Source organism: Streptomyces sp. NRRL F-2580 (assembly GCF_000720115.1).
In the GTDB taxonomy this organism is placed as follows: Bacteria; Actinomycetota; Actinomycetes; order Streptomycetales; family Streptomycetaceae; genus Streptomyces.
The window spans coordinates 57,672-170,539 of record NZ_JOIR01000019.1; the positions used below are offsets into that span (position 1 = coordinate 57,672).

103 protein-coding genes and 2 pseudogenes (2 of these 105 cut by a window edge) are annotated in these 112,868 nt (G+C 72.0%); 67 read left to right on the forward strand and 38 right to left on the reverse strand.

Features of this window, described 5'->3' with window-relative positions; genetic code table 11:
• From IF88_RS0122145 to IF88_RS0122185, 9 genes are all read left to right on the forward strand, one after another.
• Nucleotides 1–337 carry the 3' portion of a hydrogenase maturation nickel metallochaperone HypA gene (locus tag IF88_RS0122145; RefSeq protein ID WP_030715119.1) on the forward strand. It extends 59 nt beyond the left edge of the window, so only the last 337 of its 396 coding nucleotides appear in the window; its start codon lies beyond the left edge, outside the window; it ends in the stop codon at nt 335–337.
• Nucleotides 338–340: 3 nt separating this feature from the next.
• Nucleotides 341–1,234 carry a hydrogenase nickel incorporation protein HypB gene (gene hypB, locus IF88_RS0122150; protein ID WP_030715123.1) on the forward strand — a complete coding sequence of 298 codons (894 nt, stop codon included), beginning with the start codon at nt 341–343 and terminating at the stop codon, nt 1,232–1,234.
• A complete protein-coding gene (gene hypF / locus IF88_RS0122155; protein ID WP_051837330.1) occupies nt 1,234–3,633 on the forward strand; it encodes a carbamoyltransferase HypF in 2,400 nt (799 codons plus the stop codon). Before hypB ends, hypF begins: the two co-directional genes overlap by 1 nt.
• Nucleotides 3,602–3,937 (forward strand): HypC/HybG/HupF family hydrogenase formation chaperone, encoded by a 336-nt coding sequence (locus IF88_RS0122160; protein ID WP_051837332.1) that lies wholly within the window; start codon nt 3,602–3,604, stop codon nt 3,935–3,937. The genes hypF and IF88_RS0122160 overlap by 32 nt, the downstream gene beginning before the upstream one ends.
• Nucleotides 3,934–5,076 carry a hydrogenase formation protein HypD gene (gene hypD, locus IF88_RS0122165; protein WP_030715133.1) on the forward strand — a complete coding sequence of 381 codons (1,143 nt, stop codon included), beginning with the start codon at nt 3,934–3,936 and terminating at the stop codon, nt 5,074–5,076. The genes IF88_RS0122160 and hypD overlap by 4 nt, the downstream gene beginning before the upstream one ends.
• A gap of 64 nt (nt 5,077–5,140) precedes the next feature.
• Nucleotides 5,141–6,130, forward strand: coding sequence for a hydrogenase expression/formation protein HypE (gene hypE, locus IF88_RS0122170; protein WP_199808116.1), 990 nt, complete (start codon nt 5,141–5,143; stop codon nt 6,128–6,130).
• A 324-nt stretch (nt 6,131–6,454) separates the two neighbouring features.
• Nucleotides 6,455–6,694: a hypothetical protein gene (locus IF88_RS0122175; RefSeq protein WP_158754505.1), complete on the forward strand. Its 240-nt coding sequence runs from the start codon at nt 6,455–6,457 to the stop codon at nt 6,692–6,694.
• A 17-nt stretch (nt 6,695–6,711) separates the two neighbouring features.
• Nucleotides 6,712–6,903, forward strand: coding sequence for a S26 family signal peptidase (locus tag IF88_RS0122180; protein WP_158754506.1), 192 nt, complete (start codon nt 6,712–6,714; stop codon nt 6,901–6,903).
• 155 nt (nt 6,904–7,058) lie between these two features.
• Nucleotides 7,059–7,562: a hypothetical protein gene (locus IF88_RS0122185; RefSeq protein WP_030715142.1), complete on the forward strand. Its 504-nt coding sequence runs from the start codon at nt 7,059–7,061 to the stop codon at nt 7,560–7,562.
• A gap of 16 nt (nt 7,563–7,578) precedes the next feature.
• On the opposite strand, the gene IF88_RS0122190 is transcribed toward IF88_RS0122185, so the two are convergent.
• Complete coding sequence (locus tag IF88_RS0122190; protein WP_030715144.1) at nt 7,579–8,172, reverse strand: TetR/AcrR family transcriptional regulator; 594 nt, start codon at nt 8,170–8,172, stop codon at nt 7,579–7,581.
• A 143-nt stretch (nt 8,173–8,315) separates the two neighbouring features.
• Here IF88_RS0122190 and IF88_RS0122195 point away from each other — a divergent pair, with 143 nt between their 5' ends.
• Complete coding sequence (locus tag IF88_RS0122195; protein ID WP_030715147.1) at nt 8,316–9,149, forward strand: class I SAM-dependent methyltransferase; 834 nt, start codon at nt 8,316–8,318, stop codon at nt 9,147–9,149.
• A gap of 84 nt (nt 9,150–9,233) precedes the next feature.
• On the opposite strand, the gene IF88_RS46635 is transcribed toward IF88_RS0122195, so the two are convergent.
• Nucleotides 9,234–9,401 (reverse strand): hypothetical protein, encoded by a 168-nt coding sequence (locus IF88_RS46635; RefSeq protein WP_158754508.1) that lies wholly within the window; start codon nt 9,399–9,401, stop codon nt 9,234–9,236.
• A gap of 295 nt (nt 9,402–9,696) precedes the next feature.
• On the opposite strand from IF88_RS46635, the gene IF88_RS0122200 reads away from it, so the two are divergent.
• Complete coding sequence (locus IF88_RS0122200; protein ID WP_030715150.1) at nt 9,697–14,316, forward strand: HEAT repeat domain-containing protein; 4,620 nt, start codon at nt 9,697–9,699, stop codon at nt 14,314–14,316.
• A gap of 490 nt (nt 14,317–14,806) precedes the next feature.
• Here the strand turns inward: IF88_RS0122200 and IF88_RS0122205 are convergent, their stop codons facing one another.
• Nucleotides 14,807–15,544: a TetR/AcrR family transcriptional regulator gene (locus IF88_RS0122205; RefSeq protein WP_234323644.1), complete on the reverse strand. Its 738-nt coding sequence runs from the start codon at nt 15,542–15,544 to the stop codon at nt 14,807–14,809.
• 141 nt (nt 15,545–15,685) lie between these two features.
• Between IF88_RS0122205 and IF88_RS0122210 the strand changes: the two genes are divergently transcribed.
• Nucleotides 15,686–16,657: a daunorubicin resistance protein DrrA family ABC transporter ATP-binding protein gene (locus tag IF88_RS0122210; protein WP_037806673.1), complete on the forward strand. Its 972-nt coding sequence runs from the start codon at nt 15,686–15,688 to the stop codon at nt 16,655–16,657.
• Nucleotides 16,654–17,439, forward strand: a complete 786-nt coding sequence (locus tag IF88_RS0122215) for an ABC transporter permease (protein ID WP_030715158.1) — start codon at nt 16,654–16,656, stop codon at nt 17,437–17,439. The genes IF88_RS0122210 and IF88_RS0122215 overlap by 4 nt, the downstream gene beginning before the upstream one ends.
• 90 nt (nt 17,440–17,529) lie before the next feature.
• On the opposite strand, the gene IF88_RS0122220 is transcribed toward IF88_RS0122215, so the two are convergent.
• Nucleotides 17,530–18,699, reverse strand: a complete 1,170-nt coding sequence (locus IF88_RS0122220) for a magnesium and cobalt transport protein CorA (protein ID WP_030715162.1) — start codon at nt 18,697–18,699, stop codon at nt 17,530–17,532.
• A gap of 163 nt (nt 18,700–18,862) precedes the next feature.
• Between IF88_RS0122220 and IF88_RS0122225 the strand changes: the two genes are divergently transcribed.
• The 4 genes from IF88_RS0122225 (at nt 18,863) to IF88_RS0122235 (ending at nt 22,508) form a co-directional block, all read left to right on the forward strand.
• Entirely contained in the window at nt 18,863–20,008 is a 1,146-nt protein-coding gene (locus tag IF88_RS0122225; RefSeq protein WP_078893045.1) for a winged helix DNA-binding domain-containing protein, read from the forward strand.
• 65 nt (nt 20,009–20,073) lie between these two features.
• Complete coding sequence (locus IF88_RS48035; RefSeq protein WP_234323645.1) at nt 20,074–20,289, forward strand: hypothetical protein; 216 nt, start codon at nt 20,074–20,076, stop codon at nt 20,287–20,289.
• 73 nt (nt 20,290–20,362) lie between these two features.
• Nucleotides 20,363–20,665 (forward strand): hypothetical protein, encoded by a 303-nt coding sequence (locus IF88_RS48040; protein WP_234323646.1) that lies wholly within the window; start codon nt 20,363–20,365, stop codon nt 20,663–20,665.
• Nucleotides 20,666–20,816: 151 nt separating this feature from the next.
• Nucleotides 20,817–22,508, forward strand: a complete 1,692-nt coding sequence (locus IF88_RS0122235; RefSeq protein ID WP_030715173.1) for an AMP-binding protein — start codon at nt 20,817–20,819, stop codon at nt 22,506–22,508.
• 133 nt (nt 22,509–22,641) lie between these two features.
• Here the strand turns inward: IF88_RS0122235 and IF88_RS0122240 are convergent, their stop codons facing one another.
• Nucleotides 22,642–23,130: a glutathione peroxidase gene (locus IF88_RS0122240; RefSeq protein WP_030715176.1), complete on the reverse strand. Its 489-nt coding sequence runs from the start codon at nt 23,128–23,130 to the stop codon at nt 22,642–22,644.
• 93 nt (nt 23,131–23,223) lie between these two features.
• Entirely contained in the window at nt 23,224–24,150 is a 927-nt protein-coding gene (locus IF88_RS0122245) for a hypothetical protein (protein WP_030715179.1), read from the reverse strand.
• Nucleotides 24,151–24,416: 266 nt separating this feature from the next.
• Here IF88_RS0122245 and gcl point away from each other — a divergent pair, with 266 nt between their 5' ends.
• Nucleotides 24,417–26,204 carry a glyoxylate carboligase gene (gcl, locus tag IF88_RS0122250; RefSeq protein ID WP_078893046.1) on the forward strand — a complete coding sequence of 596 codons (1,788 nt, stop codon included), beginning with the start codon at nt 24,417–24,419 and terminating at the stop codon, nt 26,202–26,204.
• 83 nt (nt 26,205–26,287) lie between these two features.
• On the opposite strand, the gene IF88_RS0122255 is transcribed toward gcl, so the two are convergent.
• The 4 genes from IF88_RS0122255 to IF88_RS0122270 all read right to left on the reverse strand — a co-directional run bounded on the left by IF88_RS0122255 (nt 26,288) and on the right by IF88_RS0122270 (nt 30,749).
• Complete coding sequence (locus IF88_RS0122255) at nt 26,288–26,545, reverse strand: TetR family transcriptional regulator C-terminal domain-containing protein (RefSeq protein ID WP_078893047.1); 258 nt, start codon at nt 26,543–26,545, stop codon at nt 26,288–26,290.
• A 726-nt stretch (nt 26,546–27,271) separates the two neighbouring features.
• Nucleotides 27,272–28,729 (reverse strand): catalase, encoded by a 1,458-nt coding sequence (locus IF88_RS0122260; protein WP_030715187.1) that lies wholly within the window; start codon nt 28,727–28,729, stop codon nt 27,272–27,274.
• Nucleotides 28,730–28,940: 211 nt separating this feature from the next.
• Nucleotides 28,941–29,840 (reverse strand): 2-hydroxy-3-oxopropionate reductase, encoded by a 900-nt coding sequence (locus tag IF88_RS0122265; protein WP_030715190.1) that lies wholly within the window; start codon nt 29,838–29,840, stop codon nt 28,941–28,943.
• Nucleotides 29,841–29,915: 75 nt separating this feature from the next.
• Complete coding sequence (locus tag IF88_RS0122270) at nt 29,916–30,749, reverse strand: TIM barrel protein (RefSeq protein ID WP_030715192.1); 834 nt, start codon at nt 30,747–30,749, stop codon at nt 29,916–29,918.
• 125 nt (nt 30,750–30,874) lie between these two features.
• Between IF88_RS0122270 and IF88_RS0122275 the strand changes: the two genes are divergently transcribed.
• The 7 genes from IF88_RS0122275 (at nt 30,875) to IF88_RS0122305 (ending at nt 36,882) form a co-directional block, all read left to right on the forward strand.
• The gene (locus IF88_RS0122275) at nt 30,875–31,126 is read left to right on the forward strand and encodes a thiamine-binding protein (protein WP_037806630.1); all 252 of its coding nucleotides are present in this window, start codon (nt 30,875–30,877) and stop codon (nt 31,124–31,126) included.
• Nucleotides 31,123–31,518 (forward strand): helix-turn-helix domain-containing protein, encoded by a 396-nt coding sequence (locus tag IF88_RS0122280; protein WP_030715200.1) that lies wholly within the window; start codon nt 31,123–31,125, stop codon nt 31,516–31,518. Before IF88_RS0122275 ends, IF88_RS0122280 begins: the two co-directional genes overlap by 4 nt.
• A gap of 154 nt (nt 31,519–31,672) precedes the next feature.
• Nucleotides 31,673–32,188 carry a 2-oxo-4-hydroxy-4-carboxy-5-ureidoimidazoline decarboxylase gene (gene uraD / locus IF88_RS0122285; protein WP_030715202.1) on the forward strand — a complete coding sequence of 172 codons (516 nt, stop codon included), beginning with the start codon at nt 31,673–31,675 and terminating at the stop codon, nt 32,186–32,188.
• Nucleotides 32,189–32,196: 8 nt separating this feature from the next.
• Nucleotides 32,197–32,586: a hydroxyisourate hydrolase gene (gene uraH, locus IF88_RS0122290; RefSeq protein ID WP_030715205.1), complete on the forward strand. Its 390-nt coding sequence runs from the start codon at nt 32,197–32,199 to the stop codon at nt 32,584–32,586.
• 1 nt (nt 32,587) lies between these two features.
• Nucleotides 32,588–33,511 carry a factor-independent urate hydroxylase gene (pucL, locus tag IF88_RS0122295; protein ID WP_030715208.1) on the forward strand — a complete coding sequence of 308 codons (924 nt, stop codon included), beginning with the start codon at nt 32,588–32,590 and terminating at the stop codon, nt 33,509–33,511.
• A 190-nt stretch (nt 33,512–33,701) separates the two neighbouring features.
• On the forward strand, nt 33,702–35,105 hold the full coding sequence (locus tag IF88_RS0122300) for an 8-oxoguanine deaminase (RefSeq protein WP_030715217.1): 1,404 nt from the start codon (nt 33,702–33,704) through the stop codon (nt 35,103–35,105).
• A 376-nt stretch (nt 35,106–35,481) separates the two neighbouring features.
• Nucleotides 35,482–36,882, forward strand: coding sequence for a nucleobase:cation symporter-2 family protein (locus IF88_RS0122305; RefSeq protein ID WP_078893048.1), 1,401 nt, complete (start codon nt 35,482–35,484; stop codon nt 36,880–36,882).
• Nucleotides 36,883–36,915: 33 nt separating this feature from the next.
• Here the strand turns inward: IF88_RS0122305 and IF88_RS48050 are convergent, their stop codons facing one another.
• A complete protein-coding gene (locus IF88_RS48050; protein ID WP_234323647.1) occupies nt 36,916–37,515 on the reverse strand; it encodes a 3'-5' exoribonuclease domain-containing protein in 600 nt (199 codons plus the stop codon).
• A gap of 193 nt (nt 37,516–37,708) precedes the next feature.
• Between IF88_RS48050 and IF88_RS0122315 the strand changes: the two genes are divergently transcribed.
• Complete coding sequence (locus tag IF88_RS0122315) at nt 37,709–38,095, forward strand: VOC family protein (protein ID WP_030715223.1); 387 nt, start codon at nt 37,709–37,711, stop codon at nt 38,093–38,095.
• Nucleotides 38,096–38,101: 6 nt separating this feature from the next.
• Here the strand turns inward: IF88_RS0122315 and IF88_RS0122320 are convergent, their stop codons facing one another.
• The 3 genes from IF88_RS0122320 to IF88_RS0122330 all read right to left on the reverse strand — a co-directional run bounded on the left by IF88_RS0122320 (nt 38,102) and on the right by IF88_RS0122330 (nt 42,092).
• A complete protein-coding gene (locus IF88_RS0122320; RefSeq protein WP_234323648.1) occupies nt 38,102–39,292 on the reverse strand; it encodes a GDSL-type esterase/lipase family protein in 1,191 nt (396 codons plus the stop codon).
• Between the two features lie 280 nt (nt 39,293–39,572).
• Nucleotides 39,573–41,192, reverse strand: a complete 1,620-nt coding sequence (aceB, locus tag IF88_RS0122325; protein WP_030715226.1) for a malate synthase A — start codon at nt 41,190–41,192, stop codon at nt 39,573–39,575.
• Nucleotides 41,193–41,444: 252 nt separating this feature from the next.
• Entirely contained in the window at nt 41,445–42,092 is a 648-nt protein-coding gene (locus IF88_RS0122330) for a nucleotidyltransferase family protein (RefSeq protein WP_234323649.1), read from the reverse strand.
• A 237-nt stretch (nt 42,093–42,329) separates the two neighbouring features.
• Between IF88_RS0122330 and IF88_RS0122335 the strand changes: the two genes are divergently transcribed.
• Nucleotides 42,330–43,817: a PLP-dependent aminotransferase family protein gene (locus IF88_RS0122335; RefSeq protein ID WP_030715230.1), complete on the forward strand. Its 1,488-nt coding sequence runs from the start codon at nt 42,330–42,332 to the stop codon at nt 43,815–43,817.
• A 366-nt stretch (nt 43,818–44,183) separates the two neighbouring features.
• Here the strand turns inward: IF88_RS0122335 and IF88_RS0122345 are convergent, their stop codons facing one another.
• Both IF88_RS0122345 and IF88_RS0122350 read right to left on the reverse strand, forming a co-directional pair.
• The gene (locus IF88_RS0122345; protein WP_030715232.1) at nt 44,184–44,819 is read right to left on the reverse strand and encodes a response regulator; all 636 of its coding nucleotides are present in this window, start codon (nt 44,817–44,819) and stop codon (nt 44,184–44,186) included.
• A 2-nt stretch (nt 44,820–44,821) separates the two neighbouring features.
• The gene (locus tag IF88_RS0122350) at nt 44,822–46,222 is read right to left on the reverse strand and encodes a sensor histidine kinase (RefSeq protein WP_030715234.1); all 1,401 of its coding nucleotides are present in this window, start codon (nt 46,220–46,222) and stop codon (nt 44,822–44,824) included.
• A 134-nt stretch (nt 46,223–46,356) separates the two neighbouring features.
• Here IF88_RS0122350 and IF88_RS0122355 point away from each other — a divergent pair, with 134 nt between their 5' ends.
• The gene (locus IF88_RS0122355; RefSeq protein WP_030715239.1) at nt 46,357–47,442 is read left to right on the forward strand and encodes an ABC transporter permease; all 1,086 of its coding nucleotides are present in this window, start codon (nt 46,357–46,359) and stop codon (nt 47,440–47,442) included.
• The gene (locus tag IF88_RS0122360) at nt 47,439–48,158 is read left to right on the forward strand and encodes an ABC transporter ATP-binding protein (RefSeq protein ID WP_051837337.1); all 720 of its coding nucleotides are present in this window, start codon (nt 47,439–47,441) and stop codon (nt 48,156–48,158) included. Before IF88_RS0122355 ends, IF88_RS0122360 begins: the two co-directional genes overlap by 4 nt.
• Before the next feature lie 150 nt (nt 48,159–48,308).
• Here IF88_RS0122360 and IF88_RS0122365 read toward each other — a convergent pair whose 3' ends face one another.
• Nucleotides 48,309–49,112 carry an IclR family transcriptional regulator gene (locus tag IF88_RS0122365; protein WP_030715241.1) on the reverse strand — a complete coding sequence of 268 codons (804 nt, stop codon included), beginning with the start codon at nt 49,110–49,112 and terminating at the stop codon, nt 48,309–48,311.
• A 337-nt stretch (nt 49,113–49,449) separates the two neighbouring features.
• Here IF88_RS0122365 and allB point away from each other — a divergent pair, with 337 nt between their 5' ends.
• Nucleotides 49,450–50,784, forward strand: coding sequence for an allantoinase AllB (gene allB / locus IF88_RS0122370; protein WP_420710995.1), 1,335 nt, complete (start codon nt 49,450–49,452; stop codon nt 50,782–50,784).
• Between the two features lie 2 nt (nt 50,785–50,786).
• Complete coding sequence (gene alc, locus IF88_RS0122375; RefSeq protein WP_030715244.1) at nt 50,787–51,905, forward strand: allantoicase; 1,119 nt, start codon at nt 50,787–50,789, stop codon at nt 51,903–51,905.
• Nucleotides 51,906–52,543: 638 nt separating this feature from the next.
• Here the strand turns inward: alc and IF88_RS0122380 are convergent.
• Nucleotides 52,544–53,275 carry a 3-oxoacyl-ACP reductase family protein gene (locus IF88_RS0122380; RefSeq protein WP_030715246.1) on the reverse strand — a complete coding sequence of 244 codons (732 nt, stop codon included), beginning with the start codon at nt 53,273–53,275 and terminating at the stop codon, nt 52,544–52,546.
• A gap of 182 nt (nt 53,276–53,457) precedes the next feature.
• Here IF88_RS0122380 and IF88_RS0122385 point away from each other — a divergent pair, with 182 nt between their 5' ends.
• Nucleotides 53,458–54,072, forward strand: coding sequence for a dihydrofolate reductase family protein (locus tag IF88_RS0122385; RefSeq protein WP_030715248.1), 615 nt, complete (start codon nt 53,458–53,460; stop codon nt 54,070–54,072).
• A 1-nt stretch (nt 54,073) separates the two neighbouring features.
• Here IF88_RS0122385 and IF88_RS42270 read toward each other — a convergent pair whose 3' ends face one another.
• Complete coding sequence (locus IF88_RS42270; RefSeq protein ID WP_051837339.1) at nt 54,074–54,442, reverse strand: hypothetical protein; 369 nt, start codon at nt 54,440–54,442, stop codon at nt 54,074–54,076.
• 134 nt (nt 54,443–54,576) lie between these two features.
• Here IF88_RS42270 and IF88_RS0122395 point away from each other — a divergent pair, with 134 nt between their 5' ends.
• Nucleotides 54,577–55,497, forward strand: coding sequence for a DMT family transporter (locus IF88_RS0122395; RefSeq protein ID WP_030715253.1), 921 nt, complete (start codon nt 54,577–54,579; stop codon nt 55,495–55,497).
• A gap of 62 nt (nt 55,498–55,559) precedes the next feature.
• On the opposite strand, the gene IF88_RS0122400 is transcribed toward IF88_RS0122395, so the two are convergent.
• Entirely contained in the window at nt 55,560–56,573 is a 1,014-nt protein-coding gene (locus IF88_RS0122400) for a Gfo/Idh/MocA family oxidoreductase (protein ID WP_030715257.1), read from the reverse strand.
• A 225-nt stretch (nt 56,574–56,798) separates the two neighbouring features.
• Between IF88_RS0122400 and IF88_RS0122405 the strand changes: the two genes are divergently transcribed.
• From IF88_RS0122405 to IF88_RS0122445, 9 genes are all read left to right on the forward strand, one after another.
• On the forward strand, nt 56,799–57,779 hold the full coding sequence (locus IF88_RS0122405) for a substrate-binding domain-containing protein (RefSeq protein WP_030715260.1): 981 nt from the start codon (nt 56,799–56,801) through the stop codon (nt 57,777–57,779).
• Nucleotides 57,776–58,810 carry an ABC transporter permease gene (locus tag IF88_RS0122410; RefSeq protein WP_030715268.1) on the forward strand — a complete coding sequence of 345 codons (1,035 nt, stop codon included), beginning with the start codon at nt 57,776–57,778 and terminating at the stop codon, nt 58,808–58,810. The genes IF88_RS0122405 and IF88_RS0122410 overlap by 4 nt, the downstream gene beginning before the upstream one ends.
• Nucleotides 58,777–59,670, forward strand: coding sequence for an ATP-binding cassette domain-containing protein (locus tag IF88_RS0122415; protein ID WP_199808111.1), 894 nt, complete (start codon nt 58,777–58,779; stop codon nt 59,668–59,670). The genes IF88_RS0122410 and IF88_RS0122415 overlap by 34 nt, the downstream gene beginning before the upstream one ends.
• A complete protein-coding gene (locus IF88_RS0122420; protein WP_030715272.1) occupies nt 59,667–60,839 on the forward strand; it encodes an ROK family glucokinase in 1,173 nt (390 codons plus the stop codon). The genes IF88_RS0122415 and IF88_RS0122420 overlap by 4 nt, the downstream gene beginning before the upstream one ends.
• On the forward strand, nt 60,836–61,429 hold the full coding sequence (locus IF88_RS0122425) for a hypothetical protein (RefSeq protein WP_030715275.1): 594 nt from the start codon (nt 60,836–60,838) through the stop codon (nt 61,427–61,429). The genes IF88_RS0122420 and IF88_RS0122425 overlap by 4 nt, the downstream gene beginning before the upstream one ends.
• 194 nt (nt 61,430–61,623) lie before the next feature.
• A complete protein-coding gene (locus tag IF88_RS0122430) occupies nt 61,624–62,256 on the forward strand; it encodes an MBL fold metallo-hydrolase (RefSeq protein WP_030715278.1) in 633 nt (210 codons plus the stop codon).
• A gap of 30 nt (nt 62,257–62,286) precedes the next feature.
• Nucleotides 62,287–63,072 (forward strand): exodeoxyribonuclease III, encoded by a 786-nt coding sequence (locus IF88_RS0122435; RefSeq protein WP_030715281.1) that lies wholly within the window; start codon nt 62,287–62,289, stop codon nt 63,070–63,072.
• Nucleotides 63,073–63,167: 95 nt separating this feature from the next.
• Entirely contained in the window at nt 63,168–63,608 is a 441-nt protein-coding gene (locus IF88_RS0122440) for a DUF6278 family protein (RefSeq protein WP_030715283.1), read from the forward strand.
• Nucleotides 63,609–63,726: 118 nt separating this feature from the next.
• Complete coding sequence (locus IF88_RS0122445; RefSeq protein ID WP_030715286.1) at nt 63,727–64,470, forward strand: amino acid ABC transporter ATP-binding protein; 744 nt, start codon at nt 63,727–63,729, stop codon at nt 64,468–64,470.
• Between the two features lie 21 nt (nt 64,471–64,491).
• On the opposite strand, the gene IF88_RS0122450 is transcribed toward IF88_RS0122445, so the two are convergent.
• Both IF88_RS0122450 and IF88_RS0122455 read right to left on the reverse strand, forming a co-directional pair.
• On the reverse strand, nt 64,492–66,087 hold the full coding sequence (locus tag IF88_RS0122450) for a CocE/NonD family hydrolase (RefSeq protein WP_030715289.1): 1,596 nt from the start codon (nt 66,085–66,087) through the stop codon (nt 64,492–64,494).
• A 133-nt stretch (nt 66,088–66,220) separates the two neighbouring features.
• Complete coding sequence (locus tag IF88_RS0122455; RefSeq protein ID WP_051837341.1) at nt 66,221–67,390, reverse strand: L,D-transpeptidase; 1,170 nt, start codon at nt 67,388–67,390, stop codon at nt 66,221–66,223.
• 252 nt (nt 67,391–67,642) lie between these two features.
• On the opposite strand from IF88_RS0122455, the gene IF88_RS0122460 reads away from it, so the two are divergent.
• From IF88_RS0122460 to IF88_RS0122485, 6 genes are all read left to right on the forward strand, one after another.
• Complete coding sequence (locus IF88_RS0122460) at nt 67,643–68,812, forward strand: lipid II:glycine glycyltransferase FemX (RefSeq protein WP_030715295.1); 1,170 nt, start codon at nt 67,643–67,645, stop codon at nt 68,810–68,812.
• Nucleotides 68,809–70,476: a murein biosynthesis integral membrane protein MurJ gene (gene murJ / locus IF88_RS0122465; RefSeq protein ID WP_030715297.1), complete on the forward strand. Its 1,668-nt coding sequence runs from the start codon at nt 68,809–68,811 to the stop codon at nt 70,474–70,476. Before IF88_RS0122460 ends, murJ begins: the two co-directional genes overlap by 4 nt.
• 40 nt (nt 70,477–70,516) lie before the next feature.
• Nucleotides 70,517–71,200 carry a response regulator transcription factor gene (locus tag IF88_RS0122470; protein ID WP_030715300.1) on the forward strand — a complete coding sequence of 228 codons (684 nt, stop codon included), beginning with the start codon at nt 70,517–70,519 and terminating at the stop codon, nt 71,198–71,200.
• 6 nt (nt 71,201–71,206) lie between these two features.
• Nucleotides 71,207–72,652, forward strand: coding sequence for a sensor histidine kinase (locus IF88_RS0122475; protein ID WP_030715303.1), 1,446 nt, complete (start codon nt 71,207–71,209; stop codon nt 72,650–72,652).
• Nucleotides 72,649–73,182, forward strand: coding sequence for a GerMN domain-containing protein (locus IF88_RS0122480; RefSeq protein WP_030715305.1), 534 nt, complete (start codon nt 72,649–72,651; stop codon nt 73,180–73,182). Before IF88_RS0122475 ends, IF88_RS0122480 begins: the two co-directional genes overlap by 4 nt.
• A gap of 81 nt (nt 73,183–73,263) precedes the next feature.
• On the forward strand, nt 73,264–74,523 hold the full coding sequence (locus IF88_RS0122485) for a cytochrome P450 (RefSeq protein ID WP_030715307.1): 1,260 nt from the start codon (nt 73,264–73,266) through the stop codon (nt 74,521–74,523).
• On the opposite strand, the gene IF88_RS0122490 is transcribed toward IF88_RS0122485, so the two are convergent.
• Nucleotides 74,483–75,211 carry a hypothetical protein gene (locus tag IF88_RS0122490; RefSeq protein WP_030715308.1) on the reverse strand — a complete coding sequence of 243 codons (729 nt, stop codon included), beginning with the start codon at nt 75,209–75,211 and terminating at the stop codon, nt 74,483–74,485. The two genes, IF88_RS0122485 and IF88_RS0122490, sit on opposite strands and share 41 nt — an antisense overlap.
• A gap of 181 nt (nt 75,212–75,392) precedes the next feature.
• Between IF88_RS0122490 and ggt the strand changes: the two genes are divergently transcribed.
• Nucleotides 75,393–77,198 (forward strand): gamma-glutamyltransferase, encoded by a 1,806-nt coding sequence (ggt, locus tag IF88_RS0122495; protein ID WP_030715311.1) that lies wholly within the window; start codon nt 75,393–75,395, stop codon nt 77,196–77,198.
• 3 nt (nt 77,199–77,201) lie between these two features.
• Here ggt and map read toward each other — a convergent pair whose 3' ends face one another.
• Nucleotides 77,202–77,969 carry a type I methionyl aminopeptidase gene (map, locus tag IF88_RS0122500; protein ID WP_030715314.1) on the reverse strand — a complete coding sequence of 256 codons (768 nt, stop codon included), beginning with the start codon at nt 77,967–77,969 and terminating at the stop codon, nt 77,202–77,204.
• A 65-nt stretch (nt 77,970–78,034) separates the two neighbouring features.
• Here map and IF88_RS0122505 point away from each other — a divergent pair, with 65 nt between their 5' ends.
• From IF88_RS0122505 to IF88_RS0122515, 3 genes are all read left to right on the forward strand, one after another.
• On the forward strand, nt 78,035–78,286 hold the full coding sequence (locus tag IF88_RS0122505) for a helix-turn-helix domain-containing protein (RefSeq protein WP_030715317.1): 252 nt from the start codon (nt 78,035–78,037) through the stop codon (nt 78,284–78,286).
• 305 nt (nt 78,287–78,591) lie between these two features.
• Complete coding sequence (locus IF88_RS0122510; protein WP_030715319.1) at nt 78,592–78,972, forward strand: PPOX class F420-dependent oxidoreductase; 381 nt, start codon at nt 78,592–78,594, stop codon at nt 78,970–78,972.
• 99 nt (nt 78,973–79,071) lie between these two features.
• Entirely contained in the window at nt 79,072–80,670 is a 1,599-nt protein-coding gene (locus IF88_RS0122515; RefSeq protein ID WP_051837343.1) for a hypothetical protein, read from the forward strand.
• 194 nt (nt 80,671–80,864) lie between these two features.
• Here IF88_RS0122515 and IF88_RS48055 read toward each other — a convergent pair.
• Nucleotides 80,865–81,035 (reverse strand): annotated as a pseudogene (locus tag IF88_RS48055) (IS701 family transposase); the annotation flags it as partial.
• Between the two features lie 79 nt (nt 81,036–81,114).
• Here IF88_RS48055 and IF88_RS0122520 point away from each other — a divergent pair.
• From IF88_RS0122520 to IF88_RS0122540, 5 genes are all read left to right on the forward strand, one after another.
• Nucleotides 81,115–81,840 carry a hypothetical protein gene (locus tag IF88_RS0122520; RefSeq protein WP_030715324.1) on the forward strand — a complete coding sequence of 242 codons (726 nt, stop codon included), beginning with the start codon at nt 81,115–81,117 and terminating at the stop codon, nt 81,838–81,840.
• Nucleotides 81,841–82,246: 406 nt separating this feature from the next.
• Nucleotides 82,247–83,089 carry a nitrilase-related carbon-nitrogen hydrolase gene (locus tag IF88_RS0122525; protein ID WP_030715327.1) on the forward strand — a complete coding sequence of 281 codons (843 nt, stop codon included), beginning with the start codon at nt 82,247–82,249 and terminating at the stop codon, nt 83,087–83,089.
• Nucleotides 83,086–84,381 carry an aspartate aminotransferase family protein gene (locus tag IF88_RS0122530; RefSeq protein WP_030715330.1) on the forward strand — a complete coding sequence of 432 codons (1,296 nt, stop codon included), beginning with the start codon at nt 83,086–83,088 and terminating at the stop codon, nt 84,379–84,381. The genes IF88_RS0122525 and IF88_RS0122530 overlap by 4 nt, the downstream gene beginning before the upstream one ends.
• Before the next feature lie 10 nt (nt 84,382–84,391).
• A complete protein-coding gene (hydA, locus tag IF88_RS0122535; protein WP_030715333.1) occupies nt 84,392–85,792 on the forward strand; it encodes a dihydropyrimidinase in 1,401 nt (466 codons plus the stop codon).
• 18 nt (nt 85,793–85,810) lie between these two features.
• Nucleotides 85,811–86,812, forward strand: coding sequence for a TIGR03842 family LLM class F420-dependent oxidoreductase (locus IF88_RS0122540; RefSeq protein WP_030715336.1), 1,002 nt, complete (start codon nt 85,811–85,813; stop codon nt 86,810–86,812).
• A 91-nt stretch (nt 86,813–86,903) separates the two neighbouring features.
• Here the strand turns inward: IF88_RS0122540 and IF88_RS0122545 are convergent, their stop codons facing one another.
• Entirely contained in the window at nt 86,904–88,322 is a 1,419-nt protein-coding gene (locus IF88_RS0122545; RefSeq protein ID WP_030715339.1) for an MFS transporter, read from the reverse strand.
• Nucleotides 88,323–88,463: 141 nt separating this feature from the next.
• On the opposite strand from IF88_RS0122545, the gene IF88_RS0122550 reads away from it, so the two are divergent.
• From IF88_RS0122550 to IF88_RS0122565, 4 genes are all read left to right on the forward strand, one after another.
• Complete coding sequence (locus IF88_RS0122550; RefSeq protein ID WP_051837362.1) at nt 88,464–89,285, forward strand: helix-turn-helix transcriptional regulator; 822 nt, start codon at nt 88,464–88,466, stop codon at nt 89,283–89,285.
• Between the two features lie 110 nt (nt 89,286–89,395).
• Entirely contained in the window at nt 89,396–90,220 is an 825-nt protein-coding gene (locus IF88_RS0122555) for an inositol monophosphatase family protein (protein WP_030715342.1), read from the forward strand.
• 133 nt (nt 90,221–90,353) lie between these two features.
• A complete protein-coding gene (locus IF88_RS0122560; protein WP_030715346.1) occupies nt 90,354–91,772 on the forward strand; it encodes a phytoene desaturase family protein in 1,419 nt (472 codons plus the stop codon).
• 55 nt (nt 91,773–91,827) lie between these two features.
• A complete protein-coding gene (locus IF88_RS0122565) occupies nt 91,828–92,346 on the forward strand; it encodes an O-acetyl-ADP-ribose deacetylase (RefSeq protein ID WP_030715348.1) in 519 nt (172 codons plus the stop codon).
• Nucleotides 92,347–92,365: 19 nt separating this feature from the next.
• Here the strand turns inward: IF88_RS0122565 and IF88_RS0122570 are convergent, their stop codons facing one another.
• Complete coding sequence (locus IF88_RS0122570) at nt 92,366–92,845, reverse strand: Lrp/AsnC family transcriptional regulator (RefSeq protein WP_030715441.1); 480 nt, start codon at nt 92,843–92,845, stop codon at nt 92,366–92,368.
• A 136-nt stretch (nt 92,846–92,981) separates the two neighbouring features.
• On the opposite strand from IF88_RS0122570, the gene IF88_RS0122575 reads away from it, so the two are divergent.
• Both IF88_RS0122575 and IF88_RS0122580 read left to right on the forward strand, forming a co-directional pair.
• A complete protein-coding gene (locus IF88_RS0122575; RefSeq protein ID WP_078893051.1) occupies nt 92,982–93,959 on the forward strand; it encodes a DMT family transporter in 978 nt (325 codons plus the stop codon).
• Complete coding sequence (locus IF88_RS0122580; protein ID WP_030715355.1) at nt 93,952–95,166, forward strand: aromatic amino acid transaminase; 1,215 nt, start codon at nt 93,952–93,954, stop codon at nt 95,164–95,166. The genes IF88_RS0122575 and IF88_RS0122580 overlap by 8 nt, the downstream gene beginning before the upstream one ends.
• A gap of 80 nt (nt 95,167–95,246) precedes the next feature.
• On the opposite strand, the gene IF88_RS0122585 is transcribed toward IF88_RS0122580, so the two are convergent.
• Complete coding sequence (locus IF88_RS0122585) at nt 95,247–97,796, reverse strand: discoidin domain-containing protein (RefSeq protein ID WP_234323651.1); 2,550 nt, start codon at nt 97,794–97,796, stop codon at nt 95,247–95,249.
• A 229-nt stretch (nt 97,797–98,025) separates the two neighbouring features.
• On the opposite strand from IF88_RS0122585, the gene IF88_RS0122590 reads away from it, so the two are divergent.
• A complete protein-coding gene (locus tag IF88_RS0122590; protein ID WP_030715361.1) occupies nt 98,026–100,092 on the forward strand; it encodes a SpoIIE family protein phosphatase in 2,067 nt (688 codons plus the stop codon).
• A 15-nt stretch (nt 100,093–100,107) separates the two neighbouring features.
• Here the strand turns inward: IF88_RS0122590 and IF88_RS0122595 are convergent, their stop codons facing one another.
• Together IF88_RS0122595 and IF88_RS0122600 are read right to left on the reverse strand one after the other, a co-directional pair.
• A complete protein-coding gene (locus IF88_RS0122595; protein ID WP_030715364.1) occupies nt 100,108–102,888 on the reverse strand; it encodes a SpoIIE family protein phosphatase in 2,781 nt (926 codons plus the stop codon).
• A gap of 181 nt (nt 102,889–103,069) precedes the next feature.
• Nucleotides 103,070–104,218, reverse strand: coding sequence for a glycerate kinase (locus IF88_RS0122600; protein ID WP_030715367.1), 1,149 nt, complete (start codon nt 104,216–104,218; stop codon nt 103,070–103,072).
• A 318-nt stretch (nt 104,219–104,536) separates the two neighbouring features.
• On the opposite strand from IF88_RS0122600, the pseudogene IF88_RS0122605 reads away from it, so the two are divergent.
• The 3 genes and pseudogenes from IF88_RS0122605 to IF88_RS0122615 form a co-directional block, all read left to right on the forward strand.
• A pseudogene (locus IF88_RS0122605) lies at nt 104,537–104,851 on the forward strand (BCCT family transporter); the annotation flags it as partial.
• A gap of 18 nt (nt 104,852–104,869) precedes the next feature.
• The gene (locus tag IF88_RS0122610; protein ID WP_030715371.1) at nt 104,870–105,370 is read left to right on the forward strand and encodes an NUDIX domain-containing protein; all 501 of its coding nucleotides are present in this window, start codon (nt 104,870–104,872) and stop codon (nt 105,368–105,370) included.
• Between the two features lie 36 nt (nt 105,371–105,406).
• On the forward strand, nt 105,407–105,835 hold the full coding sequence (locus IF88_RS0122615) for a hypothetical protein (RefSeq protein ID WP_030715373.1): 429 nt from the start codon (nt 105,407–105,409) through the stop codon (nt 105,833–105,835).
• A 16-nt stretch (nt 105,836–105,851) separates the two neighbouring features.
• Here the strand turns inward: IF88_RS0122615 and IF88_RS0122620 are convergent, their stop codons facing one another.
• From IF88_RS0122620 to IF88_RS0122655, 8 genes are all read right to left on the reverse strand, one after another.
• A complete protein-coding gene (locus tag IF88_RS0122620; RefSeq protein WP_030715375.1) occupies nt 105,852–106,241 on the reverse strand; it encodes an SHOCT domain-containing protein in 390 nt (129 codons plus the stop codon).
• Between the two features lie 96 nt (nt 106,242–106,337).
• Nucleotides 106,338–106,862 carry a methylated-DNA--[protein]-cysteine S-methyltransferase gene (locus IF88_RS0122625; RefSeq protein ID WP_030715377.1) on the reverse strand — a complete coding sequence of 175 codons (525 nt, stop codon included), beginning with the start codon at nt 106,860–106,862 and terminating at the stop codon, nt 106,338–106,340.
• A gap of 10 nt (nt 106,863–106,872) precedes the next feature.
• Nucleotides 106,873–108,357 carry an AlkA N-terminal domain-containing protein gene (locus IF88_RS0122630; protein ID WP_030715380.1) on the reverse strand — a complete coding sequence of 495 codons (1,485 nt, stop codon included), beginning with the start codon at nt 108,355–108,357 and terminating at the stop codon, nt 106,873–106,875.
• 142 nt (nt 108,358–108,499) lie between these two features.
• Nucleotides 108,500–109,360: a CDP-diacylglycerol--serine O-phosphatidyltransferase gene (gene pssA, locus IF88_RS0122635; RefSeq protein WP_199808112.1), complete on the reverse strand. Its 861-nt coding sequence runs from the start codon at nt 109,358–109,360 to the stop codon at nt 108,500–108,502.
• Entirely contained in the window at nt 109,347–110,003 is a 657-nt protein-coding gene (locus IF88_RS0122640; protein WP_030010161.1) for a phosphatidylserine decarboxylase, read from the reverse strand. The genes pssA and IF88_RS0122640 overlap by 14 nt, the downstream gene beginning before the upstream one ends.
• Nucleotides 110,004–110,189: 186 nt before the next feature.
• Nucleotides 110,190–111,395, reverse strand: coding sequence for an acyl-CoA dehydrogenase family protein (locus IF88_RS0122645; protein WP_030027413.1), 1,206 nt, complete (start codon nt 111,393–111,395; stop codon nt 110,190–110,192).
• Between the two features lie 2 nt (nt 111,396–111,397).
• Nucleotides 111,398–111,910 (reverse strand): MaoC family dehydratase, encoded by a 513-nt coding sequence (locus IF88_RS0122650; RefSeq protein ID WP_030715386.1) that lies wholly within the window; start codon nt 111,908–111,910, stop codon nt 111,398–111,400.
• Between the two features lie 5 nt (nt 111,911–111,915).
• Nucleotides 111,916–112,868, reverse strand: the 3' portion of a protein-coding gene (locus IF88_RS0122655) for an HpcH/HpaI aldolase/citrate lyase family protein (protein WP_030715389.1). It continues 22 nt past the right edge of the window; the window shows 953 of its 975 coding nt (coding positions 23–975); the start codon falls outside the window, past its right edge; the stop codon is at nt 111,916–111,918.

Here is a 112,868-nt window from a genome sequence, read left to right on the forward strand (position 1 = left end):
GGGCGGCGCGCGCGCCGTCACCTCCGTACGGCTGCGGGTCGGCGAGCTGGCGGGCGTGGTGCCCGACGCGCTGGCCTTCTGTTTCGAACTGGCCTGTGCCGGAACGGTCCTCGACGGCGCGACGCTCGTCACCGAGTCCGTGCCGGCCCGCGCCCGCTGCGCCTGCTGCCCCGGCACCTGGGCCGTGGGGATGCCCCCCGAACTGTGCTGCCCCGGATGCGGCAGGGCCACCGACGTGGAACTGCTGTCGGGCCGTGAGCTGGAGATCCTCAGCGTGCGCTGGGAGGACGGCCCCGCCGGTGCCCGTACCCGCGAACCGATTCCCGAGGAGGCCTGAACCATGTGCCGAGTGGTCGATCTGCGGCAGGCGGTACTCGCCAAGAACGACATGGCGGCCCAGGTCCTGCGCGCCGAACTCACCGCCCGCGGAACGACGGTGGTCAACCTGCTCTCCAGCCCCGGAAGCGGGAAGACGGCGCTGCTGGAGCGCGAACTGCTCCTCGCCCGTGAGCGGGGCGTTGCGGTGGCCGCGCTGACGGCGGACCTGGCCACCGAGAACGACGCGCAGCGGCTGGCCCGTTCGGGCGCACCGGTCAAGCAGGTGCTCACCGACGGACTGTGCCACCTGGAGGCCGGGATGCTCGGCCGGCACCTGGACGGCTGGCTGCCCGAGGACACCCGGCTGCTCTTCGTGGAGAACGTGGGCAACCTGGTCTGCCCGGCCTCCTACGACCTGGGGGAGTCGCTGCGCGTGGTCCTGGCGTCGGTGACGGAGGGCGAGGACAAGCCGCTGAAGTACCCGACCGCCTTCGGACTGGCCCAGCTGGTGGTGGTCACCAAGACCGACATCGCGCGGGCCGTCGACTTCGACGAGGCCGCCTTCCGCGCCCACGTCGAGCAGGTCAACCCCGGTGTGGAGGTGGTCCTCACCTCGGCCCGCGCGGGTGAGGGGATCGGCCTGCTGCTCGACCGGGCGCTGGCGGCGGGGGAGGGCGCCGGGGCGCACACGCCGGTCATGGCGGGCCTCCAGCAGCCGCACGACCACGGCCACAGCCAGGACCACGGCCACAGCCACGACCACGGCCACAGCCACGACCACGGGGACGGCCACGACCACGGGGACGGCCACGACCACGGGGACGGCCATGTGCACGCCCACGGGGACGGCCACGACCACGGTCACGGTCACGATCACGACCACCCGCACGTGCGTTCCGCCGCGCAGACCCGCTGATGGAGGCCGTGCAGCGCCGCCGCGTCACCGTCCGCGGCGTGGTCCAGGGCGTCGGCTTCCGGCCCTACGTCTACACCCGCGCGACCGGGCTCGGCCTCGCCGGGCACGTCACCAACACCCCCGAGGGTGTCATCGCGGAGGTCGAGGGCGCCCCGGCCGCCGTCCACCGCTTCTGCGAGCGGCTCGCCGCGGACGCGCCCCCGCTGGCCGTCGTGGACGCCGTCGACCACTGCGAGGTCCCGGTCTCGGGCGGCGCCGGATTCACCATCATCGCCTCCCGGACCGGCGGCCCCGCCCGCACCCTGGTCTCCCCGGACGCGGCCACCTGCGCCGACTGCCTCAGCGAACTGGCGGACCCGGCCGACCGCCGCCACCGGCACCCCTTCATCACCTGCACCCACTGCGGGCCGCGGTTCACCATCGTCACCGGGCTGCCGTACGACCGCGCCCACACCACCATGGCCCGCTTCCCGATGTGCGCCGACTGCGCCCGCGAGTACGGCGACCCCGCCGACCGCCGGTTCCACGCCCAGCCGGTCGCCTGCCCGGCCTGCGGCCCCCGGCTGAGGCTCCTCACCGGACAGCCGCCCCGCGAGACCCCGGGCGTCGACCCGGTCGCCGAGGCCCGCCGGCTCCTGGCGGCCGGGGCGATCCTCGCCGTGAAGGGACTGGGCGGCTACCACCTGGCCTGCGACGCCACCCACCCGGGAGCCGTGGCCGCACTGCGCCGCCGCAAGAACCGCGGTGACAAGCCCTTCGCCCTGATGGCCCGGGACCTCTCCGACGCCGAGCGGTTCGCGCACGTCGGCCCCGAGGAGCGCGAGCTGCTGACGGGGGGCGTACGGCCCATCGTGCTGCTGCGCCGGCGCGACGGCGGCGCGGCGGCTCCGGGCACCCCGGGCGCCCTGGCGGACGGGGTGGCCCCGCGCTGTCCCGACCTCGGCGTGATGCTCCCGTACACCCCGGTCCACCACCTGCTGCTCGGCCTGCCCGGCGACCCCCCGGGGCCCCGCCTGCTCGTCATGACCAGCGGGAACCTCGCCGGCGAGCCCATCGTCACCGACGACGACGAGGCCCTGGACCGGCTCGCCGCCCTCGCCGACGCCTGGCTCACGCACGACCGCCCCATCCACGTGCCCTGCGACGACTCCGTGGTGCGGGTCTGCGACGGCGAGACGCTGACCCTGCGGCGCTCGCGCGGGTACGCCCCGCTCCCGCTGACCCTGCCGCTGCCGGTCCCCCCGACCCTCGCCGTGGGCGGGGACCTGAAGAACGCCTTCTGCCTCGGGGCGGGGCGCCAGGCCTGGCTGTCCGCCCACGTCGGAGACATGGACGACCTCGCCACCCAGTACGCCTTCGAACGCGCCGAGCGCCAGCTGGAGTCCATCACCGGTGTGGATCCCCTGCGCCTCGCCGCCGACCGGCACCCCGGCTACCGCTCCACCCGCTGGGCTACGCGCGCCGCGGCCGGACGGCCGCTCGTGCGCGTCCAGCACCACCACGCGCACATCGCCTCCGCCATGGCGGAGCACGGCCTGGACGGCGGCCGGCCGGTCATCGGCATCGCATTCGACGGCACCGGCTACGGCGACGACGGGGCCGTGTGGGGCGGCGAGGTCCTCCTCGCCGACTACACCGGGTACACGCGCTTCGCCCACCTCGGGTACGTGCCGCTCCCGGGCGGGGACGCGGCCGTGCGGCGTCCGTACCGCATGGCGCTGGCCCATCTGCGGGCCGCGGGCATCGGCTGGAGCCCGGACCTGCCCTGCGCCGCCGCCTGCCCGCCGGACGAACTCCCGGTGCTGGAACGCCAGCTGGAGCACGGCCTGAACTGTGTCCCGACCTCCAGCATGGGCCGGCTCTTCGACGCCGTCTCCTCCCTGGCCGGCGTCTGCCACCGGGCGGGGTACGAGGCGCAGGCCGCGATCGAGCTGGAGGGCGCGGCCCTCGGGGCGGGCCCGGCCGGCCCCGGCTACTCCTTCGGACTGCGCCTCCCGCCCGGCCCGGCCGGCGGTGGTCCGGTCACCGCCGATCCCGCGCCCGTACTGGCCGCCGTGGTGGCCGACGTACGCGCGGGCACGCCCCCGGGGCTGATCGCCGCCCGCTTCCACACCGGCGTCGGCTCCCTCGTCGGCACGCTCTGCGCACTCGCGCGCGAGCGGCACGGACTGGAGACCGTCGCACTGACCGGCGGGGTCTTCGCCAACACCCTGCTGTCGTCCGCGTGTGCCCGCACCCTGCGCGCGAGCGGTTTCACCGTCCTGCGCCACGGCCGGGTCCCCCCGAACGACGGCGGTCTGTCCCTCGGCCAGCTCGTGGTGGCGGCCGCCGCCGACACCGCGCACCACCCACAGCAAGGAGAAGCCCATGTGCCTGGCGGTACCCGGCAGAGTGCTTGACATCGGGGAGAAGGACGGCACCCGCATGGCTACCGTCGACTTCGGCGGCGTGCAGAAGGAGGTGTGCCTGGAGTACCTCCCGGACCTCCAGGTGGGCGAGTACGCCATCGTCCACGTGGGCTTCGCCCTCCAGCGCCTCGACGAGGAGTCGGCGCGCCGGACCCTCGAACTCTTCGCCGAACTCGGCATGCTCCAGGAGGAGTTCGGCGACGCGTGGGAACAGGCCGCCGAAGCGGGCGGCGACCCATGGCCCTTCGCCGACGCACCCGCCGTCGCCGCGCCGCAGGAGGAGGTCACGCCGTGAAGTACATCGACGAGTTCCAGGACCCGGAGCTGGCCCGCCGGCTGCTCGACGACATCCACGCCACCGTGACCCGCCCCTGGGCGCTGATGGAGGTCTGCGGTGGCCAGACCCACACCATCATCCGGCACGGCATCGACCAACTCCTCCCGGACCAGGTGGAGTTGATTCACGGTCCGGGTTGTCCGGTGTGTGTGACCCCGCTGGAGGTCATCGACAAGGCGCTGGAGATCGCCTCCCGCTCCGACGTGATCTTCTGCTCCTTCGGGGACATGCTCCGGGTGCCCGGGACCGGCCGCGACCTGTTCCGGGTGCGGAGCGAGGGCGGCGACGTACGCGTCGTCTACTCCCCGCTCGACGCCCTGAGGGTCGCTCAGGAGAACCCGGACCGACAGGTGGTGTTCTTCGGCATCGGCTTCGAGACCACCGCGCCGCCCAACGCCATGACGGTCCACCAGGCGAAGAAGCTGGGCATCCGCAACTTCAGCCTGCTGGTGTCCCACGTCCGGGTGCCCCCGGCGATCGAGGCGATCATGCAGTCGCCCAGCTGCCGGGTCCAGGGCTTCCTCGCCGCCGGGCACGTGTGCAGCGTGATGGGCGTCGGCGAGTACCCGGAGCTGGCCGCGCGCCACCGGGTGCCGATCGTGGTGACCGGCTTCGAGCCGCTGGACATCCTGGAGGGAGTACGGCGGGCGGTGCGGCAGCTGGAGCGCGGTGAGCACACCGTCGACAACGCGTACGCGCGGGCCGTCCGCCCGGAGGGCAACCCGGCGGCCCTCGCCATGCTGGAGGACGTCTTCGAGGTCACCGACCGCGCCTGGCGCGGCATCGGCGTCATCCCCGACAGCGGCTGGCGGCTGTCCGCCCGCTACCGGGAATTCGACGCCGAGCACCGCTTCTCGGTGACCGGCATCAACACCCGCGAGCCGGCGGCGTGCCGCAGCGGCGAGGTGCTCCAGGGGCTGCTCAAGCCGCACGAGTGCGAGGCCTTCGGCACGCTGTGCACCCCGCGCAGCCCGCTCGGCGCCACCATGGTCTCCAGTGAGGGAGCCTGCGCCGCGTACTACCTCTACCGGCGGCTGGAACTGAAGACCGTGCCCGCCGCCCCGACCGCCCCGCTGGAGGCGAGCCCCGTTGTCTGACACCACACTCGACATCACGGCCTGGACATGCCCGGCCCCGCTGCGCGACCACCCCCGCGTGGTGATGGGCCACGGCGGCGGGGGAGCGCTCTCCGCCGAACTGGTCCAGCACCTCTTCGCCCCCGCCTTCGGCGGCGAAGCGCTGGCCCAGCTCGGGGACTCCGCGGCGGTCTCCCTCGGCGGAGTCCGACTGGCCTTCTCCACCGACTCGTACGTGGTGCGGCCGCTCTTCTTCCCCGGCGGCACCATCGGCGACCTCGCGGTCAACGGCACGGTGAACGACCTGGCCATGAGCGGTGCCCGGGCGGCCTACCTCTCCTGCGGGTTCATCCTGGAGGAGGGCGTCGAGATGTCCGCGGTGGCGCGCGTGGCCGAGGCCATGGGCGCCGCCGCGCGGGCCGCGGGCGTGGAGGTGGTCACGGGCGACACCAAGGTGGTCGAAGTGGGCCACGGGGACGGCGTGTACATCAACACCGCGGGCATCGGGATCATCCCGGACGGGGTGGACCTGCGCCCGCAGCGCGTGGTGCCCGGCGACGTCGTCATCGTCAGCGGCGAGATCGGCCTCCACGGGGTGGCGATCATGAGCGTCCGCGAGGGGCTGGAATTCGGCGTGGACATCGAGAGCGACTGCGCGGCCCTGGGCGGCCTCGTGCAGAGCATGCTCGCCGTCACCCCGGACCTGCACGTCCTGCGCGACCCCACCCGCGGCGGCCTGGCGGCCTCGCTCAACGAGATCGCGGCCGCCTCGGGCACCGGCGTCGTGATCAACGAGAGCCGTGTCCCCGTCCCGCCGGCCGTCGCGAACGCCTGCTCGATCCTCGGCCTCGACCCGCTCTACGTGGCCAACGAGGGCAAGCTGGTCGCCTTCGTCCCCCGTGAACACGCCGACGCCGTCCTCGACGCCATGCGCGCGCACCCCTTGGGCCGGCACGCCACGGTGATCGGCGAGGCCGTCGACGCGCACCCCGGCATGGTCGTCTCCCGGACCGCCCTCGGCGGCACCCGCGTGGTCGACCTCCCGCTCGGGGAGCAGCTGCCGCGCATCTGCTAGCGCCGGCCGCAGCCCTCAGCGTACGAAGAAGCCCCTGGTGGGGCGGGTTTCTCGAGGGAGAATCCCGGCTCCGCCAGGGGCTTCTCGCGCGACGCCGCACGAGGGACGCCGAGCGCGTGAGAGCAACCGCTGCGGAGCGGTTGCTCTCGCCCGGTCCGCCTTCCGTGCGCGGCGGCCGGCCGGAAGACTCGGCACCGGGAACAAGGCCGGCCCGCCTTCCCGCACACCGACCGAGTGATCCTCCTCGACCTCAGAAACGAGGCTTGCCGTGTTCTTCGTCTTCTTCGGCCTGATCTGGGACTGACCGGGGTCGTGCACCTCGTCATGACCCTCGTGCTCCTGTCGGCGCCGCCGGACCGTCCCGTCCGGCGCGTCGACCGCCACTTCGTCACCGATGTCATCCGGGCCACCGCGGTCCCCGCCGACCGGCTGGAGCACTTGTACGCCGGCTCCGCCGAAGGGCGCCTGGACAGCGCCCTGTTCTTCCTGGCCGCCGGCGCGGAGGAAGCCGCTTCGGCCGGCGAGCGGATCGTCCGCAGAGCCCTCGCCGTGGCGCCCACCTGATCAAGCGGGTGCTCGCCGTGCCCGGCGACCCCGTGCCGAGGGGCCTCGTCCCCGCCCCGGCCGGTGTACCGGAGCGGTACGTGCCCCCCGGCCGGCTCGTGCTCGTCGGCGACCGCCCCGGACACAGCCTGGACTCCCGGCAGTTGGGTCACTTCCCGGCCTCGGCCGTCCTGGGCCGGCTCCTGCGAGACCTCTGGCGCCGTCCCTGACCGCGCGTGCGCCTCGGGTCCTTCCCGTACGCCGAACCAGGGCGGCCAGGAGAACGCCGCCTCTGCCTGATCCCGTATCGTGCCGAACTCCCCTTACCCTGCCCTGCGTACCGTCGCTGTCCGCTGACGGCGATCGACGAAACGGAGAACCGGCCGTGACCGGGATGGAAAGCCTCGCCTCGTTCACGGCGACCGGACGCCTGCACGGGATCGGCATCGGGTCCACCCTCGGCGAGGTCGACCAGGCCTTCCCCCACGGCTTCGTCGACATCGTCGACGGTGGCGGGAAGTCGCTGCGCCGCGACTACGGATTCGTCGAGTTCTACTTCAACCCCGGCGAGGAGTGGGTGATGTCCGGCGGGTCGCTCGAGCTCCACCGCCTGGCCTCCGGCCACGACAGGGCGAGGACGTGGGCCCGGGCGACGGGCGTGACGTTCCCGCGCTACGCGGCCTGGGCGGACCTGCGGGAGGCGCTCGCGGGCGTCCCCGGAGCCCCGGCGTTCGAGGTCACCGACCAGGGCGGCTTCCTCGAATACCGGGCGGCGGCGTCCCACGTCTCCGTCATCGTCGTGGACGACGCCGAGGAGGAGCGGGGCTGCCACGTGGGGCACGGGGACGTGTGGAGCATCGGCCTGTGGGCGCCCGTACGGGCGAACTGACGGCCTGCCCGGCTCGCTACTGCCGTGCGCCGGCGCCGGCGACGACCGAGCTCACGACCTTGCGGACGTCGGCGACCTCGGGCGCGACGCCCCCGCGGCCCGCGAACAGCAGGTGGCCGGATCCGATCAGGGTCAGGGCGATCGTGTCGACGTCGGCGTCGGCCACGAGGCGGCCCCGCTCGCGCTCGGCGGCTAGGTACGAGGAGATCATCGCGGTGGCCTCGGCCAGGACCGGGACCCCCGTGGAGCCCGCCTGATGCAGCCGGGCGCGCAGCTCGTCCCGAGCGGTGACGAGGCCGACGATCGCCACCGCGACCGACTCGAACAGGTCCGTCAGAGCGGCGGTGAGGTTGTCCACGACCGTGCCCGTCCCGGCCGAGGCGGACAGGGCGGCGGCCTGGGCCCGGATCCGGCCGATGCGGTCCAGGACGAGCTCGGCCAGGAAGGCGTCGAAGTCGGCGAAGTGCCGGTGCAGGACGCCCTTGGCGCAGCCCGCCTCGGCGGTGACCGCCCGGCTGGTCAGCGCGTTCGGCCCGGACCGGAGCAGTACGCGCTCGGCTGCGTCGAACAGCTGCCGGGACACGTCGCGGATCGCCACCCCCGTCGGCATGCGGGCCTCCCTCACCATCCTCGTGGACGCGTACACGGTACCCGCACCGGTCCGCCGCGGGTTCGTTCCGTCGGGGTGTCTTCGAAGACGTCGTGGTGCAGGCGGAGTTGACGAGTGGGCGATCGCCCATGCAGAGTGGGCGCATGCCCACTGACCCGCACGGTGAAGTGCATCTGCAACGAGAGCTCGCGGAGTCCTTCGGCGCGGACGCCGAACGCTACGACAGGGCCCGGCCCCGGTACCCCGAAGCCATGATGGAGCGGATCGTCGGCGGTGGTCCCGGTGGTCCCGGTGGTCCCGGCGGTCCGGGCGCGCGCGTGCTCGACGTCGGCTCCGGAACCGGGATCGCCGCCCGGCAGTTCCAGGCGCTCGGCTGCCGGGTGTCCGCCGTCGAGCCCGACCTGCGACTCGCCGAACTGGCCCGCCGGTCGGGCCTCGTTGTGGAGGTGGCCACGTTCGAGGAATGGGACCCGGCCGGCCGTCAGTACGACGCGGTGGTGGCCGCGCAGGCCTGGCACTGGGTCGACCCGGTCGCGGGCGCGGCCAAGGCCGCCCGGATCCTGCGCCCCGGCGGCCGGCTGGCGGTCTTCTGGAACGTCTTCCACTTCCCGGCGGCGGTGGCGGACGCGATCGCCCAGGTCTGTCGGCGGGTGATGCCCGACGTGCCGTTCGACATCGGCGCGGTCCTGACCGGAGCCATGGACGGGTACCGGGCCTTCTTCGACAAGGCCTCCGACGGGATCCGGGGGTCCGGCGGCTTCGCGGAGCCGGAGCAGTGGTGCTTCGACTGGGAGTGGACCTACACCCGAGACGCCTGGCTGGACCAGATGCCCACGTTGGGCGCCTTCACCCGGCTCCCCCCGGACAAGAGGGCCGAGGTGCTCGACGGCACCGGTACCGCCATTGACGCGGTGGGCGGCAGCTTCACGATGCACTACACCACGGTGGCGATCTCAGCGGTACGCACCGATGCCTGACGCCTGACGCCTGACGCCTGACGCCTGACGCCCCAAGACCGCGGCCGCGCCGGGCTGAGGGGGAGGCCCGGCGCGGCCGTGTGATCACTTGGAGCCGCTCCGCTTGACTTCATCGCGCACCGCGCGAACGGAACGAATCGCTGTGATCATCTTCTGGGACAGCGCCGGGACCTGGTCGAAAAGATGTCCCACGACGGCAACACCTCCCGCGACCGAGGTGACGGCAACGGTCACCCAACCTGCCAGTTCCATAGAGCGCCTTTCGAAAGAGGGTGATGCGCGGACCGGGGAGGCCCCCCGGGCCCCCCTCGCCTCTGCGGCGTCCTCCTTGCTCCGGCCCTCCGCAACCCCTCGCGCTCGAACGGCAACTACGCAACCAGCGGTCTGAGTTGAGCGTACCGACCACCGGCGCCGCATGTCTTCAGGACCGGGGGGATCACGGCCCCTCCTTCCCCCCGCCGTGGGCGGGGACGGTCCCCACGGGGCGGGCGTCGTATCGGGCGAATCCTGCTGGTGGGGCGGGGAACGCCCCGGTTAGCATCCGACGATGACGACGCCCACGGACCAGCCCTTCGACGATGCGGTGCGTCGAGCCGACGTCGGCTGGTTGTCCGGCCATCTCGACGCGCGGCTCTGCCCGCCGGCCGTCTTCGGGCGGCTCATCCGGCACGAGGATCCCCGGCTGCGGTACCTGGGGTTGGTCCTGCTCGACGAGCGCGTGACCTCGGGCCGGACGGGCGACGCCTCCGAGGCGGCCGAACTCGCGAGGCTGCTGCCGATGTCGGTGGAGGGATCGCCGGAGTCACTGCTCGTCCTGGCGCGGCTCCATGAACGACTGGGGCCGTACGTCCCGGGCTCCCGCCGCCCTTCGTGGCGTACGGTCGATCTGCCGGTCCGCGTACGGATCGCCTGGCTGCGCGCCGAGCTGATGAACGAGCCGACGGTGATCCGGAAGGAGCCGCCGGGCGAGCTGCTGTACCAGGCCGTGCGGCAGGCGACCGTCACGTGCGCGCACCGCCCCGCACAACTCGTCAACGATCTGATGGACAGCGGTGACCCGGTGTTGCAGGCCGAAGCCCTGCGGCTGGCCCGGGAGGGGCTGCACGCCGGTCTGCTGGCTCCCGCACTGGTACGCGGACACGTGATACGCCTGCTCGGCGCCAGCGGCGGGGACGTGGTCGCCGCCGCACTGGGTGAACTCGCCGAACCGTGGATGGCGTTGGAATCCCTGCCGCCGGGACTCCTGACCCCCTTCCTCACCGCCGAGTCGGTGATCGCACGGCCGGACGCGGCCGGTGCCGCGCTCACGGCCGCCGCCCATCACGGGCACGGCGGTCTGCTGCGGCAGGTCATCGACGACCCGGACCTGCCGCCCGGTCTTCGCCGGCGCGGGATGGAACTGCTCGGTGACCTGGCGGACCGCGGCGACATCGGCGCACTGACGGCCATCGCCGCACGGGACCCCTTGCTGTTCGGCGGGCCGGCGGTGAGGTGCCTGCGAGGGCTCCACCGGCGCGGGCACTTCCCCGAAGGTCCGCACGTCCCGTCGATCATCGGCCTGGCACTGGCCGACCACACGATCGCTGCCCACGAGATCGCGACGATCCTGTTCACCTGCCGACAGGTGATGCTCCGTGAACTGGTGGACGTGGCCGCCGACGATCCGAGCTGGCCGCGCCGGCTCGCCCTGCTGGTCGCCCTGTCCGCGCAGGGGGCGGGGGAGCTCCCCATCGGGGACGCGATCACCCGGGTTCTGCCGTCGGCGCCCGTGCCGGGGCCGTTCCTCGCCGCGATCCGCGCGCTGCGCCACGCGGACGCCGAAGACGCGGTGCTCGCCCTCCTGCCCTCGGCGCCCACAGCGGCCTTGGACGCGCTGGAGGCCATCGGCGGGCACCGGACGGTGACCGTGCTGAGGGAAGGGCTCGGCGTCGCGGCCCACCCCGACGCGGAGGAGGGCGCGGGCGTGATCGCGCCGCATCTGCGCGCCGTGCGCAACTGCGCCCTCGAGGTGCTGTGGCACCTGACCGACGACCCGTCAGAGCGGCGCGCCCTCCTCGTCCGCCTCGACCCCGCCGACCTGCCCGCCCGCATCGCGGCGGATCTCGGCGGTCCGGACGAGCAGGAACTGGCTCTCCTCAGTTCCCACCTCGACCCGGACCAGCCGGAGGCGGCCCTGTGCAGGCTGGCCGCCCACGGCAGCGCCGCCACGCTGCCGGCCATCGCCGACCTGCTCCTGCGCGTCGTCGCCGAGCTGGCGGCGTCCTCGGAATCGGGAACGGGCCCCACGGCCCCCGCGAACGGACAGCCGGCCGGGGAGCCCGTGGTGCCCCAGGAGGTCCTGGACGCCGTACACGGCCTGGGCCGTCGTCTCCACGAGCGGGGCCGCATCAGGCCGGCCTGCCTGCTCGACGCGGCGACCGCACGAGAGGCCGGACACGCACTCGTCGCGTCCCTGGCGCTGGACCTGCTGGACCGGCCCGGACTGTCCGGCGGCGAGCAGGCGATCCTGCTCGAACTCCTGCTCCGCGCCCCCAGCCCGAGCACCCGTGCGCGGACACACCGGCTGCTGCGCCACCGCGACCGGCACGTGCGCAAGCACGTGATCGCGTTGCTCGCACGCGACACCACAGGGGACGACGCGCAGGCGTTGTCGGCGACCCTGATCGCGCTGACCGCCGCGCAGGACGTCCAGACCGTTCGGCAGGCCCTGCTCGCTCTCGGTCACGCGCGGGCCCGCTGGGCCTCCGCCGCGATCGCCGCGTGCCTCGGCCACCCGAACATGAACATCAAGAAGACCGCGGCCGAGGTCCTGGTCCGCGCGGGCACGCCCACGGCCGTACCGGCACTGCTCCATTGGCTCGGCCATCACGACAACCCGGGCCTGCGCGCCGGGCTCATCGAGGCGCTGCGCGCCATCCTCGGCGACGCGTACCGGGCGACCGTCCTCGCCGCCGCCGAACACAGCGAAGACGGCCGCGCCCGCGAACTGCTGCTGGAAGGCCTCGACCGCACCCTGCCGGCGAGCTCGGTCCTCGCGCTGCACCACCAGGCATCACGGGTCGCGCCCACCCTGCTCGCCCTGGTGGCGGCCGGCCGGGTCGGCCTCGCTTCCGGAACGATCGAGGACCTGTCGACGGCCATGGCCACGTACGGGATCACCATGCCCACCGCGCCGCGGTCGGCGGGCGGGACCGCAGCCGCGGACCTCGACGTCAGTTCGCTGACGACCGGGGGCTGGAACCCGTCGGCCGCGCTGCGCATCGCCGAACGGCACGAGCTGCCGTGCCCCAGCCGACTGCGAGCGCTACGGCCCATGCTGGCGGACTGGCTCCGCCTCGCCGCCTCCGAACCCGCCGCCCGGGGCCGCGTACTGCGGCTCACGCTCCGGCTCTGCCCCGCACCGTGGACGACCGAGGAACTGACGGCCTTCTCCCGGTCCACCACGGTCCTCCTCGACGGGCTCGCCGAGGCCTCGGCCGAAGACCGGCACGACCTCATCGCCGTACTCGAAGCGGTCGCACCGACCCTGTCGGCGTTCGAGAAGTCGACCGCCGCCGACGCCGTACGCGCGCTGCCCTCCGTACCCGCAGGAAACCGGTCCACACTGCCGCTGCTCCGCGGCCTCGGCGCCGTGCTCGTCCGCGCCGACCTCGATCGGGCACTCGCCTCGGCCCGGTTGGACGCCGACCCCCGGCAGGCGGAGACCGCCGTGCTACGGGACGCGTTCGCGGTCCGGCAGTCCCCCGCGGCCGCGCGCCCGGACGAGGAGTGGCGAACGGCACTGGCCGCCGCAGCCCGCACACCGAGCACCCTCCAGGCGTTCCGCCGCCACCCCCACCCCCCCGGATCCAGGGACCAGCTGACCGCGTTGATCGACGTCCACACCTCGGCCGGCTCCGAGGTACGCGCCGCCCTCATCGACTGGATGACGGACCTCCAGCCCCTCGACGCACCACCCTGGACCATCACCGAGACCACGCACGCGCCGGCGCCACGGCCGCGGACCGTGCACGTCGACGACCTCGACCAGCCCCGCTCCACCGCCCTGCGGGAGCGCCTGCTGGCCATGCTTCGGTCCGACGCCCCCGACCGCTGGCGCACTGCGGCCCTGGCGCTCCTGGAGTGGCCCGAGCCCGAGGCTGGGCTCCCCGTCCTCCGAGCGTTTCTGCACGGCCACATCGACGTACCGGTCAGTGCCGACCTGGCCCGCACCCTCAGCGCCATCGGCGAGACGGAACTCCGCGCGGACGGCGTCCTGCACGACCGGGTGGCCCTCGTGGCAGAGCGCCTCGCCCCGTGCGACCTGGGGCCCCTGGTCCCGCTCCTGCTGGAATGGTGGGAACACGACCCGCCGGCCGTCAGCTCCGCGGCCGCGCAGGCGCTGCGCCGTGTCCCCGCCGACGTCCTGGCGGAACGCCTCACCGGCCGCCTCGACACCGGCGCCCGGGGCTTCCTCGACCTGCTCTCCGGACGTCCCCTGCTGCGCACCCCCACACTGACGCGGATCGGCCGGCGCCTGCGCGCGGAGGGACGCGACGACCTCGCGGACCGCCTCCTCCTCGTGGACGGTCCACTGCGCCACCCGGACGACTCCGCCCGGCAGGACGCCGCCGCCCTGACAGCCCTCCGCGAGCGCACCCCACCGGAACCCACCCGGCCCCCGTCCCGCCAGGACCTGTTGACCCTGGCCCGCACCGGCGACCCGGCCCGCATCCACCAGGCACTCACACAACTCACCGAGGCACACCCCGGCCCGGCCACAGACCAGGACCCCGAGCTACGCGACCTGATCAGCGAGTTGCTGCACCACCCCAAGCCGGGGATCCGCCTGCGCGCCCACCGCACCTCGCGCGCCCTGCTGGACCGCCCGACCTACCTGCACCACACGTCGCTCCTGCTGGCCGACCCCCAGCCGGACCTCGTCCGCACGGCGATCCGCACCCTCACCCACGCCCCCTGGCCACCCGCCATCCCCGCGATGACCGCCCTGCTGGAGCACCCCCACCCCACCATCCGCAAAACCGCGACCGAAGCCCTCATCACCCTCGGCAAAGAGGCCGTCCCCGCCCTCAAACACGCCGCCACCCACACCCGCCCCGACAAACGCCCCCTCTACACGGACCTCCTCAACCACATCACGCACACCTCGGCCCCCGATCCCGAGTAGCGCCCGGGTCACAGGCCGCGGGCCCGGCGCGAGGTCCGAGGCGCTGCCTGCGGCCTGGTCCGTGAGGCCGCTTCCAGTTCCGCGGATGCGCGGACCACGGCCGCCCTGCCGGCCGGTTCCGAACCCTCCACGGCGATCCGGGTCCGCCGCGTGTGCTCCTCTTCCGTCCTCGCGGCGGTGCGGTGACCGATCCGCGCGGACCAGCGCGAAGGCGGCTCCGACGGTCAGGCCGCGGGACTGGACGCCGAGGCCGCCGCCCACATCGAGACGCTCATCACCCACCCGGCAACCCCTGCCCCGCGCCGCCTGAGACTGCAACAACTACTGGCCTGGCTCAACGCCGCCGGGGCAGGGCCGTAGGTCGAAAGTGGGCCTCCAGGAGGCCCGCCGGAAAGCGGCAGGGCCGGTTCGGGCGACCCGGTCCCGTACTGGTCGCTGGTCGGTGACTCTGCCGTCCGCACGTGGCGGACCGTGCGCCGCACCGACAGGTCTAGTCGGCTGAGCGCGGTCCGCTGTCCTCGGGAGTCGTCGCGAACCGGGCTTCGATTCCGTCCAGGATCATCGACAGCCCGCTCTCGAACCGTTCGTCGGCGTCACCGATCTCAGACTCGTGCGTCATCTTGCTCAGGTACGGGAACTCACCGGTCTCGAGCAAGGACATCAGATACGGCTTCATGCGCAGACGCCAGGCGTGGCGGTCGACGCCGGACTGGTACGTGGCCGCCTGCTGGGCCAACTCGGCCTGCACGGCACCGCTGACCCAGGAAAGAATCAGGTTGAGCACGTCGAGCGTCTCGTCCATGTCGAGGCCGCAGCTGCCGAGCAGGGCGAGATCGCGTTCCATGCCGCGCAGGAAGTTGGGGCCCATGATCGGGCGGGTGGCGAGGAGCGGAGCGAGCCAGGGGTGCCGCAGGAAGATCTGCCGGCGGCGGCGTGCCAGGGTCGTCAGGTCGGCGCGGAGATTTCCGGTCGGCTCCTGAGGCTCGAAGCCCGTCGCGTTGTCGATCATCACCGCGTACAGGTCTTCCTTGGTGGGCAGGTACCGGTACAGGGTCATCGTGCCGGTGCCGAGCTCCTTGGCGATGTTCCGCACCGACGCGGCGTCGATGCCTTCGGAGTCCGCGATCTTGATGGCCACCGCGGCGATCTCCCCACGGCTGTGCGTCGGGACCGGGCCCCGCGCGGGCCTCTCCGGCCGCATCCAGATGATTGGTTTCGGGTCCGACATGGCCGTGATCCTACCGCCGTCTCCGACCATTTGCGTGCGGTGTACCCACTGGCAAGGCAACTGCGTACACCGTCCTTGCGTAGGGCGTACCCCGTGGGCTAACGTGAAACCGCGTACACCGCACCCAGTGAGGGGATGGTCATGGAAAACGCGATCATGCATACGAAGGACTTACGGAAACACTTCGGCGATGTCGCCGCGCTGAACGGCCTGGACCTGGTGGTGCCGCCGCACGTCGTCTACGGCCTCCTCGGCCCGAACGGTGCGGGCAAGAGCACCACCTTGAAGATCCTGAGCACGCTGACGAGGCCCAGCGGCGGTCAGGCCGTGGTCGGCGGATTCGACGTGGCCCGGGATCCGGGCGAAGTGCGAAAGGTGATCGGGCTGGCCGGCCAGGACGCCACGCTCGACGACAAACTGACGGCCCGGGAGAACCTGCGGATCTTCGGCCGCCTGTCGCGGCTGGGCGCGCGTGGGGCCCGGCGACGCGCGGACGAACTGCTCGAACGGTTCAGCCTCGACCACGCCGGAAATCGGCTGGTCGGCACCTATTCCGGCGGAATGCGCCGCCGGCTGGACCTGATCGCCAGCCTGTTGCGCGCTCCCAAGGTGCTCTTCCTCGACGAGCCCACCACAGGGCTCGACGTCCGGAGCCGCATGGAGATCTGGGACACCGTCCGCGAACTGGTCGCCGAGGGCGCCACGGTCCTGCTCACCACCCAGTATCTGGAGGAGGTGGACCAACTCGCCTCGACCGTGGGCGTGATCGACCACGGCCAACTCATCGCCGAAGGCAGCCCGGCCCAACTCAAGTCTCGGATCGGCAGCCACATCGACGTCGTGGTGGAATCCTCGGACCATTTGGCGAGTGCCGTGTCGGTCTTGGAGAGCCTCACCGGGCGGCGTCCGGAGGTGGACGGATCACGCATCACTGTCGCCGCGGTGGACGCGGTGCCGTCCCTGCCGCAGATCGTGCGTGAACTCGACGCGTCCGGCGCCGCGATCCGCGACGTCGGGATTCGCCAGCCGAGCCTTGATGACGTATTCCTCTCCCTGACCGGCAAGACCGTCGACTCCGAGAAGTCGCTCGAAGTGCAGGAGGCGGTGGCGTGAACGTCCTCATCGACGGCTGGACCCTGACCCGGCGAAAGCTTCTGCGGTTGCGCCACGAACCCGGAACCCTGCTCACCATCATGCTGATGCCGACCGTGTTCGTGGTGTTGTTCGGATTCGTGTTCGGCAGTGCGATCGGGATTCCGGGCTCAGGGAACTACCGCGAGTACATGATGCCGGGGATGTTCGTGCTGGGCACCGGAACCGCGCTGTCCTCGGCCATGGTGGACGTCGCGATGGACCAGTCGCGCGGGGTGATGGACCGCCTCCGCTCGATGCCGACCAACCGTGTGTCCGTGCCGCTCGGCCAGAGCGGCGCGGAGGCGCTCATCGGCGTGTACGGACTCGTGGTCATGATGGTGTACGGGCTGATCGTCGGCTGGCGGGCACACAGCGGCATCGCGCAGACGGCGGCCGGCATCGGCCTGCTCCTGCTGCTCCGCTACACGCTGGCGTGGGTCGGTACCTACCTCGGACTGGCGATCCGCAACGCGTCCACCGCGGCCAACCTGGCACCGTTGACGCTGCCGCTCACCATGGTGTCCAACGCGTTCGTGCCCACCGACGGGATGCCGACCTGGCTGCGGGTGATCTGTGAGTGGAACCCGCTCAGCGCGCTGGCCACGGCGACCCGGACGCTGTTCGGCAATCCCGGTACGCCCGGCCCGGACGCGGCATGGCCGCTGACCCATCCGGTGGCCGCGACCCTGCTGTGGGCCGGCCTGCTGTTGGTCATCTTCGTACCGCTCTCGGCGCGCCGCTTCGCCCGAGCGGGACTGTAGAACCCGTCCCCGGCCAGGCCGGCAACGGCTCACCAAGCTCAGCATTGAGTCAACAGCGGATCACACTTCTCGCCGTTGTCCACTCGATGCCTACAGCCAGTCGCGTTTCTTGAAGATGACGTACAGGCTGACGCAGACCACCGCCATCAGCAGGATTGCGAAGGGGTAGCCGCCTGCCCACTTCAGCTCGGGCATGTCCTCGAAGTTCATGCCGTAGATGGTTCCCACGAGTGTGGGTGCAAAGAGGATGGCGGCCCACGAGGAGATCTTCTTGATCTCCTCGTTCTGTTCGAAGCCGGCTTCGGCCAGGGCGCGCATTTCGGCGTTCTGTTGTTGGGAGACCAGGGTGGCGTTGACCGTCAGGATTTCGGTGAGGGCCTGGCGGAAGCCGTCGACGCGTTCGCTGGTGTGCGTGACGTGGTCGGCCACGTCGCGGAGGTAGCGCTGGAGTTCCTCGTCCGTGCCGTACTTCGCGAAGCCGGCCATCAGGCCGTGGAGCATGCCCACCAGGGGGCGGGTGGCGCGTTGGAACTCGACCATCTCGCGGGAGAGTTCGTAGATGCGGCGGGAGACCGCCGGGTCGCCGCGGAAGACCTCCGTCTCGATCTCGTCGATGTCGGTCTGGACGCCCTCGACGACCGGTGCGTAACCGTCCACCACCGCGTCGAGGATGGCGTACAGGGCGGCCTCGGGGCCGAGTGAGAGGAGGTCCGGGTTCTCCTCCATGCGGTGGCGGACGGACGAGAGGTCCGGGGCTCCGCCGTGGCGGACCGTGATCAGGAAGTCCGGGCCGACGAAGATGTGGAGCTCGCTGAAGTCGACCTCCTCCTGGACGTCGAGGTAGCGGGCGGCGCGCAGGACGACGAAGAGGGTGTCGCCGTAGCGCTCCAGCTTGGGGCGCTGGTGAGCCTCAAGGGCGTCCTCGATCGCGAGTTCGTGGAGGTTGAACTCGGCTGCGAGAGAGTGCAGTTCGGGCTCGGTGGGCCGGTGCAGGCCGATCCAGGCCATCCCGTCGGGCTGCTCGTGCAGCTGCCGGAAGGTGTCGGCCAGGGTGGTGGGGGAGGCTACCCGGCGGCCGTCGCGGTAGACGGCCGAGTCGATCACACTGCGGTGGTTCGGGGGTGTGGCGGCCGGCGGTTCGGGCTGCGGGGCGTCCGGTGGTCCCGCCGGGGGCGTGGCGGCCGGGCCGGGGCCGCGCCGCCAGGGCGGGCGCTTCGCGCCGGGCGGCGGCGGGGTACGGCGGTCTGGGCGCTCCGACATCGCAGGTCAGCTCCCGGTTGAGGTGCGTTCGTCGCGGGTGTTCGTCGCGGGTGTTCGTCGTGGGTCATGGCCAAGGGCAGCGTATCGGGGGGAAAGGGTGTGGCGTGCGCAAGGAATGGAGTTGCGGACCGAAGCTGTCCGCAAGGAGGGCTAGCTTGTTGTCATGGCCTCCACGACGACGCATCCCGTACTCGGCACCCGCGCTCTGAACCGTGCCACGCTCGCCCGCCAGCTGCTGCTCAGCCGCGCCGAGATGTCCGCGGAGGGCGCCGTCACCCACCTGCTCGGACTCCAGGCGCAGAACGTCAAGCCGCCCTACTTCCAGCTCCACGCCCGGCTCGCCGGCTTCCGGCCCGCCGAGCTCGCCGGGCTCATGGAGTCCCGCGAGGTGGTCCGGATGGTCACCATGCGCTCCACCATCCACACCCACACCGCGCACGACGCCCTGACCCTGCGGCCCCTCGTCCAGCCCGCCCGCGACCGCGAGGTCACCTACTTCCGGAAAGGGCTCGTGGGCGTGGACCTGGACCGGCTCGCCGACCGGGCCCGCGCCTTCGTCGAGAGCGCGCCGCGCACCATGGCCGAGATCCGCGAGGAGCTGCTCCGCGAGTGGCCCGGGGCCGACCCGCAGTCGCTGTCCGTCGCCGCCCGCTGCCGGCTGCCGCTGGTCCAGGTCACCCCGCGCGGCGTGTGGGGGAGCAGCGGGCAGGTCCGGCTCACCACCGTCGAGAACTGGCTCGGGCGGACCGCTGGGGCGGCGCAGCCCGTGGATGACGTCGTCCTGCGCTACCTCGCCGCCTTCGGGCCCGCCTCCGTCAAGGACATGCAGGTCTGGGCCGGGCTCACCCGGTTGCGCGAGGCCTTTGAGCGGCTGCGGCCGGGCCTGGCGGTCTTCCGGGACGAGAACGGCGTCGAGCTCTTCGACCTGCCCGACGCGCCCCGCCCCGACCCGGACACCCCGGCGCCGCCGCGCTTCCTCCCGGAGTTCGACAACCTGCTCCTCTCGCACGCCGACCGCACCCGCGTGGTCGCGCCCGAGATCAAGGGCCGTACCTGGAGCGGGAACCAGGCCCACTGCACCCTGCTCGTCGACGGGTTCGTCGCCGGGCTGTGGAAGCTGGAGGGGGCGGTGCTCACCGTAGAGCTGTTCGACAGGGTCTCGAAGACGCAGAAGGAGGAGATCGTCGCCGAGGGGGAGCGGATGATCGCCGGCATGACAGGTGAGGAGAAGGACGGGGACGCGGGCGGGGGCGGGGGCGCGGACGCGGGCGGGGCTTCCGTGCGCTTCGGGACGGCGTACCGGAGCTGAACCCGGTAACCGGGCCTGCCTTCAAAGGAGTTGTGCGGCACGCGCGCCGGCCGCATGATCCCGGGATGGACGACATGCCGAGCCGGATCCCGCATTTCCTGCCGGCCCTGCGCGCCGGGGCACGCCGCGCGGGCTTCTCCCTCTCCTGCGAGGAGCGCACCGGCAACCTGCTGGCCCTTCTCGCGGCCACTCGCCCCGCCGGCCGCATCCTCGAACTCGGCACGGGAGTGGGCGAGGGCACCGCCTGGCTCCTCAGCGGGATGGACAGCGCATCCGCCTGATCACCGTCGAACTGGACGAGGGCGTGCAGAACATCGCCCGCGAGCAGTTCCGTTCCGACCGCGGGTGACCTTCGTGGCAGCGGACGGCGGCACGTGGCTGGAGGAATACCACGGAGATCCCTTCGACCTGGTCTTCGCGGACACCTGGCCGGGCAAGTTCACCCACCTGGAACGGGCCTTGGCGCTCGTGGCCCCCGGCGGTACGTACCTGATCGACGACCTCCTTCCGCAGCCCGGCCGGCCGCAGGGCCACGGCGCCTCCGTCGAACGCCTGCCGGCGGAGATCGAAGACCGCGGGGACTTCCGTACCCTCCGCATGGACTGGTCGAGCGGCCTGCTCATGGCCGTGCGAACGGCTCCGGCCGAGAGGCAGTGATCCGGCCGGGAGGCGGTGATCCGGCCGGGAGCCGGTGATCCGGCCGGGAGGGCGGTGATCCGGCCGGCGGTGGCCGGATCCTCGCCCACGCTCAACTCGCTCCGGGCGTCGCACTGGTGGTCCGTACGGCGGACGCGGCACGATACCTGCCATGACGACCGAAAGTACGCAGAACAGCGCCACCGCCCAGTTCCTCGCCGCGCGGGACTTCCTGCTGGAGCGCCGCGGTGACTACGAGGCCGCCCACAGCGGATTCACCTGGCCCCGCCCCCACCGCTTCAACTGGGCGCTGGACTGGTTCGACCACATCGCCGCAGGGAACGGCGCCGACGCCCTGCGCATCTTCGAGGAGGACGGCACCAGCGAGGCGCTCACCTTCGCCGAGCTGGCCGCACGCTCCGGCGCGGCCGCCAACTGGCTGCGCGAGCAGGGCGTCGCGCCCGGCGACCGGATCCTCGTCATGCTCGGCAACCAGCGCGAGCTGTGGGAGGTGATGCTCGGCGCGATGAAACTGCGCGCCGTCGTCATCCCCGCGACCCCCCTGCTCGGCCCGGCCGACCTGCGCGACCGCGTCGAGCGCGGCCGGGTACGCCACGTCATCGCGCGCGCCGAGGACACGGCCAAGTTCGACGAGGTGCCGGGCGGCTACACCCGGATCGCCGCCGGACGGCAGATCCCGGCAGGCTGGCGGCGGCTCGCGGACATGCAGGGCGCGGACACCGCCTTCACGCCCGAAGGGGAGACGCTCGCGACCGACCCGCTGATGCTGTACTTCACCTCCGGCACCACCGACCGCCCCAAGCTCGTCGAGCACACGCACGCCTCGTACCCCATCGGGCACCTCTCCACCATGTACTGGCTCGGGCTGCGCCCCGGCGACGTGCACCTCAACATCGCCTCGCCCGGCTGGGCCAAGCACGCCTGGTCCAACCTCTTCGCCCCGTGGAACGCCGGCGCCACCGTCTTCGTCCACAACTACACCCGCTTCGACCCCGAGCGGCTGATGGCCGAGATGGACCGGCACGGCGTGACCACCTTCTGTGCCCCGCCCACCGTGTGGCGGATGCTGATCCAGTCCGACCTCACCCGGCTGGCCAGGCCCCCGCGCGAGGCCGTCGCCGCCGGTGAGCCGCTCAACCCGGAGGTCATCGACAAGGTCCGCGAGGCCTGGGGAGTCACCATCCGTGACGGTTTCGGCCAGACCGAGACCACCCTCCAGGTCGGCAACTTCCCCGGGGTGCCGGTCAAGCCCGGCTCCATGGGCCGCCCGGCGCCCGGCTACGAGATCGTGCTGCTGGACCCCGTCACCGGAAAGGAGTCCCCGGACGAGGGCGAGCTCTGCGTGAACCTGGGCGCCCGGCCCGCCGGGGTGACCACCGGCTACCACGACGACCCGGAGCGCACCGCCGAGGCCATGGCGGACGGGCTCTACCGCACCGGCGACATCGCCGCGCGCGACGCCGACGGGTACCTCACCTACGTCGGGCGCTCCGACGACGTCTTCAAGGCCTCCGACTACAAGATCAGCCCGTTCGAGCTGGAGAGCGCCCTGCTGGAGCACGAGGCGGTCGCCGAGGCCGCCGTCGTCCCGGCCCCCGACGAGCTGCGGCTGGCGGTCCCGAAGGCGTACGTCAGCCTCGCGGCCGGCTGGGAGCCCGGGCCGGAGACGGCCCGCGTGCTGTTCGAGCACTCCCGCGCGGTGCTGTCCCCGTACAAGAGGATCCGCCGCATCGAGTTCGGCGAGCTCCCGAAGACCGTGTCCGGCAAGATCCGCCGGGTGGAGCTGCGCGAGCTGACCGCGGCCGGCTCGACGGGGGAGTACGACGAGGCCGACCTGCGCTGAGCCGAGCCGCTACGGGCCCTCCCGTACGGGCCCTCCGGTACGGGCCCTCCGGTACGGGCCCTCCGGTACGGGTCCTTCCGTACCGGAGGGCCCGTACCGGAAGCCGCGTCCGTACGGGAACGCGGCCGCGCCCTTACGCCGGGAGGTGCGCCTCGATCGCGGCGACGACCTCGGGGGCCTCGGGCTCGGTACGCGGACGGAAGCGCGCGACGACCTCACCGGCGGGGGAGATCAGGAACTTCTCGAAGTTCCACTGGATGTCCCCCGCCTCGCCCTCCGCGTCCGGGGTCTTCACCAGCTCCCGGTACAGCGGGTGCCGGTTCCCGCCGTTGACCTCGGACTTCTCCAGGATCGGGAAGGTGACGCCGAAACCGGCCGCGCAGAAGGTCTGGATGTCCTCGGCGTTGCCGGGCTCCTGCTCGCCGAACTGGTTGCAGGGCACGCCGATGACCGTGAAGCCCTTCTCCTCGTACTTGAACTGCAGACGTGCCAGTCCCGAGTACTGCGGGGTGAGCCCGCACTGCGAGGCCGTGTTCACCAGGAGGATCGCCTTGCCCTTGTGCGCCGCGAGGCTCGTGGGCTCGTCGGACAGGGTGGTCAGCGGGATGTCGTACAGGCTCATCGGGCTCTCCTCGGCAGGCGTAAGGATGTAAGCAAGTAACGCCCACGAGCTTAAGCGCCCCTCCCGCGGATCACGCCGACGCCCGGACGGGGCCTACGCCCCCGATCGGACCAGTTCGTCCGCCGGGTCGTTGACCGGCTGCGGCATCCCGGTGAGGTCCATGACGAACAGCGGTATCCCGAGATCGTCCGCGCGGGTGCGGGCGTCCTCCGTGTACCCGGCGAGGGTGAAGTAGACGCTGGTCGCGGAAGCGGTGAGGCCGTTCAGCCAGACGCACTCCACCGCCCGCAGCCCGGCCGGCGCGGTGGTCGGGTCCACCTGGGCGACCAGCCCCGGAGCTCGCAGGTCCACGGCCGCGGAGGGGATCGGGCGCGCGTCGGGCTGCCGTACGTCCTGGAAACCGAGCCAGCGCAGGTACAGCGCGGCCGTGGCCACCGCGTCGCGGGCCGTACGGATGGTCACCGGCCGGAAGGCGGGCCGCGGGAGCGGAGCGGCCGGCGGCAGCGGCAGTGGCACGTGGCCGGGCTGCCCGTCGGCGGGGCCGCCTGCCGACCCTGCTCCGCGCGGATCGGGCCCCGCGTGGCGAGGATCCGGCCGGGGGCCGGACCGGCGGCGGCCCGGGCCGCCGAGGCCGGGGCCCGAGCCGTGCCCCGTACCCGCGCCGTCCCTCCGTACCCCGCCGCCGGCCTGCCCCGGCCCGGGCTCGACACCTGCACCGGCCCCGCCCCCGGCCGCGTCGCCGGAGTCGACCCCCTCCAACGGGTGCACCGGGATCCGCACCACCGTCCCGCACGATCCGCAGCCCAGCTCGGGCTGCGGCCACTCGCTCTCCCGCCCGCAGGCCGTGCACCGCACCGCCACCCAGCTGTCCGACCAGGTGCGGTGCGTCAGCGGCACCGGCGGCGAGGCCAGGTCCAGCGGGGGATTGACCGGGCTTCCGCAGGCGCAGGGGAAGACCGGTGCGGTGTAGCCGTTGTCGCGCAGGCACGCCGGGCAGCGCACCGGTACCGCTTCCGCCATGAGACCTGGACCCCCTCGTCGCTGTGCGTAGGTCCATGCTCCACCACCGGCGACCGCGGGGGCGAGAGTGCACGCCATTTCCGGGGGATTCGGGTCGCCGGCTCGGTCATTTGTACAACTCACCGAGCAAGACGCGGCTTTTGGTGGGTTCCGGGGTCCGCTACCGCCTTGACGTCGGCGGAGCCGCCCCCTTAGCTTGTTCCGTATAGCAGAACAAAACTTCCGGATGACGGAAAAGCCTGACCGCCAGACCCGCAGGAGAACTGATGCCTCGTATGACAGCCGCCGCCGCTGCAGTTGAGATCCTCAAGCTCGAGGGTGTCGAACAAGCGTTCGGCGTGCCCGGTGCTGCGATCAACCCGTTCTACCGCGAGCTCAAGAACGTGGGCGGGATCGCGCACACGCTGGCCCGCCACGTCGAGGGCGCCTCGCACATGGCCGAGGGCTACACGCGGGCCAAGGCGGGCAACATCGGTGTCTGCATCGGTACCTCGGGCCCGGCCGGCACCGACATGATCACCGGCCTGTACTCCGCGATCGCCGACTCGATCCCGATCCTGTGCATCACCGGTCAGGCTCCGGTCTCGAAGCTCCACAAGGAGGACTTCCAGGCCGTCGACATCGCCTCGATCGCCAAGCCCGTCACCAAGAAGGCCACGACCGTCCTGGAGGCCGCGCAGGTTCCCGGCGTGTTCCAGGAGGCCTTCCACCTGATGCGCTCCGGCCGCCCCGGCCCGGTCCTGATCGACCTGCCGATCGACGTCCAGCTGACCGAGATCGAGTTCGACCCCGAGACCTACACGCCGCTGCCGGTCTACAAGCCGCAGGCCAGCCGCGCCCAGGCCGCCAAGGCCCTGCAATTCCTGCTGGAGTCGGAGCGCCCGCTGATCGTCGCCGGTGGCGGCATCATCAACGCCGACGCCTCCGACCTGCTGGTCGAGTTTGCCGAGCTGACCGGCGTCCCGGTCATCTCCACCCTGATGGGCTGGGGCACCATCCCGGACGACCACGAGCTGGCCGCCGGCATGGTCGGTGTGCAGACCGCCCACCGCTACGGCAACGCGACGTTCCTGGAGTCGGACTTCGTCTTCGGCATCGGCAACCGCTGGGCCAACCGTCACACCGGTTACAACCTCGACGCGTACACCAAGGGCCGCAAGTTCGTCCACGTCGACATCGAGCCCACCCAGCTCGGCAAGATCTTCGCCCCGGACTTCGGCATCGCCTCCGACGCCAAGGTCGCGCTGGAGCTCTTCATCGAGATCGCCAAGGAGCTCAAGGCCGAGGGCAAGCTGCCGGACTTCTCCGCCTGGGCCGCCTCGGCGCAGGAGCGCAAGGCCACCCTGCAGCGCCGTACGCACTTCGACAACATCCCCCTGAAGCCGCAGCGCGTCTACGAGGAGATGAACAAGGTCTTCGGCCCGGAGACCCGCTACGTCACCACCATCGGTCTCTCCCAGATCGCGGCCGCGCAGTTCCTGCACGTCTACCGTCCGCGCCACTGGATCAACTGCGGCCAGGCCGGCCCGCTCGGCTGGACCATCCCGGCCGCCATCGGTGCCGCCACCGCGGACCCGCAGACCCCGATCGTCGCGCTCTCGGGCGACTACGACTTTCAGTTCATGATCGAGGAGCTCGCGGTCGCCGCGCAGCACAAGGTCCCCTACGTCCACGTCCTCGTGAACAACGCCTACCTGGGCCTGATCCGTCAGGCGCAGGGCGGCCTGGGCATCAACTTCGAGGTCAACCTCGAGTTCGAGAACATCAACACCCCCGAGCTGGGTGTCTACGGTGTCGACCACGTCAAGGTCGCCGAGGGCCTGGGCGTCAAGGCCATCCGCGTCACCGACCCGGACAAGCTGGGCGAGGCCTTCGAGGAGGCCAAGAAGCTGGCCCAGGAGTTCCAGGTCCCGGTCGTCGTCGAGGCGATCCTGGAGCGCGTCACCAACATCGCGATGAGCAAGACGGTCGACATGAGCGACGTCACCGAGTTCGAGGAGCTCGCGACCGAGCCGGGCCACGCCCCGACCGCGATCAAGGCCCTCAAGGTCTGATCGGCGAGTCAGGCAGTACACGGCGACCCCCGCCCCTCCGTCAGGAGGAGCGGGGGTCGTTCCGCGTCCGGGGGCCAGGGCCCCTACGCGGGGACGGGCCCGAGCTCCACGTCCACCGCGCCGGTCAGCAGCGCGCGGGCCCGTTCCAGGGACAGGGAGCCGCTCAGCCGGCGCTCGCTGAGACCCTCCACCAGGGCGGTCAGCCGCTCCGCGGCGTCCAGCGGCGTGACGTGCGCACCGCCGAGGCCGGCCGCCCGGGCGTCCGAGATGGCCTCCGCCGTGTCCTGGGACCAGGAGCGGGTGGACTCGGCCAGGGTGGTGCGCAGGTCGGTGTCGAAGATGGCGTGGCTCCGAGGTGGGGCTGCCGGCCTTCGACACCCGGCCCATGTGGGAACACGCCATCAGCGCCAACGGCCTCGCCCACGCGCTCTTCATGATCGTGCCATACCGCACCGGCACCGAGGGCCGCTCCTCTTTCCTACGGCTCCTCCTTCATCTCCGACCCCTACGGCCGGGTCGTGTTGCGCGCACCCCGCGACCGGCCCGCGGTCCTCGTCGCCGACCTCGACCTCGACCACGACCAGCACCGCGTCTGGCTGGAGTTCGGCCTGCTGCAGACCCGTCGTCCCGAGCTGTACGGCCGGCTCACCGAGCCCGCGGACAGCGGCCGGAACGGGGGGACGACAAAGCGCCGAGTCACGGGACCGTCCGTGACTCGGCGCTCTGGTTGTTACCGCCCGACGGTGCGAGGCTGGCGCGACAGGACGTTCGCACCGCCGGGCGGAGTCGGTTGGGGAGGTGTGTTCCTGCCCGTGCAGGGGGCTCTGTGCGTAGCCCCTGTACGGAGAGGATCGGCTGGGACCGTGGCGGTCGGCGACGAGAACTCCGGCTTCGTCTCCCTCAGGTCAAGAGACGGGCCTCGGAACCCATTACCACCGCACTGGCTCGCACGCCCGCCACGGTCCTCGTCCTGCCCTCGCCGCGTACCACCCCTCATCCGGGTCCACGGGTCGGGCTCAGCACCCGGGGCCTGACCTCCCGTCAGGCCCCCGGTACAGCTGTGCGGCTCAGGCGTCGCGCAGGGCGCGCACGGCCTCCTCGACGCGACGGCCGTAGTCGGCGTCCGCGGCGTGGAAGTGAGCCAGGTTCTTCTCGATGACGTCCTCGAGGGTGACCTGAGACAGGCCGCCGGCGATGTTCGCCACCAGACGCTGCTTCTCGGCCTCCGACATCAGGCGGTAGAGCTCACCGGCCTGGAAGAAGTCGTCGTCCTTGGTGTGGGCCGGGGCCTCGTGGGTGCCCGTGTAGCCGGAGACGGCCTTCGGGGCGCCGAGCGCCAGGCCGGTCTCGGCCGGACCCTGGTACGAGTTGGGCTCGTAGTTCTTGTCGTGGCGCGAGCCGTTGCGCAGCGCCATGACGCCGTCGCGGCCGTAGTTGTCGGCCTTCGTCGCCTTCGGGGCGTTGACCGGCAGCTGGGTGTGGTTCACACCGAGGCGGTAGCGCTGGGCGTCGGCGTACGCGAAGAGACGGCCCTGGAGCATCTTGTCCGGCGAAGCGGTGATGCCCGGGACGAAGTTGTTCGGGGAGAAGGCGGCCTGCTCGACCTCGGCGAAGACGTTGTCCGGGTTGCGGTCGAGGACCAGGCGGCCCACGCGCTGCAGCGGGTAGTCGCTGTGCGGCCACACCTTGGTGAGGTCGAAGGGGTTGAAGCGGTAGTCCGCGGCCTCGGCGGCGGGCATGATCTGGACGTAGAGGGTCCAGCTCGGGTTCACGCCGCGCTCGATGGCCTGGAGCAGGTCGGTCTGGTGCGAGTTGGCGTCGCTGCCGACGACCTCGGCGGCCTGCTCGGAGGACAGGCAGCGGATGCCCTGGTTCGTCTTGAAGTGGTACTTGACGAAGAAGGCCTCGCCCGACTCGTTCGTCCACTGGTAGGTGTGGGAGCCGTAGCCGTTCATGTGACGGTACGACGCCGGGATGCCGCGGTCACCCATCAGCCAGGTGATCTGGTGCGTCGCCTCGGGGGCGTGCGCCCAGAAGTCCCAGACGTTGTCCGGCTCCTGCTTGCCCGTGAAGGGGTCGCGCTTCTGGGAGTGGATGAAGTCGGGGAACTTGATCGGGTCCTTGATGAAGAACACCGGGGTGTTGTTGCCGACGAGGTCGTAGTTGCCCTCTTCGGTGTAGAACTTCAGCGCGAAGCCGCGCGGGTCGCGGACCGCGTCCGCGCCGCCGAGCGAGTCGGCGACGGTGGAGAACCGCAGGAAGGTCTCGGTCTTCTTGCCGACCGTGTTCAGGAACGCGGCGCTGGTGTACGCGGTGACGTCGTCCGTCACCTCGAAGTAGCCGTACGCGGCGGAGCCGCGGGCGTGCACCACGCGCTCCGGGATGCGCTCACGGTTGAAGCGGGCAAGCTTCTCGAGGAGCTGCTGGTCCTGGACCAGGAGCGGGCCACCGACGCCGGCGGTGGCGGAGTTCTGATTGTCGGCGACCGGGGCGCCGGACTCGGTCGTCAGCGTGCGCTTCGACATGGTGACCTTCCGTACGGGTAACTGCTGACGGAAAGCGTCTTCCGTCATGCGGAACAGCCTAATTTCGGCGGCAACTAAACGTCAACAGTTTGTTGAACGAAGTTGAAAAGGCGAGTGGTGATCCGGACGGCGCCGGCGCTTGGGCGCGACAGGACAGGTGTCAGCACCGGCGCCATCCGGAGACTCGGATCCCCTGCGAGAGGGGAAGTGCTCAGATCTGAGCGCCGGAGAGGCGCTCGACCGCACGGAGCAGGGCGGAGTGGTCCAGGCCGCCGTCACCCTGGGCGCGCAGCGAGGCGACCAGCTGGGCGACGACCGCGCCGACCGGGAGGGCCGCACCGACGTTGCGGGCGGCGTCGGTGACGATGCCCATGTCCTTGTGGTGCAGGTCGATCCGGAAACCGGGCTTGAAGTCGCGGTTCAGGAAGTTGTCCTTCTTGCGGGTCAGGACCGTGGAGCCGGCCAGACCGCCGTTGAGGACGTCCAGGGCGGCCTGGAGGTTCACGCCGGACTTCTCCAGGAAGACGACGGCCTCGGCGCACGCCTGGATGTTCACCGCGACGATGAGCTGGTTGGCGGCCTTCACCGTCTGGCCGGAGCCGTGCGGACCGCACAGGACGATGACCTTGCCGAGCGCCTCGAGGATCGGCAGAGCGGCGTCGAAGTCGGCCTGCTCGCCACCCACCATGATCGACAGGACGGCCTCGATGGCGCCGGCCTCGCCGCCGGACACCGGGGCGTCGAGGACGCGGATGCCCTTCTCGGCGGCGTTCTTCGCGAGGTCGACCGAGGTCTGCGGGGTGATCGACGACATGTCGATGATCAGCGCGCCGGACTTCGCGTTCTCGAGGATGCCGTTCTCACCGTAGGAGATGGCCTCGACCTGCGGGGAGGCGGGCACCATCGTGATGATGACGTCGGCGTCCTTGACGGCCTCGGCGATCGAGCCGGCCGCGGAGCCGCCGGCGGCGGCCAGGCGGTCCAGCTTGTCCTGCTCCAGGGTGAAACCGGTGACCGAGTAGCCGGCCTTCAGGAGGTTCTCGGCCATGGGGGAGCCCATGATGCCGAGACCGATCCAGGCAATCGACGGGAGCGCAGCGGGGTTGCTCATGATGAGGGTCCTTCTCTTAATGCTTTGTACGAAAAGTTCGTGACGTGCCTGGCTGATCGCCTGGACTTTGTCCGCCTACTTCGCGGCGCGGGCCTCGGCCGGCAGCCATGCGAAGGACGCGGCAGCGTCGGCGGCCTTGTACTCCAGGCCTACGTAGCCCTCGTATCCGGCCTTCTTCAGCTGGTCGAGCAGCTCCTCGAGGGGCAGCTCGCCGGTGCCGGGGGCACCGCGTCCGGGCTTGTCCGCGATCTGGACGTGCCCGGTCTTGGCGGCGTACTTTTCGATGACCTCGGAGAGGTCCTCATCGTTCATCGCCAGGTGGTACAGGTCGAGCAGGAACTTGGCGTTGCCGAGGCCGGTGGCCTCGTTCACCTTGTCCACTACCTCGATGCCGGCCGGGGCGCTCACCAGGGGGTAGAGCGGCGACTCGGGCTTGTTGAGGGTCTCGATCAGGAGGATCGCGCCGACGCGGTCCGCGGCCTGGGCCGCCACGACCAGGTTCTTCAGCGCGAGCTCGTCCTGGACGGCCGGGTCCACGCCTTCGACGCGGTTGCCGTACAAGGCGTTCAGCGCCTTGCAGCCGACCGAGGCCGCGAAGTCCGCGGCCACGTTGATGTTGGCGTTGAAGCGCTCCGACTCCGCACCGGGAACCGAGACCGCACCGCGGTCCGGGCCCGGCAGCCGGCCGGCGTAGAAGTTCAGGCCCACCAGCTGGGTGCCGGCGTCCTCAAGAGCCTTCTTGAGGGCGTCGAGCTCCTCCTGTGCGGGGGTGGGGGTCTCGATCCAGGGCCACCACAGCTCGACCGCCGTGAAGCCCGCCGCGGCGGCAGCCGCGGGACGCTCCAGGAGCGGGAGTTCCGTGAAGAGGATCGAAAGGTTTACATCGAAGCGCTGGTCCGTGTATCCCATGAGGGGTGTGCGCTCCTTCCGTATTGCGGAAGTTAGTTTCTGCTTGATGGAAGACTGCATCGGGCTTGTCCCGGATGTCAAGTACGGACTGCCGAAAAAACGAGACCGCGGGGTAGCTTGACCGCGTGCGATTGAGAGTGGAGTTCACGACCGAGCCCTTCGACCTCGAAGAGGCTCCTGCCCATGCCGTGGCCGCGCGTGAGGTCATTCAGAAGGCCCAGCTGGACGCGGTGGACGTCGGTCCGTTCGGCAACACCGCCGAGGGCGAGGCCGGCCAGGTGCTGGCCGCGGTGGGGGCGCTGCTGCGCGATTCCCTGGAGGCCGGAGCCACGCGCGTCTCGCTCCAGGTCAACGTGATCGGGGAGGACACCCCATGACCGAGCCCCGCGACCACCCCTTCGTCACCGCCGTCAAGCCGCTGGTGGACGCCATGGGCGGCGAGCTGATGGACCCGGCCCTGGCGCAGCCCGACGACGTCGTGCTCAGCTGGGAGGGTCAAGACCTGCTGGCCGTGCGCCTGCCGCAGCTCTCGGACTCGCTGGACCACATCCTGGCGGCCCTGGAGCGCCGGCACGGCGTACCGTTGTCGCAGCTCGACCGGAAGTCCAAGCAGGACGTGGTGCGGATACTGGAGGCACGGGGCGCCTTCTCCGTGCGGCACGGTGTGGAAACGGTCGCGGGCGCCCTGGGCGTAAGCCGCTTCACGGTCTACAACTACTTGAACCGGGATTCCGGCCCCAAAGGCAGCGCCAAGAGCAGCCAAGAGTGAAAGGCTGTTGACCCGCGGTGACGAGCCGCCGCCCAATTCACCCGGGCGGCGGCTTTTGTGTACGGGAAGTTTCAACAAAGTGTTGACGCCGTGTTGTCGAGGGCGTTAGCTATGCGCAGCCCGTCAAAGCAACAACAGGCCACGGAGGCCTACCGTGACTTCGAGTCCGACCCCGGGTCTCACCCGGTTCAACACCTTGGACGACAGCGCGGCCACGGCCGAGCTGCACGAGGTGTGCGCCAGTTCGGCGTGGGGGAGCAAGATGCTCGCCCAGCGCCCCTTCGCCACCGCAGAGTCCCTGTTCGCCGCGAACGAAGCCGCCATGGCGGAGCTCACGGCGGAGGACCTGGGCGAAGCGATGGGAGGCCACGCGCCGATCGGCCGGCCGAAGCCGGGAGACCCGACCTCCGCCCGCGAGCAGCGTGGCATGGCCGGCGCCTCGGAGGAGCTCAAGAACGAGCTCCTCGAACTGAACCTGGCGTACCAGGAGAAGTTCGGCCACGTCTTCCTCATCTGCGCCACCGGTGCGACCGGGGAGTTCATGCGGGACGCGGTCAAGGTCCGGATCGACAACTCGCCGGAGCGGGAGTGGGAAATCGCCCGCGGCGAGCTCGTCAAGATCAACAAGATCCGCCTGACCCGCCTCGTCGAACTCGTTGAAGGAGAGTGAGACCGATCATGAGCACCGAGACCACCGCGTCGGTGTCCACGCACATCCTGGACACCAGCATCGGCAAGCCCGCCGAGGGCGTCGCCATCTCCCTGTCGGCCCGTACGGGTCTGGACGGCGAGTGGGCGGCCCTGGGCGGCTCCGCCACTGATGCGGACGGGCGCTGCAAGGACCTGCCGGCGCTGCCGGAGGGCACCACCCACGTGCGTCTCGACTTCGAGACCGAGACGTACTTTTCGAAGAAGCAAGCCGAGGCGCAGCAGGACGCCCCCCGCGTAAGGGACAGCGGTGCGTTCTTCCCCGAGGTCACCATCACGTTCGCGGTGAACCCGGGCGAGCACTACCACGTACCGCTGCTGCTCAACCCGTTCGGCTACTCCGTTTACCGAGGGAGCTAGCATGGCCACGATTCTGGGCCAGAACCAGTACGGCAAAGCAGAGAACCGCGTCGTCAAGATCACGCGGGACGGCGACACGCACCACATCAAGGACCTGAACGTCTCGGTCGCCCTCTCCGGCGACATGGACGACGTCCACTACTCCGGCTCGAACGCCAACGTCCTTCCGACGGACACCACCAAGAACACGGTGTACGCGTTCGCCAAGGAGTACGGCATCGAATCCGCCGAGCAGTTCGGCATCCACCTGGCGCGCTGGTTCGTGGGCAGCCAGGAGCCGATCCAGAAGGCGCGCATCCGGATCGAGGAGTACGCCTGGTCCCGGATCGCCACCTCGGACGCCAACTCCAAGTTCATCGGCTCCGACGAGGTGAACCACTCGTTCGTCCGCGACGGCGGCGAGACCCGGGTCACCCAGATCACGTACGACGGCAAGAACTGGGAGGTCATCTCCGGCCTCAAGGACCTCGTCGTCATGAACTCCACGAACTCCGAGTTCTGGGGTTACGTGAAGGACAAGTACACGACCCTGAAGGAAGCGTACGACCGCATCCTCGCCACCCAGGTGTCGGCCCGGTGGCGCTTCAACTGGTCGGACGACGACCAGCGGATGCCCAACTGGGAGAAGTCCTACGCCGAGACGCGCAAGCACATGCTCCAGGCCTTCGCGGAGACCTACTCCCTGTCGCTGCAGCAGACCCTGTACCAGATGGGTTCGCGCATCATCAACCACCGTTCGGAGATCGACGAGGTCCGCTTCTCGCTCCCGAACAAGCACCACTTCCTCGTGGACCTTGAGCCCTTCGGCCTCAAGAACGACAACGAGGTCTACTTCGCCGCGGACCGCCCGTACGGTCTGATCGAGGCCACTGTTCTCCGGGACGGCGTTGACGCCCGTATCCCCGTGGACATGACCAACCTCTGATGCGGCACGCGCGTCCCGGGGCTCCGCAGTGGCCCCGGGACCGCGCGACACTCTGCAGCTTCCTGAATCGGCACCCGGACGCACCACTCGGGGCGGCAGTACTGTCAGCTGTCAAGGCCCCCGGCTCCGGCACTCAAATCTCCTGGGCCTTGCCGTGCCCATACCGCCACTGAAAGCACGAGGAAGTCCCATGGCAGCATCGGCAGCCCCTGACAGCGCGGTCGAGCGCATCGTCATCGAGAACTGTGCGATCGCGACCGTCGACGCCAACGACACCGAGTACGCCTCGGGTCACATCGTCGTCGCCGGCAACAAGATCGAGTCGATCGGCGCGGGCAAGGCCCCCGAGAACCTCGAGAACGTCGTACGTCGCATCGACGGTACCGGGCACCTCGTGACCCCCGGTCTGGTCAACACGCACCACCACTTCTACCAGTGGATCACGCGTGGTCTGGCCACCGACCACAACCTCTTCAACTGGCTGGTCGCGCTGTACCCGACGTGGGCGCGCATCGACGAGCAGATGACGTACACGGCCGCGCAGGGCTCCCTCGCCGCGATGGCCAAGGGTGGCGTCACCACCGCGATGGACCACCACTACGTCTTCCCCAAGGGCTCCGGCGACCTCTCCGGCTCGATCATCCGTGCCGCTTCCGAGATGGGCGTCCGCTTCACCCTCGCCCGCGGCTCCATGGACCGCAGCGAGAAGGACGGCGGCCTGCCGCCGGACCACGCCGTCGAGACCCTCGAAGGTGCGCTCGCCGACACCGAGGCGACCGTGAAGAAGTTCCACGACGCCTCCTTCGACTCGATGACCCAGGTCGCCGTCGCCCCGTGCTCCCCCTTCTCGGTCTCCACCGAGCTGCTGAAGCAGGGCGCCGAGCTGGCCCGCCGCCTGGGCGTGCGCATGCACACGCACGGCTCCGAGACCGTCGAGGAAGAGCAGTTCTGCAAGGAACTGTTCGGCATGGGCCCGACCGACTACTTCGAGTCGACCGGCTGGCTCGGCGAGGACGTGTGGATGGCGCACAGCGTCCACATGAACGACTCCGACATCGCCGCGTTCGCCCGGACCAAGACCGGTGTCGCGCACTGCCCGTCCTCCAACGCCCGTCTGGCCGCCGGCATCGCCCGCGTCCCGGACATGCTCGCCGCCGGTGTCCCGGTCGGCCTCGGCGTGGACGGCACCGCCTCCAACGAGTCCGGTGAGCTGCACACCGAGCTGCGCAACGCGCTCCTCATCAACCGCCTGAACCCGGTCCACCGCGAGCGCGCCCTGAACGCGCGCCAGGCCCTGCGCCTCGGTACCTACGGCGGCGCCCAGGTCCTCGGCCGCGCCGACAACATCGGCTCGCTGGAGGTCGGCAAGTGCGCCGACCTGGTGCTGTGGAACCTGAGCACCTTCCTGCACTCCTCGATCGCCGACCCGGTCACCGCGCTGGTCTTCGGCGCGGCCGCCCCGGTGACCGCGTCGTTCGTCAACGGCAAGCAGATCGTCGAGAACAACCGCCTTCTCTTCGCCGACGAGGACGCCATCGCGGTGTCCACCCGGGAAGAGGCCCAGCGCCTGGCGCGGATCTCCGCGCAGGCCTGACCCTCCCCGGCTACCGCCGGGAGGTACCCCCAGAAGTCCGGCCGGGGGGGACGGCCCCCGGCCGGCGGCCGCGGACCCGAGCGGGGTCCGCGGTAGCCGTTCCCGGGTAGCGCCCGAGGAAATCCGAGGGCGCCCCCGGGGGCGGTGACGCGTGCCACTTGCGCTGCCGCGCGCGCTTCGCGCCACGGCCACGGCACCTCCAGCCCCCGCGGCTGGAACCACAGCGCGGAACCGGTGTTGGGCAAATCGTTTCTGCACCCCTTGGGACATGTAGTCGCACCACCCACAACTCCATACAGGCTCGACTCGCACTCCTTTCGCACCACCTCCATGACACCCACGTCCCTGCCGACGTGTTACCCGACCGGAGGAAGCCGTGGCCGCAATGCCCAGGTTTCGCAAAGACGCAGTCGCAGTACCGCAGGTCTCCGGGGAGAAACACCCGGTCGACGAGACCTTGCCTCCGCTGAAAATGTTCACGAGCGGTCTCCAGCACGTGGCCGCCATGTACGCGGGTGTCGTCGCCCCGCCCATGATCGTCGGCCCTGCCGTGGGGCTCTCCGCCACCGAGACCGCCTTCCTGATGGGCGCCTCGCTCTTCACCGCCGGCCTCGCCACCCTCCTCCAGACCCTCGGGTTCTGGAAGATCGGCGCCAAGCTCCCCTTCGTCAACGGCGTCTCGTTCGCCGGTGTGACCCCGATGATCGCCATAGGCAAGGGGGAGGGGGCGGACGCCGTCCCCGTCATCTTCGGCGCGATCATCGTCGCCGGAATCCTCGGCTTCTTCGCCGCCCCCTACTTCGGCAAACTCGTCCGCTTCTTCCCACCGGTCGTGACGGGTACGGTCATCACCCTCATCGGCGTCTCGCTCCTGCCCGTGGCCTTCAACTGGTCGCAGGGCGGGAACAGCACCGCCGCCGACTACGGCTCGATGAAGAACATCGGCATGGCCGCCGTCACCCTCGTCATCGTCCTGCTGATGCGCAAGTTCCTGCGCGGCTTCCTCCAGCAGATCTCCATCCTGCTCGGCCTGGTCGCGGGCACGCTCATCGCCCTGCCGCTCGGCATGACGAGCTTCGACGCCGTCAAGAACGCGTCCGTGGTGGGCTTCCCGACCCCGTTCCACTTCGGCGCCCCGCAGTTCCAGGTCGCCGCGATCATCTCGATGTGCATCGTCATGCTCGTCTGCATGACCGAGTCCACCGCCGACATCCTGGCGCTGGGCAAGATCGTCGGCCGTCCCGCGGACGCGAAGACCATCGAGGGGGGCCTGCGCGCCGACACCCTCGGCAGCGCGCTCAGCCCGCTGTTCAACGGTTTCATGTGCAGTGCCTTCGCCCAGAACATCGGGCTGGTCGCCATGACCAAGGTGCGCAGCCGGTTCGTGGTCGCCGCGGGCGGCGGCATCCTGATCCTGCTGGGCCTGTGCCCGATGGCCGCCTCCGTCATCGGTGTGGTCCCGCTGCCGGTCCTCGGCGGCGCCGGGATCGTCCTCTTCGGGTCGGTCGCCGCCAGCGGCATCCAGACCCTGGCCGGCGCGGCCATGGAGAAGGGCGAGAACGCCCTGATCGTCGCCGCCTCCGTGGGCATCGGCCTGATCCCGATCGCCGCGCCCGACTTCTACCACGCCTTCCCGAAGGACCTGCTGGTCGTCCTCGACTCCGGCATCAGCACCGGCTGCGTGGTGGCCATCCTGCTGAACCTGGCCTTCAACCACCTCGGCGCCAAGAAGGGCGCGGCCGCGGGAGCCGCCTCCGAACCGGTGCCGGTGCACTGACCGGCGCTGCCGGACCGAACGGCGGTGCGCACGTCACCCACTGCGGGCGTGACGTGCGCACCGCCGTACGCGTGCCCGGTCAGCAGGTCGAGTGGAAGAGCCCGGCGACCCGCTCGGTGGCGGCCAGCCGGTTGTAGACCTCCACGGCCGCGGTCGTCTCCGCCACGTGCACATCGACCCCGGCCCCGCCCGGAGCACCTCCAACGTCTGGAGCCTGAAGTCCTTGCCGGGGGCGAGCCCTTCGGCCTCGATCCGGCCCCACGAGAGGTGCGTGATGCGCGGGGAGCGCTCCGCGTCGGGGTCCGGCACCGGCGGGGTCCACAGCATCAGGTTGCTCATCAGCTCGGCCTGCTCGATCGCGTCGTCCAGGGCGTGGTGTGTGTGGCGGCGCCACGACAGTAGTTCACGGGGCATCCGGCCCTTGACCGCGGCGCGCAGCGGCACCCGGGCCTTGGTCGCGTAGAGGGTCTTCATGTCCAGGCAGCCGGAGTGGCCGAAGGGGCTGTTCCCGCCGAACCGCATCAGGTACCAGTACAGGAAGGTCCAGTCGAAGGGGGCCGGGTAGCCGCACATCACCGGCTGCGCCCCGGCCTCGGCCGAAACCTCCCGCACCCAGGTGCGGAACTCGTCCATGGCCGCCGCCGGATCGGTGCCCTCGCGGACCAGCCGGCCGCGGTCCAGCCCGCACCGTGCCGATCACCCGGATTTACCGGCTCCCACGCGCGGTGACCGGCCCCGGACGGTCCGTGCACCCTCCCGTCGGTCGACGGCCGACGCCGTCGGGGGGAGGATGGAGAGCGGGGAGCGTCGGATCGAAGGAACGGTCATGTTCGCAGACACCAAGGCATTCAGCGGATTCTCCGTCGACGACCTCGGCAGGGCCAAGGAGTTCTACGAAGGCACCCTCGGCCTGCGCGTCTCGGAGGACGAGGAGATGGGCATGCTGTCGCTGCACCTGGCGGGAGACAACACGGTCCTCGTCTACCAGAAGGACAACCACGAGGCCGCGAGCTTCACGATCCTCAATTTCCCCGTCGACGACGTCGACCGGGCCGTCGACGAGCTCACCGCGCGCGGTGTCCGAATCGAACGCTATGAGGGGTTCGACATGGACGACAAGGGAATCGTCCGGCCGAAGGGGAACGAGCCGACCATCGCCTGGTTCAAGGACCCGGCCGGCAACGTCCTGTCCGTGCTGAACCCCTCCCCCTGAGCCGCTTCAGGAGGCCGGCGTCAGGAACATCCCGGTCTGGTCCCCACCCGCGGTGTTCTTGCAGCTGAAGCCGGAGCTCGCGGGCTGGGCGACGACCAGTGCGAGGCAGCGGCCGGCCGCCAGCTGGCCGAAGTAGTTCGGGTGCATGGACTCCTGGATCAGGCCCTGCGTCTCGTTGTTGTCGATCCAGCGCGCCCACTCGCTCGTCTTCGCCGAAGCCGGCACCGTGGTGCTCACCTGCTTGCTCGCCTTGGCGCACACCTCACGGCCCTGCATCATGTCCCGCAGGTCCAGGAACTGCACCCCCTTGGCCGCGGCGACCCCCTTGATCCGGTTGGCTATCTGCGGCACGAGCGAGTCCCGCGCCCAGTCCGAGTCCCGGTTCCAGAAGGGGCAGCCGCCCGTGTTGAGCCGGCTCCAGTCGCTCTGGGTGTACCGGTTCTCCGCGCCCCGCGGGATCGGCGACGGGTAGGACTGCAGCACGAGCCGGTACGAGGAGTCGGCGTACCCGGCCGCGCGCATCACGGCCCGCACCTCGTCCACGGACTTGCCGACCTTGTCCATGACCGCGTCGATCTTCTGGTCGACCCCGTACTGCTGGTCGTCGTAGCAGTACGAGTTCCAGATGACGAAGTCGAGCGCGCAGTCCTTGATGATGTCGGCGAAGCCCAGGTCGTTGCCGCCGATGGACAGCGCGATGACCTTGACGTCATGGCTCGCGGCCACCGCGGCGAGCTGGTCCGCCTGCGGAGCCTCGCCCTTGAAGGCGACGCCGCCGTTGGAGGCGCGGAACACGTTGTCGGAAACCGCCCCGGAACAGGCCAGGTTCACGGCGACGTCGGCGATGGCTCCGGCGCTGCGCACCTCGGCGGAGTCGGAGCGGTGACACCCGCCCGCGGTGGTCCCGTACACCTTGCCGGGATCGTAGGTGCTGCCGCTGACCCAGCCCCGGTCGGTCCCGTTCCTGCTCCCGGTGTTGGTGAGGGTGTTGCCCTTCCAGCGTCCGGCCTCGCCGGAGATGTAGCTGTCACCCATGGACACCACGGCCGTGGGTCCGGCCCCGGGGCTGGCCACGGAGGTCCCGGCGCCGCCTGTCACCAGCGCGCCGACGGCGAGCGGCAGGACCAATCCGGCCCCGGCCAGTCGTCGCACCCGACTGCGGTACCGGTCCTTGCTGGCGTTGCGGAATCCGATCACTGCGGAACTCCTGCGTTTTCGGCCATGCCGAAGTCGGCGACGACTCCGTCGCATGGCTGGGAAAGTGGGGGTACCGCCGGCCGGTGGCATCGGAAAGGTGACACGGGCCCACTTGTTACCGCTAGGTACAGTCAGGTTACGAACGAGTAACGACCGATCGGTCGTTCGGGAGTCTGCTCCTCCTGTTGTGGAACGCAAACGGCTCCGCCCCCGCGCCGTGAAGGCGACGGGGGCGGAGCCGGCGGGTTCGGCCGCTGTGCGTTTCAGCCGAATCCGGGGATCAGCCGACCAGCTGGTCGTACGCGGGGAGCGTGAGGAAGTCCGCGTAGTCCGCGTCCAGGGAGACCTGGAGCAGGAGGTCGTGGGCCTGCTGCCACTTGCCGGCCGCGAAGGCCTCCTCGCCGACCTCGGCGCGGATGGCGGCCAGTTCCTCGGCCGCGATCTTGCGGGTCAGCTCGGCGGTGGCGGTCTCGCCGTTCTCGAACACCACGCCGGCGTTGATCCACTGCCAGATCTGCGAGCGGGAGATCTCGGCGGTGGCCGCGTCCTCCATCAGGCCGAAGATGCCGACGGCGCCGAGGCCCCGCAGCCAGGCCTCGATGTAGCGGATGCCGACCTGGACCGCGTTGCGCAGGCCCTCGTACGTCGGCTTCGCGTCCAGGGAGTCGATCGCGATGAGCTCGCCGGGGGCGACGTGCACGTCCTCGCGCAGCCGGTCCTTCTGGTTCGGCTTCTCGCCGAGGACCGCGTCGAAGGAGGCCATCGCGATCGGGACCAGGTCGGGGTGGGCGACCCAGGAGCCGTCGAAGCCGTCGCCGGCCTCGCGGTCCTTGTCGGCCTTGACCTTCTCGAAGGCGACCTTGTTGACCTCGGCGTCCTTGCGGGACGGGATGAAGGCAGCCATGCCGCCGATGGCGTGCGCGCCGCGCTTGTGGCAGGTGCGGACCAGCAGTTCGGTGTACGCCCGCATGAACGGGGCGGTCATCGTCACCGCGTTGCGGTCCGGCAGGACGAACTTCTCGCCGCCGTCACGGAAGTTCTTCACGATGGAGAAGAGGTAGTCCCAACGGCCCGCGTTCAGGCCCGCCGCGTGGTCGCGCAGCTCGTAGAGGATCTCCTCCATCTCGTACGCGGCGGTGATGGTCTCGATGAGGACGGTGGCGCGGACGGTGCCCTGCGGGATGCCGACGTAGTCCTGGGCGAAGACGAAGATCTCGTTCCAGAGGCGCGCCTCCAGGTGCGACTCCGTCTTCGGCAGGTAGAAGTACGGGCCCTTGCCGAGGTCGATCAGGCGCTTCGCGTTGTGGAAGAAGTACAGGCCGAAGTCGACGAGCGAACCGGAGGCCGGGCCGCCCTCGAACCGCAGGTGGCGCTCCTCCAGGTGCCAGCCGCGCGGCCGCATCACGACGGTGGCGAGCTGGTCGGCGGGCTTCAGGGCGTACGCCTTGCCCGTGCGCGGGTCGGTGAAGTCGATACGGCGCTCGTAGGCGTCGATGAGGTTGAGCTGGCCGAGGACGACGTTCTCCCAGGTGGGAGCGGAGGCGTCCTCGAAGTCGGCGAGCCAGACCCTGGCGCCCGAGTTCAGGGCGTTGATGGTCATCTTGCGGTCCGTCGGACCGGTGATCTCCACACGACGGTCGTTCAGCGCGGCCGGGGCCGGCGCCACCTTCCAGTCGCCCTCGCGGACCTGTGCGGTGTCCGGGAGGAAGTCGAGGGTGGAGGTCCGGGCGATCTCGGCACGGCGCTCGGCGCGGCGGGCGAGGAGCTCGGCGCGGCGGGGGGCGAACCGCCGGTGGAGCTCGGCCACGAAGGCGAGAGCCGCTTCGGTGAGGACTTCGTCCTGCCGGGGCAGGGGCTCGGCGTCGACGATGGCCAGCGGGGACGGCGCTGGTGCGGACATATCTGTCACTCCTTCAGCGGCGGTGCCTGGCGGCCGCGGGGGAATGCTCGCGCGAGACGGCACGCAGTGCCGTCGGGTGTGGAGAGTTCCGGAATACGGTCGCGGGCGCCGTCTGGGGGTTCAGGGCGCTTCTGACCAGTGGATAGTAATTTCCTCATGGTGGAAGTTCAATGGTTTGTTGATATCGAGATTCTCTGAGTCGACAGATCCCACGTCCCGGTGGCCCTCAGTGCCATCGCCGTCACACCGTGCTCAGAGGAGACGTACCAGGTCGGACGGTGTGTCGATGTCGAAGGCCTCCGCGATGTCAGAGCACTCCACCAGCATGAGCTCTTCGGCGTGTCGCGCGAGGTGCACCCGCGCGCCCTTGTCGTCCGTCGCCGTCGCCGCGATGTCGGCCCAGCGGTCCGCCCCGAACAGCACCGGGTGCCCGCGCTCCCCGTCGTAGGCCGCCGCCACCAGGCTCGCGGGGGAGCGGTAGGCCTCCCGGACCCGGGCCACGGCCGCCGGGCCGATGCCCGGCTGGTCCACCAGTGAGACCAGGGCCGCCCGGGCGCCCGTACCGGCCAGCGAGGTGAGGCCGACCCGCAGGGAGGAGCCCATCCCCTCCGCCCAGTCCGGGTTGTCCACGACGACGCAGCCGGCCAGGTCGGCCCGCTCGCGGACCTCGGAGGCCGAGGCGCCGAGCACCACGTGCACCGGGCCGCAGCCCGCCTCGCGCAGGACCCGTACGGCGTTCTCGATGAGCGGGCGACCGCGGTAGGGGAGCAGGGCCTTGGGGCGCCCGCCGAGCCGGCGGCCGCCGCCGGCCGCCAGGAGCAGGCCCGCGATCACGGGCGAATCGGAGGGGGAGCCGCAACCCGCGGGGGAGTGGGAGCCGGAGGGGGAGTTGGCTGACATGCCACCGATTCTCGCTCCTGTACGGAATCCCGTGAGCGCCGCGCCAGAGTGCGGCGTACGGAGTCCAGCACGGCCCCGACGCGCAGCGGCCGGGAGACCCGGTTCTCGGCGGCGGCCAGCAGGGCACGTTCGTCTCGGTCGGTCAGCATCTCGCCGTCTCCTTGCCAATCGGGGGCCAATACAGCGAGTCTGGTCCTCGATTGGCCTGGCCGTCAGAGCCAATCAGGGGAGGTTGGCATGGCAAACGGGCGAGTGGTCCAGACAGCGGACAGAACCATCGGCAGCCGGCAGCTCGCCGCCCTGCTGCCCGCGGAGGTCCTGGCGCGCCCCGGCTACCGGGCGCTCGCCGACGCCGTCCGCACGCTGATCCTCGACGGCCGGATCGCCCTGCACGTCAGGCTGCCCGCCGAACGCGAACTCGCCGAGGCCGTCGGCGCCAGCCGGGCCACCGTCACCGGCGCCTACGACCTGCTGCGCGGGAGCGGCTACGTCCGCAGCCGGCGCGGCTCCGGCACCTGGACCGAACTCCCCGACGGCCACCGCCCGGTCGGCGCGCACGCCATCGTCGGCGGGATCGGCGGCCGCGCGGACGGCGAACCGGGCATCGACCTCGCCATCGCCGCCATGGGCGCCCCGGAGGGCAGCCTCGCCGAGGCCTTCGCCTGGGCGGCGCCGCGCCTGCCCCAGCTCGCCCGCAGCCCCGGCTACCACCCCTTCGGCCTGCCCGACCTGCGGACCGCCGTCGCCGAGCGGTTCAGCCGGCGCGGGCTGCCCACGCGCCCCGAGCAGATCCTGCTCACCTCCGGCGCCCAGCAGGCCTTCAGCCTGGTCGTCAGCCTGCTCTGCCGGGCCGGGGACCGGATCGTCACCGAGAACCCCACCTACGCCAACGCCCTCGACGCCCTGCGCCACGCGCGGCTGCGCACCGGATCCATCGCCGTCTCCGACGCGGGCTGGGACATGGAGATCGCCGAGTCCACCCTGCGCCAGACCGTGCCGAGGATGGCGTACGTGATCCCCGACTTCCACAACCCGACGGGCGCGCTGATGCCGCCGGAGCAGCGGCTGCGGCTGCTGGCGGTGACCCGCGCCACCGGGACCTGGCTGGTGGTCGACGAGACCATCGCCGACATCGCGCTGGACGTGCCCGCGCCCGCGCCGCTGGCCTCCCTCGCGCCGCGCGGCGGCGCGGACCACGTGATCACCATCGGCTCGCTCAGCAAGACCCACTGGGGCGGCCTGCGCGTGGGCTGGGTCCGGGCCACCGCGAAGATGATCGCCGAGCTGACCGCGGTACGGGTCTCGGCCGACATGACCGGCTCGGTCCTCGACCAGTTGGTCGCGCTCCCGCTGATGGACGACATGGACCGGGCCCTGCCCGCGCGCCTCGCCCAGCTGCGGATCCAGCGCGAGGCCCTGGTGCAGGCCCTCCAGCGGCACACGCCCGAATGGTCCTGGCGGGTCCCGCCGGGCGGCCTCTCGCTCTGGGTCGACCTCGGCGAAGCCGTCAGCTCCGCCCTGGCCGAGCGCGCCGCGGCCGCCGGCGTGCACATCGGCCGCGGCGCCCGCTTCGGGGTGGACCCGGGCACCTTCGAACACCGGCTCCGGATCCCCTACACGCTCTCCGCGGACCGCCTGGACGAAGGCGTACGCCGCCTCGCGGGCGCCTTCCACGACGGGATTCCCCTGCCGTCGGCGGTGGACCGCCCGCACTGGGTGGCGTAGCGCCGCTCAGGCCCTGCGCAGGTACGTGTTCGCCGCCGGGCGGAACATCAGGACCACGGCGGTGAGCACGGCCGCCACGCGGACGGCCCGGCTCGCACCGCACACCAGTCGACTGCCCCCGCCCGGGACAGTGCCGCCGACGGCCGACCGCCGTCCGCGAGAAACCCGGGCGGCCGCACCACCACGGAGGCGGTACCGAGCACGCCGAGGCCGGTGCCGGCGGCCGGGTGCCTCGCAACGGCGGAGTGCATCGCGGGCTCGCTCTCGGATCGGGAATCGATGCCCCGATGCTCCCGCCCCGGCGCCCCGCTCCACGCCCCTGCCCACCGGTGTTCCGCCACGGGGGCCGGCCTCACCGGGACCGGGTCACGGCGTGCGGATCAGGCGGCGGGTGGCGGCGGCCGCGACCGCCGAGGTGCGCGAGTCGACACCGAGCTTGGCGTAGATGTGCACGAGGTGGGACTTGACCGTGGCCTGGCTGAGGAAGAGCTTCTTCGAGATCTGCTGGTTCGACAGGCCGTCCGCGACCAGCTGCAGCACCTCCAGCTCCCGCTTCGTCAGCGCCTCCGCCGGGGTCCGCATCCGGTCCATCAGCCGCAGCGCCACCGCAGGGGCCAGCGCCGACTGGCCCGCCGCGGCCGTCCGCACCGCCGCCGCCAGCTCCTCCGGCGGGGCGTCCTTGAGCAGGTAGCCCGAGGCGCCCGCTTCCACCGCCGCCAGGATGTCCGCGTCCGTGTCGTACGTGGTCAGGACCAGCACCCGGGGGGAGCCCGGGCGGGCGGTGATCAGAGCCGTCGCCTCGGAGCCGTGCATGCCGGGGCCCGGCCCGAACTGGAGGTCCATCAGGACCACGTCCACCGGCTCGGAGCCCGCCAGCTCCACCGCCCGCTCGGCGGTCGCCGCCTCGGCCACCACCGCGAAGTCCGCCTCCGTGTCCAGGACCGCGCGCAGTCCCGCCCGGACCACCGGATGGTCGTCGGCGAGCAGCAGGCGGATCGTCATCGTCAGGCCTCCAGGGGCAGCGGCAGGGTGACGGCCACGGCGGTGCCCTGGCCCGGGTCGGACTCCACGGTGAACAGCCCGCCCAGCGTCTCGGCGCGCGAGCGCATCGCGGGCAGCCCGAAGCCGCCGTCGCCGGAGGCCGAAGCGGCCGGGTGGGGGCACCTCCCAGCGGTAGCTGGGGGAGGGTCGAAGCCGTGCCCGTCGTCCACGATGTCCAGCGTGACCGAGGCGTCCATGAAGGTCAGGGTGATCTCGGCGCGCCCGGCCCGCGCGTGCCGCACCACATTGGCCAGCGCCGACTGCGCGATCCGCAGCAGCGCCACCTCGTACGGGGTGGGCAGCACCCGCGGGCTGCCGCTCAGCGAGAACCGCACCCGCGGCCCCGGCACCCCCGCGCACAGCCGCTCCAGCGCGGCGGCCAGCGACCCGTGCTCCAGGTCCGGCGGGGTCAGGGCCCGTACGAAGCGGCGCGCCTCGGCGAGGTTCTCCTGGGCGGCCTCCCGGGCCCGGGCGATGTGCGCCAGCGCTGCCGCGCGGCCTCCGACAGGCACGGCGGGCCCGGCGGCCTCCGCCGCGGCAGGGGCACCTTCCGCCCCGGCGGCCTCCGCTGCGGCTCGGGCGTCTTTCGCCCCGGCGTCTTCCGTCCCGGCGCCGGCCGATTCCGCGGCCCCGGGCTCGCGTGCCGGACCCGTCGCCCGCGCCGGACCCTCGGAGAGCGCCCGCTCGGCGGCCCGCAGCAGCAGCTGGATGGAGGACAACCCCTGGGCGAGGGTGTCGTGGATCTCCCGGGCGAGCCGCTCCCGCTCGGCCAGGATCCCGGCGCCCCGTTCGGCCGCGGCCAGCTCGGCCCGGGTGGTGATGAGCTCCTCGATCAGCTCGCGGCGGCGCTCGCTCTCGCGGTACAGGGCCTGGTAGCCCAGTACGGTCGCCACCGCCACGGCCCCGCCCAACAGCGGCCCCAGGAAGGCCCCGGGGGTCACCGCGCTGCTGTGCGCGAGGAACCCGCCGATGGCCGCGCAGGCGGTCAGCGCGACGGCCGCCACGCCCCAGCGCAGCCGCAGCAGGTGCAACTCCAGGAAGTACAGCGGGAAGGCGATCCACAGCCCGTCGGGAGAGACCGCCAGCAGCGCCGCCCAGGCCGCGCCGAGCCCGGCCAGCCACACCGCCCCGGCGCGCGGCGAACTGTGCACGGCGGGGGTCCGTACGCCGCCCGCGTAGACGGCGGCGAGCACCGCGCAGGCGGCGATCACCCAGTCGGCGCGGGGCGCGCCGTCGGTCACGGCCCGGCCGGCGGCGAGCGCGAGCAGCCCGAAGAGCAGCGCGTGCAGGCACAGCCGCAGCACTTTCGACACCGGGGTGAGGGCGCGGGAAACGGGGAGGAGGGGGGCAGCGGGAGCAGTCATGGCCGGACCAGCGTAAGTCGGGCCCGGCCGGCCCCGGTCAACCGAAAGTTCGATGTACCGGTGCGTCCTTCGATACGAGGATCCCTACTGTGGCGCGATGCCTTGTGTCCACGCGGAAGACCAAGGTGGGGAACATGTTCGTCGCATGGAGAGATCTACGGTTCGCCAAGGGGCGGTTCGCCCTCATGGGCTCGGTCGTCCTGCTGATCACGCTGCTGGTCGGCCTGCTGTCCGGGCTCACCTCCGGCCTGGCCCGGGAGAACATCTCGGCCATCACCGGCCTGCCCGCCTCGCACCTGGCCTTCGCCGCGCCCGCGGGGGACCAGAAGGTGTCCTTCACCAACTCCCAGGTTCCCGAGTCCGCCTGGCTGGCCTGGCGGAAGCAGCCCGGGGTGACCTCGGCGGAGCCGCTCGGCATCCGCACCACCAACGCCGTCTCGGGTGAGCGCACCGCCGCCGTCTCGGTCTTCGGTGTGGACCCCGCCGGCCGGCTCGGGCCGCGGAACGCGGGCCTCGCACAAGGCCAGGTGGTCCTCGCCGAGAAGGCCGCCAAGGAGCTCGGCGGCCTCACCGCGGGCGCCGAGCTCAAGATCGGCCCGCTGGAACTGACGGTGGCCGCCGTCTCCGGGACCGCCGCCTACAGCCACACCCCGGTGGTCTGGATGGACCTCAACGACTGGCAGCGCATCGCAAACCCCGGCACATCCATCGATACCCTCGCCACCGTCGTCGCCGTCTCCGGCAGCGGCCTGGACCTCGCGGCCGCCGACGAGGCCGCCGCGACCAAGGCCCAGACCGTCGACGAGGCCCTGGGCGCCATAGGCTCGTACCAGGCCGAGAACGGCTCCCTCCAGCTGATGCGCGGCTTCCTCTTCGTCATCTCCGCCCTGGTGATAGGGGCCTTCTTCACGGTGTGGACCATCCAGCGCAGCGGCGACATCGCCGTCCTGAAGGCACTGGGTGCCTCCACGCCGTACCTGCTGAAGGACGCCCTCGGCCAGGCCGTGGTGATGCTGGCCATCGGCACCGGGCTGGGCACCGCGCTGGCCGTCGGCTTCGGCGCGCTGATCAGCGGCGGGAACGTGCCCTTCGTGCTCGACGCCGCCACGGTCCTCGTCCCCGCCGCGATCATGACCGTGCTCGGCGCGCTGGGCGCGGCCCTGTCCATCCGGCGGATCACCGCCGTCGACCCGCTGACCGCCCTCGGGAGTGCCCGATGACCCTGCTCGTCCACGACGTCACGCTCACCTACCCCGATGGCGAGAGCCGGCTCACCGCCCTGGACGACGTCAGCCTGGAGGTGCCCGCCGGCACCTTGACGGCGGTGATCGGACCCTCCGGCTCCGGCAAGTCCAGCCTGCTCGCGGTCGCCGCCACCCTGGTCACCCCGGACTCCGGCCGGGTCGTCGTCGCCGGCCGGGACACAGTGGGGCTCAGCGCGGCCGAGAAGTCGGCCCTGCGCCGCGAGAAGATCGGCATCGTCTTCCAGCAGCCGAACCTGCTGGCCTCGCTGACCGCCGCCGAACAGCTCCAGGTGATGGCGCACCTTTCCGGGCGGCCCGCCAAGGCCCTGCGCCGCCGTGCGCTGGAGCTGCTGGACGCGGTGGGGCTGGCGGACAAGGCCGACAAGCGGCCGCACCAGCTCTCCGGCGGCCAGCGCCAGCGGATCAACATCGCCCGTGCCCTGATGAACGAGCCCGCCGTGCTGCTGGTCGACGAGCCGACCAGCGCCCTGGACCACGAGCGCGGCGCCGCCGTGCTCGACCTGCTGGTCTCCCTGACCCGCGAGCGCTCCACCGCCACGGTCGTGGTCACCCACGACCACGCCCACCTGGAGCGGATGGACCGTACGGCGACGATGGCCGACGGCCGCCTGATGCCCGCCCCGGAGCCGGGCGCCGGACCCGGCGCCCTGAGCGGCGTACGGGCCTCCTGAGCGGCGTACGAGGGCCCGCGGGCCCTCCCGCGCACCCGGACCGGGACCCGGACCCGGACCGGGACCCGGACCGGGACCCGGCACGCGAAGGCCCCGGCCGCTCCTCGCTCCGAGGGACGGCCGGGGCCTTCGCGTACGTGCGCCTGCCGCCTAGGCGGGGGTCTGGTTGGACAGGGCCACCGACAGCTCGGCGGCCACGCCCTGCAGGATCGGCACGAAGGACTCGGCCACGGCCTCGGTGACCCGGCCCGCCGGGCCCGAGATGGAGATCGCGGCGGCGGTCGGCGAGTTCGGCACCGAGACGGCGAGGCAGCGGACTCCTATCTCCTGCTCGTTGTCGTCGACCGCGTAGCCCGCCTTGCGCACCTGCTCCAGGGCGTCGAGGAAGCCCTCGGGCGTGGTGATGGTCTTCTCGGTCGCCGCCGGCATGCCGGTGCGCGCGAGGAGGGCGCGTACCTCGTCGGCGGGGGTGTGGGCCAGGAGCGCCTTGCCCACGCCGGTGGAGTGCGGCAGCACCCGGCGGCCGACCTCGGTGAACATGCGCATGGAGTGCTTGGACGGCACCTGGGCGACGTAGACGATCTCGTCCCCGTCGAGCAGGGCCATGTTCGCCGTCTCGCCGGTCTCCTCGACCAGGCGGGCGAGGTAGGGGCGGGCCCAGGTGCCCAGCAGCCGCGAGGCGGACTCGCCGAGGCGGATCAGACGCGGGCCGAGGGAGTACCGTCGGTTGGGCTGCTGGCGGACGTAACCGCACGCCACCAGCGTGCGCATCAGGCGGTGGATCGTGGGCAGGGGCAGACCGCTGGCGGCGGAGAGCTCGCTGAGGCCGACCTCGCCCCCGGCATCGGCCATGCGTTCGAGCAGATCGAAGGCGCGCTCAAGGGACTGGACGCCACCGCTGGCGGCAGGGGTCTTTGAGGAAGCGTCGGTGGTGCTGGCGCTGGACGTCGGCACGGCGCGGTCCTTTCGGTGCTGGCAGGCAAGGGAGCAGCCTACCCGGCGGTCGGCGTCGGTCCCAGTGCTGGGGTCGGGACCGTCGCCGCCGGTCAGAGGCGGTTTGTCCTGGTGGCGGACATCCTCGGAAAGTTACCTGCCCAGTTCCCGGTGGTGGTAGCTACATTCTGGATAGTGAAATCTTAATTCCATCCTGTGGAAACATCCAATTGCAGTCCCGGTGTGTCAGTGGTCCGTCCGGGCGCTCTTGACTGGCTCCGGATCGCCGGGAAGACTCCGTCAACAGAACGTTGAATTTCGCTCTGTGGAAGTAGATGGGGAGGTTCCGGTGGCCGACGTGGCTGTGGAACTGGTACTGCGCTCGACGCGCGTCATCACCCCCGAGGGGACGCGCGCCGCCTCGGTGGCCGTCGCCGGCGGGAAGATCACGGCCGTGCTGGCGTACGAGGCCGAGGTACCGGCCGGAGCCCGGCTGGAGGACTTCGGCGACGACGTCCTGCTCCCCGGCCTGGTCGACACCCACGTCCACGTGAACGACCCGGGCCGTACCGAGTGGGAGGGTTTCTGGACGGCCACCCGTGCCGCGGCGGCCGGCGGCATCACCACGATCCTCGACATGCCGCTGAACTCTCTGCCGCCGACCACCACGACCGACAACCTGCGCGTCAAGCAGGAGGTCGCCCGCGCCAAGGCGCACGTGGACGTCGGCTTCTGGGGCGGCGCCCTGCCCGACAACGTCAAGGACCTGCGCCCGCTGCACGACGCCGGTGTCTACGGCTTCAAGTGCTTCCTGTCGCCCTCGGGCGTCGACGAGTTCCCCGAACTCGACCAGGAGCAGCTGGCCACCTCCCTCGCCGAGATCACCGGCTTCGGCGGCCTGCTGATCGTGCACGCCGAGGACCCGCACCACCTCGACGCCGCCCCGGTCGTCCCCGGCCCCAAGTACGCCGACTTCCTCGCGTCCCGTCCGCGCGACGCCGAGAACACCGCGATCGGCAACCTGATCGCCCAGGCGAAGCGGCTGAACGCGCGCGTCCACGTACTGCACCTGTCGTCCTCCGACGCGCTGCCGCTGATCGCCGCCGCCAAGGCCGAGGGCATCAAGATCACCGTCGAGTCCTGCCCGCACTACCTCACCCTCACGGCCGAGGAAGTACCGGACGGCGCCAGCGAGTTCAAGTGCTGCCCGCCCATCCGTGAGGCCGCCAACCAGGACCTCCTGTGGGACGCGCTCGCGGACGGCACCATCGACTGCATCGTCTCCGACCACTCGCCCTCCACCGCGGACCTGAAGACCAGCGACTTCTCCACCGCGTGGGGCGGCATCTCCTCCCTCCAGCTGGGCCTGCCCGCCATCTGGACCGAGGCGCGCCGCCGCGGCCGGACCCTGGAGGACGTCGTCCGCTGGATGTCCGCGGCCCCGGCCGCGCTGGCCGGCCTGGCGCAGAAGGGCGCGATCGAGGTGGGCCGCGACGCCGACTTCGCCGTGCTCGCCCCCGAAGAAACGTTCACTGTGGACCCGGCCGAACTCCACCACCGCAACCAGGTCACGGCGTACGCGGGCAAGACCCTGCACGGCGTCGTGAAGTCCACCTGGCTGCGCGGTGCGCAGATCGCCGACCACGGCACCCCGACCGAGCCCACGGGCCTCCTCCTCGAAAGGCAGAACTGACAGTGGCGATTCCCTCCTTCACCGGCAACGCGAACCCGTACGGAGGCGGCGACCCGTACGCGGACTACCGCACCGCGGACTTCCCGTTCACCCAGTACGCGAACCTCGCCGCCCGTGAGCTGGGCGCCGGCGTCATCGCTGCCAACGACGAGTTCTTCGCCCAGCGCGAGAACCTCCTCATCGCCGAGGCCGCGCACTTCGACCCCGAGCACTTCGGTCACAAGGGCAAGATCATGGACGGTTGGGAGACCCGCCGCCGCCGTGGCGTCTCCGCCACCCAGCCCTGGCCGACCGCCGAGGACCACGACTGGGCGCTCGTCCGCCTGGGCGCCCCCGGCGTCATCCGCGGCATCGTCGTCGACACCGCCCACTTCCGCGGCAACATGCCGCAGGCCGTCTCCATCGAGGGCACCAACTGGGAGGGCGCCCTGGCGCCGACCCCGGAGGAGCTCCTGGGCGACGACGTGAAGTGGACGACCCTGGTCGAGCGCACCGCGGTCGGCGGCCACGCGGCCAACGGCTTCGAGGTCGCCGTCGAGCAGCGCTTCACGCACCTGCGCGTCAACCAGCACCCGGACGGCGGCATCGCCCGCCTGCGCGTCTACGGCGAGGTCCTGCCCGACCCGAAGTGGCTCGCGGCGCTCGGCTCCTTCGACGTGGTGGCCCTGGAGAACGGCGGCTCCGTCCAGGACGCCTCCAACCGCTTCTACTCCCCGCCGACCAACACCATCAACCCGGGCCGCTCCCGCAAGATGGACGACGGCTGGGAGACCGCCCGCCGCCGCGACAACGGCAACGACTGGATCCGCTACCAGCTCGTCACCGAGTCCGAGATCCGCGCCGTCGAGATCGACACCGCGTACCTCAAGGGCAACTCGGCTGGCTGGGCCTCGCTGTCGGTCAAGACCGGTGAGGAGGGCGAGTGGACGGAGTTCCTGCCGCGCACCCGCCTGCAGCCCGACACCAACCACCGGTTCGTCCTCGACGCCCCGGCGGTCGGCACCCACGTACGGATCGACATCTTCCCGGACGGCGGCTTCTCCCGCCTGCGCTTGTACGGCTCCCTGACGGAGACCGGCGAGGCCGCGCTGACCGCCCGTCACCAGGAGCTGGGCGGCTGACGCCACCCTGTTCGACCGCCCGCCCCGGGAGCCGACACTCCCGGGGTCGTGCACGGCCCGAGGGGGCGCACCGCGACGCGGCGCGCCCCCTCGGCATTCCCCCGGTCTTCCCCCTGCCGTGCGAACTCCCTTACGGGTGGGGCACAGCGGAGCGCGGCGGCTCCGCCCGGGGGCCGGCCGTCGCGGACAGGAGCAGCCCCGTATGACGGAGCAGACCATCCAGGCCGTCCCCGCGCCGCCGCCGCGCCCGCGCGAGGAGCGCCTCAAGGACGCCTTGGCCCGCTTTCGAGAACGACGTGGCGCGTGGGTCGCCAGCGCCGACGCGGACGGCGTCCTGCTGGCTCCGTTGACCCGCCCGGCGCGGCGGGTTGTGCCGAGGCCGAGCGGGTGGGGGCCGGTTGTGCCGGGGGCGGGCGCGCGCCGGGGCGTCTCCTCGGGCGCCGAACGTGTCGGGGGGTCGGAGGGCCGAGGCACCTTGCGTTCCGGCGGGGTCCGGGGCGGAGCCCCGATCTTTGAGCCGGACCATCCGGCCCCGCCGCACCATTCAGCCCCTCCGGCGTTTGAGGAGCGGGGTGCGGGGCGGAGCCCCGGCAGGGGGGCCGCACCGGGAGACGGCGGCATCCCCAGGCGGGAGCCGGCTAGGCGGAGTGGCCGCCGTCGACCGCGAATTCCGCCCCGGTGACGTACGCCGCCCCGGGTCCGGCCAGGAAGGCCACCATGTCGGCCACCTCGCCCGCCGTGCCGAAGCGTCCCAGGGCGGTCATCGCCGCCTGGGGGTCGGCGTACGGTCCGTCGGCGGGGTTCATGTCGGTGTCCACCGGCCCCGGGTGGACGATGTTCGCGGTGATCCCGCGCCCGCCCAGCTCCCGGGCGAGGGCCTTCGTCAGGCCGATCAGCGCCGACTTGCTCATCGCGTAGAGCGTTCCGCCGGGCCCCGGCACCCGCTTGGTCATGCAGGTACCGATGGTGATGATCCGCCCGCCCTGCCCCAGTTCGGCCGCCGCGGCCTGCGTGGCGGTGAACACCCCGCGCACGTTGACCGCGAGCACCCGGTCCACGTCGGCCGCGGTCAGCGCCTCCAGCGGCCCGAGCACGCCCACCCCCGCATTGTTGACCAGCACGTCGAGCCGCCCGAACTCCCGCACGACCCGCCCCACGACCTCGGCGCCGGCTTCCGGATCCCCGGCGTCGGCGCGCACCGCGAGCACCCGCCGTCCGAGCGCCTCGACCTTTCCGGCCACCTCGGCCGCGGCCTCCTCGCCGCGGACATAGGTGAACGCGACGTCCGCGCCCTCCTCGGCCAGCCGCAAGACGGTCGCGGCCCCGATCCCCCTGCTGCCACCCGTCACCAGTGCCACTTTGCCGTCCATGACGTTCCTCCTCGATCGCCCACCAGTTGGTTGCGAGTTCAATAAAATCGCGGAGGGGTCGAGGACGCTGGCAGGAATCCGACCTCGCGTTTCCCGCGAGGGTGTGCGTGGCGTCGCGATGAGGTTTCGGGGGTCCGGGAGTCTGCATTCGTGTAGGGATGCCGAGCTAGGAGCGCAGAGCCATGGGCAAGCTGACCCTGACCACCTTCGTGACCCTCGACGGCGTAATGCAGGCGCCCGGGGGGACGGAGGAGGACCGCAGCGGCGGGTTCGAGTACGGCGGGTGGCTGGTGCCGTTCGCCGACGAGGGCATGCTGGAGTTCGTCAAGGACGTCTACGGACGGACCGAGGCGTTCCTGCTCGGGCGGCGGACGTACGAGATCTTCGCCGGGTACTGGCCGCACCACGACGATCCGGCCGACCCCATCGCGGGCAACCTGAACCGGCTGCCGAAGTACGTGGCCTCCACCACGCTCAGGGAGCCGGCCTGGGGCCCGGTCACCGTGCTCGACGGGGAGCACCTGCAGAGCGAGATCGTCCGGGTCAAGGACACGCTGGAGGGAGAGCTCCAGGTGCACGGCAGCGGGCAGCTCGCGCAGTGGCTGCTGGCCCGGGACCTCGTGGACGAGCTGAACCTGCTGGTCTTCCCGGTGTTCCTGGGCGCGGGGCGGAAGCTGTTCTCGACCGGCGGACTGCCGACCGCCTTCGAGGTGACGGACTCCCGTACGACCTCGGTCGGAACCTCCATCCACACCTACCGGCCGAAGGGGCGGGCCGCCTTCGGCACGTTCACCTGAGTCAGCGAGGGTCCAGGGCGAGCTGGACCACGCGGCCCTCGCGGAGGACCAGGAGGTCCGGGGCCTCGTTCTCGTAGTGGCGGAGGCGGCCGAGCGGGCCCGGCGGGCGGACGTGGGGGGCCAGGAGCAGCAGGAGGTCCTCCAGCTCCGGGAGCTGTTCCTCGTGGACCTCCTGGCGGGTGGTCAGGGCCCAGCCGCCGCGTTCGGCCGGTCCGAACTCTCCGACGAGCATGCCGCCGACGCGCCACGCCGGGCCCCGGGTCGAGAGCAGTCCGTCCCCCGTCAGTTGGCGCCGCACCTCCGCGAGCACGTCGTCGGGCGTGCTGTCGAGCAGGTCGAACGCCAGGTCCAGGGCGTAGAGATCAGCCATGCCGCCGATGCTACGGGTCCCGCGGGGGCGGCCGGTAAAGGAGTCGCCCCGCATGATCGGCTCGGGTAGCGTGAGCGCGCATCCGTGCGAGCCGCCGAAGTCTCCACCTCCCCCGTGCCGTCGGAGACACCCCCATGACCGTGCTCTCGCCCGCCGTCGAAGTCGAAGCCCCCCGCCGGGCCTGGCTCGCCGATCTGCCCGTGCTGGCCGTCGCCGTCGTCTGGGGCGGGAGCTACCTTGCCGCCAAGGGCATCACCACCACCCACACCGTCGTCGCCGTGCTCGTGCTGCGGTTCGCGCTCGTGCTGCCGGTCCTGGTCGTCGCCGGGTGGTCGCGGCTGCGCGCCCTGACGCCGGCGCAGTCGCGCGCCGCCGGACTGCTGGGCCTCGTACTCGGCGGGATCTTCCTCCTGGAGACCTACGGGGTCGTCCACACCTCCGCGACCAACGCCGGGCTGATCATCAGCCTGACCATGATCTTCACCCCGCTGGCCGAGGCCGCGGTGCGGCGGCAGGCGCCCTCCGGCGGATTCCTCGGGGCCGCGGCCGTCTCCGTGGCCGGTGTCGTGCTGCTCACCCAGGGCGCCGGATTCTGCGCGCCCGGCCTCGGTGACCTGCTGATCCTCGGCGCAGCCCTCGCCCGGACCCTGCACGTCCTGCTCATGGCCCGGATCGAGGCGGTCCGGGACGCCGACTCGCTGTCGCTGACCACCGTGCAGCTCGGCGGCGCCGTGCTCGTCTTCGCGCTGCTGGCCGCCGTGCCCGGGACCGGGGCGAGCCCGTGGGCCGCCGCGGCCGGCTTCGGGCCCGCGGAGTGGGCCGGGCTGGCCTTCCTCTCCGTCTTCTGCACCCTCTTCGCCTTCTTCGTGCAGATGTGGGCCGTGCGCCGGACCTCGCCCTCCCGGGTCAGCCTGCTGCTCGGCACCGAGCCGCTGTGGGCGGCCGTCGCCGGCATCGCCATCGGAGGGGAGGATCCGGGGCTCCTCGGTTACGCGGGCGCCCTCCTGGTCCTGGTCGGCACCGCGTGGGGTCGGCGCGCCGTCACCACCGCCTGAGGGTGGCCGGAAAGCTCGCAGCCACAGGTGATCACCCGGCTTAGTGTGGCCCCGTGCCCCGCTTACAGAACCGGCAGGTCCCGGAGCTCCTCCAGCCGGACCCGGCGCCGTTCCCGGCGCGAGAGTTCGCAGGCCTCCGCGATCCGGAAGGCCGCCAGCGCCTCCCGGCCGTCGCACGGGTTGGGCCCCTCGCCCCGCACCAGCCGGATGAAGGCCGCCAGCTCGGCCTCGTACGCCGGGGCGAAACGTTCCAGGAAGCCGGTCCACGGCTTGCTCGCCGGCGGTGGGCCGTGCGGTTCGGTGGAGGCGATCGGCGTCCGGTCGTCCAGCCCCACCGAGACCTGGTCCAGCTCCCCGGCCAGCTCCATCCGTACGTCGTACCCGGCGCCGTTGCACCGCGTGCCGGTGGCCGTGACCAGGGTTCCGTCATCCAGCGTCAGCACGGCGGCCGCCGTGTCGATGTCGCCCGCCTCCCGGAACAGAGCGGGTCCGGCGTCCGACCCGGCCGCGTACACCTCGACCACCTCGTGCCCGGTCACCCAGCGGACCATGTCGAAGTCGTGCACCAGACAGTCCCGGTACAGGCCGCCCGAGGTCGCCAGGTACGCGGCGGCCGGCGGCGCCGGATCGGCCGTCATCGTCCGTACGGTGTGCAGCCGCCCCAGGGCGCCCGAGCGGACCAGCTCCCGGGCCGTGCCGTAGCCCGCGTCGAAGCGGCGCATGAACCCCACCTGGAGCAGCCCGCCCGCGGCCCTCACCTCACGCAGTGCCGCCAGGGTCCGGTTCAGGTCCGGGGCCAGCGGTTTCTCGCAGAAGACCGGCAGCCCGCCGCGCACCGCCCGTACGACGAGATCCGCGTGGGCCTCGGTCGCCGATGCCACGACCACCGCGTCCACGCCCCACGTGAAGACCTGCTCCACGCTGGGCGCGGCAGTGGCCCCGAGCCGGTCGGCGAGGCGCGCCGCCCGCTCGGGATCGGCGTCCGCGAGCAGGAGCGAGCCCGCATCCCGGTGGCGGGCCAGCGCCGCCGCGTGGAAGGAGCCGATCCGGCCCGTTCCGATGAGCCCGATGCGCATGCACTCAACCTGACCCTGTCGGCGGAACCTGTCAATCCGCCCGCGCATGTCAACCTGCGCGTGAGTGCCCCGATGACCCTTCATGGTCGACTGTGGCGGATACTGAGCGGCTGGACCGGAATGGAGCCGGAATGACCGCATTGGTGACCGGCTCGACGGCGGACCGAATTGGTGACGAGGGAAGGGCACGGCGACGTGGCTAGGGTTCGGACAGGGGTGCGCGTCGTGGGCGCCGTGCTCGCGGCGGTACTGGGGGCCTCGCTCGCGGGCTGCAGCAGTACGGGGGGCAAGCGCGCCGAGGAGCGGGCGAAGGCCGCCGAGGCGGGTCGGCCCGCCGTCTCCACCCCGCGCTGGACCTTCGCGATGGTCACGCACGCGGGCGACGGCGACACCTTCTGGGACATCGTCCAGAAGGGCGCCAAGGAGGCCGCGGCGAAGGACAACATCAACTTCGTCTACGCCCACGACGACCAGGCCCAGCAGCAGGCGCAGTTCGTGCAGAACGCCATCGACCAGAAGGTGGACGGGATCGTCGTCAGCCTCGCCAAGCCGGAGGCCCTCAAGGACGTCATCGCCAAGGCCGTGAAGGCCGGCATCCCGGTGATCACGGTCAACTCCGGCTCCGCCCAGTCCGCCGAGTACGGCGCGCTGACCCACATCGGCCAGGACGAGGAGATCGCCGGCGAGGCGGTCGGCACCGAGCTGAACAAGCGCGGCCGCAAGAAGGCCGTCTGCGTCCTGCACGAGCAGGGCAACGTGGGCCACGAGCAGCGCTGCGCCGGGGCGAAGAAGACCTTCTCCGGGACGATGGAGAACCTGTACGTCGAGGGCACCAACATGCCCTCCGTCCAGGCGTCCATCCAGGCGAAGCTCCAGGCCGACCCGTCCGTCGACGCGATCATCACCCTCGGCGCCCCCTTCGCCCCGACCGCGATCAAGGCGAAGGACGCGGCGGCCGGCAAGGCCGAGGTCGACACCTTCGACCTCAACGCGTCGGTGGCCCGCGACCTCAAGTCGGGGGCCCTCGGCTTCGCCGTCGACCAGCAGCCCTACCTCCAGGGCTACGAGGCCATCGACCTGCTCTGGCTGTACCGCTACAACGCGAACGTGCTCGGCGGCGGCCGCCCGGTGCTCACCGGACCGCAGATCGTCACCGCCGCCGAGGCGTCCAAGCTGGAGGAGTTCATCAAGCGGGGCAGCCGATGAGCGCGCCCGCCGCCGTCGACGAACGGCTCGCACCCACTTCCGTCGTGCGCAAGCTGCTCGCCCGCCCGGAGCTGGGCTCCGTGGTCGGCGCCGCCGCCGTCTTCGTCTTCTTCTCCTTCGCCGCCCCCAGCTTCCTGCAGGCCTCCAGCCTGAGCACGATCCTGTACTCGGCCTCCACCATCGGGATCATGGCCGCTCCGGTGGCCCTGCTGATGATCGGCGGCGAGTTCGACCTCTCCGCCGGTGTCATGGTCACGACCTCCGCGCTGGTGAGCTCGATGTTCAGCTACCAGATGACGGCCGACGTCTGGGTCGGCGTCGCCGTGTCCCTGCTGGTCACGCTGGCCATCGGCTTCTTCAACGGCTTCATGCTGACCCGCACCAAACTGCCCAGCTTCATCATCACGCTCGGCACCTTCCTGATGCTGACCGGCCTGAACCTCGGCTTCACCAAGTTGATCAGCGGCTCGGTCTCCACCAAGACCATCGCCGACATGGAGGGCTTCTCCTCCGCGCGGGCCCTCTTCGCCTCGCAGTGGAACGTCGGCTCGGTCACCCTCAAGGTCACCATCCTGTGGTGGCTGGCCATCGTCGCCGTGGCCACCTGGATCCTGCTGCGCACCCGCGCCGGGAACTGGATCTTCGCCGTGGGCGGCGGGGCCGACGCGGCCCGCGCGACCGGCGTGCCCGTCGTGAAGACCCGTATCGGCCTCTACATGGGCGTCGCCCTGTGCGCCTGGATCTCCGGGCAGCACATCCTCTTCTCGTTCGACGTGGTCCAGTCGGGCGAGGGCGTCGGCAACGAGTTCCTCTACATCATCGCGGCCGTCATCGGCGGCTGCCTGATGACCGGCGGCTACGGCTCCGCCATCGGCTCGGCGGTCGGCGCCTTCATCTTCGGCATGACCAGCAACGGCATCGTGTACGCGCAGTGGAACCCGGACTGGTTCAAGTTCTTCCTCGGCGCGATGCTCCTGCTGGCCACGCTGCTCAACGCATGGGTCCGCAAGCGGGCGGAGGCACGGGCATGACCGGCGACGCACTCGTCAGGCTGACCGACGTCAGCAAGTACTACGGCAACATCCGCGCCCTCCAGGGGGTCTCCCTGGAGGTCTCGGCGGGCGAGATCACCTGTGTCCTCGGTGACAACGGCGCCGGCAAGTCCACCCTCATCAAGATCATCGCGGGCCTGCACCGGCACGACTCGGGCACCTTCGAGATCGAGGGCGAGGAGACCGTGCTCGCCAACCCGCGCGCGGCCCTGGACCGCGGCATCGCCACCGTCTACCAGGACCTCGCCGTCGTCCCGCTGATGCCGGTCTGGCGCAACTTCTTCCTCGGCTCCGAGCCCACCAGGGGCCACGGCCCCTTCCGCCGCCTCGACGTGCCCCTCATGCGCGAGACCACCCGAGCCGAGCTGCTGCGCATGGGCATCGACCTGCGCGACGTCGACCAGCCCATCGGCACCCTGTCCGGCGGTGAACGCCAGTGCGTGGCCATCGCCCGCGCCGTGTACTTCGGCGCCAAGGTCCTCGTACTCGACGAGCCCACCGCGGCCCTCGGCGTGAAGCAGTCCGGCGTGGTCCTCAAGTACGTCGCCGCCGCCCGCGACGCGGGCCTCGGCGTGGTCCTGATCACCCACAACCCGCACCACGCGTACCTGGTGGGGGACCGTTTCGTCCTCCTCAAGCGCGGCACCATGGCGGGCAGCCACACCCGCGACTCGATCACGCTCGACGAGCTCACCCGGCAGATGGCGGGCGGCTCCGAGCTGGACGAACTGAGCCACGAACTGGAGCGGGTGGCAGAATCGGGGGCAGACGCCCCACCCGGCGCAGCCGACCCGGCTTCCCGTACCACCCCAGCCAAGAGGGACGACACGACTCGATGAGCACGTACCGGGACTTCACGCTCACCCACCGGGGGTCGGCGCGAGGCACCGTCCTGCGGACCATCGGAACCCGTGAGCGCCGGTCGCACCTGACCGCCCCGCGCGTGCCGACCGTCGGGATCGACATCGGCGGCACCAAGGTGATGGCCGGGGTCGTCGACGCCGACGGAATCATCCTGGAGAAGATCCGCACCGAGACCCCGGACAAGTCCAAGAGCCCCAAGGTCGTCGAGGACACCATCGTCGAGCTGGTCCTGGACCTCTCCGACCGGCACGACGTGCACGCGGTCGGCATCGGGGCCGCCGGCTGGGTGGACGCCGACCGCTCCCGGGTCCTGTTCGCACCCCATCTGGCCTGGCGCGACGAGCCGCTGCGCGACGCGCTCCAGTCCCGGCTCGCGGTCCCGGTCATGGTGGACAACGACGCCAACACCGCCGCCTGGGCCGAGTGGCGCTTCGGCGCCGGGCGCGGCGAGGACCACCTCGTCATGATCACGCTCGGCACCGGCATCGGCGGGGCCATCCTGGAGGGCGGCCAGGTCAAGCGCGGACGCTTCGGGGTCGCCGGCGAGTTCGGCCACATGCAGGTCGTCCCCGGCGGCCACCGCTGCCCCTGCGGCAACCGCGGCTGCTGGGAGCAGTACAGCTCCGGAAACGCCCTGGTCCGCGAGGCCCGCGAGCTGGCCGCCGCCGACTCCCCGGTCGCGTACAACATCATCGCCAGGGTCGGCGGCAACGTCCACGAGATCACCGGGCCGCTCATCACCGAGCTCGCCCGTGAGGGCGACGCCATGTGCGTCGAGCTGCTCCAGGACATCGGCCAGTGGCTCGGCGTCGGCATCGCCAACCTCGCCGCCGCCCTCGACCCCTCCTGCTTCGTCATCGGCGGTGGCGTCAGCGCCGCCGACGACCTGCTGATCGGTCCCGCGCGGGAGGCCTTCCGCCGCCACCTCACCGGCCGCGGCTACCGGCCGGAGGCGCGCATCGCCAAGGCCCAGCTCGGCCCCGAGGCCGGTATGGTCGGCGCCGCCGACCTCGCCCGGCTCGTCGCCCGGCGCTTCCGCCGCGCCACCCGCCGGCGGGTCGAGCGCTACGAACGGTACGAGCGCTACGTGCAGCAGCTGGGCCGGCGCGACCCCGCCGGATCCGAGGACCAGGAAAAACCGTGACACCGCCCTCCCTGCCCCACCAGGCCCCCGCACCCGACGCGGACGCCACGCCGCCGCCCACCGCCGAGGACCGCAGGCACGTCGTCAAGCGCCGCTGGATCACCGCGATCATCATCGTGCTGCTGATCGGCGTACCCGCGGGCTACCTCGCGATCTCCACCCAGCAGAGCCGCGAGAGCGGCCGTGACAAGGCCGCCAAGGTCGGCGCGTCCGAGGTGCGCCCCGGCTGGCCCTCCAAGGTGCAGCGCAGCATCTACGAGGTCCCGATCCCGCCGAAGGCCTGGCGGGTCGGGTTCCTGGAGACGAACAACTGGCGCACCAGCCGGCTGTTCACCGCGTTCGCGGTGACCCCCGAGGACCTGGACGCCTTCCTCGCCGCCGTCGGCACCAGCCGGGCCGGGCTGACGCGGGGCGAGGTCTCGATCTCCGCGCACGACTCCGAGGTCGCCGGCTGGAGCTGGAGCCCGGAGGCCACCTGGTACGGGACCACCCTGGAACAGCCGGACCCGCGCCCCACCCGGGACATCACGGTGGACCTCACCGACCCCGAGAAGCCCCGGGTCTACGTGGTCTCCACGACCACTCCCTGACCGGGGCCCGTCCGGCGCCAAGGGCTGTCCCGTAATCCCCGGCGGGCGCACGATGCCAGCTACGGCACCTCGCTGCATTGTCGGAACGCCCGAATACGCCCAGTATGGGGGCGCCCCTCCGCCTTGCGATGCACCGCATCTGCCGCCGTGCGCTGATCCACCGGGGATTACGGGACAGCCCTTAGCCTGGGATCATGAAGCTCACCAAGCGGCTGCACTCCTGCGTCCAGTTGGAGAAGGACGGGCGCACGCTCGTCATCGACCCGGGCGCCTTCAGCGAACCCGACGCGGGCCTGGGGGCGGACGCCCTGCTGGTCACGCACGAACACCCCGACCACTTCGAGGAGGGCCGACTGCGGGCCGCCCTCGACGCGAACCCGGCGGCCGGGCTGTGGACCCTGCGCAGCGTCGCCGACAAGCTCGCCCCCGCCTATCCGGGCCGGGTGCACACCGTCGGCCACGGCGACACCTTCACCGCCGCCGGGTTCGAGGTCCAGGTGCACGGGGAGCTGCACGCGGTGATCCACCCGGACATGCCGCGGGTCACGAACGTCGGCTACCTCGTGGAGGGTTCCCTCTTCCATCCCGGGGACGCCCTGACCGTGCCCGGGGTCCCGGTGGAGACCCTGATGCTCCCGGTGCACGCCCCCTGGAACAAGGTCGGCGAGGTGATCGACTACCTCCGTGAGGTCAAGCCGCGCCGGGCCCTCGACATCCACGACGCCTACCTCTCCGACATCGCCAGGCCGATCTACGACTTCGCCCTGGACGCCCTGGGCGGCACCGACCACGGCCGACTCACCGCGGGGGACAGCACGGACCTGTGAGTGTCGGTGCCTGGAGGTAGGTTGGAACGCATGCGTATCGCCACCTTCAACGTCAACTCCGTCACCGCCCGGCTGCCCCGTCTGCTGGCCTGGCTGGAGAGCTCCGGCACCGATGTCCTGTGCGTCCAGGAGACCAAGTGCTCGGCGGAGCAGTTCCCGCACGCCGAGCTGCGCGAGCTGGGCTACGAATCGGCCGTCAACGCCACCGGCCGGTGGAACGGCGTGGCCCTGCTCTCCAAGGTCGGCCTGGACGACGTGGTCCTCGGACTGCCCGGAGGGCCCGACTACGAAGGGATCCAGGAGCCCCGCGCGATCTCCGCGACCTGCGGCGGGGTCCGGCTCTGGTCGGTGTACGTGCCCAACGGCCGGGAGGTCGAGCACGACCACTACGGCTACAAGCTGGACTGGTTCCGCTCACTGACCACGGCCGTCGCGCAGGACGCGGCCGGCCCGCGCCCCTTCGCGGTGCTCGGCGACTTCAACGTGGCCCCGACCGACGAGGACGTCTACGACCCGGCCGTCTTCGCCGGCCTCACCCACGTCACCCCCGCCGAGCGGGCCGCCCTGGAGGCACTGCGGGCCGCCGGGCTCTCGGACGTGCTGCCGCGCCCCCTCAAGTACGACCGCCCCTACACGTACTGGGACTACCGCCAGCTCGCCTTCCCCAAGAACAGGGGCATGCGCATCGACCTGGTGTACGGGAACGAGCCCTTCACCAAGGCCGTCACCGACGCCTACGTCGACCGCGAGGAGCGCAAGGGCAAGGGCGCGTCCGACCACGCCCCGGTCGTCGTGGACCTCGACCTCGACCGGTAGGCCGCGGCGGACCGCCCTCGCCGGCCGTCATCCGGGCCGGCCGATCCAGGCGCGCCCTGTGGCCAGCGGCGGATCCTGGTGCGACGCTGGGCGGTATGAACATCCCTTTCCTGGACAACTGGCTGAACCGGCGTGAAACGGAACAGGGTGCGGGACTCGCCGCCGCCCTCGCGGACGATCCCGAGGGCGTCGCCGAGCTCTTCTCGGAGTGCGAGATGCTGCGCGTCCACGCGCGGGCGGCCGGCCTCGAACTCGACGAGAGCCAGGGCTCCTTGGAGGCGCTGGACCAGCTGATGCCGCGCTGGCGCCGGGACCCCGAGGTGGTGCCCTGGCTCGGCAACGACGCGGGCTTCTACCTCGGGACCGTGATCGTCCGGACCGTCCCGGGGGCCGGCTGGCAGGTGTGGCCCAACGGCCAGCCGGTGATCCTGCTGGCCTCGGGCCGCGAGCTGAACGTGATCGAGTCGGGGGTGTCCTGGGCGATGACCGGATCCCCCGAACTCAGCCAGGCCTACGCCGAGGCCTCCGAGGGCTGACGCCCCGGCGTCCGGCGCCCGGCGCCCGGTGCCCGGCGTGTCGCGGCGAAGTGCCCTTGCGGGGCTGGATAGTTTGCGCTGACCTCGACACACCGGAACCCAGGGGACAGGGCAGCGCATGACCGTCGATCCGTTGATCGAGCTGCGGGACGTCAACAAGCACTTCGGGCAGCTGCACGTCCTGCGGGACATCAACCTCACCGTGGGCCGCGGGGAGGTGGTGGTGGTCATCGGCCCCTCCGGTTCCGGGAAGTCCACCCTGTGCCGGGCGATCAACCGGCTGGAGGCCGTCGAGTCGGGCACGATCCTGCTGGACGGGGAGCCGCTGCCCGCCGAGGGCAAGGAACTGGCCCGGCTGCGCGCCGAGGTCGGCATGGTCTTCCAGTCCTTCAACCTCTTCGCGCACAAGACGGTCCTCGCCAATGTGTCGCTCGCGCAGGTCAAGGTCCGCGGGCGCGGGCGCGGCGAGGCGGACCGGCGCTCCCGGGAGCTCCTGGACCGCGTCGGCCTCGCCGACCAGGCGGAGAAGTTCCCCGCCCAGCTCTCCGGTGGCCAGCAGCAGCGGGTGGCCATCGCCCGGGCCCTCGCCATGGACCCCAAGGCCCTGCTCTTCGACGAGCCCACCTCGGCGCTCGACCCGGAGATGATCAACGAGGTGCTGGAGGTCATGCAGCAGCTCGCGCGCGAGGGCATGACCATGGTCGTGGTCACGCACGAGATGGGCTTCGCCCGCTCCGCCGCGAACCGGGTGGTCTTCATGGCCGACGGGCGGATCGTCGAGGACCGCACTCCGGAGCAGTTCTTCACCGCTCCGGAGAGCGACCGGGCCAAGGACTTCCTCTCCAAGATCCTCAAGCACTGAGGTACGGGCGGCCGCCGCGGATCACTGCTCGCGCAGCGGGACCGAGACGTAGGAGGGATCGGAGCGCGACGAGGAGAAGGTCAGCTGCGCCCCGGTGGGGTTGTGCTCGATGTAGAGCGGGTCGACGGTGTCGATGACGAGCGCGAGCCGGTGTCCCGCGGGCACGTCGTACGCGGTGGAGAAGAGCTCCAGGTCCACCCCGAACGCCCGGCCCGGCGCACGGCCGTGGAAGGTGTACGGGGCGTTGCTGACGAGCTTGCCGATGCCGAGCGGGCCGACGTCGTAGAGGTACGCGACGAAGGTGCCGTCGGCCTTGGTGGGAGTGACGGTGGTGTGCAGGGCGACGGTGCCGCGGACCCGGCGCGCGCTGTCGTAGCGCTCCGACTGCCAGACGGCGGCGAAGGCGCGGGGGAGCAGCGGTATCGAGGCCGTCGGGGGCGCCTTGACGAACTGGTCGAGGATGCTGGAGAGGAAGATGATCCCGCCGTTGGCGCCGGAGTCGACATTGGCGAAGACGTGCTCGCTGTCGGAGAGCGCGAGTCTCTCGTTGCCGCCCGAGCCGACCGACTTCCAGTCGGCGTAGCCCTCGTAGCCCTCGTCGCTGCGGGACTTGATCTGCACCGGGGCCTCGGTGTCGACGCCGTTGCGCTCGCCCTTGAGGTAGCGGTCGAACCAGCGGTGGGCGTTGGTCCAGGTGTCGTTGGGCAGGCCGAGCAGGCCGGTGCCCTCGGCGGTGGCGTGGTCCCCGGGCCGGAACTCCAGGCGCTTGGGGCCGGTCAGCCGCTCGTAGAACTTCGCGTACTGGTTGGGCGGGAAGATGGTGTCGCCCCAGGCGTTGCCGAGCATGACCGCGGTGCCGTTGGCGTTGATCCGGTCCACCTGCTCGGCGGCCGAACGCTGCCTGCCCCACTCGATCATCTGCTGTTCCCGGTCCAGCCGGGAGCCGAGGAAGTCGCCCAGGACCGACTGGAGTTCGGGGCCGGGGCGGCCGGTGAGGTAGCCGGCGGCGCCGAGCATCCCGGCGGCCTGGAGGTGCTGGGTGCGGCCGGAGTAGATGGACTCGATGAGGTCGGCCCAGCCGCTCATCGCGACCACGGCCTTGACGCGCGGGTCGTGCGCGGAGGCCAGCAGGCTGATGCCGGCGCCGTACGAGACCCCGCCGAGGCCGATGTGGTCCGCGTCGGCGGGGGAGTTGGCCAGGGCCCAGTCGATGACGGCGCTGACGTCGGCGATGTCCGGCGGGCCGGCCACCTCGATCTGCCCGCCGGAGAGCCAGAAGCCGCGGGAGGTGTAACTGACCACGACGTAACCGGAGTCGGCGAGCTTCCGGGCCTGGGCGATGTATTCGATCTGGGGCATGCCCCAGCTGCTGGGCAGCACGATGAGCGGGTACTTCCGGCCGCTCACCGCCCCGGCCGGGGTGAAGACGTTGCCCTTGAGGGTGATGCCGCCGGAGCCGGGGATGTCGTGGAAGCGCAGCTCCGGCGAGGCCGCCGGGGCGTCGGCGGCGACCGCCGCGGCGGGGGCGGGAGCCGCCTGGGCCTGGTGGGGGGCCAGGCCCAGGGCGGCTGCCGCCAGCAGGGCTGCCACGGCTGCGGCGGTGGTGGTGCGTTCCATCAATCGCTCCTCGCGTACGCCGGGGTTGTCAAAGTGACCCGACGGTAACGGGAGGGAGTTACTGGAGGTAACCCGTCAGTAAGTTACGTGGTGGTAACAATTGAACGAGAGTCAACGGCCGGGCGGTTGACGCTCAGCCGTTCTGCGGGGTCCCGGTCGCGGCGCTCTTGGCCTTCCAGGCGTCCCAGGTCAGGTTCCACTCGCCGTAGCCGTTGCCGATGTCGGCGTTGCCCTTGGAGCCCGAGCCCACGACCTCGAAGGGGTCACCGATCTGGGACTGCGCGAAGAAGCCCTTGGCGTCGGCGTCGCTCATCCCCACGCAGCCGGAACTGCTGTTGGCGCGGCCGAAGTTGGCGGAGTTCCACGGAGCGGCGTGCGCGTACATGCCGGACCAGGTGAGCCGCATCGAGTAGTCGACCATCTTGTCGTAGGCGTCGTCCAGGCCCACCGTCTGGGAGTCCATCCGGATGGTGCCCTCCTTCGTCATGATCACCATCTTCCCGGACCAGGACGCCTTCTTGCCGCCGGGAGTGCCGGCCGAGATCGGGATCGTCTTCTGCGCCTGGCCGTCCTCGGTCACCGCCAACTTCTTGGTGTCGAGGCTGACCTCGATCCGACGGTCCTTGCCGATCTTGAACTCGGTGTTGTAGTCCTTGGCGAACAAGCCGCCGCCCTTACCGGAGTCCACGCCGTTCAGGTTCATCTCGACCTTCACGTCCGTGCCCGACTTCCAGTACTCCTTGGGCCGCCAGTCGACGCGGTCGTTGCCGGAGTAGTCCTTGATCCAGCCCCAGGAACCCTCGGTGTTGTTCGAAGTGGTGACCTTGAGCTGCTTCTCCACCTCGGCCTTGTTCGCCACCGGGTTGTCGAAGACGATCGAGACCGGCATCGCCACGCCCACCGTGCTGCCCTTGGGTATGTTGATCGAGACCTTGTTCACCTTGTCGGCGGCGCCGGTCTTGAACTGCGTGGTGGCGCTCTGGCTCTCGGTGTTCTGGGCCTCGACCTTGTACTCCGAGCCGGGGGCCGCGTTGCGCTCCGAGGTCCAGGTCCTGCCGTCGTCGGCTATCTTCCCCGGCAGCTCCGCGCCCTTCGCGTCGGTCACCTTCACCTGGGCCAGCTTGCCTTCGGCGACGGTCACCGTGACGGGCTGGCCAGCCTTGACCTGATCGCCCGTGAGGTTCACCGAGACCGCCATGTCGGCCTTCGGCTTCATATCGGCCTTGCCCGACGCACCGCTCCCGCTGTCGCTCCCGCCCGAGCAGGCGGTCAGCGCGGCGGCCAGAAGTGCGGTACCCGCCATGGCGGTGCGGCGTGTGCGGCTCAACGTAAACCCCTCCCAAGAATTAACCGTTCGCAAACCTGGATGCGAACAAGACGACTCTAGGTTGCGCAATCCGCGGAAAATGTCGGTCCGCCGCTTGTGACATGGACCGCAGCAAAACGGTCACCGTCCGGTCACAATCGCCGCGCGGTCCGGTCATGGCCGACTGTGAGAGTCCTGTGCATCCCGACCCCGCCGCCCGCCCCGGACGTACAGGAAGGCCGAACAGCCATGTGTGCACTGCTCGTGACCCCCGCCCAGCAGTACCGCGACCAGGACCGGGAGCTGACGGTGCGCACCCTGTCCGACGTCGAATACCAGGCGTTCCTTTCCCGGCACGGGCGGGCCAGCTTCCTCCAGTACCCGTCCTGGGCCGCAGTAAAGGACCTTTGGCGGTCGGAAAAGGTCGGATGGCACTACCCCGGCGGAGAAATAGAAGGCGCCGGTCTCGTTCTCTACCGGCAATTCCCCGGCACCCGGAAATACTTCGCCTACCTTCCCGAGGGTCCCGTCGCGGACTGGTCCGACCCGCGCATCGACCGCTGGCTGAACCCCCTCATGCGCCACATGCGCTCCGCCGGCGCCTTCGCCGTCCGCATCGGCCCCACCCCCGCCTACCGCCGCTGGGACGCGGCCACCGCCAAGGCCGGGACCGGGACCGGCCGGCAGATATCCGACGTGCTCGCCACCGAGGTCGACCCGGTGGGCGCCGCCCTCGCCGACCGGCTGCGCACCCGCGGCTGGAAGCGGTGCGGCGGTGAGGACGACGGCGACGCCCAGCCCCGCCACGTCTTCCGCGTGCCGCTGGCCGACCGCTCCCTGGACGACCTGTGGTCGGGCCTGAACCAGGAGTGGCGGCGCAACGTGCGCAAGGCCGCGAAGGCCGGCGTGGAGACGGTCCTCGGTACCTCCGCCGACCTGCCCGAGTTCTACCGGCTGTTGCGCATCACCGAGGAGCGCGACGGCTTCCGGCTCGGCCGCTCCCTCGCGTACTACGAGCAGCAGTACCGGGTCCTGAACGCGGAGCAGCCCGGCCGCATGCGCCTCTACCTGGGCATCCACCGGGGCGAGATCCTCGCCGCCCACACGATGATCGTCGCCGGGAAGCGGGTCTGGTACCAGACCGGCGCCTCCGCCGACCACCGGCGCGAGGTGCGTCCCAGCAACGCCCTGCAGTGGCGCATGATGTGCGACGCACACGCCCTCGGCGCGGAGGAGTACGACATGCGCGGGGTACCCTCCACCCTTGACCCCGACGAACGTTCTTTCGGGCTGCTGCGCTGGAAGCTCGGCACCGGCGGGCAGGTCGTCGAAACGCTCGGCGAATGGGAGACCCCGATGGACGGAGTGGCCAACACGGCGCTCTACAAGGCGTTCCAGGCCTACCTGGCGCGCCGGTGACGGCCACCGACGCCCGGCATACCGCCGCCGCGGCCGACGGCGGCCCGGCACCGGGCAAGACCTCGGTGCTGCGCAGCGGCGCGCTCATGGCGGCCGGCTCGGTCGTCTCCCGCGCCACCGGCTTCGTCCGCTCCGCCGTCGTCGTCGCCGCGCTGGGCGTCGGCATGCTCGGCGATGGCTACGCGGTGGCCAACACGGTCCCGAACATCATCTACATGCTGCTCGTCGGCGGCGCGCTCAACGCCGTCTTCGTGCCCGAGCTGGTCCGGGCCGCCAAGGAGCACGAGGACGGCGGCGCGGCCTACACCGACCGCCTGCTGACCGCCTGCACGGCGGCGCTCGTCGCGCTCACCGCCGTGGCCGTCCTCGCCGCCCCGCTGATCATCTCGACGTACACCGACTACAGCGGGGCCCAGGAGAGCACCACCGTCGCGCTCGCCCGCTACTGCCTGCCGCAGATCCTCTTTTACGGGCTGTTCACCCTGCTCGGCCAGGTGCTGAACGCCCGCGGCCGGTTCGGCGCGATGATGTGGACCCCGGTCCTCAACAACTTCGTGATCATCGCCGTCTTCGGGCTGTTCCTGTACGTCTCCCACGACGCGACGGACGGCCTCACCGCCGGCGAGACGCGCCTGCTGGGCCTCGGCACCACCGCCGGCATCGTCGTCCAGGCCCTCGCCCTCGTCCCCTCGCTGCGCGCCGCCCGCTTCCGCTGGCGCCCCCGCTTCGACTGGCGCGGCAGCGGCCTCGGCCGCCCGCTGCGCAACGCGGGCTGGCTGGTCATGCTCGTCCTCACCAACCAGATCGCCTACTGGGTCGTCACCCGGCTCTCCACCACCGCCGGCGTCCAGGCCGACCTGGCCGGCCTCCCGGGCGCCGGGTACGCCGCCTACAGCAACGCCTACCAGCTGTGGATCGTCCCGCAGGGCATCATCACCGTCTCCCTCGTGACCGCCCTGATGCCCCGCATGAGCGCGGCCGCGTCCGACGGCGAACTCGCCACCCTGCGCGGTGACATCTCCTACGCGCTGCGCTCCAGTGCCGCCCTCGTCGTCCCCGCCGCCGCGCTCTTCGCCGCCCTCGCCCCGTGGGTGATGGGCAGCGTCTTCGAGTACGGCCGCACCGACGCCGCCGGCATCGAGGTCATGGCCGGCATGCTCATCGCCTTCGCCCCCGGCCTGGTCGCCTTCTCCGCGCAGTACGTGCTCTCGCGCGGCTTCTACGCCCTCTCCGACACCCGGACCCCCTTCTTCCTGAACCTGGTCATCGCCGCGCTGAACGCCGGGCTGTCCGCCGCCGCCTACTTCCTGCTGTCCCCCCGCTGGGCGGTCACCGGCATGGCCGCGGCCTCCTCCGTCGCCTTCCTCGCGGGCGCCGCCGTGACCGCGTACACCCTCTCCCGCCGACTCGGCCCGCGCACGGGCACCCGTACCGAGCGGCGCGCCACGGCCGTGCGGACCCACCTGCGGCTCCTGGTCGCCTGCGCCCCGGCGGCCGCCGCGGCGTACGCCGCCGCCCGGGCCGCCGAAGGTCTCGGCGATTTCGCGGCGGTCGGCGCGGGAACCGCGGCCCTCGCTCTCGTCGTCGTCCTCCTCGCCGGGCCGTTGCACCTGACGGAGATCACCGACCTGCTGGACTCCCTGCGGCGAAAGGTCGGCCGATAGCGGGAGGAAGCGCAACACAACGACTTGGCATACTGACCGGATGCCACGTGTACTGCTGATCGAGGACGACCCGTCCATCCGGGAGGGCGTGGGCCTGGGCCTGCGCCGCCGCGGCCACGAAGTGAGCTCCGCCGAGACCGGTGAGGAGGGGCTCGCCCTGATGGCGGGCTTCCGCCCGGAACTCGTCCTCCTCGACCTGATGCTGCCCGGCATGAACGGGGTGCAGGTGTGCCACCGCATCCGCGAGAACAGCGAGGTGCCGATCATCATGCTCACCGCGCGCGGCGACGACTTCGACATAGTCATCGGCCTGGAGGCCGGCGCCGACGACTACATCGTGAAACCCGCCCGCACCGAGGTCATCGAGGCCCGCATCAAGGCCGTACTGCGCCGGCTCAGCGACCCGGTGGGCACCCGCAACGAGATCGCGGTCCACGGCGAACTCGCCATCGACCGCGCCGGGCTGACCGTCGCCAAGAACGGCGAGCGCGTCGCCCTCGCCCCCAGCGAGATCAAGCTGCTGCTGCACCTGTCGGCCTCGCCCGAGCAGGTCTTCTCCCGCCAGCAGCTCCTCGAGTACGTCTGGGACCACAGCTACCACGCCGACTCCCGGCTCGTGGACGCCTGCGTCCGCCGCCTGCGCCACAAGATCGAGGACCCCTCCGGCAGCCCCCGCTACATACAGACCGTGCGCGGCTTCGGCTACCGCTTCGGTCCCCTGTAGGCCGCGGTGCGACGCATAGCACCGCTCGGACTGCGCACCCGGCTGATAGCGGCCTTCCTGCTGGTCGCCGCGATCAGCGCGGTGACCACCGCCGCCCTGACCTACCAGCAGGCGCGCAACGCCATCCTCAAGCAGACCCAGGACACCGCGGTCAACACCCTGCGGGACCAGGTCGAGCAGCAGGAGATCCGCCTCCCCCTCACCCAGCCGGAACTCCAGCGCATCGTCATCGAGCTCGGCAAGCGCGGCAAACCCCACCCGTGGATCATCTTCGGGGAGTACGGCGGCCTGCGCGTCTCCACCAACCCGGGCACGCCCACCTCCACCGTCATCACCGACGGCCTCCGCGAGAAGGTCCGCAACAACCAGTACGCCGCCTTCCAGCGCGCCGAGGACCAGCGCGGCAACCCGTGGCTCACGATCGGCGTCCCCGCCCTCTTCGAGCACAACGGCTACACCGAGTCCACCGGGGCCGTCTTCTACGCCAGCGTCCCGCTCTCCACCGAGAAGCAGACCGTCGAAGCCATGGTCGAAGCCGCCCAGCAGGGCGCCGTCCCGGGGCTGGCCATCGCCATCGTCCCCGCGCTGCTGGCCGCCCGCAGCGTGCTGCGGCCGGTCCGCGACATGCGCCGGGCCGCTCAGCACCTCGGCCGCGGCCGCCTCGACACCCGCATCGAGGTCCGGGGCGCCGACGAACTCGCCGGTCTCGCCCGCACCTTCAACGAGACCGCCCGCGCCCTGGAGCAGTCCGTGCGCGAACTGCAGGACGCGGAGACCCGTGCCCGCCGCTTCGCCTCCGACGTCTCCCACGAACTGCGCACCCCGCTCGCCGGGATGCTCGCCGTGACCGAGGTCCTCGACGAGGACGCCTCGCGCCTCGACGCCGACACCGCCAAGGCCCTGCGCCTGGTCAGCGCCGAGACCGGCAAGCTCGCCGTCCTCGTCGAGGACCTGATGGAGATCTCCCGCTTCGACGCCCGCGCCGCCGAACTCAACCTCGACGACGTGGACATCGCCGAAGCCGTGCGCAAGACCCTCGAACGACGGCACTGGGACGACGAGCGCGTCGTCACCCGGCTGCCGGAGCGGGTGCGCGCCCGCCTCGACCCCCGCCGCTTCGACGTGGTCCTCGCCAACCTCGTGGGCAACGCCCTGCGGCACGGCGGCGCCCCCGTACGGATCACCGTACGGACCGCACCGGGCGCGGACGGCGAACGGCTGCTCATCGACGTCGCCGACAGCGGGCCCGGCATCGCCCCCGAGGTGCTGCCGCACATCTTCGACCGCTTCTTCAAGGCCGACGCGGCCCGGACCCGCTCCGCGGGCAGCGGCCTCGGACTCGCCATCACCCTGGAGAACGTGCGCCTGCACGGCGGCACCCTCCGGGCGGGCAACGGGCCCACCGGGGGAGCGCTCTTCACCCTCGACATGCCCCTGGAGGCCCGCGTATGAGAGGGCGGAAGACGAGAGCCCGGGCCGGCGCGGCCACGGCCGCGCTGGCGGCCTGCGCCCTGCTGCTCACCGGCTGCGGGATCAAACGCACCGGGGTGATCGAGAGCGGCCACGCCGCCACCGTCAAGGTGCCCAACGGCACGAACGCCGCCGTCCTCTACTACGTCTCCAAGGAGGGCGACCGGCTCGTACCGGTCCCGTTCGCGATCAACCCCGAGTACACCCTCGCGCCCGTGCCGCTCGTGCGGCTGCTGCTGAACGGCCCCACCCCGCCCGCCCTGGAGGCCGGCCTCACCACGGCGCTGCCCCGGGTGCCCGACGGGCAGGAGCAGGCGGTGACCGTGACCGCGTACGTGCCGGACAAGGGGCTGACGGTCCACGTGCCGTTCGCCGTGGGCAGCCTCTCGGAGCTGGCCCGCAAGCAGCTGGTGTGCACCGTCGGCACCTCCGCCGTGGCGGACGTCGTCACCCAGGTCACCCTGCACGGCACCGACACCGTCCTCCCGGCCGCCGACTGCACCCAGCGGTGACGTGTGCGGCCGGCCCGCGGCCGGCCGCGTCGGCCGGCCGTACCCCTTGCGGGCGGGCCGCGCACCCGTCACGGTGGCCCCATGGATCACGCCGCGGACGTCCCGGACGTCTTCGACCCCCGGATCTACGCCGAGGGCATCCCGCACGACAGCTACCGGCTGCTGCGCGATCACCATCCGGTGGCCTGGCAGCCGGAGCCGGAGATCCAGGGCTGGCCGGCGGGCCCCGGCTTCTGGGCCGTCACCCGGCACGCCGACGTCGTCCGCGTCCTGCGCGACCACCGGACGTACTCCTCCCGGCTCGGCGCCACCCAGATCCGCGACCCCGACCCGGCCGACCTGCCGTTCCTGCGGCGCACCATGCTCAACCAGGACCCACCGGAGCACGGCGGACTGCGCCGGCTCGTCTCCCGCGCCTTCACCCCGGCCCGCGTCGACGCCTTCGCCGGCCGGGTACGGGAACGCGCCCGCGCCCTGCTGGCCGCCGCGCGGGAGGGCGCCGAGGACGGCGCCGCCGACCTCGTGCGCACCGTCACCGACGAATACGCGCTGCTGAACCTCACCGACCTGCTGGGCGTCCCGGCCGCCGACCGCGCCCTGCTCCTGGAGTGGACCGTACGGATCATCGGCTACCAGGACCCCGAGGACGCCCCGGCGCCCGTGCCCGGCCCGGACGGCAAACCCCGCAACCCGCGCTCCCCGGCGCTGCTCGGCGAGATGTTCGCGTACGCCCGCGAACTGGCCGCCCACAAGGGCGCGCACCCCGGCGACGACCTGATGACCGCCCTGGCCGAGGCCGGACTCGAACCGGCCGAACTGGAGATGTTCTTCTTCCTGCTGACCGTCGCCGGCAACGACACCGTGCGCAGCGCCGCCCCCGGCGGCCTGCTCGCACTGGCCCACGCCCCGGACGCCTACCGGCGGCTCGCCGGCGGACGGGTCCCCGTGGACCGGGCCGTCGACGAACTCCTGCGCGTCCACCCGCCGGTGCTCAGCTTCCGCCGCACCGCCGCCGTCGACACCGAACTGGCCGGGCGGCCGGTCCGGGCCGGGGACAAGGTGGTCGTCTTCCACGCCTCCGCCAACCACGACGAGCGGGTCTTCACCGACCCCGCCCGCCTCGACCTCGGCCGGACGCCCAATCCGCACGTCTCCTTCGGGGACGGCCCGCACGTCTGCCTCGGCGCCCACTTCGCCCGGCTCCAGCTGCGCATCCTCTACGAGGAGTGGTGCGCGTCCATGCCCGCGCCGGAACTCGCGGGCCCGCCCAGGCGGTTGGTGTCGAACTTCATCAACGGGATCACGCGGCTGCCGGTTCGGGTGTCCGGGCCGGCCCGGTGACGTCCGCCACCAGCTCCGTGACGTCGGGCCCGTAGGCATCGGAGTTGATCACCTTCAGCATGAGGCAGAACGGCCCCTTGCCGTACTTGCGGGCCAGCCGCTCGTGGTGCCTGGCCAGGTAACGGGCCGCGGCCTGGTTGCTGATGGCGGTCTGCCCCGACAGCAGGAACACCGGCCGGGTGCCCTGATCCGTGGTCAGCCGCGCCAGCAGGACGTGCTCCACCTCCCCCTTCACCCAGCGGTACGCCTCCCCGCCGATCCGGATGGCCCCGCGGTCCGGATGCCCCGACGCGAGCCCCACGTCGGTCCGCACCCCCGGCAGCATGGAGGCCAGGTGCGCGGTCGTCCGCGCGTTGGAGGCCGGCCCGCCCACACAGAACTCGGCGCGCTCGCCGAAGCCCTGGCGGGCCCCGTCCTGGGTGACGATCTGGACGGTCGCCCCGCAGTCCTTGATCAGGGAGGAGATCTCCAGCAGGGCGAACGCATCGTTGCGGTGCAGGGACGAATCGGTGCCGCCCATCTGCCGGTTGACCACGAACAGACAGTCGGAGCCGGTCGGCAGGCCGAAGAAGGCCTGCTTGCGGCGCAGCGCGCGCCGCCAGAGGTAGGTGCGGGCGAACCAGCCGAGCCCGCCGCTGAGGGCGGTGGCTATCACCCCGAGCAGGATGTTGCGCACGTCGTCGTTCATGCGCGGGATGCTAGCGCCGCGACCGCGGCACCGGGACACCCGGTGCGGAAGACCGCCGGCCCCGCCCGGAGCCCTGCCCGAAGCCCCGCCCGGGCCTGGGCCGACGGCGCGCCGCAAGGCGCCCTGACGGGGCGGGGGGCTCGGCGCTAGGCTCGGCGCCACGCTGCCACTGGAGGTCCGGATGCACCGTCCCGTCGCCCGCACGTTACCGCTGCTGGCCGTCGTCGCCGCACTCGTCTCGACCGGCGCGGCACCGCCGTCCGCCGCCGGGCCCGGGGCCCCGCCGGCGAAGGTCCCGGTCGCCGCGGGCTACGGCGGGGCCGTCGCCAGCGTCGACGCCGACGCCTCGGCGGTGGGGATCGACGTCCTGCGCTCCGGCGGCAACGCCGTGGACGCCGCCGTCGCCACCGCCGCCGCGCTCGGGGTCACCGAGCCCTACTCGGCGGGCATCGGCGGAGGCGGCTACCTCGTCTACTACGACGCCAAGTCCCGCCGCGTGCACACCATCGACGGCCGCGAGACCGCGCCGGCCTCGGCCGGCGAGACCCTCTTCCAGGAGAACGGCGTCCCCATCCCCTTCGCCGAGGGCCAGACCAGCGGCCTCGGTGTCGGCGTCCCCGGCACTCCCGCCACCTGGACGAGCGCCCTCGACGCGTGGGGCACCCGCCCGCTGCGCCACCTCCTGAAGCCCGCCGAGAAACTGGCCCGCGACGGCTTCACGGTGGACAGCACGTTCCGGGCCCAGACCGAGCTCAACGAAGCCCGCTTCAGGGACTTCCCGGACACCTCGAAGCTCTTCCTGCCCGGCGGCGCCCTGCCGGTGGTCGGCTCCACCTTCAAGAACCCGGACCTGGCCGCCACCTACGCCGAACTGGCCCGCAAGGGCACGGGCGCGCTTTACCGCGGCCCCATCGCCGACGAGATCGTCCGAGCCGTCCGCAAGCCCCCGGTGGACCCGGCGGCGAAGCGGATCGTCCGCTCCGGCGACCTGACCACCCGCGACCTGCGCGCGTACGCCACCAAGCGGCAGGACCCGACCCGGGTGGGATACCGCGGCCTGGACGTCTACGGAATGGCCCCCTCCTCCTCCGGCGGCACCACCGTCGGCGAGGCCCTCAACATCCTGGAGCGCACCGACCTCTCGAAGCTCTCCGAGACGCAGTACCTGCACCGGTTCATCGAGGCCTCGCGGATCTCCTTCGCCGACCGGGGCCGCTGGGTCGGAGACCCGGCCGCCGTGAACGTACCGACGCGCGAGCTCCTCTCGCAGCGCTTCGCCGACTCGCGCGCCTGCCTGATCGAGCCGGACCGTACGCTGACCAGCCCGCTCGCCCCCGGCGACCCGCGCAGCCCGGTGCCGTGCGCCACCACCGGGCAGGCCGCCCCGACCACGTACGAGGGGGAGAACACCACCCACCTGACGGTCGCCGACCGCTGGGGCAACGTGGTGTCCTACACCCTGACCATCGAGTCCACCGGCGGCAGCGCGATCACCGTGCCGGGCCGCGGATTCCTGCTGAACAACGAGCTCACCGACTTCTCCTTCGCCCCGGCCGCGCCCGGGGTCCCGGACCCGAACCTGCCCGGCCCGGGCAAGCGGCCGCGCTCCTCCATGTCCCCGACGATCGTGCTGGAGGACGGCCGGCCGCTGCTCGCCGTGGGCTCGCCGGGCGGCGCCACGATCATCACCACCGTCCTGCAGACCCTCATCGGCCACCTGGACCGGGGCCTGCCGCTGGTCGACGCGATCGCCGCGCCGCGCGCCAGCCAGCGCAACCAGGCCACCACCGAGCTGGAGCCGGGTCTGTGGAACAGCCCGCTCCGCGCCTCGCTGGAGGCGCTCGGCCAGGGCTTCCGGCAGAACCCGGAGATCGGCGCTGCCACCGGTGTCCAGCGCCTGCCCGACGGCCGCTGGCTGGCGGCGGCCGAGACCACCCGCCGGGGCGGCGGCTCGGCCATGGTGGTCCACCCGCACGGCAAGCCGTAGCTCTCAGAGGGCGGTGAGGATCCTCGGGCCCCCGGCGGTGATCGCGACCGTGTGCTCCGAGTGCGCGGCGCGGCTGCCGTCGACGGTGCGCAGGGTCCAGCCGTCCCCGTCGCACCGGTAGTCGTCCGTACCGCCCGCGATCAGCATCGGCTCGATGGCGAGGACCATGCCGGGGCGCAGCTTCATGCCGCGTCCCGGCGGGCCCTCGTTGGGCACGCCCGGGTCCTCGTGCATGGCGCGGCCGATGCCGTGGCCGCCGAAGCCGTCCGGGACGCCGTACCCGGCGGCGCGGCAGACCGTGCCGACGGCGTGGGCGATGTCCCCGATCCGGTTGCCGGGCACGGCTGCGGTGATCCCGGCCGCGAGGGCCGCCTCGGAGGTCTCGATCAGCCGCAGGTCGGCCGGGCGGGCCCGGCCGACGGTGAAGCTCACCGCCGCGTCCCCCACCCAGCCGCGGAGCTTCGCCCCGCAGTCGATGCTGACCAGGTCGCCGTCGCGCAGCCGGTACCCGTCGGGGATGCCGTGCACGATCGCGTCGTTGACCGAGGCGCACACCACGCCGGGGAAGGGCACCGGCGCGAACCGCGGCCGGTAGCCCAGGAAGGGCGAGGTCGCGCCCTCCTCCTCCAGCACCCCGCGGGCCACCCGGTCCAGGTCCAGCAGGGTCATGCCGACGCGCGCCGCCTCCCGTACGGCGGCCAGGGCGCGGCCGACCACCCGGCCCGCGGCGCGCATCTCGTCGATCTCTCGGTCCGTCTTCAGTTCCACCATTCCAATAACTATACCGGTATAACAATGACGGGATAGTTATTGGTGTCCGGGGGTAGGATGACCGCATGGTCCGTACCCCCCTCACCCCCGAAGAGCGCGAGCGCGGCGAGCGGCTCGGCGCCCTGTTGCGCGAGGCGCGCGGCGGCCGCAGCATGGTCGAGGTCGCGGCCGGCGCGGGGCTCTCCGCCGAGACCCTCCGCAAGATCGAGACCGGCCGGGCGCCCACCCCCGCCTTCTTCACGGTCGCCGCTCTCGCCGGGGCGCTCGGGCTCTCGCTGGACGACCTGCTGACGCGCTGCGCCGTCGTTCCCGTCTGACGCCGGACCGGTTCCGTCCGGGCGGCCCCGCGGGCCGAACGGCCCAATCGGCGGTGGGAGCGCCGGGGCGCGGGGCAAGCGTGAAGGCGTGTCAGCCACGAACGCATCCCAGCGACTCGGTCTCGGAATCCTCGGCGCCCTCCTCGCGGGCGGCCTGCTGCTCGCCGCGTGCGCCGCCCCCGACGGCCCGGCACCCGCCGACGAGGAGGGCCGCGCCCCCTCGAAGACGGCCCGGGGTCCTGCCGCGGCGAACGGAAGGACGCCCCCGCCCCCGGCCGGACGGCCGCCGGGACTAGGGTCGCGTTATGGATCTCGAGGAGCTCGGCAGAGCGCGCTACATCAGTCTCACGACCTTCCGCACGGACGGCACGCCCGTGGCGACGCCGGTCTGGGCGGTGGCCGACGGCGGTGAGCTGTACGTGTGGACGCGGACCGAAACGTGGAAGGTCAAGCGGATCCGCAACAACGGGCGGGTCACCGTCACCGCGTGCGACGTGCGCGGGCGCGTCCGGGAGGGGGCGCCGGTGCGCGAGGGCGAGGCCCGGCTGCTCGACGAGGCGGGGCTGCGGCGGGTGCGGAAGCTGATGTCGCGCAAGTACACGTGGCAGTACTGGTTGGTGGACGTGCCCGCCACCCTGGCGCGGCGCGGGAAGCGGCCGCACACCGCGATCGCCGTCAAGCTTTGAGACTCCCGTAGCCCGCCCGTAACACGGGTGGGATCCAATGCGCTCATGGAGACCGCGACTTCGCTGGCGATCAGTCAACTCTCGGGATACTTGCGGGGGTTGACCCAGAGGCTGGATCCCGGGGCAGGCTGGTACGGGGAGTTCCTGCGCCGGGATCCGGAGGGCATGCGGGCCTGTCTGGAGGGGGCCGCGATGCCGCCGTGGGACGTGGTGGAGTCGCTGCTGAGGGACCTGGCGGGGGCGCGGGGCGCGGAGTCCGCGGCGCGGGAGACCGTATACGCGGCGCAGCTGCGGACGGCGGCCGTCACCGTGTGGGACCGGCTGCCGGGCGGCGAGGAGGAGCTGCGGACCCTGCTCGCGGCGTCCGCCGCCCAGCGGGCCGACTCGGAGACGGCCCTGCGGAACCTGACGGCGCGGCTCGCCGTCAGCGCCGACCCGGCGGAGACGGACGCCCTGACCCGCGAACTCTCCTGGACCCAAGACGACGTGGCCCGCGCCGCGGCCCGCCACGAGGACCTGACCGCGCGCCTGGCCGCCCTGCGGCCCGGCCGCCCGGAACCCGCCTCCCCCCTGTCCGCCGTCCCCCGCCAACGGCCCGTGCCCGCCGAGCAGCCCCACCACACGGCCGCCTGGTCCGAGGCACCGGACGGCTGGACCGAAGCGCTGCCCCGGCGGCCCCGCCAGGCGGCCGAGCGGCCGGAGGCGTCGGCCGAGCGGTCCGATCCGCCGGGCGGGCAGGTGCGCCCGGAGCCCGGCGGGGCCGAAGCGACGGGCGGGCAGGCGCGCCCGGCGCCCGGCGGGGCCGACGCGACGGGCGGGCACGGGGCCGTGGGGCGGGCCGAGGGGCGGTGGCTGCGCGGAGGGCGGCGTGCCGGGGGTGCCCGGTACGCCGGATCGGCGGCCCCTGAGGTGCCGGCCTTCACCCCGCCGCCGGGGCAGCCGGCCGACGAGGATGCGCCGGAGCCCGGCGGCCTGGGGGAGGAGCACGGCCGGCCAGCCCCGCGCGGAGCACGCTTCGGGCCGCCGCAGGGGCCGTTGCCCCGTGGCGCCCGGTTCGGCCGGCCCCGGCCGGAGCCCGTGGCGCCGCCCCGCCAGGCGGCTCCGGCAGCGGGCGGCGAGGCCGCGCCCGACTCCCCGGCCGCGGCCGCGTCCTCGTCCACCTCCACGGCCGCGGCCGGGACCGCGCGGGCCGTCGCCGGCGAACTGCTCGCGCTGCGCGCTCAGGGCCGCAGCGGGGAGGCGCACGCGCTGCTCTGCGAGGCCGCCGCCGGGCCCGCCGAGACGCTGCCCGGGCTGGCCGCCGAGCTGGCCCGCGCCGGGCTCGTGGCCGACTGGGCCACCCTGCTGTGGGAGGCGGGCTCGCTCCCGCCCGCGCGGCTCGCGGCGGCCGCCGCGGCCCTCGGCGACGCCGGCCGGGAGGCCGACTGCGACGCCCTGCTGCGCCAGGGCGTGGCCCGTCCCGCCGCCGAGGTCGCGGACGCCGCGCTCGCCCTCGGTGAAGCCGGCCGCATCCGCGAGGCCGACGCCCTGCTCGGCGCCTTCGTCCGGGTCCGCACCGCCGAGGAGGCGGCCGGGTTGGCCCGCCGCGACCCGCAGTGGTTCGCCCCGCGCCTGCTCCAGGCGGCCCGCGCCCTCCCCGGCTCCCGCCACCGCGACCTCGTCCACGCCCTGCGGGTGGCCGGCTTCGGAGCGGGCTGACGGTTGCCTCCGGCGGGTCGGCGGGGGAGCGGCCGGTCGGCTGCGCCGCTCGGGCCGGAGTCGGGGGGCGGTCGCGCCGAAGCCGGGCGGGGTACGGGGGGCAGGTTGTGCCGGTTGGCTGCGCCGCGCGGGCGGGGTCGGGTGGGAGCCGGTTGTGCCGGGGGCGGGCGCGCGCCGGGGCGTCTCCTCGGGCGCCCGACCTGCTCGGCCAGCGTCCAGCCGTTCTTCCGCTCCAACGGAGCCAGCAGCCCGGCCAGGTAGTCCAGCGCCCGATCGCGGGGCTCCGACCTGCCAAAACGATGCGCGATGCGGGCAGGGAACCCGGCTATCCCCTCGAACCACGACTCGACCTGCTCAACCGTCAGCTCATCGGCACACGGATACACCGACGAGCCCCCCACGACATTCGTCACGCAGATGCGGTTGCAGGATTAGGCTGACCGGATGACAGCTGATCGCACAGCAGCCAAGTACCGCCGCATCCTCGCCCTGGCCGGCGCGGCCGGGATCGCCCTTGCCGGGAGCGCCTGTTCCTCGTCCGGGAGTTCCGGCGGGGCCGCCTTTGGCGGTGAGAGGCTGTCCTACGACCGGGTCGCCTCGACGGCGAAGCAGCTGACGAGTACGTCGGCCTGCCCGTTCGGCCTCGACCCGGCGGCGGCGCTGAAAGCGGCCGGTGCCGAACGGACCGTCATCCCGGCGGCGTCCGGCGGCCACCCCGCGGTTCAGGGGACCGTCGACCCGGGCCGGCCGGCCGAGCCCTTGCCCAGCGGGCAGCCCAGGCCGTCCGGGTTCTCCTCCTTTCCCGCCGTCCCGCCGAACGCGTCCGTCGTCTGCAACTTCACGGCTTCGGAAGCCCCGGTGGAGATCGACCTCGTGGCCGTGTCCGAGGGTGGGGTGGCGGTGAACCTGGCGCTGCCGCAGATCGCCACCCTCGGCAACCTCCGCGCCGACGAGGTGATGGCGTTCTCCAAGGACGAGCCCGGGATCGGCCAGACCAGGGTCACCCCGGGCCGGGGCACGGCCGCCGTCGCACGGGTGGCGGTGGCGGGCAAGGGCGACTTGGCGCTCGTGGTCTCCCAGGGATGGCCCGTCACCAAGGCGGACCCGGCCCTGGCCGGCGAGTCGCTCAGGAAGGTCGCCGAGGCACTCGCGGCCCAGCTGCGGCCGTAGGCGGCGCCGGCAGGCGACCCGCCGCGCACTGCTCGCCGCCCGACCGGAGCGAGCCGGTGCGGTACCCGGGAGGGCCGAACCGGAGGTCCCCAGGGCCCGCGGCCGGGGCCGCCTCGGAGCCCCGGGTGGCTCCGAACGAGTACCACGACTCGACCTGCTCAACCGTCAGCTCATCGGCACACGGATACACCGACGAGCCCCACACCACATCCGTCACGCAGATGCGGTTGCAGTACTAACCCGCCCGTCTGTTGACCGCAATCGACCGCGAGGCGACGTAACCTGATCGACTACTCCAACAGTGCACGGCGGTCTTGCCCCACGCTGTAACGGGGCCTACGTTCTACTCCCTACGGACATCATCTACGTGCGTAGAACTCGGCGTTCCCGTCGCGAGGAGCAGCTCATGGCCCAAGTCGTCCGCGCCGCGCTGGTCCAGGCCACCTGGACCGGAGACACCGAATCGATGATCGCCAAACACGAGGAGCACGCCCGCCGGGCCGCCGCCCAGGGGGCAAGGATCATCGGCTTCCAGGAGGTGTTCAACGCCCCCTACTTCTGCCAGGTCCAGGAGCCCGAGCACTACCGCTGGGCCGAGGCCGTTCCCGACGGCCCCACCGTCCGCCGCATGCAGGACCTCGCCCGCGAGACCGGCATGGTCATCGTCGTCCCGGTCTTCGAGCTGGAGAGCGAGGGCTTCTACTACAACACCGCCGCCGTCATCGACGCCGACGGCAGCTACCTGGGCAAGTACCGCAAGCACCACATCCCCCAGGTCAAGGGCTTCTGGGAGAAGTACTACTTCCGCCCGGGCAACCTCGGCTGGCCCGTCTTCGACACCGCCGTAGGGAAGGTCGGCGTCTACATCTGCTACGACCGCCACTTCCCCGAGGGCTGGCGCGCCCTGGGCCTGGCCGGAGCCCAGCTCGTCTACAACCCGTCGGCGACCCACCGGGGCCTGTCCTCCCACCTGTGGCAGCTGGAGCAGCCCGCCTCCGCCGTCGCCAACGAGTACTTCGTCGCCGCGATCAACCGCGTCGGCCAGGAGGAGTACGGCGACAACGACTTCTACGGCACCAGCTACTTCGTCGACCCGCGCGGCCGGTTCGTCGGCGAGGTCGCCAGCGACAAGGAGGAGGAACTCCTCGTCCGCGACCTGGACTTCGACCTGATCAAGGAGGTCCGCGACCAGTGGGCCTTCTACCGGGACCGCCGCCCCGACGCCTACGGAGGGCTCGTACAGCCGTGACCGACCCCACCCCGCTCCACAGCCGCCACCGCACCGTCCTGCCCGACTGGCTCGCGCTCTACTACAAGCACCCCATCGAGCTCACCCACGGCGAGGGCCGCCACGTCTGGGACGCCGACGGCAACCGCTACCTCGACTTCTTCGGCGGCATCCTCACCACGATGACCGCCCACGCCCTGCCCGAGGTCACCAAGGCCGTCTCCGAACAGGCCGGGCGGCTCATCCACTCCTCCACCCTGTACCTGAACCGGCCGATGATCGAGCTGGCCGAGCGGGTCGCCGCCCTGTCGGGCATCCCCGACGCCCGGGTCTTCTTCACCACCTCCGGCACCGAGGCCAACGACACCGCCCTGCTGCTCGCGACGACGTACCGCCGCTCCAATCAGATCCTGGCGATGCGCAACAGCTACCACGGCCGGTCCTTCTCCACGGTCTCCATCACCGGCAACCGCGGCTGGTCCCCGACCAGCCTCTCGCCGCTGCAGACGTACTACGTGCACGGCGCGGTCCGCAGCCGCGGCCCCTTCGCCCACCTCTCCGACGCGGACTTCACCGCCGCGGCCGTCGCCGACCTGGAGGACGTGCTCGGCCAGGCCCGCGGCGGAGTGGCCGCCCTCATCGCCGAGCCGATCCAGGGCGTCGGCGGTTTCACCTCCCCGCCCGACGGCCTGTACGGGTCCTTCCGCGAGGTCCTGAACCGCCACGGCATCCTGTGGATCAGCGACGAGGTGCAGACCGGCTGGGGCCGTACCGGCGAGCACTTCTGGGGATGGCAGGCGCACGCCCAGAACGGCCCGCCCGACATCCTCACCTTCGCCAAGGGCATCGGCAACGGCATGTCCATCGGCGGCGTGGTCGCCCGAGCCGAGGTGATGAACTGCATCGACTCCAATTCCATCTCCACCTTCGGCGGTTCCCCGGTCACCATGGCGGCCGGCGTCGCCAACCTCGCGTACCTGCTGGAGCACGACCTCCAGGGCAACGCCCGCCGCGTCGGCGGCCTGCTCCTGGACCGGCTCCGCGCCGTCGCCGCGCACGCACCCGCCGTACGGGAGGTCCGCGGCCGGGGCCTGATGGCCGGGCTGGAGCTGACGAAGCCCGGCACCGACGAGGCCGACCCGGACGCCGCCTCCGCCGTCCTGGAGGCGGCCCGCGAACGCGGCCTGCTGCTCGGCAAGGGCGGCGGGTACAACACCAGCGTGCTGCGCATCGCGCCGCCCCTGTCCCTCACCGTCGCCGAGGCGGAAGAGGGCGCCGAGATCCTCGAACAGGCCTTGCGCAGCATCGAGTAGGGGGACTCCCATGAGCATCCGCACCCTGATCCGCGGCGGCCTCGTCATCACCGCGGCCGACGAACTGCACGCGGACGTCCTGATCGAGGACGGCCGCGTGGCGGCCCTCGCCGCACACGGCTCGGCGGCCGCCGAGGCCTGGACGGCCGACCGTACGATCGACGCGAGCGGGAAGTACGTGATCCCGGGCGGGGTCGACGCCCACACCCACATGGAACTCCCCTTCGGCGGTACCTCGGCCTCGGACACCTTCGAGACCGGAACCCGGGCCGCCGCCTGGGGCGGCACCACCACCATCGTCGACTTCGCCGTGCAGAGCGTGGGCCACTCCCTGCGCGAGGGACTCGACACCTGGTACGCCAAGGCCGACGGCAACTGCGCCGTCGACTACGCCTTCCACATGATCCTCTCGGACGTCAACGAGGGCACCCTGAAGGAGATGGACCTCCTCGTCGGGGAGGGCGTCACCTCCTTCAAGCTGTTCATGGCCTACCCCGGCGTCTTCTACAGCGACGACGGGCAGATCCTGCGCGCCATGCAGCGGGGTGCCTCCAACGGCGGGCTGATCATGATGCACGCCGAGAACGGCATCGCGATCGACGTCCTCGTCGAACAGGCCCTGGCGCGCGGGGAGACCGACCCCCGCCACCACGGCGAGGTCCGCAAGGTGCTCCTCGAAGCCGAAGCCACCCACCGTGCGATCCAGCTCGCCAGGGTCGCCGGCGCGCCGCTGTACGTGGTCCACGTCTCGGCGGAGGAGGCGGTGGCCGAGCTGGCCGCCGCCCGCGACAAGGGGCTGCCCGTCTTCGGGGAAACCTGCCCGCAGTACCTGTTCCTGTCCACCGACAACCTCGCCGAGCCGGACTTCCAGGGTGCCAAGTACGTCTGCTCCACGCCGCTGCGGCCGAGGGAGCACCAGGCGGCGCTGTGGCGGGGGCTGCGGACCAACGACCTCCAGGTGGTCTCCACCGACCACTGCCCCTTCTGCTTCCGCGGCCAGAAGGAGCTCGGCCGCGGGGACTTCTCCAAGATCCCCAACGGACTGCCCGGCGTGGAGAACCGCATGGACCTCCTCCACCAGGCCGTCCTGGACGGGCACATCAGCCGCCGCCGCTGGATCGAGATCGCCTGCGCGACCCCGGCCCGGATGTTCGGCCTCTACCCCCAGAAGGGCACCATCGCGCCGGGCTCCGACGCCGACATCGTCCTCTACGATCCGCACGCCGAGCAGGTCATCTCCGCCGAGACGCACCACATGAACGTGGACTACTCGGCGTACGAGGGCAAGCGGATCACCGGGCGCGTCGACACCGTGCTGTCGCGCGGCGAACTCGTCATCGAACAGCGCGAATTCACCGGCCGGGCCGGCCACGGGGCCTTCATCCCCCGCTCCACCTGCCAGTACCTGTAAGCGTCAAGGAGCCGCCCCATGGACTTCGGCCTCGTCCTGCAAACCGACCCGCCCGCCTCACAGGTCATCAGCCTCATGCGCCGCGCCGAGCGCAACGGCTTCCGCTACGGCTGGACCTTCGACTCCGCGGTGCTGTGGCAGGAGCCGTTCGTCATCTACAGCCAGATCCTGGAACACACCCGCAAGCTGCACGTGGGCCCCATGGTCACCAACCCGGGCACCCGCACCTGGGAGGTCACCGCCTCCACCTTCGCCACCCTCAACGACATGTTCGGCAACCGCACCGTCTGCGGGATCGGCCGCGGCGACTCGGCGATGCGGGTCGCCGGACGCAAACCCAACACCCTGGCCCGGCTCGGCGAGGCCATCGACGTCATTCGGGACCTCGCCGAGGGCCGCGAGGCGCTGGTCGACGGCAACCCGGTGCGGCTGCCGTGGGTCCGCGAGGGCAAGCTGCCGGTGTGGATGGCGGCGTACGGGCCGAAGGCCCTGGCCCTCGCCGGGCAGAAGGCGGACGGGTTCATCCTTCAGCTCGCCGACCCGTACCTGACGGAGTGGATGGTGAAGTCGGTCCGCGACGCCGCCGCCGAGGCCGGCCGCGATCCGGCCGGGATCACCATCTGCGTGGCGGCCCCCGCGTACGTGGGCGACGACCTCGCGCACGCGCGCGACCAGTGCCGCTGGTTCGGCGGCATGGTCGGCAACCACGTCGCCGACCTCGTCGGCCGCTACGGCGAGCACTCCTCGATGGTGCCCGACGAGCTCACCGAGTACATCAAGGCCCGCCAGGGCTACGACTACAGCCACCACGGCCGCGCCGGGAACCCGTCCGCGGACTTCGTCCCCGACGAGATCGTCGACCGCTTCTGCCTCCTGGGCCCGGCCGAGGCCCACATCGAGAAGCTCCGGGTCCTGCGCGACCTCGGCGTCGACCAGTTCGCCGTGTACGACATGCACGACGCGCGCGAGGCCACGATCGACGCGTACGGCCAGTACGTCATCCCGGTGCTGCGGGACTGACACCCCGTCGCGCACCCGATCCGTCCCCGGGCGGTCCCCGGCCCGGCCCCTCACCGGGGCCGGACCGGGGACCGCCCGGGGCGCCCGGCGCTCAGGCCTTGCGGCGGCCGAGGCCGAGGGCCACCAGGAGGGCCGCCGCGATCACGATCGCCGCGTCGACCGCGAGGACCGTGCGCACCCCGTCGAAGAGCGAGGCCCGCGTGGTGGCCAGCACACCGAGCAGCGGGATGCCGATGGTGATGCCGACCTGCTGGGTGGTGGTGACCAGGCCGGTCGCCAGGCCCTGCTCCTCGTCGGGCACGCCGCTCGTCACCACCACTCCGTACGAGACGATCGCGCCCAGGTGGCACATGCTGGCCAGCGAGACGGCCGCGGTCGCCAGCAGGGCGCCCGACCCCGTGCCCACGCCGAGCAGCGCGACCCCCAGCAGGCCCTGGCCGAGCAGCGAGCCGACCAGGGTGCGGCGGGCACCGAAGCGACCGATCACCTTCGAGGCGTACGAACCGGCGAGGACGGACGCGAGGCCCTGGACGCCGAAGACCAGCCCCGTGCGGAAGGACGACAGCTCCAGGGTCTCCTGGAGGTAGAGGGTCAGCACGAAGACGACCGTCGACATCATCGAGAACGTCACCAGACCGCCGATGTTGCCCCACGCGATCGTGCGCCGCTTCAGCATCGGCAGCGAGACCAGCGGGGCCGGGGACTTCGACTCCACCGCCACGAACGCGGCGAGCAGGACGAGTCCGGCCACCAGCGTGCCCCAGACGTCCGGGTCCCCGAAACCGCGCTGGGCCGCCGTCGTCAGGGCGTAGATCAGCGCGAGCAGTCCGCCGGTGACGGTGACGGCGCCGGGCACGTCCAGGCGCGGCCGCTCGGCGGTGCGCGATTCCGGCAGCAGACCCGGGGCGAGGGCCAGGACGACCACCGAGGCGACCGCGAGCAGGCCCATCGTGGAGCGCCAGCCCAGGGTGTCGGTCATGACACCGCCGAGCACCATGCCGACGGTGAAGCCGAGGGACAGCAGGGTGCCGGAGATGCCCAGCGCCTTGTCGCGCAGCGGGCCCTCGGGGAACGTCGTGGTCAGCAGGGACATGCCGGTGGGCACGATGACCGCCGCGCCCAGCCCCTGCAGGGCGCGCCCGGTCAGGAAGGACGCCGGGTCCCAGGCGAGGGTCGCGAGGACGGACGCCGCGCCGAAGAGCGCGAGGCCGGTGAGAAACAGCTTCCTGCGGCCGTACAGGTCGGCGATCCGGCCGAACAGGAGGAGGAAGCCGCCGGAGGGCAGTGCGAACGCGGTGACCGCCCACTGGAGGGCGGACCGGCCGAGGCCCAGGTCCTCGCCGAGCACCGGCAGGGCCACGTTCAGGACGGAGAAGTCGAGCGCCACCATGAACTGGGCGGCGCAGAGGACGAAGAGGACCAGCCGGGCCCGTCCGGAGAGCCGGGTGTCGTCGGGGGTCGCCGGGCGCGGCCCGGTGGTCGTGGTCGTGAGATGTGTGTCGATCGCCATGGCCACCACCTTCGTGGCCCGGGAATGCCGGTGGAGAGTGTGAACTTATCCTGTTGGCGGCACCACCAGGCAGCCGAACAGGGGGACTTCGTGGCCACAGCGACCGATGCGCACCGCCGGACGGAACTGCGCGAGTTCCTGATGAGCAGGCGCGCGCGGATCACCCCGGCCGAGGCCGGCCTCCCGGACGGCGGGGGCCGCCGGCGCACCCCGGGCCTGCGGCGCGAAGAGGTGGCCGTGCTCGCCGGGGTCGGGGTCTCCTGGTACCAGTGGCTGGAACAGGGCCGCGACATCACGGTGTCCTCGCAGGTCCTGGACTCGGTGGGCCGGGTGCTGAAGCTGACCAGCGCCGAGCGCCGGCACCTGTACGTGCTCGCCGGGCTCAACCCGCCGGCCCTGGAGGTAGCCCCCGACGACCGGGGCATGTGCGACGGCCTGAAGCGGCTGATCGAGGCCTGGATGCCGTTCCCCGCGCACATCATGGACGTGTACTGGAACACCGTGGCGTACAACGACGCGGCCGCGCTGGTGTTCGGGATGCGCCCGGAGATCGTGCAGAACTGCCTGATCGCCTTCTTCACCGACCCCATCTACCGGTCCCGCGCGGCGCACTGGGAGCGGATCGCCTGCCTGGTGGTGGCCCAGTACCGGGCGGCCTGCTCCGAGAACCCCCACGACGAGGGCTTCCGGGCCGTGATCGAGGAGGCGCGGGAGCTCAGCCCGGAGTTCGCCGAGCTGTGGGACCGGGGTGACGTCCGGCCCGGCGGCCAGACGGAGAAGCAGATGGACCATCCGGTCGCCGGCGCGCTCTACGTGGAGTCGACGCAGCTGCGCGTGCCGGCCCGCCCCGACCTGGCGATCGTGCTCCACACCCCGCTGCCGGGCACGGGCACGGCCGAGAGGCTGGAGTGGCTGGCCTCGCCCGAGGGCCGGCGGGCCTGCATGTTCCCGCTCGCGGGCTGAATCCCGCAGCGGCCGGCCCGGGGGCGGTTCACCCGGCGGCCACCCGGTGGCCGGGCGGACGTCCGGGAACGGCGGTGGGGTTTGTCGGCCGACCGTGCTTTGCTGGGGGCATGATCGATGAGTTCCTGGCCCATGGCCTGTCCGATGTGGAAGAGGCCGTCCGCAAGGCGGCGGCGATCGAGATCATGCCGAGATTCAGGCAGCTCGCCGAGCACGAGGTCGACGAGAAGAGCGGCCCCCACGACCTGGTGACCGTCGCCGACCGCCGGGCCGAGGAGCACCTCACGGCCTCCCTGACGCGGCTGCTGCCCGGTTCCGCCGTGGTCGGCGAGGAGGCGGTGCACGCCGATCCCACCGTGTACGAGGCGCTGCGCGCGGACGCCCCGGTGTGGATCGTCGACCCCGTGGACGGCACCCGCCAGTTCGTCAACGGCGACCCGGCCTTCTGCACCCTGGTGGCGCTGGCCGTGCGCGGGGAGATCCTCGCCTCCTGGACCTACGCCCCGGCGCTGGAGGAGCTGGCGACCGCCGTGCGCGGGCAGGGCGCGTACGTCAACGGCGAGCGGATCCGGAGCGGTTCGCCGGAGGCCGGCGCCACGCTGCGGGTCGCCATCGCGCACCCGCTGTACACCTCCGACGAGAACAAGCGGACGCTCGCCCGGCTGGACGTGCCCGGCGTGGCGGCCAGGCCGTGCGGTTCGGCGGGCCTGGAGTACCTGAAGGTGGCCCGCGGCGAGATGGACGGCCTGGCCTTCACCTGGCCCTCGGCCTGGGACCACGCGGCCGGACTGCTGCTGGTCGCCGAGGCCGGCGGGGCGCAGAGCACGGTCGACGGGGTCCCCTTCCGGGTGGACCGCGACAACGCGCTGCCGTTCGCCGTCGGACGCGACGAGGCCACCGCCGTACGCATCCGGGAGCTGCTCCGGGGCGCCTAGCGACCCCGGACAGACCCCGGACAGACCCCGGACAGACCCGGACAGACCCCGGTCTGTCCCAGGGGTGTCCGGCCCCCGGCGCGGGGCGCAATATCCTAGAGGCGCAGGGCCGCCGGAGACGAAGGAGTCGCAAGTGCCGTCGATTCTCGATGTGGTCGTGGTGGGGGCGGGGCCCAACGGGCTGACCGCCGCCGTCGAACTGGCCCGGCGCGGCTTCTCGGTGGCCGTCTTCGAAGCCGCCGAGACGGTGGGCGGCGGCGCCCGGACGGAGGAGCTCACCCTCCCCGGCTTCCGGCACGACCCGTGCTCGGCGGTGCATCCGCTCGGGGCCGGCTCCCCGGTCTTCGCCACGATGCCGCTGAAGCGGTACGGGCTGGAGTGGCTGCACGCCCCGCTGCCGATGGCGCACCCCTTCGATGACGGCACGGCCGCCGTCCTCTCCCGCTCGGTGGCCGAGACGGCGGCGTCGTTCGGGCCGCGGGACGCGGGCGCCTACCGTCGGCTGGTCGGCCCGTTCCTCGGCAAGTGGGACACCCTGGCCCGGGACTTCATGTCCCTGCCGAACACCGCGCTGCCGCGCGACCCCCTCACCCTCGCCCGTTTCGGGCTCGCCGGGCTGCCGCCGGCCACCTGGCTCCTGCGCCGCTTCCGCGACGAGCGGGCCAGGGCCCTGTTCGCGGGGCTCGTGGCCCACGTCATCGCTCCGCTCGGCGGGATCGGCACCGGAGCCGTCGGCCTGGTCTTCGCGCTGGCCGCGCACGCGAACGGCTGGCCGATGGCGCGCGGAGGCTCGCAGTCCGTCTCCGACGCGCTCGCCGCGTACCTGCGCGACCTCGGCGGGACGATCCACACCGGTTTCGAGGTCAAGCGGCTCGACGACCTCCCGCCGGCCCGGGCGTACGTCTTCGACACCTCGCCGACCGCGCTGGCCCGGATCGCCCGGCTGGGGCGCGCCTACGACGGCTACCGGTACGGCGCCTCCGTTTTCAAGATCGACTACGCGCTGGACGGCCCGGTCCCGTGGACCGCCGAGGAACCGCGCCGCGCCGGCACCGTCCAGATCGGTCCGCGCGCCCGCGACATCGACGCCGCCCTGCAGCTGGCCTCGGGCGGCCGGGCCCCCCGCAACCCCTTCCTCATCACCGCCCAGCCCAGCCTGCTCGACCCCGGCCGGGCACCCGAGGGCAAGCACGTCTTCTGGGCGTACGGGCACGTCCCCGCGGGCTGGGACGGCGATCTCACCGAGGCCGTCGAGAGGCAGCTGGAGCGCTTCGCCCCCGGCTTCCGCGACCTCGTCCTGGCGCGCGCCACGGCCGGCCCGCCCCAGCTCGCCGCCCGCAACCCCAACTACGTCGGCGGGGACATCGCCTGCGGAGCCGCCTCGGGCCTACAGCTGCTGCTGCGCCCGAAGATCTCCCTCTCCCCGTACACGACGGCCTACCCGGCGGTCTTCCTCTGCTCCTCGGCGACCCCGCCGGGCCCCGGGGTGCACGGCATGTCCGGCCACAACGCCGCCAAGGCCGTCTGGCGCCATCTGCGCGACGACGCCTGACGGCGGCTCAGCACCGTTCGTCCGGGCACCGTGCCACTCGCGAAAGGACGTCCCCATGGTCCGCATCACCCTGGTGCTCGGCGACATCACCGCCGAGAAGGCCGACGCGATCGTCAACGCGGCCAACTCCTCGCTCCTCGGGGGCGGCGGAGTGGACGGCGCCATCCACCGCCGCGGCGGGCCGGAGATCCTCGCGGCCTGCGAGGACCTGCGGCGCTCCCACTACGGCAAGGGACTGCCGACGGGCCGGGCCGTGGCCACCACGGCCGGCCGGCTCGCCGCCGGGCACGTCATCCACACGGTGGGCCCGGTCTGGTCGCGCGAGGAGGACCGGTCGGAGCTGCTGGCCTCCTGCTACCGCGAAGCGCTGCGGATCGCCGACGAGCTGGGAGCCCGTACGGTCGCCTTCCCGGCCATCTCCACCGGTATCTACGGCTGGCCCGTGGACGACGGGGCGCGGATCGCGGTGGAGACGGTGCGGGCGGCCCGGACCGAGGTGCGGGAGGTGCGGTTCGTCCTCTTCGACGCGGCCGCCTTCGCCGTCTTCGAGGCGGCGGTCGAAGGCTCCGAATAGGTCGTGGCGCCGGGATCGGTCACGCGCGCCGCGACGCGCCCGGGGCGGGCCGCGGATAGGTCCGGGACTGTTTGACGCTGCCGTACGCGAAGCTCGACTCGATCGAGGCGATCCCGGGGATGGCGTGGATGCGGTGGCGCACCAGGGCCTCGTAGGCCTCCAGGTCCTCGATGACGACGCGGAGCAGGTAGTCGCTGCTGCCCGCCATCAGGTAACAGTCCTGGATGTGCTCGATGACGGCCACGTGCTCCTCGAAGAGCCGTACGGCCTCCGCCGTGTGGCGTTCCAGGCGGATCCGCACGAAGACGGTGACCGGGAGCCCGAAGGCCACCTGGTCGACCATGGCCGTGTAGCCGCGGATCAGGCCCGCCTCCTCCAGCCGCCGGACCCGGCGCAGGCAGGGCGACGGGGAGAGCCGCACGCGGTCGGCGAGGTCCTGGTTGGACAGGCGTCCGTCGGCCTGCAATTCCCGGATGATCTGCAGATCGACTGCGTCCACGGCCACTCCTTGGCAGATTCTGCCCCAAACGTATGTCCGAGAGACAGAACTGGCAATCGGCTGCCCCGCCCGAAGCCCTAGCGTTGCCCGGGAACGGACCGGACCGGTCCGAGTCCCAGAGGCTGGAGCAATTTCCTTGGTCGCGACGCACACCACCCGGGCGGCCCAGCCTCACGATGCGGCGGGCCGGCGTGCCGGACACCCCGGCCGGCGCGGGCTCTCCCCGCAGGCCGAGGGGCTGCTGGCCCTGCTGGTGACCGTGGCGATCTGGGCGGCCTTCGCGCTCAGCGCCCGTGCCCTGAGCGCCTCCTCCCTGCTGCCCGCCGACGCGGCCCTGCTGCGCTTCGGCGTTCCCCTCGTCGTGCTGCTCCCCGCCCTGTGGCGGCGCCGTCGCCGCATCGCCGCGGTACGGCCCGGCGCCGCAGCCAAGATCATCTGTGGTGCGGGGGTGCCCTTCTTCCTCGCCGCGATGCACGGCGGCGCCCTGACCTCCGCCGCCTTCGTCGGCTCGATCGTCCCCGGGATGGTCCCGCTCTTCGTCTCCGCGATCATGATCCGCCGGGGGCACGGGGTCCCCCGCGGGACGCAGGCCGCCGGACTCGCGCTGATCGCGGCCGGTGTGGCCGCCCTCGTCTGGCGCTACGTCGTCCCGGTGGACACCGACGTGCTCGCCGGCTCCGGCATCCTCCTGGTCGCCAGCGGACTGTGGGCCCTCTACACGGTGGGCCTGCGCGAGGTGGACCTCGATCCCGTCGGATCGATCGGACTGCTGTGCCTGCCCTCCTTCGCCGTGATCGGAGTCCTGGTCCTGACCGGGGTGCTCCCGACGGGCATCGCGCACGCGGCGGGCGGCGACATCGCGCTCTTCCTCGTGGTGCAGGGGCTCGGCGTCGGGCTGTGCGCCGGCCTGCTGTACGCCTTCGCCATCCGCCGGCTCGGCGCCGAGCGCAGCTCCGTCGTCGGCAGCCTCAGCCCCGTCGCCGTCGTCCTGCTCGCCGTCCCCCTGCTCGGTGAGACACCCACCCTCGCCGTACTCGTCGGCGTCCCCCTGATCACCGCCGGCGTCGTCCTCGCCAACCGCCGCCCCAGACCCGAGGTTCCCGCAGATGCTTGAGCTCCTCCCCCCGCCGCCCACCGACCCGCTGTGGGACCTGACCTACGAGTTCGGCAGCGACGAGCGGCCCGAACGGCTGAACCTCGTCCTCGGGGTCTACCGGGACCAGACGGGCACCACCCCCGTCATGGCCGCCGTGCGCGAGGCCGAGATGCGCCTGGCGGAGCGCTCCGAGTCCAAGGAGTACCGCGGGCTCTCCGGGAACGCCGCCTTCAACCGCTCCCTGCTGGACCTCGTGCTGGGCCCGCAGGGTCCGGCCGACCGGGCCGCGGCCGTCCAGACCGTCGCCGGCTCCGGCGCGCTGCGGCTGCTGGCCGACCTGATATGCCGCACCCGCCCGGGCACCACGGTGTGGATCAGCGATCCGGCGTACGTCAACCACCGGCCCATCCTGGAGGCCGCCGGGCTGCAGGTCCGCACGTACGGCTGGCGCGACGCCGAGGGCGGCTTCGACACGGCCGGCGTCCTGCGGGAGCTGCGCGAAGCCCGGCGGGACGACGTGGTGCTCCTCCAGGGGTGCTGCCACAACCCGACGGGCGTGGACCCGTTGCTCGACGACTGGGAGGCGCTGGCCGATTCCGCCGTCCGCGGCGGCTGGGTGCCGTTCGTGGACCTGGCCTACCACGGCCTCGGCGACGGCCTGGAGGCCGACCTGCTGGCCACGCGGATGCTGGCGGCGCGCGTCCCGGAGATGCTGATCGCCGTCAGCTGCTCGAAGAACTTCGGCCTCTACAGCGACCGCGTGGGCTGCGCCATCGTGCTCGGGTCCTCGGCCCGGGCCGTGCGGCACGCCGAGACGGCCCTGCAGAACGCCGCCCGCACGCTGTACTCGATGCCGCCCGAGCACGGCGCGGCCGTCGTCACCACGATCCTGGAGGACCAGGGACTGCGGGCCGCCTGGCGCGCGGAACTGGACGTCATGCGCAGCCGGATCATGGCCAACCGGGCCGATCTGACCGTCCACCTCAGCGCCCTGGGCTGCGCCGAGCAGGCCCGCTCCCTCGCCCGGCAGAAGGGCATGTTCTCGATGCTGCCGCTCACCGCGCCGCAGATGCTCCAGCTGCGCAGGCAGTACGCCGTCTACGGCACGACCTCGGGGCGGATCAACATCGCGGGCATCCCGGCGCACCGCATCCCCGGCCTCGCCCGGGGCATCGCGGGAGTCCTCGGCGCGGCCGACACGGCCCGGGCCGTGCGGACGGCGTAGCGAAAAGGAAGCGGTGCCCGGCCGCGACGACGGCCGGACACCGCTCGGGGTCACCCGGGGTCACCCCGGGGCCGCGCGGGTCAGGAGACGGTGAGGAACCTGGCGATGCTCGGGACCCCCTGGGCGTCGAGGGCGAAGAGCATGTAGGTGCCCGGCAGGACGACACCGGTGTCGGCGGGAACGGACACCGTGAAGGAGCCGGCTCCGTTGGCCGTGGCCACCAGCGGGATCCGCCGCTGGTCGTTGTCGGTGGAGTGGGTCGCGGCCGCCGCCCGCATCAGGACGAAGGAGGCCACCGGGCCCTCGGTGCTCACCGTGAGCGAGGTGCCGGGTGCCGTCCTGGCGGGCACGCCACCGGAGATGACCGGACGCGGCTTCGGCGATCCGTCCGCGTTCAGCAGGTACGGCGGCGTGAACACCGCCCCGTCTGCGTGGTTGGTGGCGCAGTCACCGCACAGGCCCCCGCCCCCGGAGAAGATCCGCCCGTCCGGCAGCAGGTTGGCCACGCTGTGGTAATTGCGCGGCACGGCCATCGAAGCGAGCGGGGTGAAGGCTCCGCTCGCCGGGTCCCACAGCTCGGGCGTCAGCACCGAGGTCGCGTCGCTGAACGGCACCGGATGGGCCTGCCCGCCGAAGACGGCCACCTTGCCGTCGGGCAGGACGACGCTGTTGCTGAAGGCGCGGGCGTGTTCCATGTCCCCGGTACGGGCCGCCCGGGCCTGGTCGCCCGTGACGTTCACCGTGTAGGCGCGCCGGGTGGCCGGGCTGTCCTGGTAGGCGGGGGAGCCGCCCAGGGTGAGCAGTTTGCCGATGTCGTAGGAGACGGCGTTGCCGGTCATGGCGTCCTGGCTGTCCGCCCGGGGGCCGGCGGGGGTGATGGCGCCCTGGCCCGTGGTCGAGATCCAGTTCATCTGCTTGCTCGGACCGAGCTGGAGCACCTTGCCGCCCGAAGTGGCGTACAGCCACATGTGGTTGTCGGCCCGGTAGGGTCCGGCCGGGTCGGACGTCAGCGCCGGGACGGCGGAGACGCCCGGGAGCCTCCGCCAGGTACGGGTGTCCGGCGACCAGACCTCGCCGGCCTTGTCGCCCGCCGTCCCGCTCCAGGAACCGCCCAGGACGAAGGCCTCGCCGGTGGAGAGCAGTGTCATGGCCTGGTAGCCGCGGGCGATGTTCATGCTGGTGGTGGCGGACCAGGCGTCGGTGGCCGGGTCGTAGACGCTCGCCTTCTCGGCGTTGCTGCCGCCGGTGACCAGCACCCGGCCGTCGGCCAGCATGGCGATGCCGGGACAGAACATGTCGTGGCCGGTGTTGTCGATGCGGCGCTGGGTGACCTTGCCGGTCTTCAGGTCCAGGATCGCGGTCTGGGTGTAGCCGTTGCTGCCGCCGAAGCGGTCGGCCGCGTACGCCGACCAGGCCAGCAGCTTGTCGCCGGGCAGGACGGCGGTGGCCACGGGCACCAGCGGGAAGCCGGTGATCCGGCCCCAGGAGCCGTGGACGGCCGGGCTGGCCGGCCCGCTCAGACGGATCTCACCGGCGGAGGTCCACGGGCCGCGGCCGCCGGCCTCGCTGGTCACGGTCAGACGTACGTAGCGGGCGTGCTCGGCCCGGGTGAAGGTGGCGGTCTTGACGGTGTCGTCGTCCCGCCAGGTGCCCGAGGCCACCGGCGCGGCGAAGGTGAAGCCGTCGGTGCTGGTCTGGACGCTGTACCCGCCCGCCCGCCCGTTGGGCCCGTCCGCGCGCGGGTGGTAGACGAGCGCGGAGACGACCGACGTGCGGTGCATGTCGATGGTGAGGGTGTGCGGCAGGGGAGTGGGCGTGCCGCTCCACTTGCTGTGCCAGAGGGTGCTCGTGTTGCCGTCGAGCACGTTGGCCGCGCGGCCGTTCTCGCTGCCGGTCTCCTCGTCGCTCGCGGTGGCGGTCCATCCGGTCCGGGACAGGTCGACGGTGGCCGCGGGGGTGCCGGGGTCGCCCAGCATGTCGATCTCGGCGGCGGAGCTCCAGGGCCCGCGGCCGCCGGCCTCGGTGAGGGCCGTCAGGCGCACGTACCGGGCGCCCTGCGGGGCGAAGCCCAGGGTCTTGGCGGAGGCGTCGTCGGCGAGGGTGCCCGTGGCGACCGGGGTTCCCCAGCTCTGTCCGTCCGTGCTGAGGCTGATGCTGTACTCGCCGACGCGCCCGTTGGGCCCGTTCGTGCGGGGTCGGTAGACGAGTGCGGAGACGACCGAGGTCTGCCGCATGTCGATGGTGAGGACGTGCGGCGGCGGGGTGGGCGTGCCGCTCCACTTGCTGTGCCAGAGGGTGCTCGTGTTGCCGTCGAGCACGTTGGCCGCGCGGCCGTTCTCGCCGGCGGTCTCCTCGTCGCTCGCGGTGGCCGTCCATCCGGTCCGGTCGAGGACGGGAGCCGTGGGTTCCATGGCGTTCGCCGGCGCGATGCCGTGGTGCGGTGACTGCTTCGCCGACTGCTGGTCCTGGGGCACGGGCGTGGGCCGGGGAGCCGGGGCCCGGCCGGCCGCCGTGCTGGAGACCCCGAGCCACGGGGTCAGGCCGATCAGAAGCGAGCCGAGGCCGAAGGCTATGAGCAGGTGGGAACGGCGTAACAGGCGTGGAAAGGCGAATAAGCGCCTGGACTGCAATCTGACCTCCTGGAGCGACGGGATGTGCCCCAGAGAACATAGGTCAGAGCAATCGCAACCCTCCTGGAAAAATGGAGAGTTGGCGTGAAGCGGCATTGCCGCCGAAATGTGCGCGGATGCGCCGGCCCCGGAAGCCGCCCGGGGTTCAGCCGAAGTCTGGAGGCCCCGCGCCGATGCCTCGGATAGGGTGAACCGGTAGGAATCAGCCCCCCGGGGTGAGGTCGGTGCATTGGACACTTACCAGTCGACGAGCGAGGTGCCGGAACAGCCGGTGGCGGCTGTCGGGTACGCGGGCGTGCTCCGCGAGCTGCTGCCGATCGCCCTGTGGCGCGAGGACGCCGACGGTCGCGTCGTCGAATGGTCGCTGGCCGCCCAGGACCTGCTCGGGCACCGTCCCGAGGACATCATCGGCCGCCTCGGCACCGCCGTCCTCGTCCCCGACGCCAACCGGGAGCTCGCCGACCAGCTGACCCGGCGCGTCCAGGCCGGCGAGACCGTCGTCGGCACCCTGCCCGTGCGCCACCGCGACGGCCACCGCGTCCCCATGGAGATGTGGATCGTGCCCGCCGTCGACCCGCGGGGCCGTACGGGCGCCCTGCTCATCGCCGTGGAGACCTCCGAGGTCCTCCACATGCGGGACTCGCTCGCCGCCCTCCAGAGCCTCTTCACGCAGTCGCCCATCGGCCTCGCCACCCTCGGCCCCGACCTGCGCTTCCTCCGGGTCAACGACGCGCTGGCCCGGATGAACGGCGTCTGCGCCGCCGAGCACGTCGGCCGACGGCTCACCGAGGTGGTGCCCGGGGTCAACGCCGTCGCCCTGGAGGCGACGATGCGGCAGGTCCTCGACCGGGGCACCGCGGTCGTCGACGTCCGCCGCACCGGGCGGACCCCCGCCGACCCCGAGCACGACCGGACCTGGTCCTGCTCGTACGCCCCGCTGCTCGACGGCTCCGGCCGGGCCCTCGGGGTGATCGCCTCCCTCATCGACATCACCGAGGCCGAGCGGGCGCAGGCCGACGCCGGACGGGCCCAGCGCCGGTTCGAGCTGCTGGCGGAGGCGGGCACCCGCATCGGAACGACCCTGGACCTCCACCGGACGGCCGAGGAGATCGTCGACGTGCTGGTGCCGCAGCTCGCGGACTCAGCCGACGTACAGCTCCTGGAGGCGGTCCTGGGCCCCGACGAGGGCGCCGCGCCCGCCGCCTCCACCCGCGGGGTCCTGCGCCGCCTGGCGGCCCGCTTCCCCGACCCGACGGCCCCCACCGCCAAGCTCACCGCCGGCCAGACCTTCCAGATCCCCGTGGGCACGCATTACGAGCGGGTCGTCACGGAGGGCCGGCCCATGAACCTCTACGTGTCCGACATCCCGGCACTGATCACCTCCCCGCGCGCCGACGCCCTGCGCGCCTACCTCGCCACCCTGGGCTCGGCGCGGCTGGTCCCGCTGGTCGCGCGCGGCACCGTACTCGGCACGGTCACCGTGACGCGCACGCGCGACCGGGAGCCCTTCGACGAGCAGGACTGCGTACTCGTCGACGAGCTGGTCGCCCGCGCGGCCCTCAACATCGACAACGCCCGGATGTACACCCGCCAGCGGGAGGCGGCCCTGACCCTCCAGCGCAGCCTCACCAACAGCGCGCTGCCCGAGGTCCCCGGCCTGGTGCTCACCGGGCGCTACCTGCCGGCCAGCGACCACGACGTCGGCGGCGACTGGTTCGACGTCATCCCCCTGGCCGGCGGCCGGACCGGACTGGTCATCGGCGACGTCATGGGCCACGGGGTCCACGCGGCGGCCGTCATGGGACAGCTGCGCACGGCGGTACGGACCCTCGCGCGCCACGAGGTGTCCCCGGAGCGCATGCTCGGCTCGCTCGACGCCGTGGTGGCCGACCTGGGCGAGGACGAGATGGCGACCTGCGTGTACGCCGTGTACGACCCGGAGTCCGGCGGCTGCGTCATCGCCCGCGCCGGGCATCCGCCGCCCGCCGTGGTCGCCACCGACGGGACCGTCTCCTTCCTCGACGGGCCGCCCGGCACCCCGCTGGGCACCGGCGGGCAGGAGTTCCGCACCGAGGAGGTGCGGCTGCCGGCGGGGAGCCTGCTCGTGCTCTACACCGACGGCCTCATCGAGGCCCGGGACCGGGACCTCGACCAGGGCATGGACCAGCTGGCGCAGGCCCTGCGCCGGCCGGAGCAGCCGCTGGAGGAGCTGTGCGACGGGATCCTGCGCTCCCTGCTGCCGTGCGCCCAGCAGGACGACGTGGCGATGCTGCTGGCCCGTACCCGGCCGGTGTGACGGCGGCCGGTACGGTCACCACGCCATGTCCTCCAGGGCGTCCAGGTCCGGCGGGTCCGGCTCCTGCGGCTCCCCGCCCCCGGTCAGGGGCAGCTCGGCCCAGATGACCTTGCCGCGGTCGGTGTAGCGGGTGCCCCACCGTTCGGCGTACTGCGCGACGAGGAACAGCCCCCGGCCGCCCTCGTCGGTGGTGGCCGCGTACCGCAGGTGCGGGGAGGTGCTGCTGCCGTCGGAGACCTCGCAGATGAGGGTGCGGTCGCGCAGCAGCCGGACCCGGACGGGCGCGCTCCCGTAGCGGATGGCGTTGGTGATCAGCTCGCTGAGGATCAGCTCGGTCGTGAAGGAGACCTCCTCCAGCCCCCAGGCGGCGAGCTGCGCGGAGCCCGCGTTGCGCACCCGCGAGACGGCCGAGGGCTCGCCGGGCACCTCCCACTCGGCGATCCGGTCGGCCTCCAGCCGCCGGGTGTCGGCGATCAGCAGGGCGATGTCGTCGCTCGGCACCGGGAACAGCATCACCGCGAGCACGTCCGCGCAGGCCTGCTCCGGGCTGCGGCCGGGCCGCGACAGCGTCTCGCCGAGCAGCCGCAGGCCGGCGTCGAAGTCCCGGTCGCGGTCCTCCACGAGGCCGTCGGTGAACAGCACCAGCCGGCTGCCCTCGGGCAGCGTGAACTCGGTGGCCTCGAAGGGCATGCCCCCCACGCCGAGCGGGAGACCTGCGGGCAGCTCGGGGAACTCCACCCGGCCGTCGGGACGGATCAGCGCGGGCCCGGGGTGCCCGGCGCTGGCCATCGCGCACCGCCCGGAGACCGGGTCGTAGACCGCGTAGAGACAGGTGGCGCCGGTGATGGCGGCCGGCTCGGGCACCCCCTGCGGGTCTTCCCCGTCCCCGTCCCGGCCGCCCCCGGTCTCGTCCTGGTCGATCCGGTTGATCAGCTCGTCCAGGTGCCCCAGCAGCTCGTCGGGCGGCAGGTCCAGAGTGGAGAAGTTGTGCACGGCGGTCCTCAGCCGCCCCATGGTGGCCGCCGCGTGCACCCCGTGCCCGACGACGTCCCCGACGACCAGGGCCACCCGGGCGCCCGGCAGCGGGATCACGTCGAACCAGTCCCCGCCCACCCCCGCCATCGCGGGCAGATAGCGGAAGGCCACCTCCACGGCGTTCTGCTCGGGCAGCACCCGCGGCAGCAGGCTGCGCTGGAGGGTCACGGCCATCGCGTGCTCGCGGGTGAAGCGGCGGGCGTTGTCGATGGAGACGGCCGCGCGCGCACCCAGCTCCTCCGCGAAGGACAGGTCCTCCTCGTCGAAGGCCTCCGGGGTGTCGGCCCGCCAGAAGTTGGCCATGCCCAGGACCACGCCCCGCGCCTGGAGCGGTACGGAGATCAGCGAGTGCAGGCCGTAGTCGAGGGCCTCGCGGGTCCCGGTCTCGTCCTGGGCCCGCCAGCCCATGGCCGCGTTCAGATCGGGCGCGAGCACCGCGTGCCCGGCGTCCAGGGCCGCCGCCATCGGTGCCGTCGGCACGACGAAGCGGATGACGTCGCCGACCGGCTGGAGCGGCGAGTCGGTGCGCACGCCCGAGATGGCCGCCCGGCGCATCTCGGTGTAGACGCCGGAGGGTTCGTCACCGCGCAGCACCGGCTCCAGCAGCTCCACCGTCACGAAGTCCGCGAAGCGCGGGACCGCGACCTCCGACAACTCCTCCGCGGTCCGGGCCACGTCCAGGGTCGTCCCGATCCGCACCCCGGCGTCGTACAGCAGCTGGAGCCTGCTGCGGGCCACCTCGGCCCGGCCGGAGAGCGCCGCGAGCTCGGTGGAGTCGCGCAGGGTCACGACGCTGCCGGTGGGGCGGCCCTTGTACGGCTTGGTCGGCCGTACGTTGACCGCGAGCAGCCGGTCGCCCGCCAGGTGCACGTGGTCCGTCACGACCCGGCCGGAGGCGAGCAGCTCGGTGGTGCGCGGGTCGAGACCGAGGTCGGCGACGGCGCGTCCCTCGGAGTCCGGGGTGAGGTCGAGGAGGCGGCGGGCCTCGTCGTTGGCGAGGACGAGCCGGTGGTCCGCGCTGATGATGAGCACGCCCTCGCGCACGGCGTGCAGCACGGCCTCGTGGTGCTCGTTCATCCGGGTCATCTCGGCGGGGCCGAGGCCCCGGGTCTGACGCCGCAGCCGACGGCTGACCAGGGCGGCGCCCGCGGTGCCGAGCAGCAGGCCGCCCACGGCGGCGCCGAGGAGGAGCGGTAGCTGGCCCTCGACCACCATGGAGACGTTCGCGACCTCGATGCCGGTGCCGACCAGGCCGACGACGGCGCCCTCGGCGTTCCGCACGGGGACCACGGCCCGGACGGCGCTGCTCGGCTCGCCCGTGAAGGTCTCCGTGAAGGACTGGCCGGAGACGGCGCGGCTGAGGTCGCCGGTGGCCCGCCGGCCGATCAGTTCGGGCCGCGAGTCGGTGTAGCGGACCCCGTCGGTGGACATCACGGCGACGAAGTCGACCCCCGAGGCCCGGCGGGCGGCCTCGGCCAGCGGCTGGAGCGTGGCGGTCGGATTCCGCGAGGCCAGCGCCGCCGCGAGCCCGGGGGAGTGGGCGAAGCCCTCGGCGACCGCCAGCGAGCGGTGGCGCGCGTCGCGCTCGCTGTCGTACCGGGCCTGGACCACCAGGGCCGCCACGGCAGCGGCGATCAGCAGCACCACGATGACCGCCTGGAGCGCGAAGACCTGACCGGCGACACTGTGCGCCCCCAGGGACGGGCGCCCGAGCAGGCGCGAGCCCCACCCGGTCGCCTGGCGACCATTACGTCCGGTCATGAGCCATTTCTAACACTGTCCAGGCGTTTGGGGGCGGCTGCCGGGCCCCGTGAGACGGGCGTTCGGCCGCTCCCGGGGATCTCCCGGCGTTCTCCGGGCCTCCGCCGCGCCCGCCTCCCGTACGGCCGGGGCCCGGACCCCCGGGGCGGGGGTCCGGGCCCCGGGGGCCGCGCCGGGCGGGTCAGAGGACGTCGGCGGCGATGTTGGCGGCGACCTGCTCCAGCAGGGGACCCGCGTTCGGGATGGACTTCGCCGGGTCGGGCTCCAGGTCGGTGAGCGGGTAGGCCTTGCGGATACCGGCGGCCTCCAGGGCCTCCTGGCTCAGCAGCAGCCGGCCGCAGACCGCCACCACCGGCTTGCCCGCCGCGCGCGCCGCGGCCGCGACGCCCGCCGGAGCCTTGCCGTGCAGGGTCTGCTCGTCCAGCGAGCCCTCACCCGTGATGACCAGCGTGGCCCGCTCCAGGGCCGGCGCGAAGCCCAGCACCTCCAGCATCAGCTCGATGCCGGGACGGAACGTGGCACCGAGCAGCAGGGCGCCGTAGCCGATGCCGCCCGCGCCGCCCGCACCCGGGAGCACCGCGCACTCGGCGGCCTTCGCGCCGATCGACTTCTCCAGCACCACCGCGAAGTGCGCCAGCGCCGCGTCGAGCTTCGCCACGTCCTCGGGCGAGGCGCCCTTCTGCGGGCCGTAGACCGCCGGGGCGCCCTTCGGGCCGGTCAGCGGGTTGTCCACGTCGCTCGCGAGGACGAACTCCACGTCGGCGAAGCGCGGGTCCACGCCCGACAGGTCGGCCGAGGCCAGATCGGCCAGCGCGCCGCCGCCCGGACCGACCGGTTCGCCGTTCGCATCCAGGAACACCGCGCCCAGCGCGGCCAGCATGCCGGCGCCGCCGTCGGTGGTGGCGCTGCCGCCCACACCGAAGACGATCGAGCGCGCGCCCGCGTCCAGCGCGGCCTTCAGCAGCTCGCCCGAGCCGTACGTGGTCGCCGTCAGCGGGGCGAAGGTGCCCGCCGGCAGCAGCTGCAGCCCGGAGGCCTCCGCCATCTCGACCACCGCGGTGCCCTCGCGCAGCGCGAAAGCGGCCGTGACCTGGTCGCCGAGGGGGCCGGTGACCCGTACCTCCCGGCGCTCGAAACCGGCTGCCACGGCGGCCGCGACCGTACCGTCGCCGCCGTCCGCGACGGGGAGGGTCTCGATCTCCACGCCCGGTACCGCCGAGCGGAGCCCGGCCGTCACCCGCTCCGCGACCTGAAGCGCCGTGAGCGAGCCCTTGAATTTGTCCGCGGCGATGAGCACGCGCGCGGCCTCAGTTACTGCTCCGTCCGTCACCTTGCTATTCCCTTGCTATCGAACAGTGCAGTCGCGCCGCCATGAGCTTATCCGGAGGATCCTCCTATGCCCACGAGTGGCCTGGGTCACATCCGGCGCGCCATGCCCCTAAATAGGGATATACGCCTGCATAGTGTGGCCGCGTGAGCGCGGAATCACTGGGACAGCCACGTCCGGACGCCCCGGGAGGGGGATCCGACGGCCCCGGGGACGGCGCGCCCGACCACACCGTCGTCACCGTGGGCGTGATCGCCGTGCTGGCCGTCGTCGCCTGGGCGGCCCTCGGCAAGGACTCCTTCGACACCGCGTCGAGCACCGCTCATGGCGGCCGTCGCCGCCGTGCTGCTCGTCGCGGGCGGCCTGAAGTCCCTGCAGACGGCCACCATCCTGGTCGCCCTGCCCTTCGTCATCGCCACGCTGCTGCTCTGCTGGGCCCTGGTGAAGGAACTCCGCGAGGACCCCGGCGCCGGACCCGCCCGCCACCACGCCCTGCACGGCATGCGGGACGCCGTCCGGGCCATGGTCGGCGACGCCCTCACCGAGCAGGGGCCCGACCGTCACGCCCGGCTGCGGCGCGTCGCCGAGTCCAAGGGCCGTGACCGCGAGGACGGGCCCGGCGGCCCCGGTGCGTGATCTCGGTAGGGTGGCGGCGTGACCACCACGGATGACTTCGCCACGTACATCGCGAGCCTGCCCCGGGTGCTGGCCGGCGCGGCCGCCCTCTACCGGGACGCCGAGGGCAGGGTCCTGCTCGTCGAGCCCAACTACCGCGAGGGATGGACCCTGCCGGGCGGCACCGTCGAGTCGGACCAGGGTGAGTCGCCGCGCACCGCCGCCCGCCGCGAGAGCGCCGAGGAGATCGGCCTCGACCTCCCGCTCGGCCGGCTGCTCGCGGTCGACTGGTCCCTCGGCGAGGGCCGCCCGCCGCTGGTCGCGTACGTCTACGACGGCGGCGTGCTCGACGCGGGACAGCTCGCCTCGATCAAGCTCCAGGAGGAGGAGCTGATCTCCTGGCGGCTGGTCGACCCCGCCGACCTCACCGCCTACCTCCCCGGATCGCTCGGCCGGCGCACCGAAGAGGCCTGCCGGGTCATCCGGTCGGGCGAGGGCACCGTGGAACTGGAGAACGGTCGCCGCCCGGGCGCTTCGTAAACACGAGGCCTACTTCGAGCAGGACAGAAGCAGCTGATGATCACGATGTACGCCTGGCCCAGTACCGCCGACGGGCCCGACGCCCTTCCCATGGTCCACTTCACGACCGACCAGCAGTCCGCCGGCGAGGTGACCCCCGAGGGGATGCCGGTCTGGATGTTCGACACCGCCATCCGCGAGGGCGGCTGGTCCCGGTTCACCGACTTCGACGGCTGGTCCGTGCCCGCCGCCGAATGGCGGGCCCTGTACCGCCGCGAGGACGACCTGCTCGCCGTCAGCGGTCCCGGCTCCTGCGAGGGCTGGTACGAGGGCAACCTGGGGGCCGACGCCGACTGGGTGGCGGCGGCCGCCGCCCAGCAGAGCGTGGTCCTGCTCGCCGCCCCCGTCCAGCACCCCTCGCTCTACGGCTACGCCGTGGAGGCGGGCGCGGCCTTCGCGCTGCTCGTCCCGCTCCTCGTCGTCTGACCCCGCAGGGGGCGGGTCAGGCCAGGAGCTTGGCCTTCGCGCGGTCGAACTCCTCCTGGGTGATGTCGCCCTTGTCCTTCAGGGCGGACAGCTTGTGCAGCTCGTCCGCCGAACCGCCGGCGGGGCCCGCCGTCTTCTGGACGTACTGCCGGAAGGCCGCCTCGTTGTCCTGGGCCTGCTTCAGATCCCGCTCGCCCATGCTCCTCCCGCGCGCGATGAGGTAGACGAACACGCCGAGGAACGGCAGCAGGAGCACGAAGATGAGCCATCCCGCCTTCGCCCAGCCGTTGAGGCTGTGGTCACGGAACAGGTCCGTGATGACCTTGAAGAGCAGGAAGAACCACATGATCCACAGGAACAGCCACAACATCGTCCAGAAGATGTTGAGAAGCGGGTAGTCGTCCATGCCGGCTCCGATCTTGTAACGGTCCTTCCTTCATACGCCCGCCGCGACGCGTGCGCATGCGGAGCGGGGCCGCCAGGGCCGGGGCGGGGGCGGGGCCTAGAGCAGCCGGTCCTGGAGCGGCGCTCCGGACTCGAAGGCCAGCAGCCGCACCTTCCGGTCGAGCCCGCCGCCGTAGCCGGTCATGCCGCCCGCGGCGCCGATCACCCGGTGGCACGGCACGATGATGCCGACCGGGTTCTTGCCGTTGGCCAGACCCACCGCGCGCGAGGCGTTCGGCTTGCCCAGCCTGGCCGCGAGCTCCCCGTACGACCACGTCTCTCCGTACGGGATCCGTACGAGCTGCTCCCAGACGCTGCGCTGGAAATCGGTGCCCTCCAGACGGAGCGGCAGGTCGAACTCGGTGAGCTCTCCGGCGAAGTACGCGGCCAGCTGGCGCACGACTTCGGGAAACGGCTCCTCGGCGGCGGCGATCCGCTCCCCGAAGGACTCCTCGGCCGGCCGGTGGCGCTGCTCCGTCATGTAGAGGCCGCTGAGGACGCCGTCCGTGGCGACCAGGGTGAGCGGGCCGTAGGGGCTCTCGACGACGGCGTGCTGCTTGCCGCTGATCACGGTGTCTCGCATGGTGTGCTCCTCAGACGGGCAGGTGGTTGATCGGGTGGGCGTCGGTGGCCCACAGGTACTGGACGGCGTACGCGCGCCAGGGCCGCCAGGCGGCCGCGCGGGCGGTCAGCGCGGCGGGGCCGGCCGGCAGCCCGAGCCCCTGCGCCGCCCGCCGCACCCCCAGATCGGAGGGCAGGAACGCGTCCGGGTCGCCGAGCGCCCGCATCGCGATGATCTCGGTGGTCCACGGGCCGAAGCCGGGCAGCGCCGACAGCTGCGCCCGCGCCGCCTCCCAGTCGCTGTCGAAGCCGAGCGGCAGCGAACCGTCCGCGAGCGCCGAGACCAGGGTGGTCAGCGTCGTGCGGCGGCTGCGCGGCAGGGCCAGGGCCTCCGGATCCAGGGCGGCGAGCGCCTCAGGGGAGGGGAAGAGGTGCGTCAGCCCGCCCAGCGGGTCCTCGACGCGCTCGCCGTACGCGGTCACCAGCCGGGCCGCGTGCGTGCGCGCCGCCGCGGTGGAGACCTGCTGGCCCAGGACCGCCCGTACGGCGAACTCCTGCGCGTCGACCGTACGGGGGACCCGGCGCCCGGGGGCCTTGTCCACGAGCGGGGCCAGCAGCGGGTCGGAGCGCAGCTGCTCGTCGACCGCCTCCGGGTCGGCGTCCAGATCGAGCATCCACCGGCAGCGGCTGATGGCGATCGTGAGGTCGCGCAGGTCGGTCAGGGCGAGGCGGCAGCCGATGTGGTCGGGCTGCGGGGTCAGGGCGACGACCCCGGTGCCGTGGGGGAGGCGCAGGGTGCGGCGGTAGGCGCCGTCGCGCCACTCCTCGACGCCGGGGACGGCGGTCGCGGCGAGGTGCCCGAAGAGGTTGTCGGGGTTCAGGGGGGTCCGGAACGGCAGCCGCAGGCTGATCGTCCCCGGGATCCGGGGCGGGTCGTTCTTGTGGCGGCCGGCCTTCACGGCCCGCTCCCGCAGGTCGCTCGGGGACAGGGCGAAGACCTCGCGGACGGTGTCGTTGAAGGTGCGGATGGAGGAGAAGCCGGCCGCGAAGGCCACGTCGCCCATGGGCAGCTCGGAGGTCTCGATGAGCAGCCGGGCGGTCTGCGCGCGCTGGGCCCTGGCCAGCGCGAGCGGACCGGCCCCGAGCTCGGCGTTGAGCTGCCGCTCCACCTGGCGGGTGGAGTACCCGAGCCTCGTCGCGAGGCCCGGTACGCCCTCCCGGTCGACGACCCCGTCCTGGATCAGCCGCATCGCGCGTGCGACGGCGTCGGCCCGTGCGTTCCACTCCGGCGAGCCGGGGCTGGTGTCGGGCCGGCACCGCTTGCAGGCCCGGAACCCGGCCTGCTGACAGGCGGCGGCGCTGGGCAGGAAGGTCATGTTCTCGACCTTCGGCGGCACGGCGGGGCAGCTGGGCCGGCAGTAGATCCGGGTGGTCAGCACGGCGGTGAAGAACCAGCCGTCGAAGCGGGCGTCCTTCGACTGCACGGCCCTTACGCAGCGCTCGGTATCGGTGTGCATGGCTCCAGGATCCGGGGCGACGACGCCTGCGGCTGGCGGTTTTCCGACATCAAGGCTACGCCGGGCCCCGGCCCCGGCCCCCGGGAAACGGCAGAGGGCCCCGGATGCCATCGGCATCCGGGGCCCTCATTCACAGCCGAGCTCAGCGCAGCGTCGCGGCGCGGGCCTCGCGGCGGTTGTGGCGGAACGTGTTCGCCCGGCGGGTCGTCGCGAACAGCGGAATGGTCGCCGCCATCGCGATCTGCAGGGCGCAGCCGGTCTGGAGCAGCAGCTGACCGCCCGGGGCGTCGAACGCCCAGGCCGCCAGCAGCCCCATCGCGCTGATGATCCAGCACAGCATCGCCACGGCGAGAACGCCCCGCGGCTTCGGGTACTCGACGCGGCTCACCATCAGCCAGGCCACCCCGATGATCGCCAGCAGGGTCGGCACGAACGGCAGCTCCAGCAGCACGATCGAGACGACCGTGAGCGCGCCGAAGGGGCTCGGCATGCCCTGGAACATGCCGTCCTTCATCGTCACGCAGCTGAATCTCGCGAGTCGCAGCACCACGGCGAGCAGCACCACGATCGCGGCCAGCGCCGACATCTTCTGGTGCGCGTCCACGGCGACCATGCCGTAGACGAGCACGAAGTAGGCCGGGGCCAGGCCGAAGCTGATCAGGTCGGAGAGGTTGTCCAGCTCGGCACCCATCGGCGAGCTGCGCAGCTTGCGGGCCACGATGCCGTCGAAGAGGTCGAAGACCGCGGCGAGCAGCATCAGTATCACTGCCGTCGCGGCGCTGTTGCGGGCCATGCCCGACTCGCCACTGCCGGTGAGGTGCGGGATGAGGATCCCGGTGGTGGTGAAGTACACCGCCATGAATCCGCACGTCGCGTTGCCGAGCGTGAGGGTGTCCGCTATCGACAGCCGCAGCGAGAGCGGCATGTCGTCCTCGGCGGACTCCTCCTCGGCAGGCTCGGGCACCCAGCCGGCGGCCGGAGTCTCAGGGTCAGTCACGGTCAATTCGTGTCACCCCCGCGGTGGTGGCCTGACCGACCTCGACCGCGACCTCGACACCCTCGGGGAGGTAGATGTCGACGCGGGACCCGAAGCGGATCAGACCGATGCGTTCGCCCTGCTCCACCTTGGTGCCGGCCGGCAGGTACGGGACGATGCGACGGGCGACGGCGCCGGCGATCTGCACCATCTCGATGTCGCCGAGCTCGGTGTCGAAGTGCCAGACAACGCGCTCGTTGTTCTCGCTCTCCTTGTTGAACGCCGGGACGAATCCGCCGGGGATGTGCTCCACGGACGTCACCGTGCCCGCGAGGGGCGCGCGGTTGACGTGGACGTTCAGCGGGCTCATGAAGATCGCGACCCGGGTCCGTCCGTCCTTCCACGGCATGATGCTCTGCACCACACCGTCGGCGGGGGAGATGACACGGCCCTGAGCGATCTCACGCTCGGGGTCGCGGAAGAACCACAGCATGCCCGCGGCGAGCGCGGTGGCGGGCACGGCCGCCGCGGCCCAGCGTCCGGACTTGCGGGCCCGGGTGAGGCTGAGCGCCGCGGTGGCGACGGTCGGCAGAAGCCACGGCGATGCTCCGCGCGCGAGGCGTACGCCAAGGAGGCTGTCGCGAGGTGCAGAGGTTTGGCTGTGGGGCATGGATGACCTTCGTAGCGGGTGATTGCCGCGCCGCAAACAGGGGGACGGGACGGCGGCTTTACTGGAATGCTATCGGTTGCACGCAACAACTGGGCAAGCCAGAAGCCGAGTCGATGACCGTCGGCCAGTGACTGGCAGTGACCCTTTCGCGACGAACCCATGGATGATTCGCCGCAAAAGGGACTTTCAGCCCTGGAGTCGGTACTCCTCGAGCAGGCGTCGCCCGATGATCATTTTCTGGATCTCGGCGGTACCTTCACCGATCAGCAGCATCGGAGCCTCCCGGTAGAGGCGCTCGATCTCGTACTCCTTCGAGAACCCGTATCCGCCGTGAATGCGGAAGGCGTCCTCGACCACCTCTTTGCAGTACTCGGAGGCGAGGTACTTCGCCATCCCTGCTTCGAGGTCGTTTCGTTCCCCAGAGTCCTTTTTGCGCGCTGCATTCACCATCATCGCATGGGCGGCTTCGACCTTGGTAGCCATCTCGGCCAGCTTGAACTGAATGGCCTGGTGTTCGGCGATCGCCTTGCCGAAAGTGTGACGTTGCTGGGCATAAGAGACACCCAGCTCGAAAGCACGCTGAGCGACGCCACAGCCACGCGCCGCCACGTTCACGCGGCCGACCTCGACCCCGTCCATCATTTGGTAAAACCCTCGGCCCGTCTGGCCTCCGAGGACCCGATTGGCCGGAATGCGCAGTCCGTCCATGATGAGCTCGGTCGTGTCGACGCCCTTGTAGCCCATCTTGTCGATCTTGCCCGGGATGGTCAGACCGGGACGGACCTCACCGAAGCCCGGCTCCTTCTCGACGAGGAAGGTCGTCATCGACTTGTGGGGCGCCGTGCCCTCGGGGTGGCCTTCGTCACTTCGGACCAGAACGGCCACCAGGGTGGAGCTGCCGCCGTTCGTCAGCCACATCTTCTGGCCGTTGAGGACGTACTCGTCGCCGTCCTTCACCGCCTTCGACGAGATGGCCGACACGTCGGAGCCCAGCGCCGGCTCGGACATCGAGAACGCGCCGCGCACCTCGCCCAGCGCCATCCGGGGAAGGAAGTGGTCCTTCTGCTCCTGGGTGCCGTGCTGCTTGAGCATGTACGCCACGATGAAGTGGGTGTTGATGATGCCCGAGACGGACATCCAGCCCCGCGCGATCTCCTCGACGCACAGGGCGTACGTGAGAAGGGACTCACCCAGGCCGCCGTACTCCTCCGGGATCATCAGGCCGAAGAGGCCGAGCTCCTTGAGACCGTCGACGATCTGCTGCGGGTACTCGTCGCGGTGCTCCAGCTCGGTCGCGACCGGGATGATCTCCTTGTCGACGAACTCCCGGACGGTCTTCAGGATCTCCCGCTGGACGTCCGTGAGCCCGGCGGTCTGGGCGAGTCGGGCCATGGCTACTTCTCCTGGGTCTTCAGCTGGGGGCGGCCGGGCTGCTCGCCGCCGCGCTCCTTGATGTACGTCTCGGTCGGGACCATCACCTTGCGCCGGAAGACGCAGACGAGGGTGCCGTCCTGCTTGTAGCCCTTGGTCTCCACGTAGACGATGCCGCGGTCGTTCTTCGACTTCGACGGCGTCTTGTCGAGGACCGTGGTCTCGCCGTAGATCGTGTCGCCGTGGAAGGTCGGCGCCACGTGCCGCAGCGACTCGATCTCCAGGTTGGCGATGGCCTTACCGGAGACGTCCGGCACGGACATGCCGAGCAGCAGCGAGTAGATGTAGTTGCCCACGACCACGTTCTTGCCGAAGTCGGTCGTGTTCTCCGCGTAATTGCTGTCCATGTGGAGCGGGTGGTGGTTCATGGTCAGCAGACAGAAGAGGTGGTCGTCGTACTCGGTGACGGTCTTTCCGGGCCAGTGCTTGTAGACCGCCCCGACCTCGAACTCTTCGTACGTGCGTCCGAACTGCATGGCGGTCAGGCCTCCGGGATCTCGAATTTGGTGGTGCGCTGCATGCCGGCGGCCCGGCCCTTGCCCGCGATGACCAGGGCCATCTTGCGGCTGGCCTCGTCGATCATCTCGTCGCCGAGCATCGCGGAGCCCTTCTTGCCGCCGGCCTCCGAGGTGCACCAGTCGTACGCGTCGAGGATCAGCTCGGCGTGGTCGTAGTCCTCCTGCGAGGGGGAGAAGACCTCGTTGGCCGCGTCGACCTGGCCCGGGTGCAGCACCCACTTGCCGTCGAAGCCCAGCGCCGCCGCCCGGCCGGCCACCTCGCGGTAGGCGTCCACGTCACGGATCTGGAGGAAGGGGCCGTCGATCGCCTGCAGGTTGTGCATGCGGGCCGCCATCAGGATCCGCATCAGGATGTAGTGGTAGGCGTCCGCGCCGTAGCCGGGCGGCTGCATGCCCACGACCAGCGACTTCATGTTGATGGAGGCCATGAAGTCGGCCGGGCCGAAGATGATGGTCTCCAGCCGGGGCGAGGCGGCGGCGATCTCGTCGACGTTCACCAGGCCCTTGGCGTTCTCGATCTGCGCCTCGATGCCGATCTTGCCGACCTCGAAGCCCATGGTCTTCTCGATCTGCGTCAGCAGCAGGTCCAGGGCCACGACCTGCTGGGCGTCCTGAACCTTCGGCAGCATGATGCAGTCGAGGTTCTGGCCGGCGCCCTCGACCACCGTGATGACGTCGCGGTACGTCCAGTGCGTGGTCCAGTCGTTGACGCGCACGACCCGGGTCTTGCCCGTCCAGTCGCCGTTGTTCAGCGCGTCCACGATCGTGTGGCGGGCGCCTTCCTTGGCGAGCGGCGCGCAGGCGTCCTCCAGGTCCAGGAAGACCTGGTCGGCCGGGAGGCCCTGGGCCTTCTCGAGGAACCGCGGGTTCGAGCCGGGCACCGCGAGGCAGGAGCGGCGCGGGCGGAGACGGTTCA

Bases quoted from the DNA above. Each gene is read 5' to 3' on its own strand.
- hypB (WP_030715123.1), top strand. From the start codon at position 341: ATGTGCCGAGTGGTCGATCTGCGGCAGGCGGTACTCGCCAAGAACGAC.
- hypF (WP_051837330.1), top strand. From the start codon at position 1,234: ATGGAGGCCGTGCAGCGCCGCCGCGTCACCGTCCGCGGCGTGGTCCAG.
- IF88_RS0122160 (WP_051837332.1), top strand. From the start codon at position 3,602: ATGTGCCTGGCGGTACCCGGCAGAGTGCTTGACATCGGGGAGAAGGAC.
- hypE (WP_199808116.1), top strand. From the start codon at position 5,141: ATGGGCCACGGCGGCGGGGGAGCGCTCTCCGCCGAACTGGTCCAGCAC.
- IF88_RS0122175 (WP_158754505.1), top strand. From the start codon at position 6,455: ATGACCCTCGTGCTCCTGTCGGCGCCGCCGGACCGTCCCGTCCGGCGC.
- IF88_RS0122190 (WP_030715144.1), bottom strand. From the start codon at position 8,172: ATGCCGACGGGGGTGGCGATCCGCGACGTGTCCCGGCAGCTGTTCGAC.
- IF88_RS0122195 (WP_030715147.1), top strand. From the start codon at position 8,316: ATGCCCACTGACCCGCACGGTGAAGTGCATCTGCAACGAGAGCTCGCG.
- IF88_RS46635 (WP_158754508.1), bottom strand. From the start codon at position 9,401: ATGGAACTGGCAGGTTGGGTGACCGTTGCCGTCACCTCGGTCGCGGGA.
- IF88_RS0122200 (WP_030715150.1), top strand. From the start codon at position 9,697: ATGACGACGCCCACGGACCAGCCCTTCGACGATGCGGTGCGTCGAGCC.
- IF88_RS0122205 (WP_234323644.1), bottom strand. From the start codon at position 15,544: ATGTCGGACCCGAAACCAATCATCTGGATGCGGCCGGAGAGGCCCGCG.
- IF88_RS0122210 (WP_037806673.1), top strand. From the start codon at position 15,686: ATGGAAAACGCGATCATGCATACGAAGGACTTACGGAAACACTTCGGC.
- IF88_RS0122220 (WP_030715162.1), bottom strand. From the start codon at position 18,699: ATGTCGGAGCGCCCAGACCGCCGTACCCCGCCGCCGCCCGGCGCGAAG.
- IF88_RS0122225 (WP_078893045.1), top strand. From the start codon at position 18,863: ATGGCCTCCACGACGACGCATCCCGTACTCGGCACCCGCGCTCTGAAC.
- IF88_RS48035 (WP_234323645.1), top strand. From the start codon at position 20,074: ATGGACGACATGCCGAGCCGGATCCCGCATTTCCTGCCGGCCCTGCGC.
- IF88_RS0122235 (WP_030715173.1), top strand. From the start codon at position 20,817: ATGACGACCGAAAGTACGCAGAACAGCGCCACCGCCCAGTTCCTCGCC.
- IF88_RS0122240 (WP_030715176.1), bottom strand. From the start codon at position 23,130: ATGAGCCTGTACGACATCCCGCTGACCACCCTGTCCGACGAGCCCACG.
- IF88_RS0122245 (WP_030715179.1), bottom strand. From the start codon at position 24,150: ATGGCGGAAGCGGTACCGGTGCGCTGCCCGGCGTGCCTGCGCGACAAC.
- gcl (WP_078893046.1), top strand. From the start codon at position 24,417: ATGCCTCGTATGACAGCCGCCGCCGCTGCAGTTGAGATCCTCAAGCTC.
- IF88_RS0122260 (WP_030715187.1), bottom strand. From the start codon at position 28,729: ATGTCGAAGCGCACGCTGACGACCGAGTCCGGCGCCCCGGTCGCCGAC.
- IF88_RS0122265 (WP_030715190.1), bottom strand. From the start codon at position 29,840: ATGAGCAACCCCGCTGCGCTCCCGTCGATTGCCTGGATCGGTCTCGGC.
- IF88_RS0122270 (WP_030715192.1), bottom strand. From the start codon at position 30,749: ATGGGATACACGGACCAGCGCTTCGATGTAAACCTTTCGATCCTCTTC.
- IF88_RS0122280 (WP_030715200.1), top strand. From the start codon at position 31,123: ATGACCGAGCCCCGCGACCACCCCTTCGTCACCGCCGTCAAGCCGCTG.
- uraH (WP_030715205.1), top strand. From the start codon at position 32,197: ATGAGCACCGAGACCACCGCGTCGGTGTCCACGCACATCCTGGACACC.
- pucL (WP_030715208.1), top strand. From the start codon at position 32,588: ATGGCCACGATTCTGGGCCAGAACCAGTACGGCAAAGCAGAGAACCGC.
- IF88_RS0122300 (WP_030715217.1), top strand. From the start codon at position 33,702: ATGGCAGCATCGGCAGCCCCTGACAGCGCGGTCGAGCGCATCGTCATC.
- IF88_RS48050 (WP_234323647.1), bottom strand. From the start codon at position 37,515: ATGGACGAGTTCCGCACCTGGGTGCGGGAGGTTTCGGCCGAGGCCGGG.
- IF88_RS0122315 (WP_030715223.1), top strand. From the start codon at position 37,709: ATGTTCGCAGACACCAAGGCATTCAGCGGATTCTCCGTCGACGACCTC.
- aceB (WP_030715226.1), bottom strand. From the start codon at position 41,192: ATGTCCGCACCAGCGCCGTCCCCGCTGGCCATCGTCGACGCCGAGCCC.
- IF88_RS0122330 (WP_234323649.1), bottom strand. From the start codon at position 42,092: ATGTCAGCCAACTCCCCCTCCGGCTCCCACTCCCCCGCGGGTTGCGGC.
- IF88_RS0122335 (WP_030715230.1), top strand. From the start codon at position 42,330: ATGGCAAACGGGCGAGTGGTCCAGACAGCGGACAGAACCATCGGCAGC.
- IF88_RS0122345 (WP_030715232.1), bottom strand. From the start codon at position 44,819: ATGACGATCCGCCTGCTGCTCGCCGACGACCATCCGGTGGTCCGGGCG.
- IF88_RS0122350 (WP_030715234.1), bottom strand. From the start codon at position 46,222: ATGACTGCTCCCGCTGCCCCCCTCCTCCCCGTTTCCCGCGCCCTCACC.
- IF88_RS0122355 (WP_030715239.1), top strand. From the start codon at position 46,357: ATGTTCGTCGCATGGAGAGATCTACGGTTCGCCAAGGGGCGGTTCGCC.
- IF88_RS0122360 (WP_051837337.1), top strand. From the start codon at position 47,439: ATGACCCTGCTCGTCCACGACGTCACGCTCACCTACCCCGATGGCGAG.
- IF88_RS0122380 (WP_030715246.1), bottom strand. From the start codon at position 53,275: ATGGACGGCAAAGTGGCACTGGTGACGGGTGGCAGCAGGGGGATCGGG.
- IF88_RS0122385 (WP_030715248.1), top strand. From the start codon at position 53,458: ATGGGCAAGCTGACCCTGACCACCTTCGTGACCCTCGACGGCGTAATG.
- IF88_RS42270 (WP_051837339.1), bottom strand. From the start codon at position 54,442: ATGGCTGATCTCTACGCCCTGGACCTGGCGTTCGACCTGCTCGACAGC.
- IF88_RS0122395 (WP_030715253.1), top strand. From the start codon at position 54,577: ATGACCGTGCTCTCGCCCGCCGTCGAAGTCGAAGCCCCCCGCCGGGCC.
- IF88_RS0122400 (WP_030715257.1), bottom strand. From the start codon at position 56,573: ATGCGCATCGGGCTCATCGGAACGGGCCGGATCGGCTCCTTCCACGCG.
- IF88_RS0122410 (WP_030715268.1), top strand. From the start codon at position 57,776: ATGAGCGCGCCCGCCGCCGTCGACGAACGGCTCGCACCCACTTCCGTC.
- IF88_RS0122415 (WP_199808111.1), top strand. From the start codon at position 58,777: ATGGGTCCGCAAGCGGGCGGAGGCACGGGCATGACCGGCGACGCACTC.
- IF88_RS0122420 (WP_030715272.1), top strand. From the start codon at position 59,667: ATGAGCACGTACCGGGACTTCACGCTCACCCACCGGGGGTCGGCGCGA.
- IF88_RS0122430 (WP_030715278.1), top strand. From the start codon at position 61,624: ATGAAGCTCACCAAGCGGCTGCACTCCTGCGTCCAGTTGGAGAAGGAC.
- IF88_RS0122435 (WP_030715281.1), top strand. From the start codon at position 62,287: ATGCGTATCGCCACCTTCAACGTCAACTCCGTCACCGCCCGGCTGCCC.
- IF88_RS0122440 (WP_030715283.1), top strand. From the start codon at position 63,168: ATGAACATCCCTTTCCTGGACAACTGGCTGAACCGGCGTGAAACGGAA.
- IF88_RS0122445 (WP_030715286.1), top strand. From the start codon at position 63,727: ATGACCGTCGATCCGTTGATCGAGCTGCGGGACGTCAACAAGCACTTC.
- IF88_RS0122450 (WP_030715289.1), bottom strand. From the start codon at position 66,087: ATGGAACGCACCACCACCGCCGCAGCCGTGGCAGCCCTGCTGGCGGCA.
- IF88_RS0122455 (WP_051837341.1), bottom strand. From the start codon at position 67,390: ATGGCGGGTACCGCACTTCTGGCCGCCGCGCTGACCGCCTGCTCGGGC.
- IF88_RS0122460 (WP_030715295.1), top strand. From the start codon at position 67,643: ATGTGTGCACTGCTCGTGACCCCCGCCCAGCAGTACCGCGACCAGGAC.
- IF88_RS0122470 (WP_030715300.1), top strand. From the start codon at position 70,517: ATGCCACGTGTACTGCTGATCGAGGACGACCCGTCCATCCGGGAGGGC.
- IF88_RS0122480 (WP_030715305.1), top strand. From the start codon at position 72,649: ATGAGAGGGCGGAAGACGAGAGCCCGGGCCGGCGCGGCCACGGCCGCG.
- IF88_RS0122485 (WP_030715307.1), top strand. From the start codon at position 73,264: ATGGATCACGCCGCGGACGTCCCGGACGTCTTCGACCCCCGGATCTAC.
- IF88_RS0122490 (WP_030715308.1), bottom strand. From the start codon at position 75,211: ATGAACGACGACGTGCGCAACATCCTGCTCGGGGTGATAGCCACCGCC.
- ggt (WP_030715311.1), top strand. From the start codon at position 75,393: ATGCACCGTCCCGTCGCCCGCACGTTACCGCTGCTGGCCGTCGTCGCC.
- map (WP_030715314.1), bottom strand. From the start codon at position 77,969: ATGGTGGAACTGAAGACGGACCGAGAGATCGACGAGATGCGCGCCGCG.
- IF88_RS0122505 (WP_030715317.1), top strand. From the start codon at position 78,035: ATGGTCCGTACCCCCCTCACCCCCGAAGAGCGCGAGCGCGGCGAGCGG.
- IF88_RS0122510 (WP_030715319.1), top strand. From the start codon at position 78,592: ATGGATCTCGAGGAGCTCGGCAGAGCGCGCTACATCAGTCTCACGACC.
- IF88_RS0122520 (WP_030715324.1), top strand. From the start codon at position 81,115: ATGACAGCTGATCGCACAGCAGCCAAGTACCGCCGCATCCTCGCCCTG.
- IF88_RS0122525 (WP_030715327.1), top strand. From the start codon at position 82,247: ATGGCCCAAGTCGTCCGCGCCGCGCTGGTCCAGGCCACCTGGACCGGA.
- hydA (WP_030715333.1), top strand. From the start codon at position 84,392: ATGAGCATCCGCACCCTGATCCGCGGCGGCCTCGTCATCACCGCGGCC.
- IF88_RS0122540 (WP_030715336.1), top strand. From the start codon at position 85,811: ATGGACTTCGGCCTCGTCCTGCAAACCGACCCGCCCGCCTCACAGGTC.
- IF88_RS0122545 (WP_030715339.1), bottom strand. From the start codon at position 88,322: ATGGCGATCGACACACATCTCACGACCACGACCACCGGGCCGCGCCCG.
- IF88_RS0122550 (WP_051837362.1), top strand. From the start codon at position 88,464: ATGAGCAGGCGCGCGCGGATCACCCCGGCCGAGGCCGGCCTCCCGGAC.
- IF88_RS0122555 (WP_030715342.1), top strand. From the start codon at position 89,396: ATGATCGATGAGTTCCTGGCCCATGGCCTGTCCGATGTGGAAGAGGCC.
- IF88_RS0122565 (WP_030715348.1), top strand. From the start codon at position 91,828: ATGGTCCGCATCACCCTGGTGCTCGGCGACATCACCGCCGAGAAGGCC.
- IF88_RS0122580 (WP_030715355.1), top strand. From the start codon at position 93,952: ATGCTTGAGCTCCTCCCCCCGCCGCCCACCGACCCGCTGTGGGACCTG.
- IF88_RS0122595 (WP_030715364.1), bottom strand. From the start codon at position 102,888: ATGACCGGACGTAATGGTCGCCAGGCGACCGGGTGGGGCTCGCGCCTG.
- IF88_RS0122615 (WP_030715373.1), top strand. From the start codon at position 105,407: ATGATCACGATGTACGCCTGGCCCAGTACCGCCGACGGGCCCGACGCC.
- IF88_RS0122620 (WP_030715375.1), bottom strand. From the start codon at position 106,241: ATGGACGACTACCCGCTTCTCAACATCTTCTGGACGATGTTGTGGCTG.
- IF88_RS0122625 (WP_030715377.1), bottom strand. From the start codon at position 106,862: ATGCGAGACACCGTGATCAGCGGCAAGCAGCACGCCGTCGTCGAGAGC.
- IF88_RS0122630 (WP_030715380.1), bottom strand. From the start codon at position 108,357: ATGCACACCGATACCGAGCGCTGCGTAAGGGCCGTGCAGTCGAAGGAC.
- IF88_RS0122640 (WP_030010161.1), bottom strand. From the start codon at position 110,003: ATGCCCCACAGCCAAACCTCTGCACCTCGCGACAGCCTCCTTGGCGTA.
- IF88_RS0122645 (WP_030027413.1), bottom strand. From the start codon at position 111,395: ATGGCCCGACTCGCCCAGACCGCCGGGCTCACGGACGTCCAGCGGGAG.
- IF88_RS0122650 (WP_030715386.1), bottom strand. From the start codon at position 111,910: ATGCAGTTCGGACGCACGTACGAAGAGTTCGAGGTCGGGGCGGTCTAC.